The sequence below is a fragment of the Pseudolabrys sp. FHR47 genome (assembly GCF_005153485.1).
Lineage (GTDB): Bacteria > Pseudomonadota > Alphaproteobacteria > Rhizobiales > Xanthobacteraceae > Pseudolabrys.
This window is the reverse complement of sequence record NZ_CP039740.1, coordinates 334770-446546: the sequence shown is the minus strand read 5'-3', so window position 1 is coordinate 446546 and position 111777 is coordinate 334770. Positions and strand designations below refer to the sequence as shown.

The window sequence follows — 111777 nt, the reverse complement described above, 5'->3', positions numbered from 1 at the left end:
GTACATGAGCCAGCCTTCCTCCGCCGAGTGAGAGGCGTTCTTACGCCTCGGTCTTCACCTTCAGAACCTGGCGGCCGCGATACATGCCGGTCTTCAGGTCGATGTGGTGCGGACGGCGCAGTTCGCCGGAATCCTTGTCTTCGACGTAGGTCGGCTGCTTCAGCGCGTCGGCCGAGCGGCGCATACCGCGCTTCGACGGCGACGTTTTTCTCTTTGGCACAGCCATGGGGTTGAACTCCTGATAGGCGCAAATTGTCGGTTTGGAGCCGGGCTTATAGAGGATGAAACGGCCCAATACCAGCCCCAAAGGCGCGGATTTGACTCACGGAACCTGGCGTTTTGGCCGCAGACAGGCCGCCGCCTCGGGCGCGGACGCCGCGCGGCGCTGGTAGAGGCCCGCCAGCCGCCGCAGGCCCGGACCGGGCCTTTTGGCGTCCCGGGTCACCGGATTGGGCAGGCTCGCGGCCAGAAGCGCGGCCTGATAGGGGCTGAGGCTATCCGCCCCCCGGCCGAAGGCCCGTTTGGCGGCCTCTTCGACCCCGAATTCGCCGTTCGGACCCAATTCCGCGATGTTGAGGTAAATCTCCAAAATCCGCTGCTTGGGCAGGATGAGATCGATCCACAGCGCCAGCGGCGCCTCCAGCGCCTTGCGGACGTAGCTGCGGCCCTGCCAGAGGAACAGGTTCTTGGCGACCTGCTGGGTGATGGTCGAGCCGCCGCGGACGTCGTCGAAGCCTTCGGCGTCATCGATGGCGTTCTGGATTTCGGTCAGGTCGAGGCCGAAATGGCTGCAAAACCGGCCGTCCTCGGCGACGATCACCGCCAGCCGCAAATCCGGGTCGATCTTGCCCAGCGGCACCCAGGTCCGCTCCACCCGCTGGCCGGTCGCGAGCCGCCACAGCATCAGGGTCGAGGGCGGATTAACCACGGCATAAAGCGGCGTCAGCGCGTAAGGCAGCAGCAACAACACCAGCACGACGGACAACGCCGTCCGCCACGCCGACCGCTTCCGGCGAGCAAATCCGGGCCGCAATGAGGGCAGGAAGTCCGAGCGACTGATCACGTCGTCACTGTAACCGATTGCGGGCTCGGGTTGCGGCCCAGTCGGCCTCAAGGCTAACAAGGCGCCATGAGTTCCCAACCGAGTTCGTTTGCCGACAAGCTCAATGCCGTGGCCAGCGACAGCGAAGCGCTGCTGGCGCGCCTGCTCGACGGCACGCCGCTTTCCGGCGAGACGGCGCGGCCGGAGCGGCTGATCGCGGCGATGCGCCACGCCGTGCTCGGCGGTGGCAAAAGGCTGCGGCCTTTTCTCGTTGTCGAAAGCGCCGCTCTGTTCGACGCCCCGCGTGAAGGCGCGCTGCTGACGGGCGCCGCGCTCGAACTGCTGCACTGCTATTCGCTGGTCCATGACGACCTGCCGGCGATGGACAATGATGACCTGCGCCGCGGCAGGCCCACCGTGCACAAGGCCTATGACGAAGCCACCGCCATTCTTGCCGGCGATGCGCTGCTGACTTTGGCCTTCGACATTCTCGCGCGCGACGAGGTGCACAATGATGCGGGCGTTCGCATCGCGCTGGTGCGCGATCTTGCGCGCGCATCCGGCCTTGGCGGCATGGCCGGCGGACAGATGCTCGATCTATCCGCCGAGGGACGCTTCGCGGCCAAGCGTATGTTGAGCGAAAATGAGATCGTCACTTTGCAGGCGATGAAGACCGGCGCGCTGCTGCGCTTTGCCTGCCGCGCCGGCGCCATCCTGGGTCAGGCGAACGCCGTGCACCTCGCCGCGATGGAACAATACGGCGCCGCGATCGGCGAAGCCTTCCAGATCGCCGACGACCTGCTCGACGTCGAAGGCGATGCAGCGACGCTCGGCAAGGCCGCCGGCAAGGACGCGGGCGCAGGCAAAGCGACTCTGGTCGCCGCGCTCGGCGTTGCCGGTGCGCGCGCGAAACTCGAAAGTTTGATCGAAAGGGCGGAGGCCGCGCTGGCACCGTTCGGCGCCAAGGCCGATACTCTGCGCGCCGCCGCCCGCTTCATCGCCGAACGGCGAAACTGACCGGACACCAGCAACCGCTTCCATGGCCAGAGCCAGACCCGCCGCCGCCCGACCGCCGATGCCCATTCGCATTGGCAAGGCGCATTTCAAGCTCGTCATCGCCATCGTGGCCGGTCTCGCCTGCGGGCTGGCGCTGCTCCCATTAAAGATAGACGCGATCGCGCGTCTGCTCGCCGCATGGGATGTCGGACTCGTTGTCTATCTGGCGCTCGCCGCGCGCTTCCGGCAACGCCACGACGTCACGGCGATCCGCAAGCGCGCCGCCGAGCAGGATGAGGGCGGCCTCGCAATTCTGGTGCTGTCGATCATCGCCACCTTCGCCAGCCTCGTCGCCGCCGTCTTCGCGCTGGTCGGCGCCAAGCAGGGCGACGCGCCGCTCGCCATCGGCCTGACCATCGTCACGATCGTTTTGTCCTGGACCTTCGTGCATACGATCTTCGCGTTTCACTACGCGCATGAGTATTACGGACGAGGCCGCGACGACGTTATCGGCGGGCTCGAGTTTCCCGGCGACAAGGCGCCGGACTATCGCGACTTCCTGTATTTCTCGCTGGTCATCGGTATGACCTCGCAGGTCTCCGACGTGCAGATCACGTCGAAAGAACTGCGCCGCATGGTGTCGATGCACGGCGTGCTGTCGTTCTTCTTCAATCTCGTGGTGCTGGCGTTGACCGTGAATGTGGTCGCGAATTTGATCTAGGGCGTCGGCGCTTTCACCCACTCGATATCGATGAACAGCGAGGCGTCCTTGTCGCGCTTGCGCGGTTGCTTGTCCGCGGGCGCCGCATAAGTGATGCGCACCGACTTGTCGCTGGTCCATTCGATTTTCGGCACCGGCGCGTCCTTTGACGGCGTGGCGCAGGGCGCGCCATAGACTTCGTAGGCGCGCTTGGACGAAACAAAGCTCTCCGGATAAAGCGCCAGATAGATGGCGATGGTATCGACGCAGAACGGCTCGGGCTTGTCGCCGTAGACGCGCATGTGCACGGCCTTGTAGCGGCCGCCCGGCGCCACGACGGTGTCGATGTTGCGCTGCGCGCGATCGATGGTCGCGGCGTAATAGATGGTGATGCCGACCATTAGCAGGCCGAATGCAAGGAAGGTCAGCAGGACGGCTTTGGCTTTCACGCGTTTCTTTCGTGCGGGATGATTTGTGCTCTACTCGGCCGCGGTGCGCGAGCCGGTGCCCCAGCGGCGTTCGATATAGTCGATCACCATCTGCTTGAAATCGGCGCTCAATGTCGCACCGCGCAAGGTCGCAGCCTTCTTGCCGTCGATGAAGACCGGCGCGGTCGGCTGTTCGCCGGTGCCGGGCAGCGAGATGCCGATGTCGGCGTGCTTGGATTCGCCGGGGCCGTTGACGATGCAGCCCATCACAGCAACATTCAAAGTCTCCACGCCGGGATAGCGCGTCTTCCATTCCGGCATCGAGTCGCGGATGAAGCTCTGGATGTCGGAGGCCAGTTCCTGGAACGTCGTCGACGTCGTGCGGCCGCAACCGGGGCACGCCGCGACCAGCGGCACGAAAGTGCGCAGGCCCATGGTCTGCAGCAGTTCCTGCGCCACCTGAACTTCGCGCGTGCGATCACCGCCCGGCTCGGGCGTCAGCGAAATGCGGATGGTGTCGCCGATACCCTGCTGCAGCAGCACGCCCATCGACGCCGCCGAGGCGACAATGCCCTTGGTCCCCATGCCGGCTTCGGTGAGGCCGAGATGCAGCGCGTAATCGGAGCGGCGCGCAAGCTCGGTGTAAACCGCGATGAGGTCCTGCACCGCGGAGACCTTGGCCGACAGGATGATGCGATTCTTCGGCAGGCCGATCTCCTCGGCGCGCGCCGCGGACAGCAGCGCCGACTGCACCATGGCTTCGTGCGTCACGGCGCGGGCGTCGATCGGATTGGCCGACTGGGAGTTCTCGTCCATCAGCTTCGTCAGAAGCTCCTGATCGAGCGAGCCCCAGTTGACGCCGATGCGCACCGGCTTGCCGTGTTTGATCGCCATCTCGACGATCTGGGTGAATTGCGGATCGCGCTTGTTCTTGAAGCCGACATTGCCGGGATTGATGCGGTACTTGTCGAGCGCCTCGGCACAGCCCGGATAATCGCTGAGCAGCGTATGGCCGTTGTAGTGGAAGTCGCCGACGATCGGCACGCGCACATTCATTTGCGCCAGCCGCTCCTTGATCGCCGGCACCGCGGCCGCGGCCTCGTCGCGATCGACCGTGATGCGCACGAGTTCCGAACCGGCTCTCGCCAGCGCCGCGATTTGGCGCGCGGTGCCCTCGACATCGGCGGTGTCGGTGTTGGTCATCGACTGCACGACGATCGGCGCGCCGCCGCCGACGGTGACGCCGGCAACATCGACTGCGACGGTTCTGTGACGGGCGGCGGGGCTCATGCGCAAGGTCGTTCTATCTGTCCTGACGGCACGGGAGTGCCAGACAAATATGGCAGGGTCAACGCAGGCGCAAAGGGCCTTGTTACGGCCCTGACTGCCACGCAAAATGACGCCTTTCCGCAGGCAAACGACGGCAAGGAAACGATGGATCAGGCAACCGAGATGAAGGTCACGTTCCGCTGCCTGCCGGAGCTGGAGGCAATCCTGCCGCGCCCGATACCCGCGGTGCAGGGCCTGCCGCACTGGTTCAAGACCATGGCGCAGAAGGCTTTCAGCGAGACCGCCCACCAGGAGGTCATGACCATCAAGAAATGCCCGCCGGTGGTCGACGCCATGGTCTACGGCTTCTTCATCCCGCTGGCCGCCGACCTCAAGGTGGAGAACGGCGAATTCTCGTGGGAGCGCGAGGTGCCGGCGACCGAGGTCACGAAGTTCTCATGCTCGCCGATCGATTTCCATGACGGCGCGCAGGTCGAAGGCTCGCCGTTCTTTAAAGACGACCGCTTCATCATCAAGTTCAACAATTTCTGGACCATCGAAACGCCGCCCGGCTATTCGCTGCTGTTCACCCATCCGCTCAACAGGATCGATCTGCCGTTCACCACGATCAGCGGCATGGTCGACACCGATCTGTTTCCCGACAATCTTGTCAACTTCCCGGCGCGCTGGCACGACGAAAATTTCAATGGCGTACTGCCGAAGGGCACACCGGTCGCGCAGTGCATCCCGGTGAAGCGCGAATTGTGGAGCGGCCACATCGAGACGATGACGCCTGACCGCGCGAAGAAGCTCAGCGACATGACCACAGCGCTGGCGCAGCAGACCGGAGTCTACCGGCGGAATTTTCGCGCGCAGAAGCGCTAGCTCTTTTTGTTTTGACGCGTTTTCCTCACGCAAACCGGTATCCACTTCGCTCGAAAACGCTATCGTTTTTCCTTGATGGCGCGGGCGGCATCGCTCGGGCGTAGCCAGAAACGGCCGCGCTGCGCGGTCACGGCGAGGCGGAGCGCCTGCCCGTAGAACTTCGGACCGCGTTCGGCGGCCGCGCGCATGTTGTCATAGGCCGCGCCATCCTTGCCGAGATGCAGCATGCAATTGGCGAGGCCGAGCCGGGCATGTGCATTGTCCGGATTGGCCGTGACCATGGCACGAAACAGAACCGCGGCCTGCGCATAATCGCGATCGTCTATCAGCACCATGCCGAGCGCTTCGGCGGCGGCATAATGTCCCGGCGCAAGACCGAGCACGCGCTCGAAACACTGGCGTGCATTCTTCCGGTCACCGGCGGCGAGGTAGCAATTGCCGAGCCGGGCGATCATGTCGATCATGGCCGGCGCGATCGCGATGCCCTGCCTGTACGCCGCGATGGCTTCATTTATGCGGCCGCGTTCGGCCAAGGTCCTGCCCAGTTCGTAGAAGGCCATCGGATATTTCGGATCGCGCTTGATGGCGCGATTGAAGGCCGCGATAGCCTCGTCGCCGCGGCCGGCCTGCCGCAGCGCGATCCCGTAAGCGGTGTCGGCTTCGGCATCGCGGTTGCCGCGCGCGGCCTTTTCGAGAACGGCGACAGCTTCGTCATCCCGGCCGAGCATCATCAGCGCATAGCCGAGCACCTTGGCCGCTTCGCGCTCGCCGGCATTGGCCGCAAGAACTTCGGACGCGATGCGTTCGGCATCGACGGGCCGGCCGGTTTCGAGCGCGTGGCGCGCATGCTGCAGCGCCTCCGCCACGGCGGCCGGTCGCGCTTTGCCGTCGGAGGAATTCGAGCGCATAGCGAAAAAGCTATCAGCTCCGCGGTCTGTTCACCAGCACAAGACCGGCGGCAACGAAGGCCACAGCCGCCAGGAAGGCCAGCGTCAGCGGCTCGCCCATGACGAAATGACCGGCGGCGACGCCGAACAACGGCGTCAGGAAGGTGAAGGCCGAGACGCGGCTGGCCGAATATTTCTTGATGAGCGCGAACCAGATGACGAAGGTGACGCTGACGACCCAGACAGCCTGATACGCCATCCAGGCCAGCGCCTGCTGGTCCGGCCAGCGTTCGATACGTTCGCCGGCGAACCACGCCGCGAGCGCCATCATCGGCGCCGAAGAGACGAGCTGATACAGCATCACCTTTTCCGGGAACGTGCCGTTGAGGCGGCTGGCCTTGATGATGAGCGTGGTACCGGCCCAGAAAACAGCGGCTCCGATCATCATCAGATCGCCGAGGGTCTGCCGCGGATCGAGCGCCGGCGTCGGGACGCCGAACGCCACGATCATGCCGACGAACGACAGACCGAGACCCAGCCATTGCGATGGACGGAATCGGTCTGCGGGCATCAGCACGCGCGCGCCGAGCACCACGATGAACGGCGCAAGATAGAGAAACACCGCCGCGCGGGTCGCGGTCGTATAGACGAGGCCCTGATAGATCAGGATGAACTCGAGGCCGAACATGAGGCCGACGGCGATGCCGGCGATCAAGGTGCCGTCACGCCGGAACAGCGGAATGCCCCGCACCGCACACCATCCCGCGACCAGGATCGTCGCGATGACGGAGCGGATCGTCGCCTGCAGCATCGGCGGAACGTCATGCAGCGCCAGCTTCACCGCGACGTGGTTGAAACCCCACGACAGGCACAGCAGCACGATGACGGCGATGGCTATCGCATCGAGCGGACGGGTGGTGTGGTGATGGATCGGCGGAGCGTTCGGCTCCGACGGCGCAGTCGACGACATGAACAAGCGATTCCCGGCGGCACTTTTTGTCATGCCCCGCAAAAGCGGGGCATCCAGTAATCTCGGTTGTCCCCGATTACTGGATCGTCCGCTTTCGCGGACGATGACGATGCTTTACCGGTTGCGTCGCGTCACGCCAACCGGCGATCAGGCGGACCTGATCAGGTGGATCTGCAATGCGCGCAGGTTCCGGAGATTTCGATGACCGGGGTCTTGGGCGCGAAACCGGCGGCGCGCGTGGCCGCCTTGATGGCATCGGCAATAGCGGCGCCGGTCGCTTCGCCGACAGCACCGCAGGTGTCGCAAATCAGGAACACCACCGGATCGCCGCTGGCGTGATTGTGCACGCAGGCGATGAAGGCGTTGCGGCTTTCGATGCGGTGGACGAGGCCCTGCTCGCGCAAGAAGTCGAGCGCGCGATAGATTGTGATCGGCGCCGGGCGGCCGCCCTCGCCGGCATCGGCGAGCCGGTCGATCAGCTCATAGGCGCCAAGGGGCGCATGGCTCGCCAGCAAGGCCTCGAGGACGCGGCGGCGGATCGGCGTCAGGCGTTCCTTGTTAGCAGCGCAGACCGCCTCGGCATGCGCGATCGCGTCCGCGGCGCAGCGACCGTGATCGTGATCCGGCGTCGGAAATATGTCTCGGCTGTGGTCGTGTGCCTGGGCTTTTTTTGCCACGGTTCTGCTCACCAAAAGGGTCGGCCGGTCACGCCGAAGTGTAGCCGATAGCGGCTCCAGCGTCGCCCGCTTCAACATATATATTGCGACGCAATAAAAATAGGGGCAGGTTCCAGACAGCCTCCGACCCGTTCATCTACCGCACAGCGCCGACACGGCCTCAACGATCACGAGGACTTCCATGCTCAAAGGCAAAACCGCACTCGTCACCGGCTCGACCTCCGGCATCGGGCTCGCCACCGCCCGGGCACTGGCGGCCGACGGCGCCAACCTCATGCTCAACGGCTTCGGCGACAAGGACACGATCGAGGCGATCCGCTCCGGCCTCGAGAAGGAGTTCGGCATCAAGGCCAGCTATTCGGGGGCCGACATGTCGAAGGCGGCCGAGATCGCCGAAATGGTGGCAACGACGGAAAAGGAATTCGGCTCGCTCGACGTCCTGGTCAACAATGCCGGCATCCAGTTCGTCGCCAACATCGAGGACTTCCCGGTCGAGCGCTGGGACGCGGTCATCGCCATCAATCTGTCGTCGGCCTTCCATACGATCCGCGCGGCGATGCCGGGCATGAAGAAGCGGAAATGGGGCCGTATCATCAACATCGCTTCGGCGCACGGACTGGTCGCCAGCGCGCAGAAGGTCGCCTATGTCGCGGCCAAGCACGGCATCGTCGGCCTCACCAAAGTGGTTGCGATCGAAGCCGCCAATGCCGGCGTGACCTGCAACGCCATCTGCCCCGGCTGGGTGCTGACGCCTTTGGTGCAGAAGCAGATCGACGATCGCGCCAAAGCGTCCGGAAAGCCGGTGCGCGATGAAGAAATCGCGCTCCTCTCCGAAAAGCAGCCGATGCACCAATTCACCAAACCGGAGAGTATCGGCGCGCTCGCGGTGTTCCTGTCGGGCGACGCGGCCGCCTCAATCACCGGCTCGGCCTATTCCATCGACGGCGGCTGGGTGGCGCAATAATGGCGCTTGGCGCATGAACGATTTTCTCTCGCGACTGTTCTGGGGCGAACAGAAGGACGAACAAACCCGGCCGGGCGGAGGGAAGAAGAAGCGCATCAATCTGGCGCTGCAGGGCGGCGGCGCGCATGGCGCCTTTACCTGGGGCGTGATCGATCATCTGCTCGAGGACGGCCGCCTCGCTGTCGAGGGCATTTCCGGCACCTCGGCCGGCGCCGTCAACGCTGTCATGTTGGCCGACGGCCTCAATCGCGGCGGCCCGGATGAAGCGCGCAAGCGCCTCGCCGATTTCTGGCGCGCGGCGAGCCTCGGCGGCGACCTGCCGGCGGTGCAGCGCGCCGTCACCGACAAATTGTTCGCGCTGTGGCCTGGCGAAGGCTCGCCGACCTTCAACTGGCTGCAGGCGTGGTCGCAGCAACTGTCGCCCTACGATCTCAATCCGCTCAACATCAATCCACTCAAGGACCTCATCGAGCGCTTTGTCGATTTCGACGGCTTGCGCAAGGACGGCCGGCAGATATTCATCGCCGCGACCAATGTGCAGACCGGGAAGCTGCATATCTTTCCGAAGGACAAGATTTCCGCCGAAGCGGTGATGGCCTCGGCCTGCCTGCCGGCCGTGTTTCAGGCGGTCGAGATCGACGGCGTGCCTTACTGGGATGGCGGCTATCTCGGCAATCCGGTGATCTTCCCGTTCTTCCGCTCGACGCAGACGGAGGACGTTCTGATCGTCCAGATCAATCCGCTGATGCGCAAGAAAATCCCGCAGACGACGCGCGAGATCATGGGCCGCGTCAACGAGATCACCTTCAACTCGGCGCTAATGTTCGAGCTGCGCGCCATCGAATTCGTCAACCGGCTGATCGACCAGCGCCGGCTGCCGCACGGCACCGGGCCGAACGAGTACCGCCATATCAAGGTGCATCGCATCGTCATGGACGGCCTGGGCGAGCGCTTCTCCGCCTCGACCAAGCTGCGCAACGATTTCGAGTCGCTCGATTTATTGCGCAAGCTCGGCCAGCGCGCCGCACGGCGCTTCCTCGACAATCACTTCGCCGATATCGGCGTGCGCTCAAGCGTCGATCTCAAGGCGGAAGTAGCGTCGGAGCAGAGTTAAGCGCCCGCCGCCGGTTAGAGCATGATCCCGAAAAGTGGGAACCGGTTTTCGGAAAAGATCATGCTCAAACAAAAAGCTAGACCATGATCGGATTCAATCCGAATGGATCATGGTCTAGTGCGGCGAGAACTCCTGCCGAATCTTTTCGCTATGCGCGCCGAGCGCCGGGATGTCCCCGTAGTGGCGCTCCTCGCCGACGAAGCGCGCGCCCGGCGCCGGCGTTGAGGCCGGGCCGCTCGGTGTCCCGACCGTGACGCGCCGCAGATGCGGATGCGTTGACAGCAGCGCCGAGTCGTTGACGCGGGCGAAGGCAATATCGGCGGCGGCGAGCTTCTTCATCAAGGGCTCGACATCCTGCTCGCCGAACACCGCGGCGACGGCGGCGTCGGTCTCGGCGCGATTGGCCTGACGCTGCGGATTGGTGGCAAAGCGTTCGTCGGTGCCGAGCGCGGCATTGCCGAGCACCTTGTCGGCAAGCACGCGCCATTCGCGGTCGTTTTGAATCGAGATCAGAATGTCGGCGCCGTCGCGGGTCTGGAACACGCCGTAAGGCGCGATGGTCGGATGCTTGAGGCCGACGCGCTTGAACGGATTGCCCCATTCCTGATTGAGCAGAGGAATCGTCATCCACTCCGCCATGGCATCGAACATCGACACCGAGATAGTGGCGCCCTCGCCGGTGCGGCTGCGGCGGATCAGCGCCTCGAGAATCGCCTCATAGGCGCTGAGGCCGGCGGCGATATCCACGACGGAGACGCCGACGCGCGCCGGCGCTTCCGGCCCGCCGGTCACCGACGCGAGACCCGACTCGGCCTGGATCAGAAGATCGTAAGCCTTGCGCTGCGCGTAGGGCCCGCTTTCGCCGTAGCCGGAAATCGAGGCGCAGATCAGCTTGGGATAATCCTTGCGCAGGCGCTCGAATGAAAAGCCGAGTTTGCCGAGCGCGCCGGGTTTCAAGTTCTGCACGAAGACGTCGGCCTTTGCGAGCATCGCCTCGAGCAGTGCCTTGTCTTCTTCTTTGGTGAGATCGCAGACCACCGACTCCTTGCCGCGGTTGAGCCAGACCAGATGCGCGCTCTCGCCATGGACGATGTAATCGTAGTGTCGGGCAAAATCGCCTTCCGGCCGCTCGACCTTGATGACGCGCGCGCCGGCATCGGCGAGGCGGCAGGTGCATTGCGGCGCGGCGACGGCCTGTTCGACCGAGACGACGAGGATGCCTTCGAGAGGGAGAGTCATTTTGAAAGCGCTCAATACGACCTCGGCAAACCAAGCACATGCTCGGCCAGATACGACAGGATGAGATTGGTCGAGATCGGCGCCACCTGATAGAGGCGCGTTTCGCGGAACTTGCGCTCGACGTCGTATTCCTCGGCAAAGCCGAAGCCGCCATGCGTCTGCACGCACATGTCGGCGGCAGCCCATGAGGCGTCGGCGGCCAAGAGCTTCGCCATGTTCGCCTCGGCGCCGAGATCCTCGCCGGCTTCGTATTTGCGGCAGGCCTCGTGCACCATCAGTTCGGCGGCGCGCATCTGCGCATAGGCGCGCGCGATGGGGAATTGAACGCCCTGGTTCTGACCGATCGGACGGCCGAACAGCACCCGCTCCTTGGCATAGGCGGACGCCTTGTCGATGAACCACTTGGCGTCGCCGATGCACTCCGAGGCGATGAGGATGCGCTCGGTGTTCATGCCGGAGAGGATATAACGGAAGCCCTTGCCTTCCTCGCCGATGAGATTCTCCGCCGGCACGCGAAGGTCGTCGAAGAACACCTCGGTGGTGGCGTGGTTCATCATGGTACGGATCGGCTTGATGGTGATGCTGGCGCCACGCGCTAGCTTCATGTCCACCAGAAACACCGACAGGCCGTCGGTGCGCTTCTTGACCTCTTCCTTCGGCGTTGTGCGCGCGAGCAGCAGCATCAGGTCGGAATGCTCGGCGCGCGAGGTCCAGATCTTCTGACCGTTGATGACATAGTGATCGCCTTCGCGCCGCGCCGTGGTGCGCAGCGACAGAGTATCGGTCCCCGAGGTCGGCTCGGTCACGCCGAAGGCCTGCAGCCGCAGGTCGCCGCTGGCGATGCCGGGCAAATAGGCCTGTTTCTGCGCCGGCGAACCGTGCCGCAGGATGGTCCCCATCGTATACATCTGCGCATGGCAGGCGGCGCCGTTGCAGCCGGCCGCATGCACTTCTTCCATCACCGCGGCCGCGGCTGAAACCGGCAGACCGCTGCCGCCATACTCTTCCGGAATCAGGGCGGCGAGATAACCGGCTTCGGTCAGCGCATCGACGAAGGCGGTCGGATAAGCGCGCTCGCGATCGAGCTCGCGCCAGTATTCGCCGGGAAACCTGGCGCACAGTGCGCGCACGGATTCACGAATATCGCTATATTGATCGCGCGGCCCGGTCATACGTTTCCTCTACTCTTTTACTTCGGCTCGCCCGTTATTGATGGCGATGACGTCCCGCTCCTTAACACGGGCGCGGAACGAGACAACAGCGCCCGCTTCATCGCTGTTCTGCCAGATCTCGGTGCGGATCGTTTCGCCAGGAAATACCGGCGCCGAAAACCGCACCGCCATGGAAGCGAGACGAGCCGGGTCGTAGCCGCACACCGTCTTCAGCAGCGCGTGACCGGCGACGCCCATGGTGGCGAGACCATGCAGGATCGGCCGCGGGAAGCCAGCCGCCCGCGCGAAGGCCGGCTCGGCATGCAAAGGATTGTCGTCGCCGGACAACCGATAGATCAGCGCCATTTCCGGCCGCGTCGGCAGATCGCAGATGATATCCGGCGCGCGATCGGGAATCGGATGCGACGCCGGCGTGTCGCGCCGCGGACCGCCAAACCCGCCATCGGCGCGGCAGAACGTTGTCTGCTTCAAGGTAGCGAGCAAAGTGCCGGTCGCCTTGTCGACGAGGCTGCGCTCGTGGAAGAGCAGCGCGCCCTTGCCCTCACCCTTGTCGATGACACCGACGACGCGCTCCCGCCCGATCACCGTGCCTTGCGTCGGGATCGGCGCATGAAGAACGATGGTCTCCTCGCCGTGGACGATATGGCTCCAGGTCAGGCCGAACTCGGGCCGCAGCATCCACGAATAATCGAAGGCCGGCACGACCGCGAAAGTCGGCAGGACCTTGAGGTTCTTCTCGTAGACGAAAGCGAGTTCATCCTCATTGGTCGGGTCGTAACCGAGGCCGACGCCGAGCGCATAGAGGATGCAATCCTTCGAACCGTAAGTGCGCTCAATGGGCGGGAGCTGGGCGGCAAGAAGAGCGTCGGCGTTCAACGGCATTCGCTGCTCGGAATTCCTTAACCATGACCGGCCGCACTATTGCACCGTGCCGATCGGCGTGTCGAGACGACGATGCCTAATGCAGGCCTAACGGCAAGCCCCGTTTTTCCGGACATTTGCGCGTCGAACTTTCATGAGACCTTATTCCGCATCGGATCAAATCGGTGCCGTCGACTGTCATCAGCCGGGGGGCCGAATGTCCGTTTGCGACCTCGATCCGACTATTGCTCGAATGAACGGCCGCATGCGCGGCAAAGCCGCCGCGACACTTGCCATTGGCTTCGCGTTAGCCGCCGTCGACCCGGTCGACGCCACGATCAGGATAACCGAAACGGCGACAGTCGCGGTGGCGATACCGCAGTCGTGCGACAAGGATGTGGGAAGCGGCGGGCCATCGCTCGCATTCCGTTTCGGCGCGCCGGCGATCCCGGCGATTCAAAGCGTCAATGTCACGACACCAGCGCCGTCCCCATCGATGGAAACGACCGGCAGCGTGCCACCAATGCACAATGAAATGCCGACACCACAGCGGCAGGAAATCGTTGCGTCGGGCGCAACGATCATCGGCATAGCCTCGACTTACGATCCGGGCGACCCAACTGATCTCGATGCCGGCAACGAGGAGACTGCGTCCGGTGAACGTTATGATGCGGATGATTGGACTGCTGCGATCCAGATCGATCTGCGCGACCGCTTCGGTGGCGTCCGCTACGGCCGGAATTATCAGCCGGCCTATGCCCTGGTCGAAGCCGGCGACAAGCGGCTCGTCGTCAGGATCAACGATGTCGGCCCGCTGAAGCCAGGCCGCGTCATCGATCTCAATGTCCGGGCGATGCGCTATTTCGACCCGTCTATGCAGATCGGCCTCATTGCCGACGTCAAGGTGTCGCCGCTGCTGGGCGAGGACTACGCGCTGGGACCCGTCACCGGTCCGATGCCGGTGACGGTCGCCAGTCGCGAACTCGATGTCGTCGCGGGACCGTAATCAGCCGCCCCACACTTCCTTCGAGATATCGACGATCATCTTGAGCTTGGCCCACTGCTCGTCCTCGGCCAGCGTGTTGCCTTCCTCGGTCGAGGCAAAGCCGCACTGCGGCGACAAAGCGAGCTGCTCGAGCGCGACATACTTGGTCGCCTCATCGATGCGCTTCTTGATGTCTTCTTTCTTCTCCAGCGTGCCGCTCTTCGAGGTGACGAGGCCGAGCACGACCACCTTGTTGCCCTTGGGCAGGTAACGCAGCGGCTCGAAGCCGCCGGCGCGGTCGGTGTCGTATTCGAGGAAGTAGCCGTCGTAGTTGCACTTTTCGAGCAGGTTCTGCGCCACCGGCTCGTAGCCGCCCGACGAAATGAAGGTGGAGCGGAAGTTGCCGCGGCAGACATGTGTGGTGATGACCATGTCGGCCGGTTTGGCTTCCAGCGCCTTGTTGATCATCTTGGTATAGCTGTCCTGCAGGTGATCGACGTCGAGGCCGCGTTCGCGAGCTTTCTTCAGCTCCTCCTGCGAGCAGAGATAGGCCCAGGCGGTATCGTCGAACTGCAGATAGCGGCAGCCGGCGTCGTAGAACGCCTTCACCGCCTTCTGATAGGCGATGGCAAGATCGTCGAAAATCGCGTCGCGGTTCGGATAGACACCGGTCTTGACCGCGTCCGGCTCGAGACGGAAGTGCATCACGCTCGGCGCCGGGATGGTCATCTTCGGCGTGCGGCTGGTGTGCGCTTTGAGGAACTTGAAGTGCTCGAGCATCGGGTGGCTGGGGGAGAAGCCGATCTTGCCGGTGATGCTCAGCACCTGCATCTTGGTCTGAACGCCCTGGAACTGGATGCCGTGATCGGACGGGACGACGTCGACCCCGTCGAGCATGCCGAAGAAGTCGTAGTGCCACCAAGCGCGGCGGAATTCGCCGTCGGTGACGGGCTGGAGGCCGATCTCTTCCTGCTTCTTGATGATCTTGATGATCTCGGCGTCTTCGATTGCCTTGAGCTGGGCGTCGGTGATCTCGCCCTTTTCATGCTTCGTCCGCGCCTCATGAATCGCGGTGGTACGCAGGATCGATCCGACCTGATCGGCGCGGAACGGCGGCTTGGTTCTCTGGGACATAGGCTTCTCCTCCAACAAATTGCTGCGTGAAAATTTCCCGTCCGCAGCTTCAGTCCGGGCGTGCCTTTAGCACGGTGAAAGATTGACGTCAGCGGGCACGTGCCCACCTCTTTGGTGTAAAGCCATCCATTAGAGCAGCCCGCCCCGCGCCGCCTGAATCAGGACGACGCCCGGTACCAGATTGCGGGTGCCCTGGTTGCGCAGCGCCAGTTGCAGATTGCGCTGAGCCAGCCGCGCATGCTCGCGCATCAGCGCCTCGGCGCGCATGCCTTCGCGATCCTCGATGGCGTGCACGACGCAATGGTGATGGTCCTGGGCGATGGTCAGGATGTGGCGTGCCTCTGGGAGCTTGGCCTGCACCATGACGAAGCCCGAGGGCGAAGCGAAGGGCAGGTTCGAAACGCGCTCGATCTGACGCTTGACAACCGGGCTATCGGCAGCCTCCGCCAGCAGCGCATGAAAACGGCCGTTGAGATCAACATATTCGGAGAAGTGATCGACGCTCAGGTCCGGCAAGGCGGCGATGTCATCGATCTGCCGCAGAACATCCTTCATATCGCGAATGAGGCCACCGGGCACACCGCGCTCGGCGGCGATACGCGCCGCAAAGCCCTCGACCATGCCGCGCAGGTCGATGGCGTCGTAGACGTCACGCTCGGTGAAAGCCTTGATGGCGAAGCCGCCGGACGGGATCGCCTCGAGAAAACCTTCGTCCTCCAGCCGGACCAAAGCCATGCGGATCGGCGTGCGTGACATGCCCAGCCTGTCGACCAGCGACAGTTCGGAGACGCGGTCGCCGGGCTTGAGACCGCCGGACAGGATCAGGTCGCGCAATGCAAGCTGCGCTTTGACGGTCTGGGACGAGGCGCGGTCGGGTTCGGCCATTGGAACCGATTTGGCGGTGGGCACCGGGTGGGCTCCTTTTTTTCTGCCCAATCCTTGAGGTCGCTGGAATGGCTGTTGTATACGAGGATTAGACCAAATGCCAAATCCGGCCTCGTTCGGGGACAGATTTTGGCGAAATTTTCTGGTTTTAGGCGAGCCTGACCGTTCTATTGTATACGGCCAACCCTCGTGCGGGGCGGCAAAGAACCGGACCGGCGCTCGCAATCAACGAAACACAAGCCCGTGGGAGTGAGACGAAATGGCAAAAAATCTAGAAGAGAAGATCAAGGAGAGCGGCGACATCGTGTCGATGATGCGGAATTCGCAGATCGGCGCCTATGTCTATCCCGTCGTCGCTCCCGAATTCACCAACTGGCGTGACGAGCAGGGCGCCTGGCGCAACACCTGCGTTCTGTTCGACCAGTCGCACCACATGGTCAACCTGTTCGTCGAAGGTCCGGACACCGTCAAGCTCTTGTCCTATCTCTCGACCAACTCGTTCAAGAACTTCAATGTCGATCAGGCCAAGCAGTTCGCGCCCGTGACGCCTTACGGTCATGTGATCGGCGACGGCATCCTGTTTTATCTCGCTGAAAACAGCATGGTCTATGTCGGCCGCAACCCGGCCGCCAACTGGATCGAATTCCACGCCAAGACCGGCGGCTACAACGTCAAGACCACCTATGACGACCGCTCGCCGTCGCGCCCGATGGGCAAGCCGGTGACCCGCAGCTTCTACCGCTATCAGATCCAGGGCCCGAAGGCCCAGGACGTGATCAAGAAGCTCAATGGCGGCACCATGCCGGACATCAAGTTCTTCCGCATGGGCTATATCACCATCGCGGGCCGCAAGGTTCGCGCGCTGCGTCACGGCATGGCCGGCGCGCCGGGCCTCGAAGTCTGGGGTCCTTACGCCGAGGGCGATGACATCCGCAACGCCATCCTCGAAGCCGGCAAGGAATTCGGCATCGTGCCGGTCGGCTCGCGTGCTTACGCGACCAACACGCTGGAATCCGGCTGGATCCCCTCGCCCGTTCCGGCGATCTACACCGGCGACAAGCTCAAGGCCTACCGCGAGTGGCTGCCGCTTTCGAGCTACGAAGCCAATGCCGCGCTCGGTGGCAGCTTCGTGTCGAAGAACATCGAGGATTACTACACGACGCCGTATGAGCTCGGCTACAACACCTTCACCAAGTTCGACCACGACTTCATCGGCTCGGACGCGCTGAAGGCGATGGAAGGCAAGAACAAGCGCAAGAAGGTGACGTTTGCCTGGGAGAACAAGGACGTCGAGCGCATCTGGGCCTCGCAGCTCGCGCCCGAGGGCCAGAATTATAAGTTCATCGACCTGCCGCTGTCGAACTACGCCTCGTCGTCCTATGACGCGGTGATGAGCGGCGGCAAGGTGGCCGGCGCCTCGATGTTCTCGGGCTATTCCTACAACGAGCGCAAGATGCTGTCGCTCGGCTGGGTCGAGGAGGAGTTCTCCAAGCCGGGCACCGAACTGACCCTGGTGTGGGGCGAAGAGAACGGCGGGACCAAGAAGACCACCGTCGAGCGCCACAAGCAGACCGAGGTCAAGGTCATCGTGTCGCCGACGCCGTATTCGGCCGTGGTGCGCGAAGGCTACGAAGGCAAGTGGCGTCACCAGGCGGCGGAGTAAACGCCGCGACCCGATAGCCGGATAAAAACGGCGCGGCATCCGCAAGGGTGCCGCGCCGTCGTCGTTTCTGCGGATGAATCCGTCATCGCTGAGTTACGGCCCGGCTTGTCCCGGCCATCGCGGACGATTTCCAACGGCAAGACCGACGTCGTTGTTTCCGCTCTGTAACAACGCGCCGCATCGCAGGCCGCGGCTTAGTTTGGCCGTAATGAAATTCTCCTGATGCGGAACATACCCATCAGCGACAATAAACATGCATCGCCACACACAGCCTCATCGCAACGCCTCCCGGATTCCGTACAGATTTATCTCTCTGCTGATCGCGTGCACGGCCCTGTTCGGTGCGGCACCGACCCTGGCGCAAATGCCGGGCGGCATGCCCGGCGGCGGCATGCCCGCCGCCAAGCCGCCCGCGCCCGACCCGTTTCTCGCATCGATATCGCGATGGGATGCCAACAACGACGGCACACTGACCTGTGACGAATGGAAGCAATACGCCAATCGTCTGTTCACGATGGCCGACAAGAACGCCAACGGCTTCCTCGACGCCACCGAATTCCAAACCATTCGGCGGGCCGAGCGAATCTTTGCCGATGCCGATTTCGGCTATTTCGACGACAACCACGATGGGCGTGTCAGCCGCGCCGAGTTCGTCGACAAGCCGAGCCCGTTCTTCGCGCGCTATGATTTGAATCGCGATTGCCGCGTGACCAGCCAGGAACTCACTGGCACCGGCGGCGCGCGGCAAGGCGAAGCACCCGGCCGTGGCAAAAGCGGTGGTATGCCGGGCATGGGCGGCGGCCGCGGCGGGTTCTAAATTCGTTCACCGTTTCTTGGAAACAGCCCTCGGCCCGGATGAAGCGAAGCGAAATCCGGATCAGGCGTTGCACCATTCTCCGTTCATTCCCGCGAAGGCGGGAATCCAGCTGGGTCCCCGCTTTCGCGGGGACGAACGGAGTGTGCGACGGCTTACGCCGCCGCGATCTCCTTCCCCGCCATCGCCGTGCCGTACTCGGCGGTGGCGACGAGGTTGCCGAAGGTGAAGTAGTGCGGCTGCACATCGCCGATCGCGGACTGCGCGGCGTCGAGCGCGTGGATAATGCGATCCGGGCCGACATTGCCGATCAGCGCGCTGGCGGCGCCCGACATCAGGCCCTTCAGAGAGGTACCGACGCCGCAGCGCTTGGCAAAACGCAGCAGTGCGGTGACGCTGGTCGGGCCGACCATGCCGACGCTGACCGGCTGGGTGATGCCCTGGGCGCGCAGCTTCTTCAGCCAGGCGACGATGTCATCCGGCGAGAACGAAAACTGGCTGACGAGACGCACGTCGAGCCCTTGCACCACTGCGGCCGCAATCTTCTCGTCGAGCGAGGCGACCAGCCGCTCCAGCGGAATGACCGGATGCCCTTCCGGATAGGCGCCGATGCCGACATTCTCGATGCCGGCTTCGCGCAGTCTGCCCTTCTGGATTACAGCCAGCGCATCGGCGAAGGGACCAATCGGATCGATGTCGCCGCCGATCACCAAGAGGCGGCGCACATCGGCTTCGCCGCGCAGGCGCGCCAGACGCTCCTGCAAGAACTCAACGCTCGGCAGACGCCGCGCCGCGACATGCACCACCGGCTCCAAGCCGGCGCGCCGCGCATGGGCGGCGGCGGCGACCAGTTCCTCTTCGGTCTGCGTCGGCACCGCGGTGATGTAGAGTTCGGTTCCTTTCGGCACCGCCGCGGCGACGGCGTCGATCTCGGCCGGCTTCGGCCGCGTGGTTTCGATCGAGAACCGCCGCGCGATCGTGGCCGGGGCGGGTTTCATGTGCATGTTCACTGGAAGTCCGTTTCGGTTGGAAGGCGCCGCGTTACTGGCGGCGCCTCGAGATGACGAAGGATTCGTCGAAGAACCACAGGCCGCCGCGCTGTTGCAGCACCTCGCGCGTGGCATCGACATAGCGGCGGTCGGCATTGACGTCCGACAGGCGGTCATCCTCCACCTGGGCGACATAGACCGCAGCGTTCCAGGCCGCGAGCAGGGTCGAGGTGCCGATGGACGACGACACTTCCGACGGAAGCGTGTGCATGTCGTAGCGGAACAGCGAGCGCTGATCGGAATAGACGTTGAAGTTCAGATCGCGGCCGGCCGAGCCGAGCTCCTGCTTGGTCTCCTTCAGGAGATCGTGGCGGCTGTGCATGAACGGATTGTCGTCGGGCCAAACCTTGTGAATGATCTCCATGCCGGGATCGTTGCCGTAGGACTGGATGGTAATCATGCGGCCCCCGGGGCCAAGCGCGCGGGCGAGCGGCGCCAGAACGCGCTTGGCCTTGAACTCGAGCGAGGCGCGGGCGCGATAAGGCTGCGAGGCGATAACGAGATCGTAATCGGCGTGCGAACCGCCGGGCTTCGGGATCACCTGATCGAGCATGAAGCGGTGATCGTTGCGATAGAGCACCAGCACAACGGGCCGCTCGTAGACCGGATTGCCGCTGGTCGGCGACACCTTGGCCTTCCAGGATTCGGCGAGGAACGGTTCGAGCGCGGTGATCTGCTCCTCGAAGGAATGCGCTGTGTTGCCGTCGAGCGCCACCTCCTTCCACACCATCGACGTCGCGGCGGAGAGCGATTTGGCGGCAAGCCATGGCGCATCGGCATAAGCGAGGTTGGTCAGGACCACGACAGTGGACGGATGCTCCATGAAGCGATCCGGCATCTTCTGCAGAGCAAGGCGCACGTCCTCGAGGCTGATTTCCTTGCCGACAATCTGGAACGGCATGGTCGGAAACTTGTGATGCATCGAGCGCATCACGCGCGTCAGCACCGTGCCGTCGCCGACGCCGGCGTCGAACACGCGTACCGCCGGCGGCCGCGGATGGATGTTGTCGAGCTCGAGAGAGACGCGCTGCGCCACTTCCCACTTTTCGCTGCAGGTGTTCACAAACAGCAGATATTTCTGACGATTGTCGAAGAAGCGGAAATTGCGCTGCGGATCGTCGTTATCGACTTGCGCGGAGGCCATTGGCGGCGCCTGCATTTTGATGACGGGAAGCGATTGCGCCGACGGACCGTCGACCATAAGGCGCCGGCGCGCCGCGCCGCTCTCGGCACCATGCGCCATGAAGGAACGGATGCGATCGAGCGTGTCGGTGGTGATACGGCCACCATTGCGCAAGCGGCTGGCAAGCTTGCCGTCGTTGACGGCTCTGCGGCCGAAAGTGGATTCGGCCAGACCGCGCTGGCGGCAGAATTCGGCGATCTCCTGGAGGATGACCTCGTTCATCGGCGTTTCCCTTCAAGCGGGGCCCTGTGCCGGGCGCGACAAACCGCTCGTCCCTTGTCGTTTCTGGGTGCGGCTCGCACGGCCGCTTAAGCGCAAGCCAAACAAAGGTGGGGGTGGAGCGTCAACGAAAAAATGAATGTAAAAAGTTGGGCAGAAATAATGGGCAAAGCTACGTTCGTCAAATACACATATAAAATCAAATAGATGTGAAAATCATTTACGTCAGTAACTTTTTATCTCGCCTGATAGTGGGCAGTAGTGCTGACTTTCCGCTGCTAAAAGTGGGCAAAAGTGGGCGACGGAACCGCAGCCCAATAAAATAGGCGGGCACCCCAGTGCCCGCCCGATGTCGCCTAACAACAAGCGCTATCAGACCTCGAAGAACACAGTCTCCTCATCGCCCTGCATATGGACGTTGAAACGGTACACCGGCGGATCGCCCGCTTCCTTGTGGGCGATCAGCGTCCCGCGGCGTTCCGTCGGCACCAGATTGAGGATCGGATCGGCGGCATTGGCGGCCTCGTCCGAGAAATACAGCCGCGTATAGACCTGCCGCAACATGCCGCGCGAGAAGATCGCGACGACGATATGCGGCGCCTGCTCCTTACCGCCGGGGCCGGGAACCGAGCCGGGCTTGATGGTGTCGAACACAAACAGGCCGGCCTTGTCGGTTGCCGAACGGCCAAAGCCCTTGAACTGGCTGTTGGGCAGCGCGCGGCTGTCCTGGGGGCTCGCATAGCGGCCCTGCGCGTCGGCCTGCCAGATCTCGATCATGCAGTCGTTGATCGGCGCGTTGTCGGCGTCGAACACGGTGCCCTCGATGCGGATGCGCGTGCCGGAAACATCCGGCGTGACGAGGTTCGACTCGACCGAGTTCTTCCACGAGTAATGGCCGTTCGGGTCCCAGTTGCAGCGCCCCACCGGGGTGAGGCCATAGGCGAAGAACGGACCGACGGTCTGTGACGGCGTGATTTCAGACATAGGAGTGCACGCCCTTCTTAATGATGATCGTCGTTGTCGAGCGGGGTGGCCTCGCGGCCGCGCAGCACGATGTCGAATTTGAAGGCCAGCGCCCAGTCCGGCACCGTGTTCTCCAGATCGAAGGACGCGATCATGCGGTTGCGCGCCTTCTCGTCGGTCACCGAATTGAAGATAGGATCGAACGGGAACAGGTAGTCGCCCGGGAAATACATCTGCGTCACGAGGCGCGACACGAAGGAATGGCCGAACACCGAGAAGTGGATGTGGTTGGGCCGCCAGGCGTTGGGATGGTTGCCCCAGGGATAGGCGCCCGGCTTCACCGTGATGAATTTGTAGTGGCCGTTGTCGTCGGTGATGGTGCGGCCGGCGCCGGTGAAGTTCGGATCGAGCGGCGCCGGATGCTGATCGACATTGTGAACGTAACGGCCGCAGGCATTGGCCTGCCACAGCTCGACCAGCGCGCTTTTGACCGGACGGCGGTCTTCGTCGAGCACCTGACCGTGCACGATGATGCGCTCGCCGAGCGGCTCGCCGGCGTGCTGCTTGGTCAGATCGTTATCGCCCTCCTGCACGGCATTGTGGCCGTAGACCGGGCCGGTCAGTTCCGACAAGGTGTGCGGAATGATCATCAGCGGCCTGGTCGGCGAACGCTTGACCGTGCTCTTGTAGTTCGGCGTGAGATGCTTCGGAAAATTCTCGAGGCTCTTGGTCGGATAAATCAGCGCCACCTTGGTGATCCTCTCTCGGACTTTTTCAGACGCGTTTTCTTGACGCGAACCGATTTCCACTTCGCTCGAAAACGCTATTAAACGCGCTCGATCGCCAGAGACACACCCTGGCCGACACCGACACACATGGTGGCGAGCGCGAGCTTTCCCGCCTTTTCCTCCAGCCCATGCGTCGCCGTCAATGCCAGACGCGCACCGGACATGCCGAGCGGATGGCCCAATGCGATGGCGCCGCCATGCGGATTGACGTGTTCAGCATCGTCGGGAAGTCCCAACTGACGCATGACAGCAAGCGATTGCGAGGCAAAGGCCTCGTTGAGTTCGATGATGTCGTAGTTAGAGATCTTGTGGCCGAGCCGCGCCATCAGCTTCTGCGTCGACGGAACGGGGCCAATGCCCATCACACGCGGTGGGACGGCGGCCGATGCCATGCCGAGGATGCGGGCGCGCGGAGTGAAACCGTGTGCTTTCACCGCCGCGGCCGACGCCAGGATCAGCGCCGCGGCGCCGTCATTGACGCCTGACGCATTGCCCGCCGTCACCGTGCCGGGATTGCGGAACGGTGCTTTCAGCTTGGCGAGTTGCTCCAGCGTGGTCTCCGGACGCGGATGCTCGTCCTTGTCCACCTTCACGATCTCGCCCTTGCGGCCGGCGATCTCGACCGGAACGATCTCCTTGTCGAAATAGCCGGCGGCGATGGCCTTGCCGGCCTTCTGCTGCGAGCGCCAGGCGAAAGCGTCCTGGTCGGCGCGCGACACCTGATAATCCTCGGCAACATTCTCGCCGGTCTCGGGCATGGAATCGACGCCGTACTGCGCTTTCATCAGTGGATTGATGAAACGCCAGCCTATGGTGGTGTCGTAGATTTCAGCCGAGCGCGAGAAGGCTTCGGTCGCCTTGCCCTGCACGAAGGGCGCGCGGCTCATCGACTCGACGCCGCCGGCAATAGCGAATTCCATTTCGCCGGAGCGGATGGCGCGGGCGGCGTCGCCCACTGCGTTGAGACCCGAGGCGCAAAGCCTGTTCACCGTCACGCCCGGCACGGAAGCGGGAAGCCCCGCCAGCAATGCAGCCATGCGGGCAACGTTGCGGTTGTCCTCACCGGCCTGGTTGGCGCAGCCGAAGATCACTTCCTCGATCTTTTCCCAGTCCGCCTTCGGGTTGCGCGCCATCAGGGCCTTGATCGGGATGGCGGCGAGATCGTCGGCGCGCACCTTGGCGAGCGAGCCGGCATAGCGACCAATCGGCGTGCGAACCGCGTCGCAAATGAAGACGTCACGAATCTTGTCAGTCATCAGATCTTTCCTTGCACCACCGTCAGACGCCAATGAGACCGCGCCGGGTTTCAAGCGGCCCGTATTTACGGCCCGTCCGGGACAGGGTCAAATGGCGTACCTTTTGACGACATGTGGGAGCGCAAGCCGTTGACCGCCATCCTGAGCGACAGGCCGATCTTCACGATCAACGCCGAACTGGCAGGCATCCTCGATCTCGGTGCCACGCCCTATGGCCATCGGCGCATCATCGACATCCTCGGCGGAACCGTGCGCGGCGACAAACTCACCGGCCGCGTGCTGCCCGGCGGCGCCGACTGGCAATTCATCCGCGCCGATGGCGCCGCCGATATCCAGGCGCGCTACACCATCGAAACCGATGCCGGAGCGCGCATCCTGGTATCGAGCGAGGGCCTGCGCCATGGACCGAAAGAGGTGCTGGACCGCGTCATGCGCGGCGAGACGGTCGATCCGGCGTTGTACTATTTCCGCACGGTGATGCGCTTTGAGACCTCGGATCCAGCAGTCGCTTGGATGAATCGCATTCTCGCCATCGCCCGCGGCCAGCGCGAAGCGCGCGCGGTGCAACTCGACGTGTTTGAGGTTCTTTAGCCCACCTTGCCCGCCCGATGTCTTTTCGCATCTGCGAAAGGACTTTGCGCCTATTGTTGTCCTGGACAACAATATTGACCGGAGGCGCGGCCCCTGTCAGCATTGCGGTAACGGCGGCCGAAACTATGAGCCTCCGTCATGAACACACTCCCCGGGAGGGACCCCATGCTGAAAGCGATCAAGATCGCCACTTTGTTTGGCGTGCTCGCCGCGACGCCGGCGATGGCCGAACAGAACGGCACCCTGCGCATCGGCGTCATGAATGACATGTCGAGCGTCTATTCCGACTTCCAGGGCCCGGGCTCCGTGCTCGCGGCGCAAATGGCAGTCGAGGAATTCAACAAGACTTCGAAGCGCAAAGCCGAAGTGATCTCGGCCGACCACCAGAACAAGCCGGACATCGGCGCCGCCATCGCGCGCCGCTGGTTCGACACTGAAGGCGTCGACATGGTCGTTGACCTGCCGAACTCGGCCGTCGCGCTCGCGGTTTCCGATATCGGCCGCGAAAAGAACAAGGTCGTGATCGGCTCCGGCGCCGGCACCGCGCTGCTCACCGGCGCGAAGTGCTCGCCGAACTTCGTGCACTGGACCTACGACACCTGGGCTTTCGGTCACGGCACCGCCAAGGGCGTGTTGGCGCAGGGCGCCAAGACGTTCTTCTTCATCACCGCCGACTACGCCTTCGGTCATGACCTCGAGAAGCAGGCCACCGACGAGATCAACGCCTCCGGCGGCAAGGTCGCCGGCACCATCCGCCTGCCGCTCGGCACCAACGATTTCTCCTCGGCGCTGCTGCAGGCGCAGGCCTCCAAGGCCGACGTGATTCTGCTCGCCAATGCCGGCGGCGACACCGTCAACACCATCAAGCAGGCCGCCGACTTCAAGATCGGCGAGAAGCAGAAGGTGGTGGCGCTGATCTTCGACCTGCAGAGCGTGCCGGCCATCGGCCTCGCCACGGCGCAGGGCCTCGGGGCGATCAATGCCTGGTACTGGGACCAGAGCGACGGCGCGCGCGACTTCGCCAAGCGTTACGCCGCCCGCCACAACAAAAAGATGTATCCGAACCACATGCAGGCCGGCGTCTATTCGGCTACGCTCGCCTACCTCAAAGCGGTCGACAAGGTCGGCTCACCGGCCGACGGCAAGGCCGTGGTCGACGCCATGAAGGCGATGGGGTCGGACGAGCCGGTCTACGGCAAGGTCGAAATCCGGCCCGACGGCCGCGCCATCCACCCGCTCGTTCTGCTGCAGGTGAAGGCGCCGGCCGAGTCGAAGAGTGATTGGGATCTGTTCAAGATCGTGAATACGATCCCGACCGACAAGGCCTTCCGCCCGCTCAATGAAGGCGGCTGCCCGCTGGTCAAAGCCAACTGATCGCGGCCTCGTCCGCGCAACCATGACGCCGCTGCCGCGACCCGGCAGCGGCGGCCTTCGCAATCAGGGAGCCATTCGTGAACTCCAACCGCGTGTCCTTCGCCGACCTGCCGCCGTCGCTCGCCGCCGAGCGGCAAGGTCCGATTGCGATTCTCAAGCTCAACCGCCCGCACAAGCGCAATGCGATCGACGACGACACGGTCATCGGCATCGATGCGTTCTTCTCGGCCCTGCCCGATGACGTTCGCTCCGTCGTGATCGCCGGCGAAGGCGAGCATTTCTGCGCCGGTCTCGATTTGTCGGAGTTGCAGGAACGCAACATCCACGAAGGCATCTCACACTCCGCGCTGTGGCATCGCGCCTTCGAGAAGATCCAGTTCGGCAAAGTGCCGGTGGTCGCCGTGCTGCATGGTGCCGTGGTCGGTGGCGGCCTCGAACTCGCTTCATCGGCGCATATCCGCGTTGCCGAGCGCTCGACCTATTACGGCCTGCCCGAGGGCAGCCGCGGCATCTATGTCGGCGGCGGCGGCTCGGTGCGCATTCCGCGTCTGATCGGCGTTGCCCGCATGATGGACATGATGCTGACCGGCCGCACCTATTCGGCGGAAGACGGCCAGACCATGGGCCTCTCAACCTATCTGACCGAACCCGGCCAAGGCCTCGCCAAAGGCATCGAACTGGCGCAGCGCATCGCTACCAACACGCCGATGACGAATTTCGCCATCACCCATGCGCTGCCGCGTATCGCCGAGGCAGCGCCGGCCACCGGTTTCGCCATGGAATCGCTGATCTCGTCGATCGCGCAGGCCGATCCGGAAGCGAAGAACCGCCTGACGGCCTTCCTCGAAGGCCGCGCGGGGAAGGTCAAACGACCGGATTGAGGGGACGAAACATATTTCTGTTTGCTCAGGCGACGCCATACTCCGCTTGAGCGCCAAGATGCTGACGCGGTATTGTTGTCCAAGACAACAATTCAAAACAGCCCGCGCGATAGCCCGCAAAGACGGGAGCCCTTGAGGCAACATCGCGCGCACGAGGAAACGCTTCGATGCCGGCACCGAACCATCAGGTCCGATCTTCGTCCGCGCCATTGCGCGCCGTCAATCTCGGCGCGCTCGACGCGCTCGTCGACCGCAAGGCCGATGGCACTCTGTATATCCGCAGCCGGCAGGCGCTGGAGGATTATCACGACACGATCGGCCAGCCGCTCGAGCATTGGGCCAGAGTCGCGCCCGATCGCGTTTATCTGGCGCAGCGCGATGCCGACGGACACTGGCGCAAGCTCACCTATGCCGAGACGCTCGACAAGGTGAAGCGCATCGGCGCGGCTTTGCTGCGCCGCGGACTGTCGAAGGATCGGCCGATCGTCATTCTCTCCGGCAACGACATCGAGCATGCGTTGCTTGGCCTCGCTGCCATGATGGTCGGCATTCCCTATGCGCCGATTTCGCCGGCCTATTCACTGATGTCGAGCGACTTCGGCAAATTGCGCATGATCGTCGAATTGCTGACGCCGGGCATGGTGTTTGCAGCCGACGGCATGGCGTTCGGAAAAGCGCTTTACGCTACCGTGCCAGACGACATCGAACTCGTCGTCACCCGCAATCCGCTCGGCGATCGGTCGGTGACGATGTTCGCCGATCTGATCGGCGACGAGGACACGCGCGGCGTCGATGCGGCGCATGCGCAAGTTGGGCCGGACTCGATCGCCAAGTTCCTGTTCACGTCGGGGTCGACCGGCACGCCGAAGGGGGTGATCAACACCCACCGCATGCTCAATTCCAATCAGGCCATGCTGCGCGGCAACCTGCCTTTCGTGAAGGATGAGCCGCCCGTCATCGTCGACTGGCTACCGTGGAGCCACACTTTCGGCTCCAACCACAACTTCAATCTGGTGCTGGTGAATGGCGGCTCGTTCTACATCGACGACGGCAATCCGACGCCACCGGGCGTGCCGAAGACAGCGCGCAATCTGCGCGATATCGCGCCGACCATCTATTTCAACGTGCCCAAGGGCTTCGAGGCACTGATCCCTCACTTCCGCGCCGACGACACGCTGCGCCGTAACTTCTTCAGCCGGCTCAACGTCCTGTTCTATGCCGGCGCCGGGCTCAATCAGGTGACCTATGACGAGATGAACGAGATCGCGGTCGAAACCACTGGCGAGCGCGTGATCTTCATTTCCTCGCTCGGTTCGACCGAGACCGCGCCGGCGGCGCTTGCCTGCACCTGGGATTTCGGCCGTCCCGGCAATATCGGGCTGCCCTGCCCCGGCGTCGAACTCAAGCTGGTGCCGAACGAAGGCAAACTCGAAGCGCGCTTGCGCGGCCCGCACATCACACCCGGCTATTGGCGGCAGGACCACCACACCCAAGGCGCCTTCGACGAGGAAGGCTTTTACAAGCTCGGCGACGCGCTCAAGTTCGCCGACCCCCAGGACCCCGACAAAGGTTTGCTGTTCGACGGCCGCATTGCCGAGGACTACAAGCTCTCGACCGGCACCTGGGTCAGCGTCGGGCCGCTGCGCGGCCGCTTCATCGATCACTTCGCGCCTTATGTACGCGATGTGGTGCTGGCCGGCGCCGATCGCGATTTCATCAGCGCTCTGGTGTTTCCCGACATCGAGGCCTGCCGCAAGCTCGCCGGTCTCGGCCCCGAGGCGACATCGGTCGAGATCGTCGCCGCACCGACCGTGCGCCTGCTGTTCGCCGAGCGGCTGTTCGGGCTGGCGGCGGAGGCCAAAGGCTCGTCGACGCGCGTGGAGCGCATTATCTTGATGGCCGAGCCGCCGTCGATGGACAAAGGCGAGGCGACCGACAAGGGCTCGATCAACCAGCGCGCCGTCCTGGCGACCCGCGCGACTTTGGTGGACGAACTCTATGCCGACACGCCGTCGCCAAATGTGATCCGGAGCGACAGTTGACCATGACCGTGACCGCTGAACCGTTGCAGCAGCCTGCCACCCGCGCGGTGAGGCTCGGCCCGCAGGCCGTCGATATCGAACGTCGCGTCGACGGCACGATGATCCTGCGCTCGCCGGAGCCGCTCGCGCCCTATCCGAACAAGCTGACCGAGCGGCTGGAATACTGGGCCAAGCATGCGCCGGATCGCGTCTTCATGGCGCAGCGAAACGGCAAGGCCGACGGCTGGCGCACCATCACCTACGCGCAGGCGCTCGATCATGCCCGCCGCATCGGTACGGCGCTGCTCAAGCACAATCTGTCCGCCGAGCGGCCGATCGTCATCCTCTCCGGCAACGATCTCGAACATGCCATGCTCGGCCTCGCCGCCATCTACATCGGCGTGCCCTACGCGCCGATCTCGCCGGCCTATTCGCTGGTGAGCCAGGACTTCGCGCGGCTGAAATCGATCTTCGAACTGATCACGCCCGGCCTCGTCTTCGCCGCCGACGGCAAGGCCTTCGCGCGCGCCATCGACACCATCGTGCCGAAGGATGTGCCGGTGGTCGTGACGCGCAATCCGGTCGAGGGCCGCACGACTTTGTTCTCCGACCTCTTGGCCGCGCCGACCGCCGCGGTCGATGCCGCGCACGACAAGGTCGGCCCCGACACTATCGCCAAGTTCCTGTTCACCTCAGGCTCCACCGGCACGCCGAAATGCGTGATCAACACCCAGCGCATGTGGTGCGCCAACCAGGTGATGCTGCGCCAGGCGCTCGCCTATTTCCAGGACGAGCCGCCGGTCATCCTCGACTGGGCGCCGTGGCATCACACCGCCGGCGGCAACCACGACGTCGGTCTCGTTCTCTATAACGGCGGCACCTTCTATATCGACGAAGGCAAGCCGCTGCCTGGCGCCATCGACGAGACGGTGCGCAATCTGCGCGACATCGCCTCGACCTGGTACTTCACCGTGCCCAAGGGTTACGAGGCGCTGCTGCCTTATCTGCGCGCCGACGCGGACCTGCGCCGCATGTTCTTCTCGAAGGTGAAGGTGCTGTGGTTCGCCGGCGCAGGCCTCGCGCAGCACGTTTTTGACGAGATCAATGCGCTGGCGGTAGAGACCTGCGGCGAGCGCGTGCAGTTCCTGACCGGCTTCGGCTCGACCGAGACCGCGCCCTGCGCGCTGGCGCGGACCTTCTATCATCCCAACTCAACCAATATGGGCCTGCCCGTCCCCGGCCTCGAGCTCAAGCTGGTGCCGGTCGAAGGCAAGCTGGAAGCGCGCGTACGCGGGCCCAACATCACGCCGGGCTACTGGCGGCAGCCGCAATACACCAGTAATGCCTTCGATGAAGAAGGCTTCTACAAGCTTGGCGACACCTTCAAGTTCGCCGATCCCGATCATCCGGAGCAGGGCCTGTTGTTCGACGGTCGCATCGCCGAGGACTTCAAACTGTCGTCCGGCACCTGGGTCAATGTCGGACCGCTGCGCGCGCAGTTCATCGACGCCTTCAAGCCTTTCGTGCGCGACGTCGTGTTTGCCGGGCTGGACCGCGATTATCTCGCCGCGCTGGTGTTTCCCGACGTCGAAGCCTGCCGCAGGATTCTGCACCGTGCGCCGGATACGCCGGCCGACCAGATTGTGCAGCATTACGACGTGCAACAGCACTTCGCGACCATGCTGGCACAAATGGCGGCCGCCTCGACCGGCTCGTCGAACCGCGTTCAGCGCATCATGCTCATGACCGAGCCGCCGTCGATGGATCTCGGCGAAATGACCGACAAGGGCTCGATCAACCAGCGCACCGTGCTCAAGAACCGCGCCGCGCTGGTCGAAGAACTATATGCCGACGCGGTGTCGCCGCGCGTAATCCGCTTGTAATGGAGTGACAGAAGTGACCGACAAACCCGCCGGTATCGGCGCCACCTATGACGACGCCTGGCTGATCGACGGCGCGCGCACGCCCTTCGTCGACTATAACGGCGCGCTGGCGCCAATTTCACCGATCGACCTCGGCATCAAGGCCGCGCGCGAGGCCATCAAGAAATCCGGCGTGTCGGCCAAGGATGTGGGCACCGTGATCGCCGGCTCGATGGCGCAGGCCTCGTTCGATGCCTACATGCTGCCGCGCCATGTCGGGCTTTATGCCGGCGTGCCACAGGAAACGCCGGCGCATCTGGTGCAGCGCGTTTGCGGTACCGGCATTGAAGTGATCGCGCAAGCTTCCGACGCCACCTCGCTCAAGCGCGCCGATCTCGCTCTGTGCGTCGGCGCCGAGTCGATGAGCCGCAATCCGGTCGCGTCCTACACCAGCCGCGGCGGTTTCCGCATGGGACAGGTCGAGTTCAAGGACTTCCTGTGGGAAGCGCTGATGGATCCCGGCGTCAACTGCACCATGGGCGACACCGCGGAGAATCTCGCCAAGCAATATCAGATCACGCGCGCCGAAGTGGACGCCTATGCCTCGCGCTCGTTCGAGCGCGCCGTGAAGGCCGCCGAATTCCGCGCCGGTGAAATCTCAGCCGTGACGACCGAGAAGTTCGAAGTCGAGGGCATGAATGCGCGCGGCATCCGCGTGAAAGAAGACGTGACCAGCGACACGCATGTGCGTCCCTCGTCCGTCGAGCAACTGGCCAAGATCAAACCGGCCTTCGGCGGCGTGCAGACCGGCGGCAATTCCTCGGCCATCGTCGATGGCGCGGCAGCCGTGCTAGTGTCGTCCAAGGCCTATGCCGAAAAGAACGGCAAGAAGACGCTGGCGCGCATCATCGCCAGCGCCGCCGTCGGTGTGCCACCGGAGATCATGGGCATCGGTCCGGTGCCGGCGATCAAGGCCGTGATCGAACGCGCCGGCCTCAAGCTCGAGGACATCGGCCGCTTCGAGATCAACGAGGCCTTCGGCGCGCAGGTGATGGCCTGCGCCCGCGCGCTCGGGCTCGACGAGGACAAGCTCAACGTCAATGGCGGCGCCATCGCCATCGGCCACCCGCTGGGCGCCACCGGTATCCGCCTGACCCTGACTTTGGCGCGTGAGTTGAAGCGCAGCGGCCTGCGTTATGGTATCTCCTCGGCCTGCATCGGCGGCGGCCAGGGCATTGCGCTGCTGATCGAGAACCCGGACGCGAAGCACTAAGAGGACCGTACAATGGACATTAAGGGACAGGCCGCGATCGTCACCGGCGGCGCATCGGGTTTGGGCGCCGCGACCGCGCGCGTGCTGGCCAAGGCCGGCGCCAAGGTCGCCGTGTTCGATCTCAACGAAAAGGCGGCCAATGACGTCGCCAACGAGATCGGCGGCATCGCCATTGCCTGCGACGTCGCGTCCGACACCGGCGCCAAGGCCGCGATCGATGCCGCTGCGACTGTCCATGGCCCGGCGCGCGTGCTGGTCAATTGCGCGGGCATCGGCCCGGCCAAGCGCATCGTCGGCAAAGACGGCCCGATGCCGCTCGCCGACTATGAGCGCGTTATTCGCGTCAATCTGATCGGCTCTTTCAACATGATGCGGCTGGTCGCCGCCAACATGCAGGCGGCCGAGCCGCTCGCAGGTGGCGAGCGCGGCGTCATTATTTCCACGGCGTCGGTCGCGGCCTTCGAGGGCCAGATCGGCCAGTCCGCCTATGCCTCGTCCAAGGGCGCCGTCGCGGCGCTGACGCTGCCGGCGGCGCGCGAATTCGCGCAGTTCGGCATCCGCGTCTGCGCTATCGCGCCGGGCATTTTCTCAACGCCGATGCTCAAGGGCCTGCCGCAGGAAACGCAGGATTCGCTCGGCGCCTCGGTGCCGTTCCCCAAGCGTCTCGGCGAGCCGGAAGAATACGCCAAGCTCGCGCTGCACATCGTCGAGAACGGCTATCTCAACGGCGAAGTCATCCGCATCGACGGCGCGCTGCGCATGGCGCCGCGCTGAAGGATGAGTGACGCCGACCGCATCGTCGATCTCTACGAGCGCAAGGCGCATGACTGGGCCGCCGACCGGCGGCGACAGCCGCACTTCTTCGAGCAAGGCTGGCTCGATCGTTTCCTGAGTCTTGCGCCGGAAGGCAGCGCCATCCTCGATATCGGCTGCGGCTTCGGCCGTCCCATCGCGGCCTATCTGATTCCGCAGGACCGCGCCGTCACCGGCGTCGATTCATCGCCCACCATGATTGAATTGTGCCGGCGGGACTTTCCCGATCAGGACTGGCGCGTTACCGACATGCGGACGCTCGACCTCGGCCATCGCTTCGGCGGCATCCTCGCCTGGGACTCGTTCTTTCACCTTGCTCATGACGATCAGAGGCGCATGTTCCCACTCTTCGCCGCGCATGCCTTACCGGGCGCACCCTTGATGTTCACCAGCGGCTCCGAACACGGCGAAGCCATCGGCAATCTCCACGGCGAGCCGCTCTATCACGCCAGTCTCGCCCCGGACGAGTATCGGGCGCTGCTCGCGGCCAACGGCTTTGCCGTGCTGGATGCCTGCATGCACGATCCGGACTGCGGCGGCCACACCATCTGGCTGGCGCGGCGAGCCGAACACCGCTAATAAACGAGCGCCATGGCCTACACCAACACGCGAAACCTGCGCATCGAATGGGGCGACTGCGACCCCGCCGGGATCATCTTCTATCCCAATTATTTCCGCATCTTCGACCACTCGATCGAAATGCTGTTCGAGTCGGCGCTCGGCATCACCAAATACGAGATGTTCGACAAGCTGGAATTCGCCGGCTGGCCGCTGCTCAAGACGCAGGCCCGGTTCCTCAAGCCGACCCGCTTCGGCGACGATTGTCTGGTCGCCAGCACCATCACCTTCGGCCGCACCTCGTTCGAAGTGAGCCATACGATCACGCTGAAGGGCGAGACCTGTGTCGAGGCCAACGAGAAGCGAGTCTGGACGGTGCGGGACGCCGGTGGGCAGCTCAAGTCCCATCCCATTCCCGACGCGGTGCTGGCCAAGTTCGAGTAAGGCTTTCGCCGCTTTCTTCACCTCTCCCATAGGGAGAGGTCGGCTCACGAAGTGAGCCGGGTGAGGGGTTACAAACTATCGAGAGGCACTTACCCCCTCACCCCAACCCTCTCCCCCATAGCTCGCCGGACGGCGAGCGTTCGCTCGCCTATGGGGGAGAGGGAGCACGCCCAGTTGGCGCATAGGCCGCAACCGCCGGCCTGCGTTGTCAGCCTTGCGCCGCTCGCGTAGAACGCGGACCAACCGACAATCAACATTCCGCAATCCGAAAACCGGATTTGCGAACCACGGGAAAAACGCCGATGCGCATCGACGCCTGGAACCACTTTCTGCCGAGCCGCTTCTTCAAGGTGCTGATCGACTCAGGCCTGCCCGATATCGGCAAGCGCATGCGCGAAGTGCCGTGCATCCACGATCTCGACATCCGCAAGAAGGTGGTCGACACATTCCCCGATTATGCGCAGATCCTGTCGCACGGCATGCCGCCGCTGGAAATGCTCGCCAAGGGCGACGGCGCCAAGGTCGAGGAATATGCGCGGCTTATCAACGATGAGTTCGCCGAGATCATCGAGAAGGACCGCGATCACTTCCCCGGCTGGGTAGCGCAGGGCGCGCTCGGTGCGCCGGACGCCGGCGTCGCGGAAGCGCGGCGCGCGATCAAAAACGGCGCGCTCGGCGTGCAAATCTACACCAATGTCGCCGGCGTGCCGCTCGACGATCCGAAGTTCGAGCCGTTCTTTGCCGAGATGGAAAAGCTCGACAAGCCGATCTGGATGCATCCCTCGCGCGGCGCCAACTTCCCCGATTACGCCAGCGAGAAGACCTCCAAGTATGAAATCTGGTGGGCCTTCGGCTGGTCTTACGAGACCGCCGCGGCGATGGCGCGCCTCGTGTTTTCCAAGATCATGGACAAGTATCCGAAGCTGAAGGTCATCAGCCACCATTTCGGCGGCATCGTGCCGATGGTGGAAGGCCGTATCGGTCCCGGCTGGGACCAGCTCGGTTCGCGCACCTCAGGCGAGGACCTCGGCAAGCTGCTCGGCGAACTCAAGCACCGCCCGCTCGATTACTTCAAGCACCGCTTCTACGCCGATACCGCGACCTTCTCCTCGCGCGCTGGCGTCGATATCGGCCTGTCGTTCTTCGACCACGACAAGATCGTGTTTGCCTCGGACTGTCCGTTCGACCCCGAGAAGGGCACGATGTACACGCGCGACGCCATCAAGTTCATGGACGAGGTCGACCTGCCGAAGGCCACCAAAGAAGCGATCTGGCACGGCAATCTCGAACGCATGACCGGCACGAAGCTGGTGAAGTAAGCGGATTGCGGGACGGACGCCGATCATGACGACACGCAAGCCGGTGGTCATCGCCGGCGCCGGCCCCACCGGCCTGATGTGCGCGCTGGCCTTGCGCGCGCAGGATATCCCAGTCGTATTGCTGGAAGCCGAGGAGGCGCTGACGCACGACCTGCGCGCCGGCTCGTTCCATCCACCGACGCTCGAAATGATGGCGCCCTACGGCATCACCGAGCGGATGCACGAGACCGGCATCAAGGTCCGCCATTGGCAGGTTCGCAACCGGCCGGGGGACCTGGTCGCCGAGTTCGACCTCGATCTTCTTTCCGATGTCACGCCCTATCCCTATCGCCTGCATCTCGAGCAGCACCGGCTGACGCCGATCCAACTTGACTTGCTGAAGCAGGAAGGCGGCGCCGAGATTCATTTCGGCCACGCCGTGACCGGCTATACGCAAACGGACGACGGCGTCACGGTGGAGACCAGCGGCCCGTCCGGTGATCGCCGCTTCGAAGCGTCATGGCTGATCGGCGCCGATGGCGGCCGCAGCGTGGTGCGCAAGGGTCTGGCCATCGACTTCGAGGGCTTCACCTGGCCGGAACTGTTCGTCGTCGTCTCGACGTCCTACGACTTCGCGCAACACGGCTTTGCCTATAACTGCTATATCGCCGATCCCGTTGAATGGGGTGCGCTGTTCAAGGTGCCCGATGTAGGCCCGCCGGGCCTGTGGCGGCTCGCTTATCCAGTCAACCCGGAGGAAAGCGACGAGGTGTTGCTGTCGCCCGCGCGCGTTGAGGCGGCTTTGCAACGGCTAGTGCCGAAACGGGGCGTCTACGACATCCTCTATAAAAGCACCTACCGGGTGCACCAACGCGTCGCCTCGTCGTTTCGCGTCGGCCGCGTGCTGCTGGCGGGCGACGCCGCGCATCTCAACAACCCGCTCGGCGGCTTCGGCCTCAACAGCGGCATCCACGATGCCATCAATCTGTGCGACAAGCTCGCCGCCCACTGGCGCGGCGAAGGGGGCGAATATCTGCTCGACCTCTATTCGCGGCAGCGCCGCTTCGCCACCATCGAGCAGGTGCAGACCATGTCCATCCGTAACAAGCGGATGATGGAAGAGCGCGATCCCGCCGTGCAGCGCCAGCACCTTGAGGAAATGATCGCGGTGGCGAATGACCCGGCCAAGGCACGGGCGCATCTCCTGAACACCTCGATGATCCTGGGCCTCAGGCGGGCCAATGAGATGATTTAGCGGGGAAATGAGGCGCCGCGGGGCTTAAATGGTCCATCCAACTGGGCTATTTTGCCGCAATGTCCCTCACCCAGCCCGCCGGCATGTCCGAACCAGAATTGTCTCCGGAAGGCACGCAACCGCCGGACAGTGGCAAGCTGTCGCCGATGCTCGAGCAATATATCGAGATCAAGACCGCCAACCCGGACTCGCTGCTGTTCTACCGGATGGGCGATTTCTACGAGCTGTTCTTCGAGGACGCCGAGGTAGCGAGCCGGGCGCTCGGCATCGTGCTCACCAAGCGCGGCAAGCATCAGGGGCAGGACATCCCGATGTGCGGGGTGCCGATCCACCGATCCGACGAATATCTGCATCGCCTGATCGCGCTCGGCCATCGCGTCGCGGTGTGCGAGCAGCTCGAGGATCCGGCCGAAGCCAAGAAGCGCGGCTCAAAGAGCGTCGTCAAGCGCGACGTCGTTCGGCTTGTCACGCCCGGCACGCTCACCGAGGACACGCTGCTCGACGCGCGGCGCAACAACTACCTGCTCGCCATCGCGCGGGCGCGGCTGTCCTCGGTCGGCACCAAAGCGCGCTTCGGGCTCGCCTGGATCGACATGTCGACCGGCGAATTCCGTATCACCGAATGCGACCGCGTCATGCTGCCCGCCGAAATCGCGCGGCTGGAGCCCGGCGAAATCCTGATCTCGGACGCGCTCAATACCGACATCGAACTGATCCCGCTGTGGCGCGAACTGCCGGCGGTGACCCCACTCGGCCGCGACGTTTTCGACAGCGCGACCGCCGAGCGCCGCCTCACTTCGTTCTTTGCGGTCGCGACCAGCGACGGCTTCGGCGCCCTGACCCGGCTGGAAATCACTGCCGCCGCCGCGGCCGTCACCTATATCGAGCGCACGCAGATCGGCCAGCGCCCGCCTTTGTCGCCTCCCTTGCGCGAAGCCATCGCCTCCACCATGGCGATCGATCAGGCGACGCGCGGCAATCTGGAACTGATGCGCACGCTCTCAGGCGAGCGGCGCGGCTCGCTGCTCGACTGCATCGACCGCACCGTCACCTCAGCCGGTTCACGCCTGCTGGCGCAGCGGCTGTCGGCGCCGCTCACCGATGTGAACGCCATCGCGCGGCGTCTCGATGCCGTTGCCTGTTTCGTCGGCGACGTCGCGGCCCGCGCCGAGACCCGCTCGCGGCTCGCCGCCGCACCCGACCTTGCTCGCGCGCTGACCCGCATCGCCCTGCAACGCGGCGGTCCGCGTGACCTCGCCGCGATTCGCGATGGCATCGCCGCCGCGCATGAGCTGGCCCGCGCGCTCGCTACCATCAAGGATGCGCCGGACGAAATCGCGGAGGCCCTCGGCCTGTGCCACAAGGTCGATGCCGCGCTGGCCGACGAACTCGCCCGCGCGCTGAGCGACGAGCTGCCGCTGATCAAGCGCGACGGCGGTTTTGTCCGCGAAGGCTACGACGCCGCGCTCGACGACAACCGCGCGCTGCGCGATGAATCGCGCCGCGTGATCGCCGCGCTGCAGGCACGCTATGCCGACGACACCGGCGTCAAGGCGCTCAAGATCAAGCACAACAATGTGCTCGGCTACTTCGTCGAGGTCACGGCGCTCAACGCCGACAGGATGATGCAACCGCCGCTGAACGCGACCTTCATCCATCGTCAGACTCTGGCTGGACAGGTGCGCTTCACATCGACAGAGCTCGGCGAGTTGGAAGCCAAGATCGCAAGCGCCGCCGATCGCGCGCTCGGGCTGGAACTCGAGATTTTCGACACACTCTGCGCCGCCGTCATCGCGCAGGGCAACGCCATCAAGCAATGCGCCGAGGCCCTGGCCCGGCTCGATGTGGCCTCGAGCCTCGCGGCGCTGGCCGCAGAATGCAATTACGCGCGACCGCAGGTCGATGACAGCCTCGCCTTCTCCATCGAAGGCGGCCGCCATCCGGTGGTCGAGCAGGCGCTGTCGAAAGACGGCACGCCCTTCGTCGCCAATGACAGCGATCTGTCGCCGCCTGCCGGCGACGAAATGAGTGGGGGCTGCGGCCGCATCTGGCTGATCACCGGCCCGAACATGGCCGGCAAGTCGACCTTCCTGCGCCAGAACGCGCTCATCGCCATCTTGGCGCAGATGGGCTCTTTCGTGCCGGCGAAAGCCGCGCATATCGGCGTTGTCGACCGGCTGTTCTCGCGCGTCGGTGCCGCCGACGATCTGGCGCGCGGCCGCTCGACCTTCATGGTCGAGATGGTCGAGACTGCGGCCATTCTCAATCAGGCCGGCAACCGCGCGCTGGTCATTCTGGATGAAATCGGCCGCGGCACCGCGACCTTCGACGGCCTGTCGATCGCCTGGGCCACCATCGAGCATCTGCACGACGTCAACACCTGCCGTTCGCTGTTCGCAACGCATTATCACGAGCTCACGGCATTGTCGGCGCGGCTTGCCCGCGTTCATAACGTCACCATGAAGGTGAAGGAGTGGAAGGGCGACGTCGTCTTCCTGCACGAGGTCGTGGCCGGCGCCGCCGACCGCTCCTACGGTATTCAGGTGGCGAAACTCGCCGGTCTGCCGGGAAGCGTGATCGAGCGGGCCAAAGTGGTGCTCGCCAAACTCGAGCAGGAAGACCGCGCTGCGCCGAAAGGTTTCGAGGACCTGCCGCTGTTCGCGGCGAATTATCAGCCGCCCGCGGCGCCAGCCGAACCCGCGCATGAGCGCGTCATCGCCGCTATCGCGGCACTCAATCCCGACGAGCTGTCGCCGCGCGAGGCGATGGAGGCGCTGTATCAGTTGAAGGCCAGGCTGCGCGAGGCGGAAAAGCATTGACCGTCATGCCCCGCGAATGCGGGGCATCCAGCTCTTTCAATATTCACAGAGAAGTTCTGGATCGTCCGCTTTCGCGGACGATGACAACTAGTACCGCCTGTTCTTCCAAACCCACAATAGCCCGTTCCACGCCACACAGACGGCAAGGCCGATCAGATAGGCCCACCACACACCGACGACTTCCGCCAGCAAGTGCACGGCCAGCAGGCCGAATGTCAGGCCGATGAGCGGCACCTGCAGATGCGCGGCGACGCTCGCCGCCGCCGTGCCGCCGGCGCGCGTATAAAGGATGATGAAGAACGAGCTCATCGCCACGGGGAAGAACGCGAACACGCCCGAGAAGTATGAGCCGATCGTCGAGCTCAGGGCCGTCACGACGATGACCACAACCGTCACGACGGCGGCCCGCCAGGCAAGATCGCGCCCGGTCAGGGTCACGCGCGCCCTGGCCTTCGCGTCGCCGAGAAAATGCGAGGCGATAGTGATCGTGATTGGATAGACGATAGCGTTGGCGAGCAGCGCAGTCGGCGCCGTCCACGGCACCAGCCGTGACAGGAAGACACCGCCCAGCCAGACCAGCAGAGCGCCGCCGAGGCTGGGCAGCAGCCGGTGACGCGGCGCCAGCACCGCAAACGTCAACGCGGAGAGCGGCACCACCGCGTTGGCGACCATGCTGCCGATGACGCTCTGGGCAATGAAATGCGCGTCGTGCTCGACGGCGAGGATAATCATGGCCGCGCCGCCGGCGGTCGGCAGCGCCGCGATCAGCGCACCGATAAACGGCCCCGAACGCTCAACCACCACCGAGGCGATCACGACGATGCTCGCCGTCATGACAATCTTGAGCGCGAGGCCGAACCAGAACATCGACGGGAGCAGCGTGGCGCTCATGCGGCTTTGGCCTGACGGCGGATGAAGAAGATCAGCAAATTGACGGCGACGGAAACGGCCAGGGTCAGGCCCATCGCCCAGACCGAACCGAGCGGCTCGGCCGTCAAATGCAACGCCAGCATCGCGAGGCCGAAGCCGCCGAGGCCGACCGCCGAGTGCGCCAGCACCGTCGCCGTCGCTCGCCCGCCGACACGGGGATGCAGAATGATGGCGATGCTCGAGAGCACAATGGGAAACACCGCGAGATTGCCGCTTGCGGCCGGGCCGATATGATAGCTCAGCGTGACAACGACGCCGACCAGCACAGCCACGAGCCCGGCGCGCAGCAGATAGTCGTACCAATAAGTCCGCATGCGCGGAAACTGGATGTGCGGCAGCATTTTCTGCACCGCCAGCGCAATGCCGACGGCAACGATATTGACCGCAATCGTACTCCAAAATCCGAGTTGCAGCCGATTGCCCAGCCAGATCAACAGGCCCCACATCAGGAATGCGCCGGCAAGGCTGACGATCAGCGATCGCCGCTGCGCCAGCAAGCAGTAGGTCAGCGCAAAGAAGATGTTGACCGCGTTCGAGAACATGCTGCCGAGCGCGCTGGCACCGATGAAATGCGCGTCGTGATCGATAGCCAGAAAAATATAGATCGGCCCGGCGCTGATCGGCAGCGTCGCCACAAGGCCGCCGATCAGAGGCCCTGCCCGCTCCGCCGTCACCGTCGCCGCGATGAGAAACGCGGCAGTAACGGCCATGCGTACCACCAGCGTCAGCGCGAAGTAAAGATCGGGAGACATTGTCTGCCTTGATGTCGTCCCGGGCGAGCGAATGCGAGACCCGGGACCCATACGCCGTGTGCTATCGAGGAATCTGTGGGTATGGGTCCCCGCTTTCGCGGGGACGACGCATTCGTTACGCCCGCGCCACCGTCACATCGACCGGCGGGCCGCTCTTGATGGTCTGGTAGACCACGCAATAGCGCTCGGTGAGCTTGAGGAGCTGATCGAGCTTTTCCTGCGGCGCGTCGGTGTCGAGATCGAAGCGCAGGCGAATCTGGGCAAAGCCGACCGGCGCATCCTTGGCGACACCGAGCGTGCCGCGGAAATCGAGATCGCCTTCGGCCGAAACGCTCCCAGATTTCAACGGAATCTCGAGCGCGGTTGCCACCGCCTTCACGGTGACGCCGGCGCAGGCAACGAGCGCTTCGAGCAGCATATCGCCCGAGCACAGCTCCAGCCCGGAGCCGCCCGTTGCCGGATGCAGGCCGGCGACCGCAAGTGCGCGGCCGGTCTCCACCTTGCAAGCGATATTGGTGTCGTCGAGCGTGCCTTTCGCCTTCAGCGTGATCATCGCCGAAGCGGCATCGCTCTTGTACTTGTCCTTGATCGGCGCCTGCATGGCGCGCAGTTCATTGGCGTCCATCGTCGTTGTTTCCTTAAGCCGTCGTCAGCACGACGCGACCGACCACCTTGCCGGCCTTGAGATCGTCGAGCGCCTGCTGCACCTCGTCGAGCGGACGCTCGCGGATCGGCACCGGCGGCGCGCCGGTGCGGCTGACCAGTTCGAGCAGCTCCTTCATGTCCGGCAGCGAGCCGACATAGGAGCCTTGGATGGTCATGGCACGCATTGGGAAGAACGGCGTCGAGATGGTGATGTCGCCGCCGAACAGGCCGACGATGACGATCTTGCCGCCCTTGGTAATGAGACCGTCGATCGAGAGCTTCACCGTATCCGACGAGCCGACGAAATCAATGACCGCCCAGGCGCCGCCATTGGTGGCATCGATGATTTGCTTGGCGGCATCCGGCGCGCGGCCGTCGATCGCCGCCACCGCGCCGGCTTTCAGCGCGGCTTCGCGTTTGACCGGGTCGATGTCGACCATGATCACGCTCTTGCCGCCCATTGCCTTGTGCAAGGCGATCGCCATCAGGCCGAGGCCGCCGGCGCCCATGATCACGACCGGTTCGTCCTTGAGGGTATCGCTCACCTTCTTCAGTGCGCTGAACGCCGTAACGCCGGAACAGGCCAGCGGCGCCGCTTGCACCGGGGTGAGATTGCCGATGTCGAACAAATGGCGCGGATGCGGCACGACGAGATGGCTGGCATAGCCGCCGTCCGAGAACACGCCGAGGTTCTTCGGCGTCTTGCAGAGGTTCTCTTCGCCGCGCCGGCAGACCATGCACTGGCCGCAGCCGATCCAGGGATTGGCGAGCTTGATTTCGCCGACCTTGACGCCCTTGGCGTCCGGGCCGACGGCGACGACTTCGCCGACATTCTCGTGGCCCATGGTGAGCGGCAGCTTGATGCCGCGCTCCAGGAGCTGCATGCGCTTGCCGCCGCCGAGTTCGTAATAGCCGTCCCAGATATGGAGGTCGCTGTGGCAGACGCCGGATGCCTTGATCTTCAGGAGCACCTCGGTGCCCTTGGGTTCAGGCGTCGGCTTTTCATTCAGTTGAAGGGGCTGCCCGCAGGTGCAGACCTGGAACATACGCATGTCGTTTCTCTCCCGGATGGCATTTTGGCCCGGGACCATAGCCCATGATCCCGGAAAGTGGGACCCGGATTTCGGATAAGCTCATGTGCCGAAAAGAGGGGCGGCTCACCACCACATGCCCGCGCCGGCCGGCGCCTCATCCTCTTTTTCGTGGGGCTTGCGCGCCAGCGAGCGGTCCAGCGCGGCAAGGACCTGCTTTTTTACCGTCTCGAAGCGGGCCGACTGGCGGTCACGCGGCCGGGCCAGGCCGGTCGCGATTTCCTCGAACAGACGCCCCGGACGCGGCTTCATCACGTAAATGCGATCCGCGAGCACGACGGCCTCCTCGACGTCGTGCGTCACCAGAATGAGCGTCGGACGCAGGTCGGCCCAGAGGTCGAGCAGATGCTCCTGGAGGTCTGCGCGGGTGAAGGCGTCGAGCGCCGAGAACGGTTCGTCGAGCAGCAGCACCTCGGGCCTCGGCACCAGCGCCCGGGCGATGGCCACGCGCTGCGCCTGGCCGCCGGACAATTCGCGCGGCCAGGCCCGCGCCTTGTCGGCGAGGCCGACGCGCTTGAGCGCCTCGCCGACGCGGGCGACACGCTCGGCCTTCGGCAGATGCTCGAGGCCGAAGCCGATATTGTCGGCGACGCTCAGCCACGGCAGCAGGCGCGGCTCCTGGAATACGATGCCGATCTTTTCGTGCGGCGCCGTCACGGCGGCGCCATCGAGCACGACGCGGCCGCGGCTCGGCGTGTCGAGGCCGGCGATGGCGCGCAGCATGGTCGACTTGCCGCATCCGGAGCCGCCGACAATGGCGACGATCTCGCCGGGTTGAACGGCGAAGCTGACGCCCTCAAGCGCATGCGCGCCATTCGGATAGGTCTTGCCGACGCCTTCGAGCTGCAACATCGCCTCAGGCCTCCGTGTGCCGGGCGCGGTCTTCCCAGCGCAATAGGGGCGCGGTCAAGCCGACGATCAACCAGTCGGTGATCTTGCCGAGCACCGCGAAGGCGACAATGGCGGCGACGATCTGCGCCGGCTTGCCGAGCTGCTGGCCGTCGACCAGCAGGAAGCCGAGGCCTTCCGAGGCGCCCATGAATTCGGCGGCGACAACGAACATCCAGCCGAGGCCAAGGCCAGAACGCAGCGCCACGACATAAGACGGCAGAACGGCCGGCAGCAGGATACGGCGCACCATCTGGAAGCCGGACAGGCGGAAGGCGCGGCCGACTTCGACCACCTTGCGGTCAACCGAGATCACAGCACCCATGACGCCGAGATAGACCGGGAAGAACACGCCGACGGCGATCAGCGTGATCTTGGACGCCTCGAAGATGCCGAGCCACAGGATGAATAGCGGCACCCAGGCGATCGAGGGAATGGCGCGCAGCGCCTGCAAAGTGGGATCGAGGAGCCGCCGGGTTAGCGCCGAATAGCCGGTGATGGCACCAAGCACGGTACCGGCGGCAACACCGAGACCGAAGCCGGCAGCGACGCGGGCGACGGTGGCGGCGGCATGACGCTGCAATTCGCCCGTTTTGGCGAGTTCCATGAAGGTCGCATAGATGACCGACGGCGGCGGCACGAGGCGTCCGTTGGACAGGCCGAAACGCACGGCCAGTTCCCAGCCGACCGCCAGCACGACCGGGACGATCAGCCCCAGCGCCGGCTTGGCATAGCGGGTCCAGGACGCGCGCTGCGCCGGAGCGGCCTCAATGTCATCGGCTGCGGTACTCATGACCCCTAAAGACATAGGACGCTCATAAAAGGCAACAGGCACAATGTTGGCGGCAAAGCACGGCCCGCTCCCTCTCCCCTGTGGGGAGAGGGTTGGGGTGAGGGGGTAAGTGAAGTCGTTAGTTTGTAACCCCTCACCCGGATCGCTTCGCGATCCGACCTCTCCCAATGGGAGAGGTTAAGAAGGCAGAGATCAGTTGGTGCCGGCGGCGAGATAGCGATCGTCGATCAGGTCGTTGAGCGCTTTCTTGACGTCCACATCGGCCTTGATGACGCCCGCCTTCTGCAGCGCGAGGCCCGCCTCGAGGATCGACTCGCGCTGCGGCGCGCCGATCTTCGAGTGGGTAAGCTCGGTACGCTCCTTGAGCTGTTTGTCGACGACATTTCCGGGCAGCTTGGTGACGGCGATGAAGTCGGCCTTCACCTCGTCATAGTGCGACAGCGAATACTTGCGGGCTTCCTCGTAGACCGCGAGCACGCGCTTGACGAGATCGGGATGATCCTTGGCGAAGTCCTCGCGGACGTTCAGGATGCCCCAGGTGTTGGCGGCGGCGTTGCGGTAGAACAGCTTGGCACCATCCTCGACTTCGGCCTGCGCCATCATCGGGTCGAGACCGGCCCAGGCATCGACGTCGCCGCGGATCAGCGCGGTCTTGCCATCGGCATGCTGCAACAGCACCGGCGTGATGTCCTTATCGGTCAATCCCGCGCTCAACAATGCACGGACGAGGAAGATGTGCGGATCGGTGCCGCGCGTCACCGCGACGCGCTTGCCCTTGAGATCCTCGATCTTCGCGATCTTTGAATCCTTGCCGGTAACCAGCGCGGTCCATTCCGGACGCGAGTAGACGTAGATCGACTTGATCGGATTGCCGTTGATCTTGGCGACCAGCGCCGCCGAACCGGCGGTCGAACCGAAGTCGATCGAACCGGCATTGAGGAATTCGAGCGCCTTGTTCGAGCCCGCCGACTGCACCCAGCGAATGGCGATGCCGTCCTTGGCGAACTCTTTCTCGAGCAGGCCCTTGTTCTTGAGCAGGATCGAAACCGGGTTGTAGGTCGCCCAGTCGACCCGCAATTCCTTCGGCTTGTCGGCCGCGTGCGCGACCGCCGCCGGGACGAGGCCGGCGACCAGACCGAGCGCAATCAGTGAACGCCGTGAAAACGAAACCATGTCTTGCTCCCCAAGAACGGCGGAACGACAGCGCCCCGCAGAATATTTATTCTTTAGAACGCCATATTTTCCACGTCAAAAGCATAGTATTAGCTATTTTTGGTGACATGTTGGAAAAATATACCAAATGGCACCATCCGGCAGCATCGGTACTATCTTGAAGCAGTGGCGGTGACTTCTACCGCGCTCTCCGCTATCCGGATGACCCCATGGCCTCTCTTGCCCTCGAGCGCGATTCGACCAAGCCCGCGACCTCACCGTCTCGCAACGGCGGCGACCTGATCGACAGCCGGGCCATCATTGCCGACCTCGAAGAGCTGGCCACCGCGAAGCGCGGCAACGACATCGAACTCCGCGCCGCCGTGGCGCAACGTCTGAAAGCCGCGCTGAACGAAGGCCGCGACAAGGCCGAACGTCTGCTGCTGAAGGACCGTCACGGCCGGCTCTGCGCCGAGCGCATCTGCCGGATGGAAGACGACATCATCGGCATTCTTTACGATTTCGTGCGCAAGCATCTCTATCCGTCGGAGAACCCGTCCGAGACCGAGCACATGGCGATCGTCGCCACCGGCGGCTACGGCCGCGGGTTTCAGGCGCCGAACTCGGACATCGATCTGTTGTTTCTGCTGCCCTACAAGCAGACCGCCTGGGGCGAGCAGGTCGCGGAGACGATCCTCTATGCGCTGTGGGACACCGGGCTGAAGGTCGGACACGCCACGCGGTCGATCGACGAGTGCATCCGCCAGGCCAAGGCGGACATGACCATCCGCACCGCATTGCTGGAGTCGCGCTTCCTGCTCGGGGACCGCAAGCTGTTCGACGAACTGGTAACGCGTTTCGACACCGACGTAGTCCGCAACACCGCAGCGCAGTTCGTCGCCGCCAAACTCGCCGAGCGCGAAGAGCGCCACCGCCGCAGCGGCCAATCACGCTATCTGGTCGAGCCGAACGTCAAGGACGGCAAAGGCGGCCTGCGCGACCTGCACACCTTGTTCTGGATCGCGAAATACGTCTACCGCGTGCGCGAGCCGGAAGAACTGGTGAAGCGAGGCGTGTTCGACAAAAATGAGTACGCGCTGTTTCGCCGCTGCGAGGATTTCCTCCTGGCCGTGCGCTGCCATCTGCACTTCCTGACCGGGCGCCCCGAGGAGCGGCTGTCGTTCGACGTGCAGCGCGAGATCGCGGTGCGGCTCGGCTATACCGAACATCCCGGCATGCAGGATGTCGAGCGTTTCATGAAGCACTACTTTCTGGTCGCCAAGGATGTCGGCGACCTGACGGCGATTCTGTCTGCCGAGCTCGAGGTCAGCCATGCCAAGGGGGCGCCGGTCCTGAGCCGCGTGATGTCCAGGCTGCGGCCGGTGAAGCGCAAGCAGCTCGGCGATTCCAAGGACTTCATCGCCGAGAACAACCGTATCCTTTGCGTCAACGCCAATGTGTTCAAGCGCGATCCGGTCAACCTGATCCGCATCTTCCATCTGGCGCAGAAGCACAATCTCGCTCTGCATCCCGATGCAATGCATGCGATGACGCGCTCGCTCAAATTGATCGACGCGAAGCTGCGCGACAACGAGGAAGCGAACGAACTGTTCCTCGATATTCTCACCTCCAAGCGCGATCCGGAAACCGTGCTGCGCCGCATGAACGAAGCCGGCGTGCTCGGCCGTTTCGTCCCCGCCTTCGGCAAGGTGGTGGCGATGATGCAGTTCAACATGTATCACCACTATACGGTGGACGAGCATCTCCTGCGGTGCATCGGCGTGCTCTCCGAAATGGAGGAAGGCGCCGCGAGCGATGCGCCGCTGGCCAACGAGCTGATCCACAAGATCAAGCCGGCGAGCCGGACGCTGCTGTTCGTGGCGATGTTCCTGCACGACATCGCCAAGGGCCGGCCCGAGGATCACTCCATCGCCGGCGCAAGGATCGCGCGCCGTCTGTGCCCACGCCTCGGACTGTCGGCTGCGGACACGGCGACCGTCGCCTGGCTGATCGAACAGCACCTGGTCATGTCGACCGTGGCGCAATCGCGTGACCTGTCGGACCGCAAGACCATCGAGAATTTCGCCGCGGTGGCGCAGTCGGTTGAGCGGCTTAAGTTGCTCACCATTCTCACCATCGCCGACATCAAGGCGGTCGGCCCCGGCGTGTGGAACGGCTGGAAGGCGCAGCTCGTGCGTACGCTCTATTTCGAGACCGAGCCCGTGCTGACCGGCGGTTTCTCCGAGGTCAACCGCGCCCAGCGCGTGGCCGCGTCGCAGGCCGAATTCCGTCATGCCCTGCAGGGCAAGCAGTGGCCGGCAGAAAAGATCGAGGCCCACATCGCCCGCCTCTATCCGGCCTACTGGCTCAAGGTCGATCTCGAGCACAAGATCGAGCACGCCGACCTGCTGCGCGGCGTGGAAGGCTCCGGCAAGAATCTGGCCACCGCGATCCGTTTCGATACGGCGCGCGCGGTCACCGAACTGACGGTGCTGGCGCCCGATCATCCTTGGCTGCTGTCGATCATCGCCGGCGCCTGCGCCATGGCGGGCGGCAACATCGTCGACGCGCAGATATTCACCACGACTGACGGCCATGCGCTCGATACCATCTCGCTATCCCGCGAATTCGAGCGCGACGACGACGAGCAACGCCGCGCCGACCGCATCGCGACCTCGATCGAAAAGGCGTTGCGCGGCGAGTTGCGCCTGCCCGACGTGGTCGCCCGGCGGGCGCCGCCGAAAGGCCGCATCAAGGCGTTCTCGGTCGTGCCCGGCGTGGACATCAACAATCAATGGTCGCACCGCTACACGATGGTCGAAGTTGCGGGTCTCGACCGGCCGGGCCTGCTGTATGAGCTGACCGCGACTTTATCGAAGCTCAACCTCAACATCGCATCGGCGCATGTCGCCACCTTCGGCGAGCGCGCGGTCGACGTATTTTACGTGACCGACCTGATGGGCGCCCAGATCACCTCGCCGACCCGGCAGGCCGCCGTCAAACGCGCGCTGATCGCGCTGTTCGCCCATCCCGATGCCAGGCCGGGCAAGGGCGCGGCGTGACATGCGACCTGACCACGTACAGCAACATGGATTCAAACAGCGGGCCTGAAGTCGCCGCCATGATCCGTCGTCCGGCCATTTGCATCGCGGGCCTGACCGTCGCCGCCTTGTTGGCGGGGCTGCCGGCTGCGAGCGCCGCCGCACCGCCACCTGAACTGCGCGTGGCCATTCAGTACTCGATCTCGATGATCGGCGTTCCGGTCGGCCGCATCACTTGGACAGTCGAACTCGGGCCGAACAGCTACCAGACCTCTGCAAGCGGCAAGGCGAGCCGCGCGGTGAGCATCCTGGTCAATGGCGAGGGCCGCGTTTCCGTGCAGGGAATCTTCGCGGCCGACCGCGCCGCGCCGAGCTTCTTCTCCTCCAACGTCGTCGACGACGGCGAAACCACCGGCCTGCAGATGACGTTCGACAACGGGAGTGTCAGAGCGCTGCGTATCGACAATCCGCCGGATAATGCCGCCCGGGTGCTGGTGACCGACGAGCACAAGCGCAACGTCACCGATCCCCTCAGCGCCATGCTGATTCCCGCTACGACGGAAAGTCCATCGCTGTCGCCGGGGCAATGCAATCGCAGCCTGTCGATCTTCGACGGCCAGCGCCGCTACGACCTTGTGCTCGGCTACAAGCGCATGGACAAGCTCAAGCTAAGCCGCGGCTATAACGGCCCGGCGCTGGTCTGTTCCGTCGTGCTGCACCCCATCGCCGGCTATCGGCCGGACAGCCTGCTGGTGAAATATGTCGGCGGCCGTTCCGGCCTCGAAATCTGGTTCATGCCGATCGAGGGCACGCCGATCATCCTGCCGGGCCTCCTCAAGATGCCAACCGGCGTCGGCACGATGGAGATCGAGGCCGAGCGGATCGACCGCACCGCCTTGAAGCCACCGGTGGCGCCGGCGGAAAAATAAGACGCTCGATAATGCATCGGGCGCAGGTGCTACCACCTACGCCCGACAACACGCTCTTGCCCGATCGCCGCGCTTTACTGCGGCTTGATATCGGCCGCCTTGATGATGTCTTCGTATTTCGTCATCTCGCTCTTGATGTAGTCGGCGAACTCGGCGGATGTCGATCCCTTGGCCTCGAAGCCAAGCGTGGCCAGACGCTCCTTGACGGCAGGATCGTTGACGACCTTCACCAAAGTCTCCTGAAGCATCTTGGTCAGTTCGGCGGGCATGTCTTTCGGGCCCCACAGGCCGTACCACGAACCGAAGTCGAAGCCCTTCACGCCGGATTCGGCTAGGGTCGGAATTTCCGGCGCGATGGCGACACGTTTCATGCTCGTGACCGCGAAGGCTTTGATCTTGCCGCTTTGGGCGAGCGGCAGCGACGACAGCATCGGGTCGGCCACCAGTTGAACCTGGCCACCCATCAAGTCGTTGAGCATCGGCGCAGCGCCCTTGTAGGCGATCACCAAGGTCTTGAGATCGGCATCGCGCTTGAGCAATTCGATCGCCATATGGCCGGCCGAGCCAAAGCTGGACGTCGCGAAGGTGTATTTGTCCGGGCTCTTGCGCACCAGCTCGAAGAACTCCTTGAGATTCTTGGCTTCGACATTGGGCGCGGTGCTGACGATCAGCGGACCGGAGGCGAGCAGCGAGACCGGCGTGAAATCGGTGACGACGTTGTAGGGAATGGCCTTGTGCAGGAACGGCGTGACGACATGGATGGAGGCCGTCAGCAACAACGTGTAGCCATCCGGGGCGGCCTTCACGACGTAGCTTGCGCCGACAATGCCACCGGCGCCGCCGGCACGATTTTCGACGATAAAGTTTCCGCCGGTCACTTCGCTCATTTTCTGCGCGACAATGCGAGCCACGCCGTCGACTGAACCGCCGGCGGGATAAGGCACGACCAGGCTAACCGTTCGAGAGGGGTACTTATCGGCCATCGCCGACGACATCGACAAGCCGGCCAAAGCGGCGGCCAATACAAAGGCGGCGCCAATGCGTTTCATCTGCAATCCTTTCGCGATGAGGTTAATAGGTCCCTGGGTAGCTTCCACCGTCGATCAAGAGATTCTGGCCGGTAACGAAACCGGCATGTTCGGAACACAAGAAAGCAAAATATGCGCCGACCTCCGCGGGCCGGCCATAACGCCGCGCCGGATTGGCCGCAGCGCGCGCCTGCCAGATTTCGTCGAAGGATTTGCCGCCCGGCTCCAGCATGCCGGTGATGTGGCGGCGCTGGGCATCGGTCTCGAAAATACCGGGCAGCAGATTGTTGATGGTGACGTTGTGCTCGACTGTCTGCCGCGCGAGACCGGCAACAAAGCCGACAAGTCCCGAACGCGCACCGTTCGACAGACCAAGCTCGGCCTGCGGAATTTTGACGCTGCGCGACACCATATTGACGATGCGGCCAAAACGGCGCGCCATCATGCCGTCGACCGTCATGCGGATGGTTTCGATCGGCCCGAGCATCATGGCATCGAGCGCGGCGAGCCAGTCTTCCCGTGTCCACTGCCGGAAGTCCCCCGGCATCGGCCCGTCGGCATTGTTGAGAAGAATGTCGGGCTCGGGACAGGCGGCCAGTGCTGCTTTACGTCCCGCATCGCTAGTGATGTCGCCGACCACTGGCGTCGCCGTGACGCCAGTAGCCGAGGCGATCTCTTCACAGGTGCGCTCGACCACATCGCGGGTGCGCGACACGATCGTGACGTCGACGCCTTCCTGGGCGAGCATCATCGCGCACGACTTGCCCAGTCCCCGGCTCGCGCCGAACAGCAGCGCCTTGCGTCCGGCAATCCCGAGGTCCACGTCGGCGACCTCAGGCGGCGGCCGACAGCGGCTTGATATTGTAGCCGTACTTCTTGTCGAGGCCGAGTTCCTGCACGATGCGCACGCCCTTCGCCAAAGCCTCGCCTTCGAGGTTGGTGAGCGGCTTGCGCAGATCGCCGGCCGGCATGCCGAGCGCCTTCATCAGCGACTTCACCGCCACCGGGTTGATCGCCGAATAGGTGTAGTGGAGGAGCGGCAGCAAGCCGAGATAGGCATTCTTGAAGCCTTCGGCTTCCGCGTAGCTCTTCCACGGGGTCGAAATGGTCGCGAGTTCGCCCGGCGCGATATTGCCGGTCATGTTCGCGGTGCCGTGGCCACCGAGGCTCATGGTCGGCACGACCAGGCCAAGATTGGGGCTGTCACAGCACATCACGGAGATACCGGTCTTGGCGGCCAGCACCTGGGCGACCTGGCCGACTCGACCCGTCGATTCCTTGTGCACGACATAGTTCGGATGCTTGAAGATGCGGATCAGGTTGTCCCAGTGCAAATCGCTCTTCACGCGCGGCGGGTTGTTGTAGATGCCGAGCGGCAGGTCGGTCGCGTCGGCGATATCGAGGAAGAAGCCTTCGATGTCGGCTTCCGGCGCGCAGATATAGGCCGGCGCTGCCAGAATGGCGCCATCGGCACCGTTGTCCTTAGCGAACTTCACATTGGCGATGGTGGAGTCGGTATTGTTGCCGGTGCAGCCGAAGAAAATCGGCATCTTTGCCGTCTTCATCTTGGCGCACTCGACGATGATCTTCTTCTTTTCCTCCGGCGATAGCATCGAGGTCTCGCCGGTCGAACCCATGATCAGAACGGCCGACGAGCCGTTGTCTTCGTGGAATTTGAGCAACGTGCGGAAGGCCGCGAAGTCCACGGTGCCGTCCTTGTTGAACGGCGTAATGAGGGCAACGAAAGAGCCGGTCATCAGCTTCTTGGTCATTTCAGGTCTCCGTCGGGGATCGGTGCAAAGCTCTGGTGTCAGGCGGCGTTTTTCCGGGGCGCATTATCACCAGCCATCGAAAATTCAACAGCCGCGTCAGCGTGGATCAGTGTTGAGTCGAACGCAGGGATGTCCATCATATCGGGGCTGATCAAGAGGCCAATTTCGGTGCAGCCAAGAATAACACTGTCGGCACCGTTGTCGCGCGCGCGGGCGACAATGTCGAGATAGCGCTGACGGGATTGTTCGCGGATCACGCCCTGGCAAAGCTCGCCGAAAATGATCTCATGCACGGTGGTTCGGTCGTCGGCGCCCGGAATGATGAGATCGAGACCATGCTTCTCCCGGAGACGCGACAGGTAGAAATCCTGTTCCATCGTATAGCGTGTGGCGAGAAGAAGCGGACGCCGGGCCGGCGTCGCCTTTACAGCCTCCGCGGTCGTGTCGGCGATATGGATGACCGGAACTGAGACCGCGCTCTGAATTGTATCGGCAAGTTTATGCATCGTATTGGTGCAGATGAGGACGCAGGCGGCGCCGCCGCGCTCAAGGCTGCGGGCGAGCGCCGAAAGCGTAGCCCCTGCCGCGTCCCATTCGTTGGCCTTCTGCATGCCGACAATGGCCTCGAAATTGACCGACCGCATCAGCACCTCGGCCGAATGCAGCCCGCCCAGCCGGTTGCGCACCTGCTCGTTGATGCGACGGTAATAGACGGCGGTGCTTTCCCAGCTCATGCCGCCCAGAAGGCCAATGGTTCTCATATCTCGTCTCGCTTGCAGTGATGCGTCGATGGTCGAGACAGGCTAACGGACTGGGCGCGATACGAACTGACTGTTTTTTATGGATTTCTCCCAGAATTGGGATAATTTTTTGCCTAGTTTTGAAAAATATTGATACCGTATTTCAAATACTGCGATGATTAAACAATCCTCATCCCCTGCCCAATGGGACGGCAACCGTGGATTCGATCGACCAGAAGATCCTCGACCTGCTTCAGGCCGACGCAATGCTGCAAGTCGCCGCGATCGCCGAAAAGGTCGGCATGAGCACGGCGCCGTGCTGGCGGCGCATCCGCAAGATGGAAGAGGACGGCGTCATCACGCGCCGGGTCGCCTTGGTGAACCGGCGCAAGGCCAACGTGCCGATGACCGTCTTCGTGTCGGTCAAGGCGCCGCGCCATGCCGTCGAGTGGCTCCAGGCCTTTCGCAAGCTGATCGCCGACATTCCGGAAATCGTCGAAGCCTGGCGGCTGACGGGAGACGCCGACTATCAACTGCGCATCGTGGTGCCGGATATCGAGACCTACGACCTCGTCTACCAACGCATGATCGGCAAGCTCGAATTCTCCGATGTCAGTTCAGCCATTGCGATGGAGGAAATGAAATACACCACGGCGATTCCGACCAAATACATCGCGGTCAAATAGCAGACACCGACCGAACATCCACCTCAAGCCGCCTCGGCAATCGCACCACTGTCGAGCAGGCACTTCGCCAGGCTTTCGCCATCCGGATCGACCAAGGCCGCCGTGCGCGCCGAAGCGATGGCATCGATGGCGCGATCAACCGGCATCTGGCCGGCGATTGCCGGCCGGATCAGGCCCGCTTCGATCCTGCCGTAGTTTGACAGCCCGCGCGCGTGCGTGTCGCCATAGCCCTTGATCAGCCGCGCGCATTCGGCGATCTCAAGCGCCAGCGTCGAAGAATGTTGCGCCGCCTCCGCGATCAAGCCGAGCCAAGATTCGATCTGCGCCTGCTCCTCGACGTAGCGATAGCCATAGGGTCTGATCGCGCGCAATTTCGCCAGCATGAGGAAACGCAGATAGCCGCTCACCGAGGTTGAATTGATCTCCATGCCGAAATGAACGCGGCCGAGCCAACCCTTACGCTCCGCCAATCTCAAGATCGGCCGGGCGATGAACGGCGGCAGCAACTGGCACAGTTCCTCGATGCCGGGCTTGAGGAAGTCATGCACCGAATAGGGCTCGCCCTTGGCGCGCAATTCCTCGCGCGCGATGCGGGTCATGCGTTCGGGCGAAATCTTCTCCTGGGCGACGCGCACCACGTCCTCATAGGACATGCGCACGGCGAGATGCCGCGCCACCTCCTTGAGCAACGCCCCTTGCGCACCGCTCTGTCGATCGGCCTCGGCGATGGGTTTCAGGCGATCGAGATAAAGCTGGGCATAGGCGACACTTTGATACGGCACGAGACGGCGAACGCCTTCGATGACGATCGGTTGTGCGATGCCGGGATAGGCCGATGCGGCCTGTTGCTCCAGCGACGCCAAGGTCGGCGCGGCGACCTTCTTGACGGCAGCTTCGCCGGGTACGGCTTGCGCCTGCGTGGCGAGGAGCCCGGCCTGGAAGCCGCGCCGATTGGCTTCGCCGCCCTTGCCGCCGCCGCCGATCGCCGCCAGGAATTGCTCGACGCTGATCGGCAGCCGGCCGGAACCGGCGATGGCACCGAGCATCACGGCATTGACCATCGCACCGCTCTCGTTCGCCAGCCGCGTCATGTCGAACATGACCGCATCGCGCGACTGATCCCTGATCAGCTTGATCAGTTTATCGTCGTCATAACGGCCATCACCCATGGCGGTCTTTTCGTCCATGGTGAAAAACCGGCTGAGCGAAGCGATGACATGGGTGCGATCCGGCGTGACGAAGCCGTTCATGACCGTCCGGCCGGCTTCGAGCAGCTCGCTCGCCACCACGACATCGATGTCGCCGATGCCCGGCGTCAGCGCCAGCACCGGACGCTTGCCATTCAGAGCCGTCGCGGGCTCAGGGAAAATCTCGATGTAATAGGTGGTCGCGCCGGTACGCTGCGCGACGCCGGGGATCGACGTAGACTGCACCGGAAATCCGGCCGCTTCCGCGGCGTTGACGATCCAGCCGGTGAGCACACCGCCGCCTTCGCCGCCGAGCGCGGCGATCAGCAGGGTCATGGGACGCGTTGCACTCATGTTGCGACAGCACCGTTATAGCCGCCGAGCCAGCCGATGACCGTCTGCCGGATCTTGAACAGAGTTCGATCCCACCAGGTAGCGTTGCGCACGATCTCGGCGCGATAGAACGACGGGCACAGCACCGCGGCGTGCGCGACCTCGCCGCACAGGCCGCAGCCAACGCAACTGTCGATGACGCTCGCCACCGGATCGGTGCGCAGCGGATCGGGCGATGGCTTCACCGTCAGCGACGGACAACCGGACAGACGAATGCAGGAATGGTCGCCGGTGCAGATGGCGTCATCGACGCCGTAGCGCGTGCGGGTGACGCGCTCGCCGCGCTCGAGCTTCACGGCGTCCTCGGCGCGGACGCGACGCTGCCGCGCCAGCTGGCATTCGCCGTCGGCAATGATGACCTTCAGCCCGTGCTCGGCGCTCTTCATCGCGTCCTTCAGCGTCGCCGCCATCTTGGCCACGCTGTAGGTGCGCACTTTGCGCATCCATGTCACGCCCATTGAGCGCAAGGTCCGCTCGATATCCATGCCGGGCGGCGTGCCGGAGCGGCTCGATTTGCTCGACGGCATGTATTGCAGGCCGGTCGCCGAGGTGTAGCCGTTTTGCATGACGACCAGCACGCCATCGCCCTTATTGAACAGGTTCGAGGCGACGCCAGTGATCAGTCCGTTATGCCAGAAGCCGCCGTCACCCATGATGGCGATCGGCCGGCGATCCATATTAGGACCGACCGCGGCGGCACTGGCGAGCGACATGCCATAGCCGAGGATCGAATTGCCAAACGAGAATGGCTGGAAGGTCGCGAAGGCATGGCAGCCGATGTCCGCCGAAATATGGGTCGGCCCGATCTCGCGCTGCATCAGCTTGATCGCTGAGAACACTGGGCGTTCCGGACAGCCGGTGCAGAAGGTCGGCGGCCGCACTGGCAACGCAGTGCCGATCGCCTGCGCGGTCGCTGCTTTGCGCGCAACGATACCGCGGCCCTTCTCTGCCAGCGCATCGGCGTCGACACCGTTCGGTCGCGTCGCTTGCAGGAAGCCGGCCAGCCCGCCGAGCAGCACTTCGGACGTGTACTCTCCGCCTTGCGGCAACAGCCCCTTGCCGTAGACCTTGGTCTGTATGTCGGCGCGGCGTAATTCGACATTGACCGCCTGCTCGATGTAATCGGGATGCCCTTCCTCGACCACCAGGACGGCACGCTTGCTGACGCAGAATTCGCGGATTTCCTCCGGCACAAGCGGATAGGCGACATTGAGCACCTGAAGCGGCACGCGTGAGGCGCCGAACACATCGGCGAGACCGAGCCGCTCCAACCCGCGCAGCACGCTGTTGGTCAGCCCGCCCATGGCGATGATGCCGATATCGGCCAGGTCGCCATCGATCGTTTGGTTGAGCTTGTGCTCGCGGATGAAGGCGCGTGCCGCCGGCAGCCGCTGCTCGACCTTCAGTTTCTCCTGGGCGTAGATCACCGGCGGATGCGCCAGCCGCGCATAGTTGAAGCGCGGTGGACCGTGCAGGCGGTTGAGGCCTGACACCTCACCCTTGCGATTGTCCTTGGCGTCGAATTGCCCGGTGACGTGGCAGGCGCGGATGCGCAGATCAAGCATCACCGGCGCGTGGCTCGCTTCCGACAGCTCGAAGCCCTTCTCCACCATGCGCACGATGGTCGGCAGATCGGGCCGCGGGTCAAGCAGCCACATCGACGACTTCAATGCGTAAGCGTAAGAGCGTTCCTGGATGACGCTGGCGCCCTCGCCATAGTCCTCACCGAGGATGATCATGGCGCCGCCGATGACGCCCGGCGACGACAGATTTGACAAAGCGTCCGCGGCGACATTGGTGCCGACGATCGACTTCCAGGTCACCGCGCCGCGCAGCGGGTAGTTGATCGACGCTCCCAGCATGGCGGCGGCGCTGGCTTCGTTCGAGCAGGTTTCAAGATGCACGCCGAGATCGGCCATAATGCCCTCGGCGTCGACCAGCACATCGAGCAGATGCGACACCGGCGCACCCTGGTAGCCGCCGACATAGGATACGCCGGATTGCAGCAGCGCCTTGGTGACGGCGAGAATGCCCTCGCCGTGGAAGGTGTCGCCGTCGCCAAGCTTGAGCGCTTCGACTTCTTTCTTAAACGAACGTTCCATGTCGTGGCCTCCCGGCCGCAGTCACAGCACCGATTGTCGCGATGCCCCGGCCTTACATGTGCGAGGGCAGCCAGGTCGCCAGTATCGGAAACAAAATTAGAATCGCGAGGCGGACGATGTCCGTCAGCACGAAGGGCAGAACGCCTTTGAATACGGTCGATAGTTTGACGTCCTTGATCACGCTCTTGATAACAAAGACGTTCATGCCGACCGGCGGGTGGATGAGCCCGAGCTCCACCGTCATCACGATGATGACGCCGAACCAGATCGGGTCGAAGCCGAGCGCCTTGATGACCGGAAACACGATCGGAATCGTGAGGATGATCATGGCCATCGCATCCATGATACAGCCGAGCACCAGGTACATCAGCAGGATCAGGACCAGCACCCCATAGGGCCCGAGACCGAGGCCGGTGAGGAACTCGGTGAGCCGCTGCGGCACCTGCGTGACGGTCAGGAAGTAGCCGAAAATCAGTGCGCCGATCAGGATCGTGAATACCGAGGCACTGGTACGCAGCGATTCGATGAGGCTGCGCATGAACTCCTCACGCGACAACTTGCGGCGCAGGACCGCGATGATGAAAGCGCCGGCCGCGCCCATGCCGGCCGCTTCGGTGGCGGTGAATATGCCGGCATACAGACCGCCGATAATGAAGAAGAACAGCAGCACCACCGCCCAGATGTCGCGCAGCGCATCGCGGCGCTCGGCCCAGCTATGGCGCGGCGTCTTGGGCAGATAGCCCGGCCGGGCGAGCGCGATAACATTGATGGTGAGGATGTACATGGCGATGGCGAGAATGCCCGGCACCACGCCGGCGATGAACAGTTTGCCGATATCCTGCTCGGTGATCAGGCCGTAGACCGCGAACACCGTCGACGGCGGGATCATGATGCCGAGCGAGCCGCCGGCCGCGATCACGCCGGTGGCAAAGCTCTGCGGATAGCCGTATTGCCGCATCTCCGGATAGGCGACCTTGGAGAACGTTGCAGCCGTCGCCACCGAGGAGCCGCAGATCGCGGCAAAGCCGCCACAAGCCGCGATGGTGGCAATGCCGAGGCCGCCACGGAAATGGCCGAGAAAGGTGTTCGACGCGCGAAACAGTTCGCGGCTCATGCCCGAGGACGAAGCGAAGGCACCCATCAGCAGGAACAGCGGAATGACGGCGAATTCCGCGTCGGTCGCGGTGCGGATCGGCGACTGCGCCAGGATCTTCAGCGCCGGGCCAATATCACCGATGACGTAGCCGAAGCCCAGCACGCCGACCGTGCCCATGGCGATGCCGACCGGTACGCGAAGCATCATGAGCGCGAACAGCGCAATAAATCCGATGGCGGCGACGGCGTCGGTGCTCATGAACGGTTACTCGACTGAATGGATTTCGCTCGGTCGGGCGAGCTTTTCGGGCCAGAACACCAGCCGCACGGTGCGAGCAATGAGCAGAACGACGGACGACGCCAAGCCGATCCACGCGATGAAATAATAGACCCAGACCGGCTGGCGCAGGTCGAAAGTCCCGACATTGTCGGCGCGTGTACCCACGACCTTGACCGCGAACATCCAGGTCAGCGCGACCATCGCAACCAGCGTCACAAGCGCGGCAAACACGTCCAGGGCGCGCTTGGCCCAGGGCGGCGACGCGCTCCACAAAAGGTCGACCGAGATATGGTCGCCGCGATAACCGGCGACGGCAATGCCCCAGAAAATCAGGATCCCGAGCAACAGACGCGTAAAATCGTAGGAATCGGGAATCGCCCACGCAAAGAAGTAGCGCAGCAGCACAGAAACGAATGTCAGCAAGGTAACGACGGCGAGAAAACTCGCCGCCGCCACCTCGATGGCATCGATGAAGCGGTCAACCGGACCGCGGGCCACCGCGCCGTTCATCAGTAGGCCGACTTGAACTTGGCAAGCTCGGCCTTGAGCTCACTCATGATGCTGTCGGGATTGCCGCCGGCTTTCTTGACACCATCCGCCCAGGTCTTCTGCAGCGGTTCGGATGCCTTCTTCCATTGGGCCAGTTGGTCCGCGGAGATGGTGTAGACGTCATGCCCTTCGGCCTTGAGCTTGGCGATGCCGCTATGTTCGAAGTCGGCCCACGGGCCCGCGACCTTCAGCGCCCATTCGTTGGTGCAGTGGTCGTCGATCACCTTCTTCTGCTTCGCGGACATCTGATTGTATTTGTCCTTGTTGAAGACCAGCGCGAAGGTGGTCACGTAGAGCGGTACCTCCATGTGATACTTCGTCACCTTGTCGATGCCGAACAGCGGGATCGAACCCCAGGGGAAGGTCACCGCGTCGGCGACGCCCTTTTCGAGGATGTCACGCACTTCCGGCGCGCTCGACTGCACGTTGGTGCCACCGAGCTGGGTGACGAAAGTCGCCATGGTGGCGTGCGCCGGGCGGATCTTCATGCCCTTGATGTCGTCGGGCGCCATGATCTTCTTGGACTTGGAATGGAACGTGCCCGGGTCATGCACAAAGGCGAGGCAGAACTTGACGTCCTTCATCTCCTTCTCGGCGTATTTGCGATACCAGGCGTCGAGCGCCTGCGAACCGCCCTTGCCGTTGGAGATCAGGAACGGCAGTTCGCCGGCACCGATGATCGGGAAGCGGCCGGGCTGGTAACCGGGATTGATGTAAGTGAGGTCGGCGATGCCATCGCGCGCCATGTCGTAATGATCGAACGCCTTGCCGAGCTGCTGCGCCGGATAGACCTTGTAGTGAATGGTGCCGCCGGACTCCTTCTCGACCGACGCGCCCCAGGTCTCAAGCGCCTTCTGCAACGGGTGCGACGGCGGCACCCAGTGCGAAATTTTCAGATCGAATGTTTTGTCTTGCGCCGATGCGGCGGATGCGCCGCCGACGAGTACCGCCAGGGCAGCGACGTAGGCATATTTCGCGATGCGCTTTTTCATAAGTTCCTCCCTCTGTTTTGGTTGGTTGTAGCGCCAACTTTTCCGATATTGAACCGAATGTCGGAACCGTTGTAAAGAGATGGTTTGATCTCAAACTATATACGACGACTGTAGAATCCGCCGGTTCTGGAGACGCGTGCAGTGCGGAAAGACGATCGCAAAAAGGTTGGGCGCAACGGCCGCGACGGCGAAGCCGCCGCCAAGCCGGTCGATTTCGGCCCACTGGCAACCTGGGTGGGCTTTAACCTGCGCATGGCGCAGGAGGCGTCGTTTGAGGCTTTCTCCCACCACTCGGCTGCGATCGGCGAGAACCCGGGCCGGTTTGCGACGCTGACGTTGATCGCGCGCAATCCCGGAATCAGTCAGACTGAATTGAGCGCGGCCAGTGGCCGCGACAAATCGAGCCTGACTCCGGTGGTCGAGGATCTGGTGCGGCGCGGTCTGGTCGAGCGCAAGCGCGTCGCCAGCGACCGGCGCGCCTATCGCCTCAATATGACTGCGACCGGCAGAAAGACTTTGGCCTTGATGACCCGCGCCGCGCGCAAGCACGAGCGCAATCTCGACAGCATCATTGGAACGCGAGACAAAAAGCGTTTTCTCGATATCCTCAAGCGAATTGCGGCAAAAATCGAATAGCCGCCGATGCCAACGCGCCATCGCTGTCATCCGCCGAAACTCCCGGCCTGGCCGGGGACGTGAACGTAGTTGCGGTCGAAGTACAACAGCGCGTGCCCATCCTTCCGGCTACGCACGTCAATGACTTCCCCGATGAAGATATTGTGGGTGCCCACCGGCCGGACGTCGGCCAGCCGACAATCGAAAGACACGATGGCATCGGCGAGAGCTTGGTTGCCGGATGGCAGGCTGGTCCACGCCGCGGCAGCGTAGCGCGCATCCATGTCGCTCAGGCCGCCGGCAAAAGTGGCGGCAAGCTCCTTATGCTCCTGGGTAAGCACATTGACGCAAAAGCGCTTGTTGGCGAGGAACATCTCGGTCTGGCTCGAGCGGCTGTTCATGCACACCAGCAAAGTCGGCGGCTCGTCGGTGACGGCACACATCGCCGTCGCCGTGAAGCCGCCGCGCCCGGCCTGTCCATTGGACGTGACGACGTTGACTGGCGCACAGACGCGCGCCATGGCATTGCGAAATTCCGTCCTCGTCACGCTTTGTGTCATGGGCGTCGTCCCAAGAGCCTCGCTCATTCGGCGGAATTAGGTATGGCACTGGCGCTGTTGAACGGCGGCAGCCAGGTGTCGCCGGTCCAGCCGTTTTCGTCGTAATCGGCCATGCAGCGGTCGACCAGCGCCTCCATCTCCTTCAGCCGACCGCCGCGCTCGGCGCCCTTGAGAACCTGCAAGCGCACTTCCTCCGGCGCGCCGGCATAATTGAGTTCATAAAGCGCGTGACGCCCGGCAAATTCGGTGCCGGTGGCGTCCCACAACAGCTTCATGATCTTGATGCGCTCGATATGGCCCATGTCGTTCGAGCCGCGCACATATTGCGCCAGATAGCGGTCGATCTCGGGATTGGCGAAATCCTTGGCCGACGACGGCAAATAGATGAGCCCCGAAGCGATGACGCGGCGCACGATGTCGATGACCTTGGGATAGGCCTCCGACATGAAAGTGCGGTAGCACAGCGCCGCTTCGAGATTGGGCAGCACCGCGCCGTTCGCCCACGGCACGGGATTGTAGGCCATGGCGTTGGAGAAGGCCCAGAACTGGTGGCGAATGGCGATCACCTCGCCGAGCATCGCCTGATTGCCCCGGAAGGCATCGCCGCCGGTAGCGCGCAGCGCTTTCGCCAGCAGGCCGGTGATGAAATCCAGCTTCACCCCCAGCCGCGTGCAGCCCTGGAAGCAATAGCCGTGCATGAAGCCCGACGCCGGGTGAAACGACAGGATCTTGCCCGCGTCGCGCAGCACCAGCACATCCTCCCAAGGCACGAAAACATTGTCGAGCACCAGGATGGCGTCATTCTCGTCAAAGCGCGACGACAGCGGGTAATCGAACGGCAGGCCGACGGTGTTGGCCATCTGCTCGTAGGACACGCGGCAGAACATTTTCAGGTTCGGCGCGTTCATCGGCACGATGAACATCACCGACATCGAAGGATCGTCGGTCACGGCTGCCGAACCCTGCGCCAGGAAATTGTAATGCGTCAGCGCCGACGACGTCGCCACCACCTTGGCGCCCGACACGTAGATGCCAGCGTCGGTTTCCTTGGTGATGTGCACGAACACGTCCTTCACCGCCTCGGCCGGCTTGTGGCGGTCGATCGGCGGATTGACGATCGCGTGGTTCATGAACAGCACGGCTTCCTGCGCGCGCTTGTGCCAGGCTCGCGCGTTTTCCTTGAAGGGCCCGTACCACTCGGCATTGGCGCCGAGCGTGTTCATCAGCGCCGCCTTGTAGTCGGCGGTGCGGCCCATCCAGCCATAGCTCATGCGCGCCCAGTCGGCGATGGCGCCCTGCTGCGCGACGAGCTCCGCCGATGAACGGGCCACCCGAAAATATTTGTGCGTGTAGCCGCCTGAGCCGGTATCTGTGGGTGAGGTCAAGCGATCCTTGGTCTTCGGGTCGTGCAAGGCATCGTAGAGCCGCGCCAGCGAGCGCACCGAATTGCGCATGGCGGGATGCGTGGTGACATCCTTGATGCGCTCGCCATTGATGTAGACCTCGCGGCCGTCGCGCAGCGATTCGAGATATTCGGCGCCGGTGAACGGCCTCTTTTTGTCGGCGCGGACGTCTTCGGCTCGCATGGTCAGCCCTCCTTATCCCGGAAGCACATTCGATTTACGCGAAATGACAACTGACAGTTCCATAAGGTCCGTAGTCGGCGACGATGGTGTCGCCGTGCCGCGCTTCGATTGGCCGAATGAAGGAACCGGCGAGCACGACCTGGCCGGCCTCGATGCCGCCGCCGTAAACGGCGAGGCGATTGACCAGCCAGACGATGCCGCGTGCCGGATGATTGAGCACGCCGGCGCCGAGCCCGGTTTCCTCGACAATGGCGTTACGCGATACGATGGCGCCCATCCAGCGCAGATCGACATCGTCAGGCCGTAGCGTGCTGCCGCCGGTGACGATGCCGGCATTGGCGGCGTTGTCGGAAATTGTATCGACAATGGTGCGGGCCTTGCCACTGGCCTTGTCGACGCGATGGATGCGCGTATCGAGAATTTCCAGCGCCGCCGTGACGTATTCCGTCGCCTTGAGCACGTCGGCGATCGTCACGTCCGGACCGCGCAACGCCGTCTTCATGACGAAGGCGATCTCCGCTTCGATACGCGGCTGAATGAAGCGATCCGGCGCAATCGTAGCGCCGTCGTCGAAGGCCATGTCGTCGAACAGCGCGCCGGAGTCGGGCGTATCGATGTTGAGCGCGGACTGCATCGCCCGCGAGGTGAGGCCGATCTTCCAGCCGATGATGCGGCGGCCGGCCGCCAGCTTGCGCTTCACCCAAGCGGTCTGGATTGCGTAGGCGTCCTCGATGGTCGCTTCGGGGTAGGCGAGCGAAATCAGCCCGGTCTGCACGCGCGTGCGCTCGGCCGTGTCCAACCGTTCTACCGCCGCCTCGATCTTGTCCGCCGCGAGCATGGCCTATCCCTCATCCGCGATGCCGTTACGCAACAGGCCGATGCCTTCTGCCTCGACCTCGACGATATCGCCGGGCTTGAGCCAGACCGGCGGATCGAACCGTGCGCCGGCGCCGGTTGGCGTGCCGGTGACGAGCACGTCACCCGGCACCAAGGTGGTGAAGGTCGAGACGTAACTGATGATCTTGCGAAACGAAAAAATCATGCGGCTGGTGCGGTCGTGCTGGCGCACCTCGCCATTGACCCGCGTCTCCAGCGCAACATCGGCGATCTGGCTTTCGTCGGTGTAGGGAATGAGCCAGGGGCCGATGGAACCGGTGCGGTCGAAGTTCTTACCCTGCGTGACATTGAACTTGGCGTGCCGCACCCAGTCGCGGATCGTGCCTTCGTTGCACAAAGTGAGCGCGGCGATGTGGCTGAGCGCTTGCGCTTCGGCAATCCGGCGGCCGGTCTTGCCGATAACGATGGCGATCTCGCCCTCGTAGTCGAGCTGTTGCGATTCGGGCGGCCGGATCAGCGGCGCGTCGTGACCGACGAAGGAGCGCGGGAAGCGCACGAATAGCGACGGATTGCTCTGCGCCGCCTGGCCGTCCTTGTACTCGGCATTGCGGTCGGGGAAGTTGACGCCGACGCAGATGATTTTCTCCGGTGCCGGAATCGGAATGTCGTAGCGGATGGCGTCGAGCGGCAGATCGGCGGCAAGCTTCTCGCCCTCGTCGGCGAGACGCGCCAGCGCGCCGGCCTCGATGACCTCGCGCAAGCTCGGCCAGTGCGCGCCATGGCGCGCCGACAGATGAACGATGCCGTCGTCGCGGATCGCGCCGTAGCCCGCCTTGCCATCGATCGTGAAGCTTGCGATCCGCGTCATCATTCCATCCCAAGAAGGACCGTCACGGCGCCACGATCGGTTGCGCCTTCAATTCGGCATCGCGCACATCGACCCCGGCGAAGAACGTGCCTTCCTCGAACCAGGAGCGCGGCGCCGGCGCGCCCCACAAGGTCTGGCGCTGCGGGTCCTTCAGGTCCCAGCGGATCGGCTCGTGCTCGGGATCGACCGTCTGGTAATCCGAGCAGTACAGCTCGATGCGGTGGCCATCGGGATCGCGAACATAGAGAAAGAAGGCATTGGAAATGCCGTGGCGACCGGGACCGCGCTCGATATTGGCGAGGTAGCCGGTCGTCGCCATCAGATCGAGCAGCTCAATGATATTGAGCGGCGACGGCACCCAAAACGCGGTGTGGTGCAGGCGCGGCCCGCGACCGTTGGTGAAGGCCATGTCATGCACACCGCCCTTGCGGTGCATCCACGCCGCCCACAGCTTTCCGGATTCGGCATCGTCGGTGTACTCGGTGACGCGGAAGCCGATGGAATTGTAGAACGCGACGCTGTCATCGACATTGGTCGAGAAGCAATTGAAGTGGTCGATGCGCAGCGGGCTGACGCCACGGTACAGCTTGTATTTCTGGTGGATCGGCGGCAGCCGGTCCATGTGACAATAGAATTCGAGCGGAATGCCGATCGGATCGCGCGTGCGCAAAGTACGCCCCTGCCATGGCCGCTCGACCCATTCCACCGGCAGGCGCTGCGCCTTGAACCAGTCATGGGCCTTGTCGAGATCGCCCTCGTCGTAGACCTTGAACGACAGGCTGTTGGCGACCGGCTTTCCGCCACGCCGCAGGACGACGCAATGGTGGCCGCGCTCTTCGAGACCGCGCAGCGTGATGGTCTCGCCGTCCTCGTAAGTCACCTGCAGGCCGAGCGTATCGACATAGAAGGTGCGTGAAAGCGCCAAGTCGGTGACGACGAATTCGACATGCGACAGGCGCACGATATTGAAGGGCGGGTAGAGGTTCGGTTTCGGCAGCGGCATGGTTCCCCTCCTTGATCGATTCCGTGGGCTGTTAACCGCCGAGTTTCGCGATCGCGTGGCTCGTCGTGGCGAAGGCGACGTTCTTGGTTTCCATGTAGAAGTCGAACGACCAGTCGCCGCCGTCGCGGCCAATGCCGGAGTTCTTCACGCCGCCGAACGGCGTCGGCAGGTGCCGGACGTTCTCCGAGTTCACCCAGATCATGCCTGCTTCGAGAGCGTCGGTGAACCGCAGCGCGCGCGTCACGTCGGAGGTCCAGAGATAGGCGGTGAGCCCGTAAGAAACGTCGTTGGCGAGCGCCAGCGCGTCGGTCTCGTCCTTGAACGGTATCGCCGTCAGAACGGGGCCGAAGATTTCTTCCTGGGCGATTCGCATCCCGTTGTTGGCTTCGGTGAACAAGGTCGGCGCCACGTAGCAGCCGCCGCCCGGCCCTTCGACCTTGCCGCCGCCGGCCGCCACGGTCGCGCCTTCGCGGCGGCCGATGTCGAGGTAATCGAGCACTTTGCGTTCATGCTGCGGATGAATCAGCGGCCCGATCACGGTGTCCGGGTCGAGCGGATGGCCGACCTTGATGCGCTTCGCCTTCTCGGCGACCAGACTGGTGAACTTGCCGTAGATGGATTGCTCAACCAGCAACCGCGATGAAGAGGTGCAGCGCTCGCCGTTGAGCGAGTAGATCATGAACACGGCGGCGTCGGCCGCGCGCTCGATATCGGCGTCGGCGAACACGATCACCGGGTTCTTGCCACCGAGCTCGAAATGCACGCGCTTCAACGTCGCGGCGCCTTGCGCCATGATCGCCGACCCGGTGCGGCTTTCGCCGACGAAGCCAATGGCCTTGATGTCGCGATGCTCGGTCAGCGCCTTACCGGCGTCCTCGCCGAAGCCGTTGACGGTGTTCCATACGCCTTTCGGCAACCCGGCCTCTTCCGCGATCTCGACCAGCAGCCGTGCGGTGAGCGGCGACAGCTCGGCCGGCTTGTGCACCACCGTGCAGCCCGCTGCCAAAGCCGGTGCGATCTTCCACGTCGACAGCATGAACGGCGTGTTCCACGGCGTAATTATGCCAACCGGCCCGATCGGCGCGCGGCTCGTCACATTGAGCTGGCCGTCCATGCGCAACGCCTTGCCGTCGCGCGCTTCCGGGGCGCGGTCGGCGTAGAAGCGAAAATTCTCGGCGCCGCGCAGTGCCGCCTTGGCCATGAACTTCAGCGCCTGGCCGGTGTCCATGCATTCGATGAAGGCGATCTCTTCCGCGCGCGCAACAATTGCGTCGGCGATCCTGTGCAGCAGTGCCTTGCGTTTGTCGCCGCTGAGCGCGGCCCAGCCGGGAAAAGCCTGCTTTGCCGCCTTCGCCGCTCGGTCGATGTCGGCGGCCTTACCGTGCGCGACCTTGGCCAGCGGCTTCAGGTCGATCGGCGAAATGGTGTCGAAAGTCGCGCCATCGGCCGCCGGCACGGCTTCGCCGGCGATCTGATTGAGCACGCCAGCTGCACGGAACCGCGCGAGATATTCGTTCGCTTTGGCGAGGTTGGTATCGAGCTTGCTCATGATCGCTTTGGCTTCGTCACTTGCCGCGCAGCCGCGGGTGAATGGCATTCTTCTTCCAGCTCAGCGCCGAATCGATTTCGCGAATTTCAAGCGACAGGGCGAAATGCGGTTCGGCGAGCAGCTTGGCGCAATGCGCTGTCGCAGCGGCGAAAATCTTGTCGCCGGCCGCCTTCTTGTCCTCGGCGCTGCGCCCCTCGCCGAGGCGAAACGACATGTCGATGAACGAATTGCGCGGATCGAGATCGGCAATGGCGAAATGTTGTGCTGCGAAGGCGCGCACGCGCACCGCGCCGAGTTCGAACAGACCGGACGCCAGCACGGCGGCATGCAGTTCGCGGCACAGGCCCGCGATGTCGGCCCTGCCCTCGAGATTGGCCGAATACTCGAGCGAGAGATGCGGCATGACGTTTCCTGACCGGCTTTTTTGTTACTTAACATGTTAAGTTAATCGAAAGCGGTCGCGAGTCAACGGGGTCGGCGCCCCGCCTGGCTGAGTTCTTCAGAGAGCCCGGTTTTCGCGCTTACGGCGCCCGTCTTCCGTTCACTGCGCTGCGGCGGCTGACGGCTTTGCCGCCTTTCTTGCCGCCTTTCTTGCCGCCGTGCTCCTGGAACACGCCGGTTTCGATCGGCGCCGCCAGCGCCGCCTCGAGATCGCGCAGCATATCCTGGAGGCGCGCCAGTTGGTCGGCGCCATAGCGTTCGGCGATCTGCAAATAGATCGCCTCCGAATGCACGCCGGCCTTGGCGATGAGATCGCGGCCGCGGGCGCTGATAGACACCAGACCCCGGCGCAGATCGATCTCCGAGATACGCCGCAAAATGAGGCCGCGCTCATCGAGGTCGCGGAGAATGCGTGACAGCGACGGCGGCAGCAGGAAGGTCCGTTCCGCCAGCGCCATGATCTCGATGGTGTCGACCGCGGACAGCGCGCGCAGCACGCGCCATTGCTGTTCTGTGATGCCGAAATGATTGAGGCTGGGGCGGAAGTGGCTCATCACCGCCTCACGCGCTCTGAGCAGCGACATTGGCAAGGACCGCGAGAAGTCCCGTATCTGGGTCCGTGTCTTCGCCATCCTTACGCCCGCTTCGTTCCTTGCCGGCCTCTCACGGTGGCCCCGTCCATCGTCGCTTCACCCATTAAGCCCGGACACGATGTGGCGCAAACCGGACCCGCCGGCCTATGTGGGCCAATCGGCGCCGCGCCGAACAAAAAAACAAGATACTGCAAGAGGTTGCTGCGCGGTTTGAACGCCAGCTTACGGGCGCGAACGGCCTCGAAAAGCGCTATTTCTTTACGGCCCCTTAAACCGCGCCGCATACGCTTTGCCCGGGGATCGGCGCCTCGAGGGACGCCGGCGTTTTGTCGAATTTGGGTTGCGCAGATGGCGTCGGGACCGGGACGATCAGGCGGCCGCCGGGAGCCGGTGTTCGATGACGCGCCCGAAGTGCGCGTGACGCCGGCCAACGGCGGCGGCCCTTCGCGACCGCGCAAAGCCTCTTCGAAAAAGAAGAAAGCCCGGTCGAAAGCGCGCGGGCGCAAGCGCTCGCTCGTCGGCCGCGTCGCCTACTGGTCGCTGATCGCCTGCATCTGGGTTTGCATCGGCCTGACCGCCGTTGTCGGCTATGTCGGCGCGCACCTCCCGCCTATCCAGTCACTCGAGATTCCGAAACGCCCGCCGACCATCCGTATGCTGGACACGGCCGGCAACGAGTTCGCTCGCCGCGGCGACATGGCCGGTGAGGTGCTGGCGCTCAAGGACATGCCGCCGCACGTGCCCAAGGCCTTCATCGCCATCGAGGACCGGCGCTTCTACGATCACTATGGCATCGATCCTTACGGCATCGCCCGCGCGGCTTACGCCAACATCATGCATCGCGGCGTCGCCCAGGGCGGCTCGACACTGACGCAGCAACTCGCCAAGAACCTGTTCCTGACGCAGGAACGCACGCTGACCCGCAAGCTGCAGGAGGCAATGCTGGCGATCTGGCTGGAGCGCAAGTTCTCCAAAGCCCAGATCCTCGAGCTATACCTCAACCGCGTCTATTTCGGTGCCGGCGCCTACGGCATCGAGCAGGCCGCTCAGCGCTATTTCGGCAAACCCGCGCGGCAGCTCACCATCGGCGAGGCGGCCCTGCTCGCCGGCCTCGTCAAATCGCCGTCGCGGCTTGCCCCGACGCGTGACTATAACGCCGCCGAACGCCGCGCCCGTATCGTGCTGGCCGCCATGAGCGAACTCGGCTTCATCACGCCGGCGAACGAGAAGCTGGCCATCGCCAAACCGCCCCGCATCGTGGCGCAGGTCAACAGCGCGTCGAGCAATTACGTCGCCGACTGGATCATGGATGCGGTCAACGACACACTCGGCCATATCGAGGAAGATATCGTCGTCCAGACCACGATCGACTCAGGCGCGCAGGCAAGCGCCGAGAAGGCGCTGGCCGAAGAATTCGCCAAGGCGGCGAAGGTCGGAGCAACGCAGGCGGCCCTGGTGTCGATGACACCGAATGGCGCGGTGCGAGCGCTGATCGGCGGACGCAGTTACGCCGAAAGCCAGTTCAACCGCGCCGTTGCCGCCAAGCGCCAGCCGGGCTCGGCGTTCAAGCCTTTCGTCTATCTCACCGCGCTCGAGCGCGGGCTGACGCCGGACACCGTGCGCGTCGACGGCCCGATCAAGATCAAGGGCTGGGCGCCGGAGAACTACAGTCACGAATATTTCGGGCCGGTGACGCTAACCCGCGCGCTGGCGCTGTCGCTCAACACGGTGTCGGTGCGCCTCACCATGGAAGTGACGCCGATGGCGGTGATCCGCACCGCGCATCGGCTCGGCATCGCATCGAAGCTCGAGCCGAACGCCTCGATCTCGCTCGGCACGTCGGAAGTGTCGCCGCTCGAACTCACCGGCGCCTATGCCGTGTTCGCCAACGGCGGCAATGCCGTAACCCCCTATGTCATCGAGCGTATCAGCACCGTCGAAGGCAAGGTGCTCTATTTCCGCAATCAGCAGCCGCTCGGCCGCATCGTCGATGCCGGAACCGTCGGCATGATGAATCAGATGATGCAGGAAACGCTGACCATCGGCACCGCGCACAAGGCCGATCTTGCGGGCTGGCCGGCCGCCGGCAAAACCGGCACCAGCCAGGATTTCCGCGACGCCTGGTTCATCGGCTATACCGCGCACCTCGTCACCAGCGTGTGGCTCGGCAACGACGACAATACGCCGATGAAGAAGGTCACCGGCGGCGGCTTGCCGGTCGAGATCTGGAGCCGCTACATGCGCGACGTTCATCGTGGTGTGCCGGTCGCCGGCCTGCCGAGCGTGCCGTCACGCGGCTTCTTCGACAGCCTGTTCGGCGGCAACCAGCCGGCAGTGCAACAACCGCTGCAGCCGCCCGCCTCCGTGCCGATGGCGAGCAATGAGCAACGCCAGACAACGGGCGCGAGCCTCGACGGCTGGCTGCTCAACAATCTGTTCGGCCGGCGCTAAAATTAAATATCGTGGGCGGCGGCGTGGCTTTTGCGAATGCCGCGCGTCGCCATCCAGATGACGAGCGTTGTCAGCCCCATGATCGCCACCGCGGCGGCGAGCGGCATCGCGCCGCGATTGAGCATCAAGCCCACCAGCGAGCCGCACAGCGCGGCACCCGTCTGCTGAATGAAGCCGAACAGCGATGACGCCGCGCCGGCACGCTCGGGAAACGGCGTCATGGCGCCGGCGACCGACTGCGGCAACACCATGCCGAGGCCGGTCAGATAAATCGTCATCGGCAATACGACAGCGAGCGACGACGCAAAACCGATATAGAGCGAGACAAAGAACACGATGCCACCGATCGTCGCCAGCACTGCACCGATTCCGATCACGAAGTCGATACCGAGACGGATAACGATACGCGCTCCGATATTCGAGCCGATCAGATAGCCCGCAGATCCGATCGCGAAGACAAAGCCGAACTCGAAGGCCGTCAGCCTGTAAACGTTCTGCAACAGGAATGCCGAGCCGGCGAGCCAGGCGAGCAGGCCGGAATAGGTCGCGGTGCCCATCGCCAGATAAGCGCAGTAAGCGCCGTTGCGAAAGATGACGCGATACGACTGCCAGATCGACCCGATGGACACCCGTTCGCTGGCGCGCGTCTTCAGCGTTTCCGGCAGCCAGAAATAGGTGGCGACGGCGACGATGGCACCGAGCACACCGAGCACACCGAACACACCGCGCCACCCAACCCCCGCCTGCACTATGCCGCCAAACATCGGCGCGAGCACCGGCGCGAGCGCCATCACCGACGAGATGAACGACATCTCGCGCGCGGCCTGACGGCCGGAATAAAGATCGCGCACCACCGCGCGCGACAGCACCACGCCGCCCGCGCCGCCGAAGGCCTGCAGCAGACGCGCGCCGATCAGCATCTCAATCGATGTCGACATCACGCACAGCACGGTTGCGGCCAAAAAAATGCCCATCGACATCAGCAGCACCGGCTTGCGGCCATGCCGATCCGAAAACGGCCCGTAGACGATCTGACCGACGGCGAAGCCGAACAGGAACAGCGAAATCGTGAACTGCACCTCGGACGGCGAAGCGTGCAGCTGCTCCGCAATCTGCGGCATCGACGGCAGGTAGAAATCGGTCGACAGCGGGCCCGACGCGGCGAGCGCCGCCAAAAGCAGCGTGAGCGCTAAAGTGCCGGGAACGAGCATTTGCTTACCGAAATGTCCTGAGGTGGGCGCGGCGGAAACTAGCCGCCATTACCATAGCGATGCAAATCGGCACCGTTGGCATCGAGCCAGGATTTGGCCAGGCGGAAGTCGGGGCAGATGCGCGCGACCTGCCGCCAGAAGGCGCGGCTGTGATTCATCTCGACAAGGTGCGCGGCCTCGTGCGCGGCGAGGTATTCAAGCACGAAAGGCGGCGTCAGGATGAGGCGCCATGAATAGGACAGCACCCCCGTGGTCGAACACGAACCCCAGCGGCTCGACTGGTCGCGCACCGACACGCGCCTGAGCGTCACGCCGAGCGCGTCCGCCGCACGCCGGCTGGCGATATCGAGATCGCGCCGGGCTTCCTTCTTGAGATAGTCGTGAACCCGGCGGGCGACATGCGGCGCATCGCCGGCCACGCAGAGCAGCGCCGCCTCGCCCTCGGTCTCGGTCCAGACCGTGCCGCGCGCTTGCGGCCGGTGAACGATGCGGTGCGGCACGCCACGCAAGGGCAGCACCGCGCCGTCGGCGAAGGGGACCGGTTGCGGCAATCGCGCCATCCGCGTGGCGATCCAGGCGGCGTTGCGCTCGGCAAAATCACGCGCCTGCTTGAGGCTGCCGCGCGGCGGCAGTGTCAGCACCACCTCGCGCGTCGCCGACTGCACTCGCAAGGTGTAGCGGCGCGCCTGCGCATTTCGGCGCAGCGCGATCTCGAAGACCTCTTCGCCGAACGAGATGGCGATGACCGACGGCTCGCTGGCGCGGCGCGAAAACAGGGCGCGGAAGGGGAGCGACATGATGGGCTCTACGGCAGAATCTATTCTACTTTGCCATAGAGCGACCGCGTCGGTCACGCACGGCGCGAGCCGAAGCATCAACCGGTAGGCGGCGAGCTACTCCGCAGCCTCGGCATTCCGCTTCTTGCCGCCGCCGATGCCGCCATTGTGCGACAGCATGAAGTCGGCAATGCGGGGCTGAATCTCGGCGCGGAAACGCGAGCCGTTGAAGACGCCGTAGTGGCCTACGCCGGGCTGCACATAGTGCACCTTGTCCTCGGCCGGAATGTTCGGACAGAGCGCATGCGTGGCTTCGGTCTGGCCGACACCGGAAATGTCGTCGTGCTCGCCTTCGACGGTCATCAGCGCGACACGGCGGATCTTGCCCGGGTCGACCGGCAGGCCGCGATGGGTCATCTCGCCCTTCGGCAGCGCGTGCCTGATGAAGACGGTATTGACGGTCTGCAGATAGAATTCCGCCGACAGGTCCATGACGGCAAGATATTCGTCATAGAATTCGCGATGCTTCTGCGCCGAGTCGCCGTCGCCCTTGACGAGATGCGTGAACAGGGAGCGATGCGCTTCGACATGGCGATCGAGGTTCATGCTCATGAAGCCGGTGAGCTGCAGAAAGCCCGGATAGACGTCGCGCATGAAGCCGGGATGCGGGAACGGCACCTTGGTGATGACGTTGCGGCGGAACCAGTCGATGTCCTTGTCCTCCGCCAGCTTGTTGACGGCGGTCGGCCTCACGCGCGTATCGATCGGCCCGCCCATCAGGGTCATGCTGTGCGGCACGTAGGGGTCGTCGTTGCCTTCCATCACCGAGACCGCGGCGAGCACCGGAACCGCCGGCTGACAGACGGCGACGACATGGCAATCGCCTTGCAGCATGTGCAGCATCGAGATGACGTAGTCGATATAGTCGTCGAGATCGAACTTGCCTTCGGCGAGCGGCACATTGCGCGCATTACGCCATTCGGTGATGTAGACCTCGTGATTGGGCAGGAAGGCTTCGACCGTGCCGCGCAGCAGCGTCGCGTAGTGGCCGGAGAGCGGAGCAACGATCAGCACCTTCGGCTGCGGGCGGCGCGGAGCGCGCTCGAAGTTGCGCTCGAAATGCAGAAGCCGGCAGAACGGACGTTCCCACACCGCGTGAATGTGAACCGGTACGCGTTCACCGCCGACCACCGTGTCGTCGATGCCCCATTCCGGCTTGCCGTAAATACGCGTCGTGCGTTCGAACACTTCGGCCGCCGCGGCCATCGACTTGCCATATGTCGTGTGCGCCAACGGATTGCCGGGATTGCGGAAGAACAGCCGGGTCGCATCGGCGAGGCGGCGCGACGGATCGAGCGCGGCATGGCCCATTTCATAGAGCCAGTAGAGCGGCGCCGAGAGAACGCCACCGCTTGTGGACGGCATTGCCGCCGCTCCGTCGAATTCACCAATGGGCATCAGCTCGTTTTCCAGTTCTTCTTTCACTGCGGCACACTGTCGGTTTTGACGCACCGCGTCAATATAACGCACAAGTATGAGATTCGGGTTTACGCCATAAATAGCCCAATAGTTACAGTTATTTAAGGCTACTCGCCGGTCTGCATCAGCGAGCCATTGGCCCGCGCGCTCTCCAGCAGGCGGACGAAGGCGTAAGCGGCGGCGGCAAACAACGCCGCATTGAACACAAAGGCCTCGACCATCAGATCGGCGCGAAACACCTGATCGATGAGCAACGCCCTCATGCCTTCGAACACGTAGGTGGGCGGCAGGGCCCAGGCAACGTATTGCAGCCATGCAGGCAACACCGACACCGGGTAATAGACGCAGGTAAGCGGCAGAAACAGGAACATGATGGTCCAGGCCATGCCTTCCGCGCCCATGCCGTTCCGCAGGAGTAAACCGGCAACGAAAATGCCGATCGCCCAGCTCGTCAGGATGAGATTGACGAAGAAAGCGGCGAGCGCGAGCCCAAGGCCCCAGAGATTGAAGCCGAAAAAGGCCATCGCCATGAACGTCACAGGGATCATGCCGATCATCAAGCGGACGATGCTCATGATCATCAACGCGGCGACGAACTCGGTCGCGCGCAACGGCGACATCATCAGGTTGCCGAGATTGCGCGCCCACATCTCTTCGAGAAACGAAATCGAAAACCCGAGTTGGCCGCGGAACAAGATGTCCCACAACAGCACCGCGCCGATGAAGGTGCCCGCCGCGCCGGCGGCGAAGCCGGCGTTCTTGGATACGTAGAGCTGGAGGAAGCCCCACATCAGCATCTGCACCGCCGGCCAGTAGACCAGATCGAGCAGCCGCGGCCATGACGAGATCAGCAGATACCAATAGCGCCGCACCATCGCGGCAACGCGATGAAGTGAGAAGGAAGCCGTGGCGGTGTGGGTCGTCATGATGCAGCGCTTCGTTTCTCATACGAGCGGCAATTCCAATCTCCGTTCGTCCCCGCGAAAGCGGGGACCCAGAGCGGTGAATTCGAAACTGGCAATAAGAACTGGGTTCCCGCTTCCGCGGGAACGAACGGTGTGGGTCGCATGCGCCAGCTCATGACCATCACACTGCCGCCTCCCTCTTCTCCCCGCGGCCGCGGGCGACATCGAGGAACACTTCCTCGAGATTCTCGCGGCCGTAGCGCGCCAGCAGCCGGTCGGGCGTGTCGTCGTCCTCGATACGGCCGCGCTTCATGATGATGACGCGGTCGCACAGGCGTTCCACCTCGTTCATGTTGTGCGAGGCGAGCAGGATGGTGGCGCCGGTCTCGGCGCGGTAGCGCTCGAGATGGCCGCGCACCCAGTCCGCCGTGTCGGGATCGAGCGAGGCCGTCGGCTCGTCGAGCAGCAGTACATCGGGCTTGTTCAGCAGCGACTTGGCGAGCGACACGCGCGTCTTCTGCCCCGCCGACAGCTTGCCGGTCGGCCGGTCGAGGAATTCGGTGAGGTCGAGTTCGGAGGCCAGGGTAGCGATACGCCCCTTCAAATCGGTGACGCCGTAAAGCTGTGCGAACACGGTGAGGTTCTGCCGCACCGTGAGCCGCATCGGCATGTCGACGTAAGGGCTCTCGAAATTCATGCGATGCAGGACGCGGTAGCGTTCCGCCGGCATGACCGCGCCGAGCACCCGGACGGAGCCCGAAGTGGGTGTGACAAGCCCCATAATGGTGGCGATGGTCGTGGTCTTGCCGGCGCCGTTGCCGCCGAGCAGGCCCGTGACCGAGCCGGGCGCAATGTGGAACGTGATGCCGTCCACCGCCGTCGCAGCCTTGTAGCGCTTGACCAGATTGTCGACGGCGATCGCCGCCGGTGAGGTGGCATCCATGAGACGTCCCGGCCGTTCATGTCAGATGTGACCTTCCGCCGCCCCGGGCGCAAGGGGATTGACGCACCGCCTTTTCGTCCCGTTTTGGTCTAAAGTCGCTGCCATGCCGCCCGCCCTCGAACTCGCCCAGCACCACCCGCGCCGCAATGTCCGTCTCGACACCTTGGTGCGGCTGCGCTGGCTCGCCGTCATCGGCCAGACCACGGCCGTGCTGGTGGTCTATTTCGGCCTGGAATTCCCGCTGCCGCTGTGGACATGCCTGGCCGCCATCGCGCTGTCGGCCTGGCTCAACATCGCGCTGCGCCTGCGCTTCCACCTGACGCAGCGTCTCGAGCCGGACCGCGCCGCCTGGCTGCTCGCTTTCGACGTCGCCGAACTCGCCGTGCTGCTCTATCTCACCGGCGGCCTGCAGAACCCGTTCGCGTTCCTGTTCCTAGGGCCGGTGCTGCTATCGGCGACCGCGCTGCCGCCGCGCTTCACCGTGCTGCTCGGCATATTCGCCATCGCCTGCGCGACGCTGCTGGTCTTCGTGCACTACCCGCTGCCGTGGGACGACGCCGATCCGCTGCGGCTGCCGCCGATCTATATGGCCGGCGTCTGGCTCTCGATCCTGCTCGCCATCGGTTTCATCGGTGTCTATGCGTGGCAGCTTACCGAAGAATCGCGTCAACTCGCCGACGCGCTATCCGCCACCGAACTGGTGATGCAGCGCGAACAGCACCTCTCGCAGCTCGACGGGCTGGCCGCCGCCGCGGCGCATGAACTCGGCACGCCGCTTTCCACCATCTCGGTCATCGCCAAGGAACTGGAAAACGCCATCCCGGCGGACGCGCCGCATGGCGACGACGTGCGGCTGCTGCGTTCGCAGGCGACGCGCTGCCGCGAGATCCTGTCGAAGATCACCGAATTGTCGTCGACCGGCGCGCCCTTCGACCGCATGCCGGTGACCTCGCTGATCGAAGAGGTCGTTGCTCCGCATCGCGATTTCGACGTCAAGATCGCGGTCAGCGCGCCATCCGAACGCGAATCCGAGCCGACCGGCGCCCGCAATCCCGCGATCGTTTACGGCCTCGGCAACCTCCTGGAGAACGCCGTCGACTTCGCGCGCGAACGCGTCGATGTGGTGACGGAGTGGGACGACGCCACGATCGAGATTACCATCACCGACGACGGGCCGGGTTTCGCACCCGACGTACTGGCGCGCATCGGCGAACCCTATGTGACCACGCGTCGCAGGAAGCCGGACGGCAAGGACGATCAGCCGGTCGGATTGGGCCTCGGATTCTTCATCGCCAAGACGCTGCTGGAACGCTCCGGCGCCGCCATTACCTTCGCCAATCAGCTGGCGCCAAAACACGGCGCCATCGTCAAATTGCGCTGGAACAGGGCTGATTTCGAGCGTACGGCGGGCCTCGCCGCGACTTGATTTCGCCATACAATCACTATTTGTTACTGGAAACGAATAGCCGTCTGGAGGGATCGCACCGCATGAACGTCGCCGCCACCGAAACGATTGAAGCACCGCTGCCGCTCGACAACATTGCCGACCGCTCGGTTCTCATCGTCGAAGACGACAAGTCGTTCCTGCAGCGCCTGGCCAAGGCGCTGGAACAGCGCGGCTTCGAGGTGACGACGGCCGAGTCGGTGTCGGACGGCCTGATGCAGGTCGAACGATTGGCGCCCGCCTTTGCCGTGGTCGACATGCGCCTCGGCGACGGCAACGGCCTCGACGTCATCTCCGCGCTCAAGAAGCAGCGGCCCGAGGCGCGCGGCATCATCCTCACCGGCTACGGCAATATCGCCACCGCGGTCACCGCGGTGAAACTCGGCGCGGTCGATTATCTCGCCAAGCCGGTCGATGCCGACGACGTGCTCGCCGCGCTGCTCGCGCATGAGAGCCCGAAGATCGAGCCCCCGGAAAATCCGATGTCGGCCGACCGCGTGCGCTGGGAGCACATCCAGCGGATTTACGAACTGTGCGGCCGCAACGTCTCGGAAACCGCGCGCCGGCTCAATATGCACCGCCGTACCTTGCAGCGCATTCTGGCGAAAAGGGCGCCGCGCTGATTCGGCGGCTGCATTTTCTCGGACGTCATGCCCCGCGAAGGCGGGGCATCCAGCCCTTCTCGCTAAAAGAAGATATCAAGGGCTGGATCGTCCGCTTTCGCGGACGATGACAGCGTAAGCGCCTAAACAAACTCCCCATACGGGCCGTTCGGATCGATGAGCGATTGCAGCCGCAGCGCGGCGGCGCGCGCGATCAATAGCAGCATCGACTTGCGCGTCGCGGCGGCGAGCTTGTGCTCGGGCGCTTCGCAGTAGAACGCCGCGCCGAAGGCGTCCGCCACGATCAGGCCGGTGTCCGGCGGGAAGATTTCGCACGGCACGTCCTGCGAGGTGGCGAAGAACAGCCGATCGCAATGGGCGCGGTAGTCCTGCCACTTCTGGTCGGCGCGGAAGTCGGCAACCGACGACTTGATCTCGACGATCCAGACTTCGCCGCTGGCATTGAGCGCGGTGAGGTCGGCTCTCCGGCCTGACGGCAACGGCAATTCGCTGACGACGCAGAAGCCATGGGCGTGCAGCAACCGGGCGGTGCCGCGCGCCACCGCGAGCGCGGTTTCCGACTGCCGGCCGTCGACCGGCAGGGCCAGAGGCTTGATGAGGGCGGACATGACCAAATTCTAGCGCATCGCGCCGATGTCCGCACGTCCCTTGCTCCGCACGGTTCCATACGCCAGTCTCCGCGCGAAACCGGAGAGAGCGAAATGGCCATCGACTACGAGAAGGAATACGATAACCGCGCGCGCGTGCCCGAACATCCGCAAATTTTCGCGCGCTGGGAGGCCGAGGCCAAGGCCTATCGCGAGGCCTGCAAGGGCGCGCAAATCGGCACGAAATATGGCCCGTCCGCGCGCCAGACCATCGATTTTTTTCCGGCCGGTGGCGCCGACGCGCCGCTTGCCATGTTCATCCATGGCGGCTGGTGGCGCTCGCTGTCGCCCGCCTCGTTCAGCCAGATGGCGAAGGGGCTTAATGCCAACGGTATCGACGTCGCGGCGGTCGGCTACGACCTGTGCCCCGCGGTGTCGATCGCCACCATCACCGAGCAAATGCGCGCGGCGTGCCTGACGCTGTGGCGCGCGCACAGGAAACGCATCACCGTCTACGGACATTCTGCCGGCGGGCACCTGACCGCCTGCATGCTCGCGACCGACTGGAAAAACCTGGATGCATCGGCTCCCGCCAATCTGGTGCCGGCTGGCTATGCGATCTCAGGCGTGTTCGATCTGGTGCCGCTAACGCAGGTGTCGTTCAACAAGGACCTGCAACTCGACGATGGCGAGGCGCGCCGCATGTCGCCGCTCACCTGGACCGTGCCGCAAGGCGCGATTCTCGATGCGGCCGTGGGTGGCATCGAGTCGAACGAGTTCCTGCGGCAGAGCAAGACGATTGCCGAGCAATGGGGCAAGCGGGGCGCGCAGACGCGCTATGTGCCGATCGACGGCGCCAATCACTTCACGGTGCTCGATCCGCTCACCGACGCCGGCAGCGCGATGACGCAGCGTATCGCGGAGCTGGCGCGGCACACGGCGTCGCTCGCGTGAGCAATTCCCTCTCCCCGCAAAGCGGGGAGAGGGAAAGAGACGCCTCAGAAAAACGCCTGGATGCCGGTCTGCGCGCGGCCGAGGATCAGCGCGTGAATGTCGTGCGTGCCCTCGTAGGTGTTGACCGTCTCGAGGTTCGCGACGTGACGCATCACGTGATACTCGCTCGAGATGCCGTTGCCGCCGTGCATGTCGCGGGCGACGCGGGCGATGTCGAGCGCCTTGCCGCAGTTGTTGCGCTTCATCAGCGAGATCGAGGGCGGGGCGGCGCGGCCGGCTTCGATCATGCGGCCGAGGCGCAAACAGCCCGACAGGCCGAGTGCGATTTCGGTCTGCATATCGGCGAGCTTCTTCTGCACCAGCTGGTTGGCGGCGAGCGGCCGGTTGAACTGCTTGCGGTCGAGCGTGTACTGGCGCGCGGCGTGCCAGCAGAACTCGGCAGCGCCCATGACGCCCCAGGCGATGCCGTAGCGCGCGTTGTTGAGGCAGCCGAACGGACCCGACAGGCCCTGCACGTTCGGCAGCAGGTTCTCTTCCGGCACCACGCAATCGGCAAGCACGATCTCGCCGGTGGTCGAGGCACGCAAGCTCAGCTTGCCCTGGATCTTCGGCGTCGAGAAACCCTTGGTGCCGCGCTCGACAATGAAGCCGCGAATGACGCCGTCGAGCTTGGCCCACACCACCGCGATGTCGGCGAAGGGCGCGTTCGAAATCCAGGTCTTGGCGCCGTTGAGCTTGTAACCGCCGGCGATCTTCTCGGCGCGCGTCACCATCGAGCCCGGATCGGAGCCGTGATCCGGCTCAGTGAGGCCGAAGCAGCCGACCATTTCGCCGGTGGCGAGCTTGGGCAAATACTTGCGGCGCTGTTCCTCGGAGCCATAGGCGTAGATCGGATACATCACGAGCGAAGATTGCACCGACATGGTCGAGCGATAACCGGAATCGACGCGCTCGATCTCACGAGCGATCAGGCCGTAAGCAACATAGCCGAGGCCGGCGCCACCGTATTCCTCCGGGATGGTCGGGCCGAGCAGACCGAGCTTGCCCATCGCCGGCAGGTTGTTCGGATCGTGCGTCTCGTTGAGGTAAGCCTCGGTGACCTTCGGCATCAGATAGTCTTCGGCGAAACCTTTCGCCGTATCGCGCACCATACGCTCTTCTTCCGTCAGCTCGAATTCGATGCCGAGCGGGTCCTCCCACTGGAAGTCACGGTCCTTCAGGATCGATGGCTTATAGGGGCGCTTCTCGGCGGCTTGCGACATGGAAACTCCTCTTCGGGAACGGTCCCGGGAACAATCTTCGGTGCCGTCATTATAGCCGGAAGCGGCGGTGGGCAAGAGAGCCGCGCGAGCATCGTCCATGCGCTGGACGATTGCGCCGGACATGCGTCATCGCCCCTGTTCTTGAAGGCCCGAGGTGGCCTGCCTTCCCTTCCGTTCCCCTCGGAGACGCCGAGGGGATGGAGCGCCACGAGGCGCTCTTTTGATTTCGCACCTTGCGGTGCGCGGTCTCTCCTTGCGATCGGAGAAACCCGCGCCCCACGGCGCTCCATCGCGGTGTCGTTACGACGACGGGCCGCGCTTCTGGCGGCTGATCCATCTTGCGATGGGTAGCGCTCACCATCAGCAAGCTCCTTGCAGGAGGTCATAGTGCCTCCGGGCGGAGCCCCGTCGCCGCCCGAGCCCGGAGGTTGCGTTACCTCCCCCGGCCGCGGGCACCGCGCCCTGCTCCGTCAAAAAGACGCCTCTAGATGACGCCCTCGGCCGAGCAGGATGGGGTGAGCCTATACTATCCTAGGAATTATAGTCAAGGATTATTTTCTGACTCCGGACTCGTAGCCCGGGTGAAGCGAAGCGCAACCCGGGAATGGATCGATCCGTCGCTCCCGGATTTCGCTGCGCTTCATCCGGGCTACAAGACTGGTCCCCGCTTTCGCGAGGGCGAACGAGGTTTGGGGACGACGGACATCTGCGACAATCCGCGCGGTATCCGGTTGATGGGTATCAAGGAAGGGATGCAGCCGGCCCGCCATTATTATCTTCTGCACTGAGTTGACGCGGATAGCCCCCCTGATGACCGAAACGCCGCCACCGCTTTCCGTAGACGATCCGCACGGCCGGTCCGGGCGCGACGTGTTGGCGGCCTTGGGCGTGTCCGCGGAGTTCGGCCTGAGCGAGGACGAGGTGACGCGGCGGCGCGCCATAGCCGGCGCCAACACTATCGAGGCGACGCGCGAGGCCAGCGCGCTCCTGTTGCTGCTGCATCAGTTCGTCAGTCCCGTCGTCTACCTGCTCGGCGGCGCGGCGGCGCTCGCCTTCTGGTTCCACGAAATCGAGGAAGGCCTCGCCATCGTCGCCGTGCTCGCCGTCAACGCGCTGATCGGCTTTGTCACCGAACTGAAAGCAGCGCGCTCGATCGAGGCCCTGCGCAAGCTCGGCAGCCACGCCGCGCGCGTGCGGCGCGACGGCCATGTGCGCAGCATCGACGCCGCGGAGCTGGTGCCCGGCGACATCGTGCTGATCGAGGCCGGCGACTCGGTGGCGGCCGATATGCGGTTGATCGAAGCCTCAAGCCTGGCGGCCGATGAATCGACCGTCACCGGCGAGTCCGTAGCGGTCGAGAAATCGGCCAAGGCCGTGGCCACAGAGGCGCGCCTGTCGGAGCGGCATTCGATGCTGTTCAAGGGCACCGCGGTGACACGCGGCAGCGCGGTGGCAGTGGTGACGACAACCGGTCTTTCGACTGAACTCGGGCGCGTGTCGAAGCTGGTCGAGGAATCCGAGCCCGGCGCTTCGCCGCTGGAGCGCAAGCTGGCACGGCTCTCGCTGCAACTCGTCTGGGGGACGCTGGCGCTGGCGACTGTGCTGGTCGCCGTTGGATTGTGGACCGGCAAGGAGCCGTTCCTGATCATCGAGACCTCGATCGCGCTGGCGGTCGCCGCCATTCCCGAAGGGCTGCCGATCGTCGCGACATTGGCGCTGGCGCGCGGCATGTGGCGCATGGCGCAGCACAATGCGCTGATCGAGCGTCTTGCGGCGGTCGAGACGCTGGGGGCCACCACCGTCATCCTCACCGATAAGACCGGCACGCTGACCGAGAACCGCATGACGGTGCGCCGGCTCTGGGTGCCGGACGGCGAGATCGACCTCAGCGAACCGAAGAAGGAACTGGCCGAAGACGAGGAAGCCACGCTTCTGCTGCGCATCGCCGTGCTGTGCAACGACGCCGCACTCGAGAATGCGAAGGATACGGGCAGCGGCGATCCGATGGAGCTGGCGCTGCTGCGCGCCGGTCTTCATGCAGGCCTGTCGCGCGAGCGGCTGACGCATCGAAACCCAATGGTGCGCAAGGAAGCCTTCGACACCGCGACCAAGAAGATGGCCACGGTGCACAAAAGCGGTGACGGCTATCTGTTCGCGGTCAAAGGCGCGCCGGAAGCCGTGCTCGACGCCTGCGACACGGTCAATGACGAGGGCCGCGTCGTGCCGCTGACCGCTGCAATGCGCCGCGACTGGGCCGAGCGCGTCGATCACCTCGGCCATCACGGCCTGCGCGTCATCGGCTGCGCCATGAAAATGGAGGCCGGCGCCGACTTCGCGCCCTATGAAGGACTGACTTTCGCCGGCCTGATCGCGCTCGAGGATCCGGCGCGCGAGAACGTGCCGGAAGCGATTGCCGAGTGCCGGCGCGCCGGCATCCGCGTCATCATGGTGACGGGCGACCATGCCGTGACCGCGCGCAGCATCGGCCGCGCCGTCGGCCTCGGCGACGCCGCGGCGCATGTGATCGAAGGCCGGCATGTGGCGCGCCTGATCGAAAATGGCGACCCGGCCGTCTATCAGGCCGGGATTTTCGCGCGTGTCAGCCCGAGCGAAAAGCTAAGCCTGGTCCGCGCTTTCCAGAAGCGCGGCGACATCGTCGCCATGACCGGCGACGGCGTCAACGACGCGCCGGCCCTGCGGCAGGCCGATATCGGCGTCGCCATGGGTCTGCGCGGCACCGATGTGGCACGCGAGGCCGCTGCCATGATCCTGCTCGACGACGCGTTTCCGAGCATCGTTCACGCCATCCGCGAAGGCCGCATCATCTTCGGCAACATCCGCCGTTTCGTCGCATACCTGATGTCCTGCAATCTCAGCGAGGTGCTGGTGGTCGGGCTCGCCGTGCTGCTCGCACTATCGCTGCCGATCCTGCCGCTGCAGATTCTCTACCTCAACCTCATCACCGACGTGTTCCCGGCTTTCGCGCTGGCGCTCGGCGAAGGCGACCGCGACATTCTGAAGCGGCCGCCGCGCGATCCGAAGCAGCCGCTATTGTCGCGTTCACAATGGATCGGCATTGGGCTGCAAAGCGCCGCGCTCACGGCTGGCACCTTCGCCGCGCTCGTCGCGGCGCGGTTCTGGCTCCGCCTCAATGACGACGCGGTCGTCACCGTGACTTTCCTGACACTCGCTTTCGCCCAGCTCTGGCATGTCTTCGACATGCGGCACCCAATGTCGCGATTGTTGTCGAACGACATCGTGCGCAATCCGTGGGTCTGGGGCGCGCTGGCGCTGTGCACCGTGCTGCTGGTGATCCCGGCCTATACGCCGGCGCTCGCCGGTCTTCTCGGCCTGACGCCACCGACGGCGGCGATGTGGGCCGTGATCATGGCCAGCAGCCTTGCGCCCATGATCGTGACGCAGATCGTGTTGATCGTCATGGGCCGGCGGACGCCGACGAGGGCCGCGTCATGACCGCACTTCTCCTGCCGTGGCTCAAATTCGTCCTCTGCGTCGCGGCGATCGGCTTTGCCGGGCCGATGCTGACACGTTACGGCGACGTCATCGCGCAGCTCACCGGCCTGTCGCGGTCATGGATCGGCCTGGTACTGCTGGCCACCGCGACGTCGCTCCCGGAATTGTTCACCGGCCTCAGTGCGGTAACGGTCGCCGATGCGCCGGACATCGCGGTCGGCGATGTGCTCGGCAGTTGCGTCTTCAACCTCGTTATGCTGGTGCTGCTCGACGAGTTGAGCCGCGATGAGCCGATGTACCGGCGGGTCGATCAAGGTCACATTCTGACCGCCGGCTTCGGCGTCATCCTGATCGGCACGGCGGGAGCCTTGCTACTGCTCAGCCAGAACGGCTTGCACGCATCGTTCCTCCATATCTCGGTCTACACGCCGATCATCCTCCTGATCTATTTCGTCGCAATGCGCGCCGCATTCGTCTACGAACGCAGCACACCACGACCACCGTCGAACATCGCGCCGCCGCGAGGCATATTGCTTTCTGCCGCGCTGGTCCGTTATGGCGCCGCTGCAGCCGTCGTGGTCGTCGCAGGCACCTGGCTGCCTTTCATAGGCAACGAAATCGCCGACATCATGGGCTGGCGCCAGAGCTTCGTCGGCACGCTGCTGATCGCATCTGCGACCTCGGTGCCAGAACTGGTGGTGACGCTGAGTGCGCTGCGGCTCGGCGCCGTCGACATGGCGATCGGCAACCTGCTCGGCAGCAACCTGTTCGATATCCTGGTCCTGGCGATCGACGATATCGCTTATACAAAAGGCCCGCTGCTCGCGGCCGTGTCGCCGGCGCATGCGATCACGGCTTTCGCCGCCGTCGTCATGACCGGCATTTTTATTGTCGCGATGTTGTACAAGCCGGCAACACGACTGCGCGGCACGATCGGCTGGGTCAGCATCGCGCTGCTACTCGTTTATCTGTTCAGCGCCTACGCCATCTATCTCTACGGGCACTGAGCGGCGGCGATCAGCCGCCGTTCTCCACCGAACCGCCGGCCTCGCGCAGCGCCGCCGGCTGCGGCATGGCGATGACGTTGTACCCTGAATCGACGAAATGGATTTCGCCCGTCACGCCGGTCGACAAATCCGAACACAGATAGAGACCCGAGCCGCCGAGGTCTTCCAAAGTGACGCCGCGGCCGAGCGGCGAATATTTCTGCTGGAAGGCGAACATGTAGCGCGCATCGCCGATGCCGGCGCCGGCGAGCGTGCGAATCGGCCCCGCCGAGATGGCGTTGACGCGGATCTTCTGGTGGCCGAAGTCGACGGCGAGATAGCGCACCGACGACTCCAGCGCCGCCTTGGCCAGACCCATGACGTTATAATTGGGCATGGCGCGATCGCCGCCATTGTAAGTGAGCGTCACCATCGCGCCGCCATTGGGCATCAGCTCCGCCGCGCGCTTGGCGCTCTCGGCGAAGGAGAAGCAGGAGATCACCATGGTGCGAACGAAGTTCTCGCGCGTGTTGTCGGCGAAGCGGCCCTTCAGTTCGTTCTTGTCCGAGAAGCCGACGGCGTGGACGAAAAAGTCGATGGTGCCCCACTTCTCCTTGAGCGTCGCCCAGACCTTGTCGACGGAGGCGATGTCCTCGACGTCGCAGGGCAGGATGATGTCGGAATTGGTCTGCTCGGCGAGCGGCTTGATGCGCTTGAGCAGGGCCTCACCCTGATAGGTGTAGGCGATCTGCGCGCCGTGCTGATGCAGCGTCTTCGCGATGCCCCAGGCGATCGAGTGGTCGTTCGCCACGCCCATGATCAGCCCGCGCTTACCTTCCATCAAACCCGGCATAGGTCTCTATCCTCTCGGTCGTCATGCCCGGCCTTGTGCCGGGCATCCACGACTTGCTTCATTCACGTTCCTAGACGTGGATGGCCGGGACATAGGCGTTCTTTAGAACGCCGTTCTTCGAACGGCTATGCCCGGCCATGACGTCACTGATTTTTCGCCGCGGCGATCACGCATCAACGTGCTTGAACACCAACGTGCCGTTGGTGCCGCCGAAGCCGAACGAGTTCGACATCGCGGCACGGATTTGGACATTGTCCTTGCGCTCGCGCAGGATCGGCATGTCGGCGAAATCGGGATCGAGATCCTTGATGTTGGCGCTCTCGCACATGAAGCCGTTCTGCATCATGAGCAGCGTGTAGATCGCTTCCTGCACGCCGGCGGCCCCGAGCGAGTGGCCCGACAGCGACTTGGTCGCCGAGATCGGCGGGCACTTGTCGCCGAACACGGCGCGGATGCCTTCGATCTCCTTGGCATCGCCGACCGGCGTCGCGGTGGCATGCGGATTGATGTAGTCGATCGGCACCTTGCAGGTTTCCAGCGCCAGCTTCATGCAGCGCTGCGCGCCTTCGCCCGACGGCGCCACCATGTCGTAGCCGTCCGAGGTCGCGCCGTAGCCGGCGACTTCGGCATAGATCTTGGCGCCGCGCGCCTTGGCGTGTTCGAGTTCTTCGAGCACGAGAACACCGGCACCGCCGGCGATGACGAAGCCGTCGCGGCTCACATCGTAAGCGCGCGAGGCGGTCGCCGGCGTGTCGTTATATTTCGACGACATCGCACCCATGGCATCGAACAGGTTCGACATGGTCCAGCTCAGATCTTCCGAGCCGCCGGCGAACACCATGTCCTGCTTGCCCCACTGGATCATCTCGGCCGCATTGCCGATGCAATGCGTCGAGGTCGCGCAAGCCGAAGAGATTGAATAGTTGACGCCCTTGATCTTGAACCAGGTAGCAAGCGTCGCCGACGGGCTCGACGACATCGCTTTCGGCACGGCGAAGGGACCGATGCGCTTGGGCGAGCCGTTCTTGCGCGTGATGTCGGCGGCCTCGACGATGGTCTCGGTCGAAGGCCCGCCCGCGCCCATGATGATGCCGGTCCGCGGATTGACGAGGTCCTTTTCCTCGACGCCCGAATCGCGGATCGCCTGATCCATGGCGACATGGTTCCAGGCCGAGGCCTGGCTGAGGAAGCGCATGGCGCGCCGGTCGACCATGCCGGACGGATCGAGCGTCGGCTTGCCGTAGACCTGGCAGCGGAAGCCATGTTCGGCGAATTCGGTGGCGAATGTGATGCCGGACTTGGCTTCACGCAGGCTGGCAAGAACTTCCTGCGTGTTGTTGCCGATGGATGAGACGATCCCCATCCCAGTGACGACTACCCGTCGCATCGTCGTTTCCCTTCACGAAATGTCGGCGATTGGCACACAGATTGGCCGCCACAGGCAAGTCCGCAAGGCCGGACGCCCGGGCGTGCCGCGGTCCAAACTGTCCCGCTCAGGCGCCGCTCGGCTGCAAGGCCGCGTCCTGCTGGAACAGGCCGACCTTCAGGTCGCTGGCCTTGTAAATCACTTTGCCGTCGGCGGCCAACCAGCCGTCCGCGATACCCAGCACCAGCTTGGAGCGCATCACGCGCTTGAAATCGACGCCGTAGACGACCTTTTTCACGGTCGGCAGCACCTGGTCGCTGAACTTGATCTCGCCGGTGCCCAGCGCCCGGCCGCGACCGGGCGAACCCAGCCAGCCGAGGAAGAAACCGACCATCTGCCACAGCGCGTCGAGGCCGAGGCAACCCGGCATGACGGGGTCACCCTTGAAATGACAGAGGAAAAACCAGAGGTCGGGCTTCACGTCGAGTTCCGCGCGCACCATGCCCTTGCCGAATTCGCCGCCAGTTTCCGAGATTTCGGTGATCCGGTCGAACATGAGCATCGGCGGCAGCGGCAGCTGGGCATTGCCGGGGCCGAACAGCTCGCCGCGGCCGCAGGCCAGCAAATCCTCATAGGCAAAACTGCTCCGGCGCTCGGTCATCGTGCAAAAATCCCGCTCTGGCGGCCACCCCGGCCTCGGGGCGAGGCATAACGAAGAAAGCCGCAAATTCAACGGCAAAGGGGTAACACACCGGACCTGAGGGGGCAAAGTCGGGCGAGGGAGACAAGGCGCTCCCTAAGCCCTTAACCGGCGCGGCAAAATGGCGTTCTCCGGTAATTACCGGAGTTGCGCCCGGCCGCCCCCTTCGATATGTTGCAAATGAAACGGGTTTGCCCTCCCTTTTGAGGGCCCCGCCTGTTCCCCGCAGCGTGGCGCCAGGCCTTCGGATTATTATATTCCGGCCAAGCATCCCCCGCGTTTGCGAATGAGTGTCAGAAGCGTAATCAGTGGAAGAGCTTGGCCAGCCAATGACCGAAACCCGAACCACGATGTTGCCGATCACCAAGGCGGATGCCGCCGAGGCGCACGACCGCGCTTCGCTCACGGGCTGCCCGTGGCACGACGTCAAATCGATGCTGCGTGACGTCGGTCTGCGCCCGACCCGCCAGCGCATGGCGCTGGGCTGGATCCTGTTCGGCAAGGGCGATCGCCACCTGACCGCCGAAGCGCTGTACGAAGAAGCGACCCGCGCCAAGGTGCCGGTGTCGCTCGCCACCGTTTACAACACGCTGCACCAGTTCACCGAAGTCGGCCTGCTGCGTCAGGTACCCGTCGACGGCACCAAGGCCTATTTCGACACCAACGCTTCGGCGCACCACCACTTCTTCGTCGAAGGCGAGGACGAACTCCTCGACATCCCCGCCCATGACGTCATCGTCGGCAAGACGCCGGATGCGCCGGAAGGCTATGAGGTCGCGCGCGTCGACGTGGTCGTGCGGTTGCGCCGCAAGGTTTAAGGCTCCTCGCTCACTGCGAATTGAGAACGGGCGCGCGCAAGTGGCGCCCGTTTTCTGTTGAGGCGTCGTCAATGTCAGGCACCACGCCTTGCCAGAACCATTGGCCGCATTCGTCGTCGCGCGCTGCATCGTCAATGCCGATGTCGCGCAGCAGATAGTCCGGCAGATCGCGCAAGTGCCGCCGGGTACGATAGCGGCGGTGCCAGAAGCAAAACCGTGTCAGGATCGATGGTCGTGTCATAACGCCGATCCTGCACGCGGCACATCCCGTGAAGTTTCGGCCGAGGCCGAAGTATCGCGTGCGTTAAAGCGCTAAGATATCGGCCGACGAATAACCACGGAGCCAGCCATGGCCACCCAGGGCGCGTTCACCGAAATTGCGAGCCTTGCCGGCGATCCGGCGCGCGCCGGGATGCTGCACGCGCTGCTGGACGGGCGCGCGCTGACGGCAAGCGAACTGGCGCAAGCCGCGCATGTCACGCCGCAAACGGCGTCCGGCCATCTGACGAAGCTCGCAGCCGGCGGACTTATCGCTGTCGAGAAGCAGGGCCGTCATCGCTATCACCGGCTGGCTTCGCCGGCGGTGGCGCGCATGCTGGAGAGCATCATGCAAGTCGCGGCCGACGCGCGCCCGCGTGCCATCGTCACCGGGCCACGCGACAAGGCGTTGCGCGCCGCGCGCACTTGTTACGATCATCTCGCCGGCCATCTCGGCGTCGCGCTGGCGGATTCGATGATCGCCAATAACCAGATCGAATTGACTTTGGACGCCGGCATTGTCACCGAGGGCGGCGCGACCTTGTTCGACCGGCTCGGTATCGCACTCGAACCACGCAAGTCCGGTCGCTCGAAACGCATATTGTGCCGGCCCTGCCTCGACTGGAGTGAAAGACGGCCGCATATCGGCGGCGCGCTCGGCGCGGCCTTGTGCGCACATTGTCTGACATCGGGCTGGATCAGGCGCGTCAGCGGCTCGCGCGCGGTGAGCGTGACGACCAAAGGGCGGCAGAAATTTCGCGAGTATTTCGGCGTCGATACGTGAGACTCTCTCTCACCTCTCCCATAGGGAGAGGTCGGCACGCGGTAGCGTGCCGGGTGAGGGGTTACGGACTATCGAGAGTCACTTGCCCCCTCACCCCAACCCTCTCCCCAAAAGGGAGAGGGAGCGCGCCGAGCGCGACGCACTCAAGTGCTAATCGAACTTCTCGTGCGGATAAGCGCCCCAGATGCGCTCCTGCACGATGTAGCCGGAGAAGCTCTTGCCCACGATTTCGCACCAGTTGCCGTCGCAGGACTTGATCTGGGCGAGCACGCCGGGCTGCAGCCGGGCCATGACCCCGGATTCCTTGTCCGGGCTCTGATAGAGCGGCACCGTTTCCTCGTTCTTCGACGGCACGACGACACCGCTGCGCCGCCCGGACAGCAAAGAGTGGTAGACCCAGCCTTCCGAGCCTTCCCAGTCCCGGATGCGGCGCCAATTCTCGAATTCGGCGGTGATTTCGACCGGCATGCCGGCGCGGGTATAGACCCACCGGACGTCCTGGTCCTTGTTGGGCCCGGCGCGGACGTTTGTCCTGTCCGACTTAAGGCTGACGAAGCGCGGCATCGGCAGGCCGCTGACCGGCCCGGCCGGCAGGTCGGCCGCCGCACGCGCGTCGGGGCTCGCGCCGAGGCACAGGCCGACAATCAGGGCGGCTACCAGGCCGCGACCGACTTTCAAGGCGACACGCCTCCGAACGCTTTGTGTTGTCTCGGCCATCTGATAGGAAACGGAAGGAATTTGAAGCTCGCAGTCACGGACCGGCAGTCTGTGCCAGCGCGGTTAATGAGCCCTGAACGCCACGCTTTTCGACCCAATCCATCGAAGTTCCGAAGCCAATGGTGAAACAGAAGAAGCCCGTCGTCGTCGTCACCCGCAAGCTGCCCGAAGCGATCGAGCTGAGGATGCGGGAACTGTTCGATGTCCGCCTCAACGCCGACGACAGGCCGATGAGCGCGGCTGACCTCGCCGAGGCGGTCAAGACCGCCGACGTGCTGGTCCCGACCGTGACCGACAAGATCGACTCGGCGCTCCTGTCCAAGGCCGGCGAGCAATTGCGGCTGATCGCCAATTTCGGCAACGGCGTCGACAATATCGATGTCGCCACCGCGGCTCAGCGCGGTATCACCGTGACCAACACGCCGGGCGTGCTGACCGAAGATACCGCCGACATGACCATGGCGCTGATTCTCGCCGTGCCGCGGCGCCTTGCCGAAGGCGCGCAGGTGCTGATCTCCGACAAGGACTGGAATGGCTGGTCGCCGACCTGGATGCTCGGCCACCGCATCTGGGGCAAGCGTCTTGGCATCATCGGCATGGGCCGCATCGGCCAGGCGGTGGCGCGGCGCGCCCGCGCCTTCGGCCTGCAGGTGCACTATCACAACCGCCGCAAGGTGGCGCCGAAGATCGAAGAAGAGCTCGACGCGACCTATTGGGAAAGCCTCGACCAGATGCTCGCCCGCATGGACATCGTGTCGGTGAACTGCCCGCACACGCCGGCGACGTTCCATCTTCTGTCGGCGCGGCGACTGAAGATGCTGCGGCCCGAGGCCTACATCGTCAACACGGCGCGCGGCGAAGTCATCGACGAGAATGCGTTGGCGCGGATGCTCGAAGCCAGCGAACTCGCCGGTGCCGGTCTCGACGTGTTCGAGCATGAGCCGGCGGTCAATCCGAAGCTGGTCAAGCTCGCCAAGGCCGGCAAGGTGACGTTGCTGCCGCATATGGGCTCGGCAACGCTCGAAGGCCGCGTCGACATGGGCGAGAAGGTCATCATCAACATCAAGACCTTCATGGACGGCCATCGGCCGCCGGACAGAGTCTTGCCGAGCATGTTGTAAAGTGCGGAAGCACAGCTTGTAGCCCGGATGTAGCGCAGCGAAATCCGGGAGCGGCCGCCCCGCATTGCGCTTCGCTCCATGCGGGCTACGAGCGACGCGCGAACCGCACCTTCACTCCCGCGGCGCCTTGCGGCGTTCGGGCTGTTCGTTTTCCCCGCGCATCATGCGCTTGAAGTACATGCCGCGATGGCCGCATTTCGGACACGGCACGGAGAACTCCATCGCCACGCTGCCGGGCTTGGCGATAAAGATCGGCGTGTTGCACTTGAGGCAGTCGACGATGCCGCGGTCGCGCGGAATGCTCTGACTGTGCTGCACATGTGACATGGCACTGAACCCAACTCACCGGTTCGGATACATAAAAGCTCCACCGGAATTGAGTTCAGTTTGACCGAAAAATGCTGGGCCGCCGTTAAGCGGATGGCAACGGACACGTTAAGATCGGTTAGCGATAAGGGATGCCAAGCAGATAACGCGCAGCCGCGTTAATGCCGATCAACCACGAAGTCGCGAAGATGCGGCCGAACCGCTGAGCGGATTGTCCTTGTCCCAGGCGTAATCGAGCGTTTCGAAGCGCATCGAGCGCGCGTCGATCATCAGCAAGCGGCCGACGAGCCCTTCGCCGAAGCCGACGATCTCGCGGATCACCTCGAGCGCCATCATCGAGCCGAGAATGCCGGGCAGCGCACCGAGAATCCCGGCTTCCGAACAGGTCGGGATCGTGCCGGCGGGCGGCGGCTCGGGAAACAGACAGCGATAGGTCGGGTTGGGCACGCCGTCGGTGCGCCGCTCATGCGCGCGGATCGTCGTCAGCGACGCATCGAATACGCCGAGCGCGGCGGTAACGAGCGGCTTCTTCGCAACGTAACACGTGTCGGACACCAGATAGCGCGTCTCGAAATTGTCGGAGCCGTCGGCGACGATGTCGTAACTCTCGATCAACGGCAGCGCGTTGCCGGCATTGAGGCGCTCGTTGTGCACCTCGACTTTCACATGCGGATTGAGACGGGTAATCGCCTGCGCTGCGCGCTCGGCCTTGGACGCGCCAATATCGTCTGTGCCGAAGATGACCTGACGCTGCAGGTTGGACAGCGCCACTGCGTCGTCGTCGACGATGCCGATGGTGCCGACGCCGGCGGCGGCGAGATAGAGGAGCAGCGGCGCGCCGAGCCCACCGGCACCCACCACCAGGACACGGGCGGCCTTCAGCTTCGCCTGACCCGGGCCGCCCACCTCGCGCATGACGATGTGGCGGGCGTAACGTTCGAGTTCGTCGCGGCTGAGCGGGGGGGTGGCTGTCATTTGCCGTCAATTTAACACTCAAACGCGTCGAAACGAGCCGGTTAATGCAATTTTCGGCCGGCGGTTGCACCCCCATCCTGTTCGGCTAAGGTGACCCGATTGGTTAGTATTGAGTAAATGGCGATGCGTTTCGGACCCATTTTGGCGGTGACGGTGGCGCTGGCGCTTGCCAGCGGCATGGGCACCGGCTCGGCCGCCGCGCAGCCGGGCGGTCCCGATTCCGCGCCCTATCCGGTCGAAGACGCCGCGCCCGCGCACGCCGACAAACCTGCTCAGGCCAAGACGGCCAAACCGTCGGGCAAGTCCACCGATAAGTCCGCGGACAAGCCGGCCGACAAGCAGGCCGGCGTCGCACCGCCAGCGAGCCCTTTGCCGCAACCGAAACCCGAAGCGCTGAAGACATCGGCCGCCCTCACGCCGGATACCAAAACGCCGGAGGCGAAAGCCCCGGATAAAAGCGACGCACCGGCAGCGACGGCTATACCGCGACCAAAACCGGAAGTTCTGAAAACGCCGGCTGCGGCCGAGGTCGTGGCTATTGCGCCAGGCCCGGACGCCGCGGCGTTGCCCGATGCCAAGCCCACCAACCCCGCAAGAGAAGCCGCAGCAGAAGGCGACACACTTTACGGCAACGCCGCCGACGAACGTCTGCTGATCCAGGCGGCGCTGCTGTGGTCGGGCGACTTCACCGGCGCCGCCGAGAACGGCGACGATCCGCTCGCCGTTGCCATCAAGAATTTCCAGAAGCGCAAGAACTACAAGGTCACCGGCACGCTGACGGACCGCGAGCGCCATGAGCTCGTCGGCGCGGCACGAACCTATCAGGACGAGTTCGGCTGGAACGTCGTGGTCGATCCGGCGACCGGCATCCGCATCGGCCTGCCCACCAAGATGGTGCCGCTGGCGCGCGAAGGAAAGCGTGGCACGCACTGGTCGTCGCGTTATGGCGACGTGCAGGTCGAGACGTTCCGTTATGTCGAGCCGGGCCAGAAACTGTCGGCGCTGTTCGAACGTGAGAAGCAGGAACCTGCGACGCGCAAGGTTGAATACAGCATCCTGCGCGACGACAGTTTCTTCATCAACGGCCTGCAGGGCCTGAAGAAATTTTCGGTGCGCGCCCAGATCCGCAATGGCGAGGTGCGCGGCTTCACCATGCTGTACGATCAGGCGATGGAAGGCATCGTCGCGCCGGTGATGGTGGCGATGGCCTCGGCCTTCTCGCCCTTTCCGCAGCGCGCCGCGCCGTTCGCGACCTTGGCGAAGTCGGTTGAGTACGGCACCGGGCTCATCGTCAGCGCGCAGGGTCACATCGTCACTGATGCGCGGCTGACGCAAGGCTGCCAGGTCATCGTCGCCAACGGATTCGGCGATGCGGAGCGCATCGCCGAGGACAAGGACAAGGGGCTGGCGCTGCTGCGCGTCTATGGCGCGCGCCACATGACGCCGCTGGCGCTGCCGCGCCATACCACGGCGGCGAAGGGCGACGTCACCATCGCCGGCATTCCCGATCCGCGCGCAAATAACGGCCGCGCGACGCTCACGGAGATCAAGGCGAAGCTGACCGGCGCCGCGCTTGACTTGCGCGACTCGGTACCTATGGCGGGCTTTTCGGGCGCGGCGGCGATCGATGCCAATGGCCGGTTCGTCGGACTCACCGAAATGCGCAACGCCGTGCTCGCCAGCATAGCGCCGGCGGTGCCGCCGGTACGCCTTGTGCGCGCCGATGCGATCCGCGCCTTCCTCGATGCGCAGAAAGTGGCGCAGCCGGTGGCTTCCGTCACCGACCCGCGCGAGGCGGTGGTGCGGGTGATTTGTGTGAGGAAGTGACTATGGTCGTCCCCGCGAAGGCGGGGACCCATATCCCCTGCCGTCTCGATCAAGAGCGCAGGCTAAGGAATTTCATCGAACGTACTGCGCCATAGCGTCGTCGGAGACTATGGGTCCCCGCCTTCGCGGGGACGACCAACATTTCTGCGAGCTACTTATTCTTCCACACCGGCTTGCGCTTCTCGACGAAGGCTTTCATGCCTTCCTTCTGATCTTCGGTGGCGAACAGCGCGTGGAAGATGCGGCGCTCGAAGCGCAGGCCTTCGGCGAGCGACGTCTCGAAGGCGGCATCGACCGATTCCTTGGCTGCCAGCACCGACGGCAGCGACATGCCGGCAATGGTCTCGGCCGCTTTCATCGCTTCGTCCATCAATTGCGCCGCGGGCACGATGCGGGCGACGAGACCGGAGCGCTCGGCCTCGGCGGCATCCATCATGCGGCCGGTGAGGACGAGGTCCATCGCCTTGGCCTTGCCAATGGCGCGCGCGAGGCGCTGCGTGCCGCCGATGCCGGGAATGACGCCGAGCTTGATCTCGGGCTGGCCGAACTTGGCGGTGTCGGCGGCGATGATGAGATCGCACAGCATGGCGAGTTCGCAGCCGCCGCCGAGCGCAAAGCCGGCGACCGCGGCGACCACCGGCTTGCGGGTCTTGGTCGGCGCATGCCAGTCGGCGGCGAAATTGCCGAGATAGGCCTCGATGAAGGACTTGTCCGCCATCTCCTTGATGTCGGCGCCGGCGGCGAAAGCCTTGTCGCTGCCGGTGATCAGCAGACATCCGATGGCGTCGTTGTTCTGGAAGTCGATGACCGCCTGATTGAGTTCGCCCATCAGCGCGCGGTTAAGCGCGTTGAGCGCATTGGGGCGGTTGAGCGTGATGACGCCGACGCGGCCCTTGGTGTCGACGATGATGTTTTCGTAAGCCATTTCAATTGTCCCCGGCATTTGCGGTCGTCATGGCCGGCTTCATGCCGGCCATCCACGTCTTTGCGACATTAAAGCCAGACGTGGATGCCCGGGACAAGCCCGGGCATGACGAGCCAATAGGCTCGTCACTTCTGACACGACGGACAATAGAACGTCGAGCGACCGTTCTGCACGATGCGTTTCACCGTGCCCTTGCCGTCCGGGCACTTCTGCCCTTCGCGGTCGTAGACCAGAAAATTGTGCTGGAAATCGCCGAGCGAACCGTCGGCGCGGCGGTGGTCGCGCAGCGACGAGCCGCCGGCCTTGATGGCGTCGTTCAATACCGCCTTGATGGCCACGACCAGCGCGATGGCGCGCTCGTTCGGTCTGCCGTGACGATCGGCGATCGTCGAGGCCAGCCGCTTCGGCGACAGATGCGCGCGGTACAAAGCCTCGCAGACATAGATGTTGCCCAGCCCAGCGACGACGCGCTGGTCGAGCAGCGCGGCCTTCAGCGATGTCTTCTTGGCCTGACAGGCGGCGGCGAGCATCGCCGCGTCGAATTCATTGCCGAGCGGCTCGGGGCCGATGCTTTTCAAGAGCGGCTCGGATTCGAGTTTGGCGCGCGGCACCAGCTTCATGGAGCCGAAGCGGCGTGGATCGTTGAAGGTGACGATCTCGCCATTCGACAGATGGAAGACGACATGATCGTGCGCCGCGCTCTTGGATTTCTCGTGATAGTAGACGCCCGGCCGCGATTCATGTCCGACGCGGAACGAGCCCGACATGCCCAGATGCATGACCAGCACGTCGCCGGACGACAGGTCGGCGGTGAGATATTTGGCGCGGCGGCCGAGGCCCTCGACCGTCTGGCCCTCGATGCGCTTCTCGAAGTCCTTGGCGATCGGCCAGCGCAGGCCGCGATGCCGTACCTCGACCTTGTCGATGCGCGCGCCTTCCATGGCGGGGGCAAGGCCCCTGCGTACCGTCTCGACTTCGGGCAATTCGGGCATGGTTTACCGCTCCGGGCGTGATAGATAGCGTGCCGCGGCCCGGCGCGCTATGGTCCTGCCCGCAAAGGATTATTGGCTGATGAGCAAGGCTCAAGAACCGCACCAAGAGACGCATTTCGGCTACCGCGACGTGCCCCTCACCGAGAAGCAGGGGCTGGTCGACGACGTGTTCCACTCGGTGGCCAAGCGCTACGACCTGATGAACGACCTGATGTCCGGGGGACTGCATAGGGCCTGGAAGGACGCGCTGGTGACGGCGGTCAATCCGCCCAAAGGCGACCGCGATTTCGCGCTGCTCGATCTTGCCGGCGGCACCGGCGATGTCGCCTTCCGCGTGGCCGAGGCCGGTGGCTTCGGCACCCGCGTCACCGTCTGCGACATCAATGCCGAGATGCTCGCCGTGGGCCGCGAGCGCGCCGAAAAGCGCGGCCTCGACGGGCAGGTGACCTTCGAGCAGGGCAATGCCGAGGAGCTGCCCTATGCCGACAAGAGCTTCGACTGCGTCACCATTGCTTTCGGTATCCGCAACGTGCCGCGCATCGACAAAGCACTGCGCGAGGCGCATCGCGTCTTGAAATACGGCGGCCGCTTCCTCTGCCTCGAATTCTCGTCGGTCGATGTGCCCGGTCTCGACAAGCTCTACGAGCTTTACTCTTTCCAGGTGATCCCGCGCGTCGGCGAGCGCGTCACCGGCGACCGCGAGGCCTATCAGTACCTCGTTGAGTCGATCCGCAAGTTTCCCAAGCCCAAGGTCTTCGCGCAAATGATCACCGACGCCGGTTTCCGCCGCGTCTCGTTCACGCCGATGACCGGCGGCGTGGTGGCGATGCATTCGGGCTGGAAATTGTGATCTCGGCCGTTTCCCACCTCATTCGTCTGTCCCGCGCCGGCTATGTGTTCGCGCGCGAAGGTGTATTCGGCCTCGTCGATACGCGGCCGCTGCCGATGCCGGCGCGCACCGGCATCGCGCTGGCGCGGCTGATCGAGCGGCGCTCATCGCGCAACGGCGAGAGCCGGCTCGCCGCGGCGCTGCGCCGCCTCGGCCCGACTTACGTCAAGCTCGGTCAGTTCCTGGCGACGCGGCCGGACGTCGTCGGCACCGTGATCGCGCGCGATCTTGAATCGTTGCAAGACAAGATGCCGGCGTTTCCGCAGGCCGAAGCGGAGGCCGTGGTCGCGGAAGCGCTGGAACGGCCGCTCACAAGTGCCTATGCGAGCTTCGGTCCCTCGGTGGCGGCGGCCTCGATCGCGCAGGTGCATCGCGCCGAAGTCGATGTCGATGGCGTGCGCAAGCCGGTCGCGGTGAAGATCCTGCGCCCCGGCGTCGAACGGCGCTTCCGCGTCGATCTCGACGCTTTCTATTTCGCCGCGCGCAATGCCGAAGCTTTGTCGCCTGAAGCGCAGCGCCTGCGCTTTGTCGAAGTCGTCAACACGCTCGACCGCTCGGTGCGGCTGGAGATGGATTTCCGCCTCGAGGCCGCGGCGCTATCGGAGATGGCGGAGAACACCAAGGACGATCCGGACTTCCGCGTGCCCGGCATCGACTGGGACCGCACCGCGCGCGAAGTCCTGACCATGGAGTGGGTCGGCGGCACCAAGCTCAACGACCGCGCCGGGCTGGAGGCCAAGGGTTTCGACCTGCCGGCGCTCGGCCGCATCGTGATCCAGAGTTTCCTGCGCCATGCGCTGCGCGACGGCTTCTTTCACGCCGACATGCATCCGGGCAATCTGTTCGTCGACGACGATGGAAGGCTGGTCGCGGTCGATTTCGGCATCATGGGCCGGCTAGGCCCCAAGGAGCGCCGTTTCCTCGCCGAAATTTTGTTCGGCTTCATCACCCGCGATTACATGCGCGTCGCGCAGGTGCATTTCGATGCCGGCTATGTGCCGCGGCATCATTCGGTCGAGGCCTTCGCGCAGGCGATCCGCGCCATCGGCGAGCCGATTCACAACCGGACGGCCGAAGACATCTCGATGGCGAAGCTGCTGACGCTGCTGTTCGAGGTCACCGGCATTTTCGACATGCGCACGCGGCCGGAGCTGATCCTGCTGCAGAAGACCATGGTGGTGGTCGAGGGCGTGGCGCGCACATTCGATCCGAAGCTCGACATGTGGAAGACGGCCGACCCGGTGGTGCGCGAATGGATTTCGCGCAACCTCGGCCCGATCGGCAAGCTGGAAGACGCGGTCGCCGGCGCCGGCAAGCTCGGCACCTTCGCCGCGCAGGTGCCGTCGCTGCTGCTGCGCGCCGGCACTGTGCTCGATCAGATCGACGACATCACGCGCAACGGCCTGGTACTGGCGCCAGAGACGGTCGAGGCCATCGGCAAGGCGGAAGCGCGGCGCAACCGCGCTACCGCCTGGGCGCTGTGGGTCATTGCCGCGCTGCTCGGCGCGATTTTGTGGATGCTGGTTTAGTAATCCGCAGGTATTTTCTTTCTTCCCCTCTCCCCTTGAGGGAGAGGGAAGAGAGTTTGACGCACCGCTTAACTTCGCTCCGCCGCCGACTTCAGCTTCGCCAGGCCGGCTTCCATGTCGCCGCCGACCATCTTGTCCATGTTGAAGAACACATGGATGACCTTGGCGAAAAACGGCGCAGTCCCCTGCATAGCCCAGGTGACGCTGGTGTCGGCGCCCTGCGGCGTCAACGTGAACGACACGTCATTGTCAGCGGCAATCGGCTTTGTCATGACGAGCCTGATGCCGACTTTCGACGGCGGCGTGCTTTCCACGATGGTCATGTTGCCGGCGCCAACCTTGCTGTCGCCATCCCACGCGTAAGTCGCGCCCTTACCCGCTGTCGCCGGTCCGAACGTACGCTTCATCTGCGGATCCTTGGTCTCGTAAGGCGACCACGCCGTCCACTGCCGATAGTCGTTGATGAGCGGAAAGATACGGTCCGCCGGCGCGTTGATGATCGTGGATCGCTGCACGACGAAACTGTCCGGCTTGCGCGCGGCGAGCAGGAGCACGACGGCGACGGCCCCGACAAGAACCGCCGCCACGACGAGGAGAGCGAATTTCATGGTCATTTCTCCACGATCGCCTTGAAGCCGCCGAAGATCATGCGCTTGCCGTCGAACGGCATTGTCGACATGTCCATCTTCAATCGCTTGTCGGACATCACCTTCTTCATGACGACATCGCGCGATTTGCGCGACTTGTACGTGATGTACGAGAAGATAACGACCTCGCCCTTCTTGAGCTTCACGCTCTGCGGAAACGACGTCCACTTGCCCGGCTTGACATCGTCAGCCACCGCTTCGACGTAAGACAACGCACCGTGCTCCATCCAGATCTTGCCGGCGAGCGTGGCGATCTTCTTGTAGGCCGCCACCTTCTTCTTCGGCACCGGCACGATGAATCCATCGACGTAGGTCATGCTCGTTTCCTCTTTCCTTGTCGTTTTCGTTATCTGCCTTCGTAGGCCTTCTTGACCGTCGCAAGGTCGAACTTCTTCATTTTCATGAAAGCGTCCATGGCTCGCTTTGCCGCGGCGCGATCCGGACCGGCCAGAATGTCACCCATGAAGTCAGGGAACACCTGCCAGGACAGACCGTATTTGTCCTTTAGCCAGCCGCATTGACTTTCCTGACCGCCATCGGCGGTCAGCGCGGCCCAGTAATAGTCGATCTCATCCTGCGTCTTGCAGGGTATCTGCAGCGAGACCGCCTCGTTGAACTTGAACTGCGGTCCGCCATTGAGCGCCATGAACGGCATGCCTTCGAGCTCGAACTCCACTGTCAGCACCGAATTCGCCGGCTTGCCGTGAATGTCCTGACCCGTGTCCGGGTAATAGGCGGTACGGCCGATCTTCGAATTCTTGAACACCGAGCAATAGAACTTCGCGGCTTCTTCGGCCTGTTTGTCGAACCACAAACAGGTCGCGAGCTTTTGTTTGACGACAGCCATGTTTCCTCCTTGGACGTATTCTTGAGGTCGACCGGCTCAGCGGCCGTAGTCGAGTTTCGGATACCAATCCGGTCGGCGGCCTTCGGGCGTGCAATCCAGCACTGTCCAGAGCGGCATCAGGTCCGGCGCGCCGCGCGGGTCCTGGCCCGGATCGGCGGTAGAGCCATCCATCTCGGCACTCCAGAAATGGCGCAAGGTGCCATCGCGCCGCGTGAAGACATGGAGGCCGGCGTCATCGCCGCCGTTTTCACCGATGGCATGGAAGTCGCGGCTGAACTCCCCGGACGGATCGGAGTAAAGCTTGAGGTCGCGCCAGCCGCGCTCATTCTTGAAATAAATGAGCCGTTCGATCGGCGAACGGGCCGTAATGGCGAGCGCGACATTCTGCATGATGTCACGCGCCTCGCCGTCCCATGCCGACAGCAGCGACGTGCACATTGGGCAGGGCCGTTCGCGCTGCGGGCCGTACATGTAAGTGTAGACAACGAGCGTCTGCTTGTCGCCGAACATGGCGTTGAGATCGGTCGGACCACTTTCGCCGATGAAGCGATAGTTCTTCATCGGGGCGCCGGGCGGCAATGCACGGCGCATCTCGGCGACGCGCTCGATGTGGCGGCGCAGTTCGATCTCCTCGGCAAGCAGCGCCGTGCGGGCTTTGCGATAGTCGGCACTCTCGCCCTTGATGCGGACGTCGCAGTTCTCGGCCAAAGTGAGGGCCGAAGGCAGTGTCGTATTGATATCGAGCATCACTTTCCTCCTTGCCCCGAATTGCCGGCTTGAGTCGCGTTACGGCGCGGTGACCACCATCCAGCAGACGCCGAACTTGTCGGCCACCATGCCGAAGCTGGATGCGAAGAAAGTCTTCATCAGCGGCTGCATCACGGCGCCACCGTTACTCAGGGCGTCAAACATTCGCTTCGCCCCCGCATCGTCTTTGACTGACAACGCCAGCGAGATGCCTTTGAAATCGGGCTTGCCGCTGGTCATGCCGTCGGTCGCCATCACGACGCTGTCGCCGACCTTGAAACTCGAATGCATGATCTTGTCGGCGGGCGGCATCGGACCGGCACAGCCATCACCGGACATGCCGCCGTCGGCCGGCGCATCCTTGAAGCGCATCATGACCTCAACCTGCGCGCCGATGGCCTTCTTGTAAAACTCTAGCGCTTCCTCGCAGCGGCCTTCGAAACTCAAATAGGGCTGAACTTGCATGTCGTTTCCTTCCCGGTGCGACGAGCCTTCATCGCTGTGCATAGGCGGCTCGCCCGATGGGGCTCGCCTTGACAAATAGGTTGATATCAACATATTATCCGGTATGTCAATACGCCACGGCAAGAAACAGGAAGCGGCGCGCGGACACGAGTCCAGCGCGCTGCCGGCCTTGCCGTTCGACAAGACCATTGAGGTGCGCGACGCCTGTCTCTGCCTGCACGTGCAGCGCGCGGCGCGGGCGCTGGCCCGGCGATTCGACGTGGTTCTGCGGCCGCTCGATCTGACCAGCGGCCAGTTCTCGCTGCTGACATCGCTCAATCGTCCGGAACCGCCGACCATCGGCAGCGTCGCGGAACTTCTGGCGATGGACCGCACGACGCTAACCGCCAACCTCAAGCCGCTGGAGCGGCGCGGGCTCGTCACCGTCGCGGTGGACAAGGACGACAAGCGCAGCCGCCGCCTCGGCATCACGCCCGCCGGCCGCGCCCTGCTGGCAGAGGCCTATCCGATCTGGCGTGAGGCTCACACCGCGCTCGAGTTCAAGATCAAGCACGGCAGCGCCGACGATCTGCGCAAGGCACTGATGGCGTTACTGTAGCGTCAGGCTGGCAGCCGCGGTTTCACGTCCATCGGCACCCAATCGAAGAAAGGCTCGGCTTCCTTGAGCGCACGCAGATAGGACGGCCGCCGCATCAGCCGCTCGTAATAGGCCTTCAGCTTCGGCGTCGTGTCGGTGATCGGCACCGCGCAATTGGCGTAGAACAAGGCCGGCGACGCAGCGCAATCGGCGAGTGAGTAGCTATCGCCCAACGCCCAGATGCCGTTGCCGATCTTGTCCTCGAAGATCGCGTAAGATTTTCCGATCGCTTCCTTCGCCTTCGCGACGCCATGAGGATCGCGCGCCTCGACTGGACGCAGATTGTCTTCGACGAGCTTGCCCTGCTTCTCCATGACATAGAGATCGAAGAAGCGATCCCACATCCGCGCCTGCCAGGCCGCATCGGTATCCGCCGGGATCAGGCGCGTGTGCGCATAATGCGTGTCGAGATAGTCGATGATCACGCTCGATTCGGCGATGGCGTGGCCCCGCTTCTCGTCCTTGAGAACCGGAAATTTTCCGACTGGCCACAGCGCACGCATCGGCGCACTCGACGCTTCGCTGGAGAGATCGACCACGATCGGCTCGAACGTAATGTCGTTCTCGTATAGCGCGATCAGCGCCTTGTGGCAGTAGGACGACAACGGATGATAGTAGAGCTTGAGCGTCACGAGCTCAGCTCCGCGCCATGGTGGCGACATAGCCCGCGAGCCGCGCCGTGGTTTCCTGCAGACCCTTTCCCGCGCCGTATTCCTTGATGACGAAATCGCGCATCTGCGCATCCGGGAAGACGCCGTGCCAGACGACGCGTGTGCGGCCGCCGCCGATGTCCTCGAAGCCAATTGTTTGAGAGAACCTGACCGGCTCCAGATCACCCTCACCGCCGCCGTGGCGATAGGCAATAAGCTTGTTCGTCTGAATATCCTCGAACGTAATCAGGTTCTTGTAATCGCGGCCGTCCGGTCCATGCATGACATAGCGCCACGTCCCACCCGACTTGAACTCGAAATGCGAGGTCGTGGTGGTGAAGCCGTTCGGCCCCCACCATTGCGCCAGATGCTTCGGATCGGTGAAGGCGGCAAACACCAACTCAACCGGCGCGTCGAATTCGCGGGTACCCTTGATGGCAACGGGATCGCTGAGATCGAGATCAGTCTTTGCGGGCATGGCTTCCTCCTTGACGCTTCACCGAACGGGTTTTCTTTTTCGGCGCCGGGCGATCGGCCTGCTGCGCCTTCATGACCTCGAGATAGCTTTCGAGCTTGTCCATGCTCTGGCTCCAGAGCTTGCGATATTCCGCGAGCCAGTGATCGACGCCGATGAGGCCTTCCGTATCGATCCGGCACGGGCGCATCTGCGCGTCGCGACCGCGGCTGATGAGGCCGGCATGTTCGAGCACCTTCAGGTGCCGCGAGATGGCGGGCAGGCTGATGTCGAACGGCTCGGCGAGTTTCTGCACCGAGGTCTCGCCGAGCGCGAGGCGCGCCAAAATGGCGCGGCGCGTCGGATCGGCGAGCGCAGCGAAGGTGGCGTTGAGACGGTCGGTGTCGGGCATTTTATTTAGCCAATGTGTTAAATAACAGATCGGTTAAATAGAGCCGGAGTTGGAGACTGTCAACGAGAAATGAGATAGTCTCCGATGATTGCACTGGCATCAGTGCAATCAATACTTTCTAGTACGCTGATCCAGTGGAGTTTTTCGATGGCGTCACTGACCGTCCGCCAGCTCGACGAGGCCCTAAAGCAGCAACTGCGCCTGCGTGCCGCCCGCAATGGCCGCTCGGTCGAGGACGAGGTGCGCAGCATCCTGCGCGAGGCGGCGGGCGAAACCGAGGCCCCGGCGCAGCCCCCCGCTCCTGCCGCCGGCGTAGCAGCGGCCACCGCGCCTCGGGTGCTCTTGATCATCGGCGGCGGCATCGCCGCCTACAAATCGCTCGATCTCATTCGCCGGCTCAAAGAGCGCGGCTATGCCGTGCGCTGCATTCTCACCGAAGCGGCGACGCAATTCGTCACGCCGCTCGCCGCCGGAGCGCTGGTCGGCGGCCGCGTCTACACCGATCTGTTCAATCCCGAGCACGAATTCGACGTCGGCCATATTCGCCTGGCGCGCGAAGCCGATTTGATCGTCGTCGCGCCGGCCACGGCCGACTTGATGGCAAAGATGGCGCAAGGCCTTGCTTCCGATCTTGCCACCGCCGTGCTGCTGGCAACGCGAGCGAAGATCCTGCTGGCGCCCGCGATGAACCCGGCGATGTGGTCGCACAAGGCGACGCAGCGCAATCTGACGCAATTGAAGGCCGACGGCGTTTCGCTGATCGGGCCCAATTCCGGGGAGATGGCGGAGCGCGGCGAACGCGGCCAGGGCCGCCTGGCTGAGCCGCTCGAAATCGCCAGCGCGGTCGATCGTCTGTTGAAGCCCGTGTCAGCGTCGCAACCGCTCAAGGGCAAACGTATTCTCATCACCGCCGGCCCGACCCATGAACCGATCGATCCGGTGCGCTATATCGCCAATCGCTCGTCAGGCAAGCAGGGTTATGCCATTGCGGCGGCAGCGGCCGATGCAGGCGCGGCCGTGACGCTCGTCAGCGGCCCGGTCAACCTGCGCAAGCCCGAGGGCGTGGACGTCGTCGACGTCGAGAGCGCGCGCGACATGCTGAGCGCAGTGGAAAAGGCGCTGCCGGCTGACGTCGCGATCTTCGCCGCCGCTGTCGCCGACTGGCGTGTCGCCAATGCCGGCGAACAGAAGATCAAGAAGCAGGCTGGCGCCGCGGTGCCGCAATTTTCGCTGACTGAAAATCCCGATATTCTTTCAACCATCGCCCACCGCACCCACAACCGGCCGCCGCTGGTGATCGGCTTTGCCGCCGAGACCGAAAACGTCATCGCCAATGCCAAGGCCAAGCTCACCAAAAAAGGCTGCGACTGGATTCTCGCCAATGACGTATCGCCGACGACCGGCATCATGGGCGGCGACAGCAACACCATTCACCTGGTCACGGCAAACGGCGTTGACGACTGGCCGCCGCAGAGCAAGGAAGAAGCCGCCGCGATGCTGATCGCGAAAATCGCCGCCGCCGTTGGGAAGGATAGAACTTGAACGTCGAACTCCGCATCATGCACCTGCCGCACGGCGAAGGCCTGCCGCTGCCCGCCTATCAAAGCGCGCTCGCCGCCGGCTTCGATCTCACGGCCGCGGTGCCGGAAGACGCGCCGCTCACTATCGCACCCGGCACGCGGGCGCTGGTGCCGACCGGACTGGCATTCGCGCTGCCCGAAGGCTTCGAAGCCCAGGTGCGGCCGCGCTCGGGACTAGCGATGAAGCACGGCCTCACCGTGCTCAACTCACCCGGCACCATCGACGCCGATTATCGCGGCGAGGTGCAGGTGCTGCTCGTCAATCTCGGTGCCGATTCGGTTGTTATCACGCGCGGCATGCGCATCGCCCAGTGCGTGATCGCAACCGTTACGCGCGCAACGATTACGGTGACGACGTCCCTCGACCAAACTGCCCGAGGGTCCGGCGGATTCGGCTCTACCGGGAGTTGAGAACAAATTTTGCCGCTTTTCGCTAGACGGACCGGCGACTGTAATCTATTACCACGGGGGTAATACCTTCCCGTGGTGCCGATAATGCCGCTCGTTTCCCGCAAAGGCGTTCTGGCCATTGCCGCTGTAATCGATGTGGCCATGAACTCCGATGACCGTCCGGTATCGGCCAAGGCCCTCGCCGCCCGCCACAAGCTGCCCCCTCGCCACCTCGAGCCGGTCCTGCAGGCCCTGGTACGCGACGGTATCCTCCGTGGCATTCGCGGCCCTCATGGCGGCTACGAATTGGCGCGCGAACACCGTCACATCACGGCCGAGGATATTCTGCGCGCCGCCTCCAGCACCGACGAAGCCGATGACGTGCCCGTGCCGCCTTCGGGCCTGGTGATCGATATCGTGCAACCCGCTCTGGCCGAAGCCGAGCGCTCGTTCTCGGCCGCGCTCGGCCGCATCAATGTCGATGACATGACCAAGCGGGCGCGCCACAACAGGGCCTAAGTCCGGCGCGCGCCGAAAACGTCGTCTCTCCTCGCTCCGTTCCCCTTATGGACTCTTTCGGCACGACTCGCCTGAGGGGTAAAGTCCAATGATTCGCGAGCGATAGGCTCGATCGCATCCGCATTGTCCGGTGCTCCCGCGATGGGCCGGACGAAGCGCCGTTCGATGCGTCGATGGCTGCGCGCTTGCCACGTTCTTGGGGCAATCGGAATGCCGGCAGCACACCGGACGACGAACGGGGCGCAACGCTCTCGTCCGAAGCGAAGCGGATTCCTGACATCCGTTTCCCGCGCGGCGCTCATCGCCGCCGCATGGGCGGCATTCGGCAAGACCGCTCTTGCCCAGCCTGCCATCGAGCAAGCCGCAACGTCGTTTGCCCGCCACGACTTCGCAACGCTGACGATTATCGGCGGCCTGATCGGCTTCTCGGTGCTGGCGACCATCGCGCTCGCCCGTAGCCGCTATGGCAACCGCAAGAATTCGGTATCGCGCGACGAAGCGATGGCGATGCAGGCCGAGATCGATCGGCTCAAGCAACTGTTGCTGTCGCAGCCGCAAGTCCTCGTGACATGGCCGGCGGCCTCGGATGAACCCGATATCATCGGCGACACGTCGATCGTCGGAGCGGGCACGCCGCGGGTGCTCGCTTTCGGCACCTGGCTGGAGCCGGCGGCGGCCCAGCGCCTCGACGACGCAGTCGCGCGCCTGCGCAGCGATGGCCGCGGCTTCACCATGACGTTGACCACGTTGGCCGGACGGCCGCTGGAGGCCGAAGGCCGCGCGCTCGGCGGCCGCGCCATTCTCAGGCTGCGCGATGTGAGCGGCATCGAAAGCGAATTGGTCGAGGTCTCGACCCGTCATGATCGTCTCGCCGGCGACCTCGATACCCTGAAGGCCATGCTGGAGGCGCTGCCGGCGCCGGTCTGGGCGCGCGATGCCGCCGGCCGGCTGATCTTCGCCAACAGCGCCTATGCACGTGCGGTCGAAGCCAGCGACGCGACCGACGCCGTCGCGCGCGAACTGGAAATGCTGGAGCGCACTGCGCGCGCCGAGATCGCGCGGCTGCGCGCCGGCGGCGAAGCCTTTGCCAGGCGCCTGCCGGCCGTCGTCGCCGGCGAGCGGCGCATCTTCGATGTCGTCGATGCGCCGACCGCGTCCGGCTCGGCCGGCATGGCGATCGACCGCACCGAAGCCGAGACCATGCGCACCGAACTCAAGCGCATGACGGACGCGCACCGTCGCGTACTCGACCAGCTCGCCACCGGCGTCGCCATCTTCAACGCCGACCGCAAACTAGCCTTCTATAACACCGCGTTCCGCGTCCTGTTCGATCTCGATCCGGCGCTGCTGGAGCAGGCGCCGACCGACACCACTGTGCTCGACACCTTGCGGAGCGCGCGCAAACTGCCGGAAGAGCAGGACTTCAAGCAGTGGAAGCAGCAGCTTTACGAAGCCTATCGCGCCGTCGAGCCGAAGGAGCACATGTGGCACCTGCCGGACGGCCGCACCTTGCGCGTCGTCACCACGCCCAATCCGGAAGGCGGCGTTACTTATCTCTATGACGACGTCACCGAACGCCTGGAGATGCGCCGCCGCTACGAGGCGCTGATCAAGGTGCAGAGCGAAACGCTCGACCACCTCGGTGAGGCCGTCGCCGTGTTCGGCTCGGACGGCCGTGTGCGCCTGCACAATCCGGCGTTTCAGAGTATGTGGAAGCTGACACCCGAAGCGCTCGACACCCATCCGCATGTCGAAGCCGTCACCGCCTGGACGCAGGCCTTGCATGACGACGGCGCGGTGTGGCGCACATTGCGCAGCGCGATCACCGGCATCGACAATCGCGAGCCGGTCGCCGCCACCATCGAACGCCGCGACGGCATGATGATCGACATGGCGACCATGCCGCTGCCGGACGGTGCGACGCTGGTCACCTTCCAGGACGTCACCGATACGGTGAACGTCGAACGCGCGCTGCGCGAACGCAACGAGGCGCTGGTCGCCGCCGACTCGATCAAGATCGAGTTCGTGCACCACGTCTCCTACGAACTGCGCTCGCCGCTGACCAACATCATCGGCTTCGCCAATCTGCTCGGCGACACCGCATTCGGTCCGCTGACGGCGAAGCAGCGCGAATATCTCGGCTACATCACTACTTCGACCAATGCGTTGCTGGCGATCATCAACAACATCCTCGACCTCGCCACCATTGACGCCGGCGCGATGACGCTGAACCTGGCGCAGGTCGATATTCGCGCCAGCATGTTCGAAGCAGCCGAAGGCGTGCAGGACCGGCTGATCCCGAATCACATAGCGCTCGACATCGTCGCCGCCTCCGATATCGGCAGCTTCACCGCCGACGCCAAGCGGCTGAAGCAGGTGCTGTTCAATCTGTTGTCGAACGCCGTCGGTTTTTCGCCGCCGAACGCCACTGTGACGCTGACGGCGAAACGTCATGGCGACACCGTGATCTTCGCCGTCAGCGATCGCGGCCCCGGCATCGAGCCCGAGCGTCAGGACAAGGTGTTCGACCTGTTCGAGACCGACGCCAAAGGTTCGGGGCATCGTGGCACCGGGCTCGGCCTGTCGCTGGTGCGTTCCTTCGTCGAACTGCATGGCGGCACGGTGACGATCGAGTCCACCATCGGTGAAGGCACCACCGTTACCTGCGCGTTTCCCGCCGAACAGCAGCGCCGTCCGGTCGAGACGCCGGCCGCCAAGATTGCCGCGACAAAGCGCAGCGCGGCGTAACGTCCAATCAAACAAAACCCCCGCGGCGAACCGCAGGGGCCTTGACGCATTCACGCTTACGCGAACGCTACTTTACCCGGGAGGGTCATCAGCGGACGTAGCGCGCCGGACGCTGCTGATAGCCGACATACTCGCCATTGGCGCAGGCGTCCTTGTTGGCGCCGAACAGCGCATGGAAGCCGCGGCACGGCTGCAACACGCCGTCGATCAGAGCGACGGTGCCGACACCGGCGACGCCGCCCACGGTCGCCGCGCCCGCCGCGGTGGTCGGCAACGTGCTGCCGGCGATCGTCGGCGCCGCGCCGAACCAGCCGTTATAGAGACCGAAGCCAACGACCGCGCCGGTGGCGACGCCCACGGCGGGCACGGCTACCGGATAGTACGCGTCGGCACGGCCCGGTGCCTCAACGGCGCCGGCCACGCCCGGCAACACAATAGCAGCCGCGGTCACGGCGGCGACGGAAAGACCGGTGATCAGTTTACGCATAGAAATTCTCCATTCTTGTTCGTTCGAAACCCCTCGTGCCCGACAACGTGTGATCTAGGCACACGTTCCTGTCTCGCCAGCGAATTGGCACCAATTCCGCAACGATTCCCCATGCGTGGCGACAAAGTGTCGAACCGGGTCCAATCTGGGCATGAAGATGGCGGGACCCTGCGCGCTGGCGGCATGCGGCGCGCTGCGCTTATAAAGACGAGTATCCTTTGGACGATTCGATGCCCTCTTCCTCGCCCACCGCGTTCAGCTTTACCGTAGCACTTCGCGACGAGCAGGCGACGCGGCGCCTCGCCGCCGACATCGCCAATCTCATTGAGCCGGGCGACGTCATCACCCTGCTCGGCGATCTCGGCGTCGGCAAATCGGCTTTCGCGCGCGCCTTCATTCGTCATCTCGCCGGCGACGATAATGCCGAGGTGCCGAGCCCAACTTTTACATTGATGCAGAGCTACGACCTGCCGCGCTTCGCATTGGTTCATGCCGATCTGTACCGGCTGTCCGGGCCGGACGAACTCACCGAACTCGGCTTCGACGACGAGGCCGGCCAGACGGTGATGCTGATCGAATGGCCGGAGCGGGCGCGCGGCCATCTGCCGGACGACCGCATCAATGTCGCGTTGATGCTGGACGCCAGCCAGGGCGACACGTTCCGGCATTGCAAGGTGACGGGGCTCGGCAAGCTTGCCGCGCGCGTCGAACGCATCGACGCCATCCGGCGCTTTCTCGATACTCACGGCTTTGCCGAGGCAACGCGCACGCGCATGCAGGGCGATGCCTCCAGCCGCATGTATGAGCGGCTGACGCGCGACAGCGAAAGCTTCATCCTCATGAACTCGCCGCGCCGGCCGGACGGGCCGCCGGTCGAAGGCGGCAAGCCCTACAGCGCTATCGCGCATCTTGCCGAAGACGTGACGCCGTTCATCGCCATGGCGCGCGCTTTGAGTGATGAAGGCCTCTCTGCGCCGAAGATCGTAGCCGCTGACCGCGCCGCCGGGCTGCTCATTCTCGAAGACCTCGGCCTCGAAACCGTGGTCGAAGGCGAACCGCCGGCGCCGATCGCCGAGCGCTATGGCATCGCCACCGATCTGCTCGCCGCCCTGCATCGCAAGCCGAAGCCGAACGACCTACCGCTCGAGCCCGGTGTCAGTCATCGCGTGCCGCGCTTCGATCTCGCCGCGATGCTGATCGAGGTGTCGCTGCTGATCGACTGGTATCTGCCGCATGCCGGTGTCGAACCCGATGCGAAACTGCGCGCCGCCTATCGCGCCCTGTGGACCGATGCGCTTAAGCCGGCACTGGAAGCGCCGCCGACCTGGGTGCTGCGCGACTATCACTCGCCCAATCTGATCTGGCTGCCGAACCGCGACGGCATCAAGCGCATCGGCCTGCTCGATTTTCAGGACGCAGTGATGGGCCCGGCCGCCTATGACGTCGCCTCGCTATTGCAGGACGCCCGCGTCGACGTGCCGGAAGATCTCGAGGTGCAGCTTCTGGTGCGCTATCTGCGCGGCCGCGAGGGCGAGGACGGCTTCGTGCGCGATGCCTTTGTCCACCTCTATGCGCTGATGGCGGCACAG

At 64.0% G+C, this 111777-nt stretch carries 109 protein-coding genes (2 of these 109 running past the window's edge); 42 read left to right on the top strand and 67 right to left on the bottom strand.

From position 1 onward, the window contains the following. From E8Q40_RS02165 to mtgA, 3 genes are all read right to left on the bottom strand, one after another. A protein-coding gene (locus tag E8Q40_RS02165) for a hypothetical protein (protein WP_137042843.1) crosses the window boundary here: on the bottom strand, nucleotides 1–6 show its start. It extends 417 nt beyond the left edge of the window; only the first 6 of its 423 coding nucleotides appear in the window; its start codon is at nucleotides 4–6; its stop codon lies beyond the left edge, outside the window. A gap of 34 nt (nucleotides 7–40) precedes the next feature. Next, entirely contained in the window at nucleotides 41–226 is a 186-nt protein-coding gene (gene rpmF / locus E8Q40_RS02160; RefSeq protein ID WP_137042842.1) for a 50S ribosomal protein L32, read from the bottom strand. Between the two features lie 96 nt (nucleotides 227–322). After that, a complete protein-coding gene (gene mtgA / locus E8Q40_RS02155) occupies nucleotides 323–1033 on the bottom strand; it encodes a monofunctional biosynthetic peptidoglycan transglycosylase (RefSeq protein WP_137046545.1) in 711 nt (236 codons plus the stop codon). A 96-nt stretch (nucleotides 1034–1129) separates the two neighbouring features. On the opposite strand from mtgA, the gene E8Q40_RS02150 reads away from it, so the two are divergent. Together E8Q40_RS02150 and E8Q40_RS02145 are read left to right on the top strand one after the other, a co-directional pair. Continuing rightward, nucleotides 1130–2059 (top strand): polyprenyl synthetase family protein, encoded by a 930-nt coding sequence (locus tag E8Q40_RS02150; RefSeq protein WP_137042841.1) that lies wholly within the window; start codon nucleotides 1130–1132, stop codon nucleotides 2057–2059. Between the two features lie 58 nt (nucleotides 2060–2117). Then, nucleotides 2118–2759 (top strand): DUF1345 domain-containing protein, encoded by a 642-nt coding sequence (locus tag E8Q40_RS02145; RefSeq protein ID WP_246662985.1) that lies wholly within the window; start codon nucleotides 2118–2120, stop codon nucleotides 2757–2759. Here E8Q40_RS02145 and E8Q40_RS02140 read toward each other — a convergent pair. Together E8Q40_RS02140 and ispG are read right to left on the bottom strand one after the other, a co-directional pair. Beyond that, on the bottom strand, nucleotides 2756–3187 hold the full coding sequence (locus E8Q40_RS02140; RefSeq protein ID WP_137042839.1) for a hypothetical protein: 432 nt from the start codon (nucleotides 3185–3187) through the stop codon (nucleotides 2756–2758). The genes E8Q40_RS02145 and E8Q40_RS02140 overlap by 4 nt on opposite strands. Before the next feature lie 30 nt (nucleotides 3188–3217). Further along, nucleotides 3218–4456, bottom strand: coding sequence for a flavodoxin-dependent (E)-4-hydroxy-3-methylbut-2-enyl-diphosphate synthase (gene ispG, locus E8Q40_RS02135; protein ID WP_137042838.1), 1239 nt, complete (start codon nucleotides 4454–4456; stop codon nucleotides 3218–3220). A 144-nt stretch (nucleotides 4457–4600) separates the two neighbouring features. Here ispG and E8Q40_RS02130 point away from each other — a divergent pair, with 144 nt between their 5' ends. Next, on the top strand, nucleotides 4601–5320 hold the full coding sequence (locus tag E8Q40_RS02130; protein ID WP_137042837.1) for a hypothetical protein: 720 nt from the start codon (nucleotides 4601–4603) through the stop codon (nucleotides 5318–5320). 59 nt (nucleotides 5321–5379) lie between these two features. Here E8Q40_RS02130 and E8Q40_RS02125 read toward each other — a convergent pair whose 3' ends face one another. From E8Q40_RS02125 to E8Q40_RS02115, 3 genes are all read right to left on the bottom strand, one after another. Then, nucleotides 5380–6228, bottom strand: a complete 849-nt coding sequence (locus E8Q40_RS02125) for a lipopolysaccharide assembly protein LapB (protein WP_137042836.1) — start codon at nucleotides 6226–6228, stop codon at nucleotides 5380–5382. A 13-nt stretch (nucleotides 6229–6241) separates the two neighbouring features. After that, nucleotides 6242–7177 carry a DMT family transporter gene (locus tag E8Q40_RS02120; RefSeq protein ID WP_137042835.1) on the bottom strand — a complete coding sequence of 312 codons (936 nt, stop codon included), beginning with the start codon at nucleotides 7175–7177 and terminating at the stop codon, nucleotides 6242–6244. A 161-nt stretch (nucleotides 7178–7338) separates the two neighbouring features. After that, a complete protein-coding gene (locus E8Q40_RS02115; protein WP_246662984.1) occupies nucleotides 7339–7854 on the bottom strand; it encodes a Fur family transcriptional regulator in 516 nt (171 codons plus the stop codon). A gap of 181 nt (nucleotides 7855–8035) precedes the next feature. Here E8Q40_RS02115 and E8Q40_RS02110 point away from each other — a divergent pair, with 181 nt between their 5' ends. Together E8Q40_RS02110 and E8Q40_RS02105 are read left to right on the top strand one after the other, a co-directional pair. Then, the gene (locus E8Q40_RS02110) at nucleotides 8036–8818 is read left to right on the top strand and encodes a 3-hydroxybutyrate dehydrogenase (protein ID WP_137042833.1); all 783 of its coding nucleotides are present in this window, start codon (nucleotides 8036–8038) and stop codon (nucleotides 8816–8818) included. 13 nt (nucleotides 8819–8831) lie between these two features. After that, nucleotides 8832–9932, top strand: coding sequence for a patatin-like phospholipase family protein (locus tag E8Q40_RS02105; RefSeq protein WP_137042832.1), 1101 nt, complete (start codon nucleotides 8832–8834; stop codon nucleotides 9930–9932). A gap of 114 nt (nucleotides 9933–10046) precedes the next feature. Here E8Q40_RS02105 and E8Q40_RS02100 read toward each other — a convergent pair whose 3' ends face one another. From E8Q40_RS02100 to E8Q40_RS02090, 3 genes are read right to left on the bottom strand one after another with little or no spacing between them, the layout of a single operon-like run. After that, entirely contained in the window at nucleotides 10047–11171 is a 1125-nt protein-coding gene (locus tag E8Q40_RS02100; RefSeq protein WP_137042831.1) for a CaiB/BaiF CoA-transferase family protein, read from the bottom strand. 11 nt (nucleotides 11172–11182) lie between these two features. Beyond that, nucleotides 11183–12343 (bottom strand): acyl-CoA dehydrogenase family protein, encoded by a 1161-nt coding sequence (locus tag E8Q40_RS02095; protein ID WP_137042830.1) that lies wholly within the window; start codon nucleotides 12341–12343, stop codon nucleotides 11183–11185. A 9-nt stretch (nucleotides 12344–12352) separates the two neighbouring features. Next, nucleotides 12353–13225, bottom strand: coding sequence for a MaoC/PaaZ C-terminal domain-containing protein (locus E8Q40_RS02090; RefSeq protein WP_137042829.1), 873 nt, complete (start codon nucleotides 13223–13225; stop codon nucleotides 12353–12355). Nucleotides 13226–13421: 196 nt separating this feature from the next. Between E8Q40_RS02090 and E8Q40_RS22165 the strand changes: the two genes are divergently transcribed. Further along, nucleotides 13422–14210, top strand: a complete 789-nt coding sequence (locus E8Q40_RS22165) for a septal ring lytic transglycosylase RlpA family protein (RefSeq protein WP_246662983.1) — start codon at nucleotides 13422–13424, stop codon at nucleotides 14208–14210. Here E8Q40_RS22165 and E8Q40_RS02080 read toward each other — a convergent pair whose 3' ends face one another. Together E8Q40_RS02080 and E8Q40_RS02075 are read right to left on the bottom strand one after the other, a co-directional pair. After that, complete coding sequence (locus E8Q40_RS02080) at nucleotides 14211–15323, bottom strand: 5-methyltetrahydropteroyltriglutamate--homocysteine S-methyltransferase (protein WP_137042828.1); 1113 nt, start codon at nucleotides 15321–15323, stop codon at nucleotides 14211–14213. A gap of 129 nt (nucleotides 15324–15452) precedes the next feature. Then, on the bottom strand, nucleotides 15453–16208 hold the full coding sequence (locus E8Q40_RS02075) for a GntR family transcriptional regulator (protein ID WP_137046543.1): 756 nt from the start codon (nucleotides 16206–16208) through the stop codon (nucleotides 15453–15455). A 259-nt stretch (nucleotides 16209–16467) separates the two neighbouring features. Here E8Q40_RS02075 and E8Q40_RS02070 point away from each other — a divergent pair, with 259 nt between their 5' ends. Both E8Q40_RS02070 and E8Q40_RS02065 read left to right on the top strand, forming a co-directional pair. Further along, nucleotides 16468–17871, top strand: a complete 1404-nt coding sequence (locus tag E8Q40_RS02070) for an aminomethyltransferase family protein (protein WP_137042827.1) — start codon at nucleotides 16468–16470, stop codon at nucleotides 17869–17871. 253 nt (nucleotides 17872–18124) lie between these two features. Then, nucleotides 18125–18688, top strand: a complete 564-nt coding sequence (locus E8Q40_RS02065; protein WP_137042826.1) for an EF-hand domain-containing protein — start codon at nucleotides 18125–18127, stop codon at nucleotides 18686–18688. 152 nt (nucleotides 18689–18840) lie between these two features. On the opposite strand, the gene E8Q40_RS02060 is transcribed toward E8Q40_RS02065, so the two are convergent. The 5 genes from E8Q40_RS02060 to pcaF all read right to left on the bottom strand — a co-directional run bounded on the left by E8Q40_RS02060 (nucleotide 18841) and on the right by pcaF (nucleotide 24131). Beyond that, a complete protein-coding gene (locus tag E8Q40_RS02060) occupies nucleotides 18841–19683 on the bottom strand; it encodes a methylenetetrahydrofolate reductase (RefSeq protein ID WP_168197716.1) in 843 nt (280 codons plus the stop codon). 43 nt (nucleotides 19684–19726) lie between these two features. Then, nucleotides 19727–21139: a hypothetical protein gene (locus E8Q40_RS02055; protein ID WP_137042824.1), complete on the bottom strand. Its 1413-nt coding sequence runs from the start codon at nucleotides 21137–21139 to the stop codon at nucleotides 19727–19729. A gap of 369 nt (nucleotides 21140–21508) precedes the next feature. Next, nucleotides 21509–22120, bottom strand: coding sequence for a protocatechuate 3,4-dioxygenase subunit alpha (gene pcaG / locus E8Q40_RS02050; RefSeq protein WP_137042823.1), 612 nt, complete (start codon nucleotides 22118–22120; stop codon nucleotides 21509–21511). Nucleotides 22121–22137: 17 nt separating this feature from the next. After that, nucleotides 22138–22848 carry a protocatechuate 3,4-dioxygenase subunit beta gene (gene pcaH, locus E8Q40_RS02045; RefSeq protein WP_137042822.1) on the bottom strand — a complete coding sequence of 237 codons (711 nt, stop codon included), beginning with the start codon at nucleotides 22846–22848 and terminating at the stop codon, nucleotides 22138–22140. Nucleotides 22849–22925: 77 nt separating this feature from the next. Further along, nucleotides 22926–24131, bottom strand: a complete 1206-nt coding sequence (gene pcaF, locus E8Q40_RS02040; protein WP_137046542.1) for a 3-oxoadipyl-CoA thiolase — start codon at nucleotides 24129–24131, stop codon at nucleotides 22926–22928. A 141-nt stretch (nucleotides 24132–24272) separates the two neighbouring features. Between pcaF and E8Q40_RS02035 the strand changes: the two genes are divergently transcribed. The 12 genes from E8Q40_RS02035 (at nucleotide 24273) to mutS (ending at nucleotide 39332) form a co-directional block, all read left to right on the top strand. Beyond that, entirely contained in the window at nucleotides 24273–24734 is a 462-nt protein-coding gene (locus tag E8Q40_RS02035; RefSeq protein WP_205995647.1) for a DUF3237 domain-containing protein, read from the top strand. A 165-nt stretch (nucleotides 24735–24899) separates the two neighbouring features. Further along, complete coding sequence (locus E8Q40_RS02030; RefSeq protein ID WP_137042820.1) at nucleotides 24900–26108, top strand: ABC transporter substrate-binding protein; 1209 nt, start codon at nucleotides 24900–24902, stop codon at nucleotides 26106–26108. A 77-nt stretch (nucleotides 26109–26185) separates the two neighbouring features. Next, on the top strand, nucleotides 26186–26989 hold the full coding sequence (locus tag E8Q40_RS02025) for a crotonase/enoyl-CoA hydratase family protein (protein WP_205995645.1): 804 nt from the start codon (nucleotides 26186–26188) through the stop codon (nucleotides 26987–26989). A gap of 167 nt (nucleotides 26990–27156) precedes the next feature. After that, on the top strand, nucleotides 27157–29031 hold the full coding sequence (locus tag E8Q40_RS02020; RefSeq protein ID WP_137042819.1) for a feruloyl-CoA synthase: 1875 nt from the start codon (nucleotides 27157–27159) through the stop codon (nucleotides 29029–29031). 2 nt (nucleotides 29032–29033) lie between these two features. Further along, nucleotides 29034–30893, top strand: a complete 1860-nt coding sequence (locus E8Q40_RS02015; RefSeq protein ID WP_137042818.1) for a feruloyl-CoA synthase — start codon at nucleotides 29034–29036, stop codon at nucleotides 30891–30893. A gap of 13 nt (nucleotides 30894–30906) precedes the next feature. Then, entirely contained in the window at nucleotides 30907–32145 is a 1239-nt protein-coding gene (locus E8Q40_RS02010) for a thiolase family protein (RefSeq protein ID WP_137042817.1), read from the top strand. Between the two features lie 12 nt (nucleotides 32146–32157). After that, nucleotides 32158–32919, top strand: coding sequence for an SDR family NAD(P)-dependent oxidoreductase (locus E8Q40_RS02005; RefSeq protein ID WP_137042816.1), 762 nt, complete (start codon nucleotides 32158–32160; stop codon nucleotides 32917–32919). Between the two features lie 3 nt (nucleotides 32920–32922). Further along, the gene (locus E8Q40_RS02000) at nucleotides 32923–33537 is read left to right on the top strand and encodes a class I SAM-dependent methyltransferase (RefSeq protein WP_137042815.1); all 615 of its coding nucleotides are present in this window, start codon (nucleotides 32923–32925) and stop codon (nucleotides 33535–33537) included. Between the two features lie 12 nt (nucleotides 33538–33549). Continuing rightward, the gene (locus E8Q40_RS01995; protein WP_137042814.1) at nucleotides 33550–33960 is read left to right on the top strand and encodes a thioesterase family protein; all 411 of its coding nucleotides are present in this window, start codon (nucleotides 33550–33552) and stop codon (nucleotides 33958–33960) included. Nucleotides 33961–34262: 302 nt separating this feature from the next. Then, complete coding sequence (locus E8Q40_RS01990; RefSeq protein ID WP_137042813.1) at nucleotides 34263–35279, top strand: amidohydrolase family protein; 1017 nt, start codon at nucleotides 34263–34265, stop codon at nucleotides 35277–35279. A gap of 25 nt (nucleotides 35280–35304) precedes the next feature. Continuing rightward, nucleotides 35305–36513 (top strand): NAD(P)/FAD-dependent oxidoreductase, encoded by a 1209-nt coding sequence (locus E8Q40_RS01985; protein ID WP_137042812.1) that lies wholly within the window; start codon nucleotides 35305–35307, stop codon nucleotides 36511–36513. Between the two features lie 83 nt (nucleotides 36514–36596). Continuing rightward, complete coding sequence (gene mutS / locus E8Q40_RS01980; protein ID WP_137046540.1) at nucleotides 36597–39332, top strand: DNA mismatch repair protein MutS; 2736 nt, start codon at nucleotides 36597–36599, stop codon at nucleotides 39330–39332. Nucleotides 39333–39419: 87 nt separating this feature from the next. Here the strand turns inward: mutS and E8Q40_RS01975 are convergent, their stop codons facing one another. The 7 genes from E8Q40_RS01975 to E8Q40_RS01945 all read right to left on the bottom strand — a co-directional run bounded on the left by E8Q40_RS01975 (nucleotide 39420) and on the right by E8Q40_RS01945 (nucleotide 45604). Next, on the bottom strand, nucleotides 39420–40223 hold the full coding sequence (locus tag E8Q40_RS01975) for a hypothetical protein (protein ID WP_137042811.1): 804 nt from the start codon (nucleotides 40221–40223) through the stop codon (nucleotides 39420–39422). Continuing rightward, the gene (locus E8Q40_RS01970) at nucleotides 40220–41014 is read right to left on the bottom strand and encodes a hypothetical protein (protein ID WP_137042810.1); all 795 of its coding nucleotides are present in this window, start codon (nucleotides 41012–41014) and stop codon (nucleotides 40220–40222) included. Before E8Q40_RS01970 ends, E8Q40_RS01975 begins: the two co-directional genes overlap by 4 nt. A gap of 115 nt (nucleotides 41015–41129) precedes the next feature. Beyond that, nucleotides 41130–41639 (bottom strand): OsmC family protein, encoded by a 510-nt coding sequence (locus E8Q40_RS01965; protein WP_137042809.1) that lies wholly within the window; start codon nucleotides 41637–41639, stop codon nucleotides 41130–41132. Between the two features lie 13 nt (nucleotides 41640–41652). Next, nucleotides 41653–42711 (bottom strand): alcohol dehydrogenase, encoded by a 1059-nt coding sequence (locus E8Q40_RS01960; RefSeq protein WP_137042808.1) that lies wholly within the window; start codon nucleotides 42709–42711, stop codon nucleotides 41653–41655. A gap of 105 nt (nucleotides 42712–42816) precedes the next feature. After that, complete coding sequence (locus E8Q40_RS01955) at nucleotides 42817–43602, bottom strand: ABC transporter ATP-binding protein (RefSeq protein WP_137042807.1); 786 nt, start codon at nucleotides 43600–43602, stop codon at nucleotides 42817–42819. Between the two features lie 4 nt (nucleotides 43603–43606). Beyond that, nucleotides 43607–44431, bottom strand: coding sequence for an ABC transporter permease (locus tag E8Q40_RS01950; protein WP_246662982.1), 825 nt, complete (start codon nucleotides 44429–44431; stop codon nucleotides 43607–43609). Nucleotides 44432–44623: 192 nt separating this feature from the next. Next, on the bottom strand, nucleotides 44624–45604 hold the full coding sequence (locus tag E8Q40_RS01945; RefSeq protein ID WP_137042805.1) for an aliphatic sulfonate ABC transporter substrate-binding protein: 981 nt from the start codon (nucleotides 45602–45604) through the stop codon (nucleotides 44624–44626). Between the two features lie 209 nt (nucleotides 45605–45813). Here E8Q40_RS01945 and E8Q40_RS01940 point away from each other — a divergent pair, with 209 nt between their 5' ends. Continuing rightward, the gene (locus tag E8Q40_RS01940; protein WP_137042804.1) at nucleotides 45814–48645 is read left to right on the top strand and encodes a [protein-PII] uridylyltransferase; all 2832 of its coding nucleotides are present in this window, start codon (nucleotides 45814–45816) and stop codon (nucleotides 48643–48645) included. A gap of 59 nt (nucleotides 48646–48704) precedes the next feature. Beyond that, a complete protein-coding gene (locus E8Q40_RS01935; protein ID WP_168197715.1) occupies nucleotides 48705–49553 on the top strand; it encodes a DUF3108 domain-containing protein in 849 nt (282 codons plus the stop codon). A 74-nt stretch (nucleotides 49554–49627) separates the two neighbouring features. Here the strand turns inward: E8Q40_RS01935 and E8Q40_RS01930 are convergent, their stop codons facing one another. The 4 genes from E8Q40_RS01930 to E8Q40_RS01915 are packed head-to-tail and all read right to left on the bottom strand — an operon-like array spanning nucleotide 49628 to nucleotide 53114. Continuing rightward, the gene (locus E8Q40_RS01930) at nucleotides 49628–50602 is read right to left on the bottom strand and encodes a tripartite tricarboxylate transporter substrate binding protein (protein ID WP_137042802.1); all 975 of its coding nucleotides are present in this window, start codon (nucleotides 50600–50602) and stop codon (nucleotides 49628–49630) included. A 22-nt stretch (nucleotides 50603–50624) separates the two neighbouring features. Then, nucleotides 50625–51404 (bottom strand): SDR family oxidoreductase, encoded by a 780-nt coding sequence (locus E8Q40_RS01925; protein ID WP_137042801.1) that lies wholly within the window; start codon nucleotides 51402–51404, stop codon nucleotides 50625–50627. Between the two features lie 10 nt (nucleotides 51405–51414). Then, nucleotides 51415–52353 carry a 4-hydroxy-tetrahydrodipicolinate synthase gene (locus E8Q40_RS01920; protein WP_137042800.1) on the bottom strand — a complete coding sequence of 313 codons (939 nt, stop codon included), beginning with the start codon at nucleotides 52351–52353 and terminating at the stop codon, nucleotides 51415–51417. Between the two features lie 38 nt (nucleotides 52354–52391). Next, a complete protein-coding gene (locus E8Q40_RS01915; protein WP_137042799.1) occupies nucleotides 52392–53114 on the bottom strand; it encodes an aspartate/glutamate racemase family protein in 723 nt (240 codons plus the stop codon). Between the two features lie 197 nt (nucleotides 53115–53311). Here E8Q40_RS01915 and E8Q40_RS01910 point away from each other — a divergent pair, with 197 nt between their 5' ends. Then, nucleotides 53312–53779 carry an Lrp/AsnC family transcriptional regulator gene (locus tag E8Q40_RS01910; protein ID WP_137042798.1) on the top strand — a complete coding sequence of 156 codons (468 nt, stop codon included), beginning with the start codon at nucleotides 53312–53314 and terminating at the stop codon, nucleotides 53777–53779. A gap of 23 nt (nucleotides 53780–53802) precedes the next feature. Here the strand turns inward: E8Q40_RS01910 and E8Q40_RS01905 are convergent, their stop codons facing one another. The 5 genes from E8Q40_RS01905 to E8Q40_RS01885 are packed head-to-tail and all read right to left on the bottom strand — an operon-like array spanning nucleotide 53803 to nucleotide 60377. Further along, entirely contained in the window at nucleotides 53803–55302 is a 1500-nt protein-coding gene (locus tag E8Q40_RS01905) for an indolepyruvate oxidoreductase subunit beta family protein (protein WP_168197714.1), read from the bottom strand. 14 nt (nucleotides 55303–55316) lie between these two features. Next, a complete protein-coding gene (locus E8Q40_RS01900) occupies nucleotides 55317–57461 on the bottom strand; it encodes an indolepyruvate ferredoxin oxidoreductase subunit alpha (protein ID WP_137042796.1) in 2145 nt (714 codons plus the stop codon). A 52-nt stretch (nucleotides 57462–57513) separates the two neighbouring features. Further along, entirely contained in the window at nucleotides 57514–58815 is a 1302-nt protein-coding gene (locus E8Q40_RS01895) for a TRAP transporter large permease (protein ID WP_137042795.1), read from the bottom strand. Between the two features lie 6 nt (nucleotides 58816–58821). After that, entirely contained in the window at nucleotides 58822–59346 is a 525-nt protein-coding gene (locus E8Q40_RS01890; RefSeq protein ID WP_370455223.1) for a TRAP transporter small permease, read from the bottom strand. Further along, a complete protein-coding gene (locus tag E8Q40_RS01885) occupies nucleotides 59346–60377 on the bottom strand; it encodes a TRAP transporter substrate-binding protein (RefSeq protein WP_137042794.1) in 1032 nt (343 codons plus the stop codon). Before E8Q40_RS01885 ends, E8Q40_RS01890 begins: the two co-directional genes overlap by 1 nt. 141 nt (nucleotides 60378–60518) lie before the next feature. On the opposite strand from E8Q40_RS01885, the gene E8Q40_RS01880 reads away from it, so the two are divergent. Continuing rightward, on the top strand, nucleotides 60519–61013 hold the full coding sequence (locus E8Q40_RS01880; RefSeq protein WP_205995643.1) for a MarR family winged helix-turn-helix transcriptional regulator: 495 nt from the start codon (nucleotides 60519–60521) through the stop codon (nucleotides 61011–61013). 26 nt (nucleotides 61014–61039) lie between these two features. Here E8Q40_RS01880 and E8Q40_RS01875 read toward each other — a convergent pair whose 3' ends face one another. The 8 genes from E8Q40_RS01875 to hpaR all read right to left on the bottom strand — a co-directional run bounded on the left by E8Q40_RS01875 (nucleotide 61040) and on the right by hpaR (nucleotide 68468). Further along, nucleotides 61040–61552: a flavin reductase gene (locus E8Q40_RS01875; RefSeq protein ID WP_137042793.1), complete on the bottom strand. Its 513-nt coding sequence runs from the start codon at nucleotides 61550–61552 to the stop codon at nucleotides 61040–61042. Between the two features lie 23 nt (nucleotides 61553–61575). Further along, nucleotides 61576–63138 carry a 4-hydroxyphenylacetate 3-hydroxylase N-terminal domain-containing protein gene (locus E8Q40_RS01870; RefSeq protein WP_137042792.1) on the bottom strand — a complete coding sequence of 521 codons (1563 nt, stop codon included), beginning with the start codon at nucleotides 63136–63138 and terminating at the stop codon, nucleotides 61576–61578. A 34-nt stretch (nucleotides 63139–63172) separates the two neighbouring features. Then, nucleotides 63173–63976 carry a 2-oxo-hept-4-ene-1,7-dioate hydratase gene (gene hpaH / locus E8Q40_RS01865; RefSeq protein ID WP_137042791.1) on the bottom strand — a complete coding sequence of 268 codons (804 nt, stop codon included), beginning with the start codon at nucleotides 63974–63976 and terminating at the stop codon, nucleotides 63173–63175. Nucleotides 63977–63979: 3 nt separating this feature from the next. Beyond that, on the bottom strand, nucleotides 63980–64843 hold the full coding sequence (locus tag E8Q40_RS01860) for a fumarylacetoacetate hydrolase family protein (protein ID WP_137042790.1): 864 nt from the start codon (nucleotides 64841–64843) through the stop codon (nucleotides 63980–63982). Nucleotides 64844–64865: 22 nt separating this feature from the next. Beyond that, nucleotides 64866–65846, bottom strand: a complete 981-nt coding sequence (gene hpaD / locus E8Q40_RS01855; RefSeq protein WP_137042789.1) for a 3,4-dihydroxyphenylacetate 2,3-dioxygenase — start codon at nucleotides 65844–65846, stop codon at nucleotides 64866–64868. 31 nt (nucleotides 65847–65877) lie between these two features. Then, a complete protein-coding gene (gene hpaE / locus E8Q40_RS01850) occupies nucleotides 65878–67395 on the bottom strand; it encodes a 5-carboxymethyl-2-hydroxymuconate semialdehyde dehydrogenase (RefSeq protein ID WP_137046537.1) in 1518 nt (505 codons plus the stop codon). Between the two features lie 16 nt (nucleotides 67396–67411). After that, nucleotides 67412–67798, bottom strand: a complete 387-nt coding sequence (locus tag E8Q40_RS01845; RefSeq protein WP_137042788.1) for a 5-carboxymethyl-2-hydroxymuconate Delta-isomerase — start codon at nucleotides 67796–67798, stop codon at nucleotides 67412–67414. Between the two features lie 118 nt (nucleotides 67799–67916). Next, a complete protein-coding gene (gene hpaR / locus E8Q40_RS01840) occupies nucleotides 67917–68468 on the bottom strand; it encodes a homoprotocatechuate degradation operon regulator HpaR (RefSeq protein WP_137042787.1) in 552 nt (183 codons plus the stop codon). Nucleotides 68469–68777: 309 nt separating this feature from the next. On the opposite strand from hpaR, the gene E8Q40_RS01835 reads away from it, so the two are divergent. Beyond that, nucleotides 68778–70880, top strand: a complete 2103-nt coding sequence (locus E8Q40_RS01835; RefSeq protein WP_137042786.1) for a transglycosylase domain-containing protein — start codon at nucleotides 68778–68780, stop codon at nucleotides 70878–70880. A 2-nt stretch (nucleotides 70881–70882) separates the two neighbouring features. On the opposite strand, the gene E8Q40_RS01830 is transcribed toward E8Q40_RS01835, so the two are convergent. The 5 genes from E8Q40_RS01830 to E8Q40_RS01810 form a co-directional block, all read right to left on the bottom strand. Next, nucleotides 70883–72091 carry a multidrug effflux MFS transporter gene (locus E8Q40_RS01830; protein WP_137042785.1) on the bottom strand — a complete coding sequence of 403 codons (1209 nt, stop codon included), beginning with the start codon at nucleotides 72089–72091 and terminating at the stop codon, nucleotides 70883–70885. A 38-nt stretch (nucleotides 72092–72129) separates the two neighbouring features. Further along, the gene (locus E8Q40_RS01825) at nucleotides 72130–72888 is read right to left on the bottom strand and encodes a M48 family metallopeptidase (protein ID WP_137042784.1); all 759 of its coding nucleotides are present in this window, start codon (nucleotides 72886–72888) and stop codon (nucleotides 72130–72132) included. A gap of 96 nt (nucleotides 72889–72984) precedes the next feature. After that, nucleotides 72985–74325, bottom strand: a complete 1341-nt coding sequence (locus E8Q40_RS01820; protein ID WP_137042783.1) for a polyhydroxyalkanoate depolymerase — start codon at nucleotides 74323–74325, stop codon at nucleotides 72985–72987. Between the two features lie 128 nt (nucleotides 74326–74453). Further along, the gene (locus tag E8Q40_RS01815) at nucleotides 74454–75272 is read right to left on the bottom strand and encodes an ABC transporter permease (protein WP_137042782.1); all 819 of its coding nucleotides are present in this window, start codon (nucleotides 75270–75272) and stop codon (nucleotides 74454–74456) included. Nucleotides 75273–75432: 160 nt separating this feature from the next. Continuing rightward, nucleotides 75433–76194: an ABC transporter ATP-binding protein gene (locus E8Q40_RS01810; protein ID WP_137042781.1), complete on the bottom strand. Its 762-nt coding sequence runs from the start codon at nucleotides 76192–76194 to the stop codon at nucleotides 75433–75435. Between the two features lie 103 nt (nucleotides 76195–76297). Between E8Q40_RS01810 and E8Q40_RS01805 the strand changes: the two genes are divergently transcribed. Then, nucleotides 76298–77620 carry an ActS/PrrB/RegB family redox-sensitive histidine kinase gene (locus E8Q40_RS01805; protein WP_137042780.1) on the top strand — a complete coding sequence of 441 codons (1323 nt, stop codon included), beginning with the start codon at nucleotides 76298–76300 and terminating at the stop codon, nucleotides 77618–77620. Between the two features lie 62 nt (nucleotides 77621–77682). Further along, complete coding sequence (locus tag E8Q40_RS01800; protein WP_137042779.1) at nucleotides 77683–78261, top strand: ActR/PrrA/RegA family redox response regulator transcription factor; 579 nt, start codon at nucleotides 77683–77685, stop codon at nucleotides 78259–78261. 122 nt (nucleotides 78262–78383) lie between these two features. Here E8Q40_RS01800 and E8Q40_RS01795 read toward each other — a convergent pair whose 3' ends face one another. Beyond that, nucleotides 78384–78869 carry an MmcB family DNA repair protein gene (locus tag E8Q40_RS01795; protein ID WP_137042778.1) on the bottom strand — a complete coding sequence of 162 codons (486 nt, stop codon included), beginning with the start codon at nucleotides 78867–78869 and terminating at the stop codon, nucleotides 78384–78386. Nucleotides 78870–78962: 93 nt separating this feature from the next. On the opposite strand from E8Q40_RS01795, the gene E8Q40_RS01790 reads away from it, so the two are divergent. Then, nucleotides 78963–79802 carry an alpha/beta hydrolase gene (locus E8Q40_RS01790; protein ID WP_137042777.1) on the top strand — a complete coding sequence of 280 codons (840 nt, stop codon included), beginning with the start codon at nucleotides 78963–78965 and terminating at the stop codon, nucleotides 79800–79802. 44 nt (nucleotides 79803–79846) lie between these two features. On the opposite strand, the gene E8Q40_RS01785 is transcribed toward E8Q40_RS01790, so the two are convergent. Continuing rightward, a complete protein-coding gene (locus E8Q40_RS01785; RefSeq protein ID WP_137042776.1) occupies nucleotides 79847–81064 on the bottom strand; it encodes an acyl-CoA dehydrogenase in 1218 nt (405 codons plus the stop codon). 810 nt (nucleotides 81065–81874) lie between these two features. Between E8Q40_RS01785 and E8Q40_RS01780 the strand changes: the two genes are divergently transcribed. Further along, on the top strand, nucleotides 81875–84538 hold the full coding sequence (locus E8Q40_RS01780; RefSeq protein ID WP_137042775.1) for a cation-transporting P-type ATPase: 2664 nt from the start codon (nucleotides 81875–81877) through the stop codon (nucleotides 84536–84538). After that, nucleotides 84535–85545, top strand: coding sequence for a sodium:calcium antiporter (locus E8Q40_RS01775; protein ID WP_137042774.1), 1011 nt, complete (start codon nucleotides 84535–84537; stop codon nucleotides 85543–85545). Before E8Q40_RS01780 ends, E8Q40_RS01775 begins: the two co-directional genes overlap by 4 nt. Nucleotides 85546–85555: 10 nt before the next feature. Here the strand turns inward: E8Q40_RS01775 and fabI are convergent, their stop codons facing one another. The 3 genes from fabI to fabA all read right to left on the bottom strand — a co-directional run bounded on the left by fabI (nucleotide 85556) and on the right by fabA (nucleotide 88404). Next, nucleotides 85556–86377 (bottom strand): enoyl-ACP reductase FabI, encoded by an 822-nt coding sequence (gene fabI, locus E8Q40_RS01770; protein ID WP_137042773.1) that lies wholly within the window; start codon nucleotides 86375–86377, stop codon nucleotides 85556–85558. A gap of 166 nt (nucleotides 86378–86543) precedes the next feature. After that, nucleotides 86544–87764, bottom strand: coding sequence for a beta-ketoacyl-ACP synthase I (gene fabB, locus E8Q40_RS01765; protein WP_137042772.1), 1221 nt, complete (start codon nucleotides 87762–87764; stop codon nucleotides 86544–86546). Nucleotides 87765–87870: 106 nt separating this feature from the next. Continuing rightward, nucleotides 87871–88404, bottom strand: a complete 534-nt coding sequence (fabA, locus tag E8Q40_RS01760; protein ID WP_137042771.1) for a 3-hydroxyacyl-[acyl-carrier-protein] dehydratase FabA — start codon at nucleotides 88402–88404, stop codon at nucleotides 87871–87873. Between the two features lie 389 nt (nucleotides 88405–88793). Here fabA and irrA point away from each other — a divergent pair, with 389 nt between their 5' ends. After that, nucleotides 88794–89261: an iron response transcriptional regulator IrrA gene (gene irrA, locus E8Q40_RS01755; protein ID WP_137046536.1), complete on the top strand. Its 468-nt coding sequence runs from the start codon at nucleotides 88794–88796 to the stop codon at nucleotides 89259–89261. A 10-nt stretch (nucleotides 89262–89271) separates the two neighbouring features. Here irrA and E8Q40_RS01750 read toward each other — a convergent pair whose 3' ends face one another. Beyond that, the gene (locus E8Q40_RS01750) at nucleotides 89272–89502 is read right to left on the bottom strand and encodes a DUF1127 domain-containing protein (RefSeq protein WP_137042770.1); all 231 of its coding nucleotides are present in this window, start codon (nucleotides 89500–89502) and stop codon (nucleotides 89272–89274) included. A 108-nt stretch (nucleotides 89503–89610) separates the two neighbouring features. On the opposite strand from E8Q40_RS01750, the gene E8Q40_RS01745 reads away from it, so the two are divergent. Continuing rightward, nucleotides 89611–90303, top strand: coding sequence for a helix-turn-helix transcriptional regulator (locus tag E8Q40_RS01745; RefSeq protein WP_137042769.1), 693 nt, complete (start codon nucleotides 89611–89613; stop codon nucleotides 90301–90303). Between the two features lie 150 nt (nucleotides 90304–90453). Here E8Q40_RS01745 and E8Q40_RS01740 read toward each other — a convergent pair whose 3' ends face one another. Continuing rightward, the gene (locus E8Q40_RS01740; protein WP_246662979.1) at nucleotides 90454–90981 is read right to left on the bottom strand and encodes an SH3 domain-containing protein; all 528 of its coding nucleotides are present in this window, start codon (nucleotides 90979–90981) and stop codon (nucleotides 90454–90456) included. Between the two features lie 158 nt (nucleotides 90982–91139). Here E8Q40_RS01740 and E8Q40_RS01735 point away from each other — a divergent pair, with 158 nt between their 5' ends. Next, nucleotides 91140–92141, top strand: coding sequence for a D-glycerate dehydrogenase (locus tag E8Q40_RS01735; RefSeq protein WP_137042767.1), 1002 nt, complete (start codon nucleotides 91140–91142; stop codon nucleotides 92139–92141). 111 nt (nucleotides 92142–92252) lie between these two features. On the opposite strand, the gene E8Q40_RS01730 is transcribed toward E8Q40_RS01735, so the two are convergent. Next, nucleotides 92253–92468 carry a hypothetical protein gene (locus tag E8Q40_RS01730; RefSeq protein ID WP_137042766.1) on the bottom strand — a complete coding sequence of 72 codons (216 nt, stop codon included), beginning with the start codon at nucleotides 92466–92468 and terminating at the stop codon, nucleotides 92253–92255. 168 nt (nucleotides 92469–92636) lie between these two features. Beyond that, nucleotides 92637–93443 (bottom strand): molybdopterin-synthase adenylyltransferase MoeB, encoded by an 807-nt coding sequence (locus E8Q40_RS01725; protein ID WP_137042765.1) that lies wholly within the window; start codon nucleotides 93441–93443, stop codon nucleotides 92637–92639. A gap of 123 nt (nucleotides 93444–93566) precedes the next feature. On the opposite strand from E8Q40_RS01725, the gene E8Q40_RS01720 reads away from it, so the two are divergent. Next, nucleotides 93567–95270, top strand: a complete 1704-nt coding sequence (locus tag E8Q40_RS01720; protein ID WP_137042764.1) for a serine protease — start codon at nucleotides 93567–93569, stop codon at nucleotides 95268–95270. 151 nt (nucleotides 95271–95421) lie between these two features. On the opposite strand, the gene E8Q40_RS01715 is transcribed toward E8Q40_RS01720, so the two are convergent. Then, the gene (locus tag E8Q40_RS01715) at nucleotides 95422–96195 is read right to left on the bottom strand and encodes an enoyl-CoA hydratase (RefSeq protein ID WP_137042763.1); all 774 of its coding nucleotides are present in this window, start codon (nucleotides 96193–96195) and stop codon (nucleotides 95422–95424) included. Nucleotides 96196–96320: 125 nt separating this feature from the next. Further along, entirely contained in the window at nucleotides 96321–97187 is an 867-nt protein-coding gene (mutM, locus tag E8Q40_RS01710; protein WP_137042762.1) for a bifunctional DNA-formamidopyrimidine glycosylase/DNA-(apurinic or apyrimidinic site) lyase, read from the bottom strand. Between the two features lie 79 nt (nucleotides 97188–97266). On the opposite strand from mutM, the gene ubiE reads away from it, so the two are divergent. After that, nucleotides 97267–98037, top strand: coding sequence for a bifunctional demethylmenaquinone methyltransferase/2-methoxy-6-polyprenyl-1,4-benzoquinol methylase UbiE (ubiE, locus tag E8Q40_RS01705; protein WP_137042761.1), 771 nt, complete (start codon nucleotides 97267–97269; stop codon nucleotides 98035–98037). Continuing rightward, complete coding sequence (gene ubiB, locus E8Q40_RS01700) at nucleotides 98034–99605, top strand: 2-polyprenylphenol 6-hydroxylase (protein WP_137042760.1); 1572 nt, start codon at nucleotides 98034–98036, stop codon at nucleotides 99603–99605. The genes ubiE and ubiB overlap by 4 nt, the downstream gene beginning before the upstream one ends. Nucleotides 99606–99673: 68 nt before the next feature. Here ubiB and E8Q40_RS01695 read toward each other — a convergent pair whose 3' ends face one another. The 5 genes from E8Q40_RS01695 to E8Q40_RS01675 are packed head-to-tail and all read right to left on the bottom strand — an operon-like array spanning nucleotide 99674 to nucleotide 102311. Continuing rightward, on the bottom strand, nucleotides 99674–100213 hold the full coding sequence (locus tag E8Q40_RS01695; protein WP_137042759.1) for an SRPBCC family protein: 540 nt from the start codon (nucleotides 100211–100213) through the stop codon (nucleotides 99674–99676). A gap of 2 nt (nucleotides 100214–100215) precedes the next feature. After that, nucleotides 100216–100569, bottom strand: a complete 354-nt coding sequence (locus tag E8Q40_RS01690) for a DUF1428 domain-containing protein (RefSeq protein WP_137042758.1) — start codon at nucleotides 100567–100569, stop codon at nucleotides 100216–100218. A 29-nt stretch (nucleotides 100570–100598) separates the two neighbouring features. After that, nucleotides 100599–101099 (bottom strand): VOC family protein, encoded by a 501-nt coding sequence (locus tag E8Q40_RS01685; RefSeq protein ID WP_137042757.1) that lies wholly within the window; start codon nucleotides 101097–101099, stop codon nucleotides 100599–100601. Nucleotides 101100–101135: 36 nt separating this feature from the next. Continuing rightward, entirely contained in the window at nucleotides 101136–101846 is a 711-nt protein-coding gene (locus tag E8Q40_RS01680; protein ID WP_137042756.1) for a DUF899 family protein, read from the bottom strand. Between the two features lie 39 nt (nucleotides 101847–101885). Next, nucleotides 101886–102311: a VOC family protein gene (locus E8Q40_RS01675; protein ID WP_137042755.1), complete on the bottom strand. Its 426-nt coding sequence runs from the start codon at nucleotides 102309–102311 to the stop codon at nucleotides 101886–101888. A 103-nt stretch (nucleotides 102312–102414) separates the two neighbouring features. Here E8Q40_RS01675 and E8Q40_RS01670 point away from each other — a divergent pair, with 103 nt between their 5' ends. Next, nucleotides 102415–102909: a MarR family winged helix-turn-helix transcriptional regulator gene (locus tag E8Q40_RS01670; RefSeq protein ID WP_137042754.1), complete on the top strand. Its 495-nt coding sequence runs from the start codon at nucleotides 102415–102417 to the stop codon at nucleotides 102907–102909. 2 nt (nucleotides 102910–102911) lie between these two features. Here the strand turns inward: E8Q40_RS01670 and E8Q40_RS01665 are convergent, their stop codons facing one another. Genes E8Q40_RS01665 through E8Q40_RS01655 form a run of 3 tightly spaced genes read right to left on the bottom strand, consistent with a single transcriptional unit; the run spans nucleotide 102912 to nucleotide 104464 of the window. Continuing rightward, nucleotides 102912–103580, bottom strand: coding sequence for a glutathione S-transferase family protein (locus E8Q40_RS01665; protein WP_137042753.1), 669 nt, complete (start codon nucleotides 103578–103580; stop codon nucleotides 102912–102914). Between the two features lie 4 nt (nucleotides 103581–103584). After that, the gene (locus tag E8Q40_RS01660) at nucleotides 103585–104076 is read right to left on the bottom strand and encodes an SRPBCC family protein (RefSeq protein ID WP_137042752.1); all 492 of its coding nucleotides are present in this window, start codon (nucleotides 104074–104076) and stop codon (nucleotides 103585–103587) included. After that, complete coding sequence (locus tag E8Q40_RS01655; RefSeq protein ID WP_137042751.1) at nucleotides 104060–104464, bottom strand: helix-turn-helix transcriptional regulator; 405 nt, start codon at nucleotides 104462–104464, stop codon at nucleotides 104060–104062. Before E8Q40_RS01655 ends, E8Q40_RS01660 begins: the two co-directional genes overlap by 17 nt. Nucleotides 104465–104611: 147 nt before the next feature. Here E8Q40_RS01655 and coaBC point away from each other — a divergent pair, with 147 nt between their 5' ends. From coaBC to E8Q40_RS01635, 4 genes are all read left to right on the top strand, one after another. After that, complete coding sequence (gene coaBC / locus E8Q40_RS01650) at nucleotides 104612–106006, top strand: bifunctional phosphopantothenoylcysteine decarboxylase/phosphopantothenate--cysteine ligase CoaBC (protein WP_137046535.1); 1395 nt, start codon at nucleotides 104612–104614, stop codon at nucleotides 106004–106006. A 17-nt stretch (nucleotides 106007–106023) separates the two neighbouring features. Next, a complete protein-coding gene (dut, locus tag E8Q40_RS01645) occupies nucleotides 106024–106455 on the top strand; it encodes a dUTP diphosphatase (protein WP_137046534.1) in 432 nt (143 codons plus the stop codon). A gap of 84 nt (nucleotides 106456–106539) precedes the next feature. Then, nucleotides 106540–106953: an Rrf2 family transcriptional regulator gene (locus E8Q40_RS01640; RefSeq protein WP_137042750.1), complete on the top strand. Its 414-nt coding sequence runs from the start codon at nucleotides 106540–106542 to the stop codon at nucleotides 106951–106953. 210 nt (nucleotides 106954–107163) lie between these two features. Continuing rightward, on the top strand, nucleotides 107164–109701 hold the full coding sequence (locus E8Q40_RS01635; RefSeq protein ID WP_137042749.1) for a PAS-domain containing protein: 2538 nt from the start codon (nucleotides 107164–107166) through the stop codon (nucleotides 109699–109701). Nucleotides 109702–109789: 88 nt separating this feature from the next. On the opposite strand, the gene E8Q40_RS01630 is transcribed toward E8Q40_RS01635, so the two are convergent. After that, nucleotides 109790–110188, bottom strand: a complete 399-nt coding sequence (locus E8Q40_RS01630) for a hypothetical protein (protein ID WP_137042748.1) — start codon at nucleotides 110186–110188, stop codon at nucleotides 109790–109792. A 230-nt stretch (nucleotides 110189–110418) separates the two neighbouring features. Here E8Q40_RS01630 and tsaE point away from each other — a divergent pair, with 230 nt between their 5' ends. After that, nucleotides 110419–111777, top strand: the 5' portion of a protein-coding gene (tsaE, locus tag E8Q40_RS01625) for a tRNA (adenosine(37)-N6)-threonylcarbamoyltransferase complex ATPase subunit type 1 TsaE (protein WP_137042747.1). The gene runs 192 nt beyond the window's last position; the window shows 1359 of its 1551 coding nt (coding positions 1–1359); it begins with the start codon at nucleotides 110419–110421; its stop codon lies beyond the right edge, outside the window.

What these genes read in the sequence shown, in the direction of transcription:
- rpmF (WP_137042842.1), bottom strand. Translation starts at nt 226, where the DNA reads ATGGCTGTGCCAAAGAGAAAAACGTCGCCGTCGAAGCGCGGTATGCGC.
- E8Q40_RS02150 (WP_137042841.1), top strand. Translation starts at nt 1,130, where the DNA reads ATGAGTTCCCAACCGAGTTCGTTTGCCGACAAGCTCAATGCCGTGGCC.
- E8Q40_RS02145 (WP_246662985.1), top strand. Translation starts at nt 2,118, where the DNA reads ATGCCCATTCGCATTGGCAAGGCGCATTTCAAGCTCGTCATCGCCATC.
- ispG (WP_137042838.1), bottom strand. Translation starts at nt 4,456, where the DNA reads ATGAGCCCCGCCGCCCGTCACAGAACCGTCGCAGTCGATGTTGCCGGC.
- E8Q40_RS02130 (WP_137042837.1), top strand. Translation starts at nt 4,601, where the DNA reads ATGGATCAGGCAACCGAGATGAAGGTCACGTTCCGCTGCCTGCCGGAG.
- E8Q40_RS02125 (WP_137042836.1), bottom strand. Translation starts at nt 6,228, where the DNA reads ATGCGCTCGAATTCCTCCGACGGCAAAGCGCGACCGGCCGCCGTGGCG.
- E8Q40_RS02120 (WP_137042835.1), bottom strand. Translation starts at nt 7,177, where the DNA reads ATGTCGTCGACTGCGCCGTCGGAGCCGAACGCTCCGCCGATCCATCAC.
- E8Q40_RS02110 (WP_137042833.1), top strand. Translation starts at nt 8,036, where the DNA reads ATGCTCAAAGGCAAAACCGCACTCGTCACCGGCTCGACCTCCGGCATC.
- E8Q40_RS02105 (WP_137042832.1), top strand. Translation starts at nt 8,832, where the DNA reads ATGAACGATTTTCTCTCGCGACTGTTCTGGGGCGAACAGAAGGACGAA.
- E8Q40_RS02100 (WP_137042831.1), bottom strand. Translation starts at nt 11,171, where the DNA reads ATGACTCTCCCTCTCGAAGGCATCCTCGTCGTCTCGGTCGAACAGGCC.
- E8Q40_RS02095 (WP_137042830.1), bottom strand. Translation starts at nt 12,343, where the DNA reads ATGACCGGGCCGCGCGATCAATATAGCGATATTCGTGAATCCGTGCGC.
- E8Q40_RS02090 (WP_137042829.1), bottom strand. Translation starts at nt 13,225, where the DNA reads ATGCCGTTGAACGCCGACGCTCTTCTTGCCGCCCAGCTCCCGCCCATT.
- E8Q40_RS22165 (WP_246662983.1), top strand. Translation starts at nt 13,422, where the DNA reads ATGTCCGTTTGCGACCTCGATCCGACTATTGCTCGAATGAACGGCCGC.
- E8Q40_RS02080 (WP_137042828.1), bottom strand. Translation starts at nt 15,323, where the DNA reads ATGTCCCAGAGAACCAAGCCGCCGTTCCGCGCCGATCAGGTCGGATCG.
- E8Q40_RS02075 (WP_137046543.1), bottom strand. Translation starts at nt 16,208, where the DNA reads ATGGCCGAACCCGACCGCGCCTCGTCCCAGACCGTCAAAGCGCAGCTT.
- E8Q40_RS02070 (WP_137042827.1), top strand. Translation starts at nt 16,468, where the DNA reads ATGGCAAAAAATCTAGAAGAGAAGATCAAGGAGAGCGGCGACATCGTG.
- E8Q40_RS02065 (WP_137042826.1), top strand. Translation starts at nt 18,125, where the DNA reads ATGCATCGCCACACACAGCCTCATCGCAACGCCTCCCGGATTCCGTAC.
- E8Q40_RS02060 (WP_168197716.1), bottom strand. Translation starts at nt 19,683, where the DNA reads ATGAAACCCGCCCCGGCCACGATCGCGCGGCGGTTCTCGATCGAAACC.
- E8Q40_RS02055 (WP_137042824.1), bottom strand. Translation starts at nt 21,139, where the DNA reads ATGAACGAGGTCATCCTCCAGGAGATCGCCGAATTCTGCCGCCAGCGC.
- pcaG (WP_137042823.1), bottom strand. Translation starts at nt 22,120, where the DNA reads ATGTCTGAAATCACGCCGTCACAGACCGTCGGTCCGTTCTTCGCCTAT.
- E8Q40_RS02030 (WP_137042820.1), top strand. Translation starts at nt 24,900, where the DNA reads ATGCTGAAAGCGATCAAGATCGCCACTTTGTTTGGCGTGCTCGCCGCG.
- E8Q40_RS02020 (WP_137042819.1), top strand. Translation starts at nt 27,157, where the DNA reads ATGCCGGCACCGAACCATCAGGTCCGATCTTCGTCCGCGCCATTGCGC.
- E8Q40_RS02015 (WP_137042818.1), top strand. Translation starts at nt 29,034, where the DNA reads ATGACCGTGACCGCTGAACCGTTGCAGCAGCCTGCCACCCGCGCGGTG.
- E8Q40_RS02005 (WP_137042816.1), top strand. Translation starts at nt 32,158, where the DNA reads ATGGACATTAAGGGACAGGCCGCGATCGTCACCGGCGGCGCATCGGGT.
- E8Q40_RS02000 (WP_137042815.1), top strand. Translation starts at nt 32,923, where the DNA reads ATGAGTGACGCCGACCGCATCGTCGATCTCTACGAGCGCAAGGCGCAT.
- E8Q40_RS01995 (WP_137042814.1), top strand. Translation starts at nt 33,550, where the DNA reads ATGGCCTACACCAACACGCGAAACCTGCGCATCGAATGGGGCGACTGC.
- E8Q40_RS01990 (WP_137042813.1), top strand. Translation starts at nt 34,263, where the DNA reads ATGCGCATCGACGCCTGGAACCACTTTCTGCCGAGCCGCTTCTTCAAG.
- E8Q40_RS01985 (WP_137042812.1), top strand. Translation starts at nt 35,305, where the DNA reads ATGACGACACGCAAGCCGGTGGTCATCGCCGGCGCCGGCCCCACCGGC.
- mutS (WP_137046540.1), top strand. Translation starts at nt 36,597, where the DNA reads ATGTCCGAACCAGAATTGTCTCCGGAAGGCACGCAACCGCCGGACAGT.
- E8Q40_RS01975 (WP_137042811.1), bottom strand. Translation starts at nt 40,223, where the DNA reads ATGAGCGCCACGCTGCTCCCGTCGATGTTCTGGTTCGGCCTCGCGCTC.
- E8Q40_RS01970 (WP_137042810.1), bottom strand. Translation starts at nt 41,014, where the DNA reads ATGTCTCCCGATCTTTACTTCGCGCTGACGCTGGTGGTACGCATGGCC.
- E8Q40_RS01965 (WP_137042809.1), bottom strand. Translation starts at nt 41,639, where the DNA reads ATGGACGCCAATGAACTGCGCGCCATGCAGGCGCCGATCAAGGACAAG.
- E8Q40_RS01960 (WP_137042808.1), bottom strand. Translation starts at nt 42,711, where the DNA reads ATGCGTATGTTCCAGGTCTGCACCTGCGGGCAGCCCCTTCAACTGAAT.
- E8Q40_RS01955 (WP_137042807.1), bottom strand. Translation starts at nt 43,602, where the DNA reads ATGTTGCAGCTCGAAGGCGTCGGCAAGACCTATCCGAATGGCGCGCAT.
- E8Q40_RS01950 (WP_246662982.1), bottom strand. Translation starts at nt 44,431, where the DNA reads ATGAGTACCGCAGCCGATGACATTGAGGCCGCTCCGGCGCAGCGCGCG.
- E8Q40_RS01945 (WP_137042805.1), bottom strand. Translation starts at nt 45,604, where the DNA reads ATGGTTTCGTTTTCACGGCGTTCACTGATTGCGCTCGGTCTGGTCGCC.
- E8Q40_RS01940 (WP_137042804.1), top strand. Translation starts at nt 45,814, where the DNA reads ATGGCCTCTCTTGCCCTCGAGCGCGATTCGACCAAGCCCGCGACCTCA.
- E8Q40_RS01935 (WP_168197715.1), top strand. Translation starts at nt 48,705, where the DNA reads ATGATCCGTCGTCCGGCCATTTGCATCGCGGGCCTGACCGTCGCCGCC.
- E8Q40_RS01930 (WP_137042802.1), bottom strand. Translation starts at nt 50,602, where the DNA reads ATGAAACGCATTGGCGCCGCCTTTGTATTGGCCGCCGCTTTGGCCGGC.
- E8Q40_RS01920 (WP_137042800.1), bottom strand. Translation starts at nt 52,353, where the DNA reads ATGACCAAGAAGCTGATGACCGGCTCTTTCGTTGCCCTCATTACGCCG.
- E8Q40_RS01915 (WP_137042799.1), bottom strand. Translation starts at nt 53,114, where the DNA reads ATGAGAACCATTGGCCTTCTGGGCGGCATGAGCTGGGAAAGCACCGCC.
- E8Q40_RS01905 (WP_168197714.1), bottom strand. Translation starts at nt 55,302, where the DNA reads ATGACCCTGCTGATCGCCGCGCTCGGCGGCGAAGGCGGCGGTGTGCTC.
- E8Q40_RS01900 (WP_137042796.1), bottom strand. Translation starts at nt 57,461, where the DNA reads ATGGAACGTTCGTTTAAGAAAGAAGTCGAAGCGCTCAAGCTTGGCGAC.
- E8Q40_RS01895 (WP_137042795.1), bottom strand. Translation starts at nt 58,815, where the DNA reads ATGAGCACCGACGCCGTCGCCGCCATCGGATTTATTGCGCTGTTCGCG.
- E8Q40_RS01890 (WP_370455223.1), bottom strand. Translation starts at nt 59,346, where the DNA reads ATGAACGGCGCGGTGGCCCGCGGTCCGGTTGACCGCTTCATCGATGCC.
- E8Q40_RS01885 (WP_137042794.1), bottom strand. Translation starts at nt 60,377, where the DNA reads ATGAAAAAGCGCATCGCGAAATATGCCTACGTCGCTGCCCTGGCGGTA.
- E8Q40_RS01875 (WP_137042793.1), bottom strand. Translation starts at nt 61,552, where the DNA reads ATGACACAAAGCGTGACGAGGACGGAATTTCGCAATGCCATGGCGCGC.
- E8Q40_RS01870 (WP_137042792.1), bottom strand. Translation starts at nt 63,138, where the DNA reads ATGCGAGCCGAAGACGTCCGCGCCGACAAAAAGAGGCCGTTCACCGGC.
- hpaH (WP_137042791.1), bottom strand. Translation starts at nt 63,976, where the DNA reads ATGCTCGCGGCGGACAAGATCGAGGCGGCGGTAGAACGGTTGGACACG.
- E8Q40_RS01860 (WP_137042790.1), bottom strand. Translation starts at nt 64,843, where the DNA reads ATGACGCGGATCGCAAGCTTCACGATCGATGGCAAGGCGGGCTACGGC.
- hpaD (WP_137042789.1), bottom strand. Translation starts at nt 65,846, where the DNA reads ATGCCGCTGCCGAAACCGAACCTCTACCCGCCCTTCAATATCGTGCGC.
- hpaE (WP_137046537.1), bottom strand. Translation starts at nt 67,395, where the DNA reads ATGAGCAAGCTCGATACCAACCTCGCCAAAGCGAACGAATATCTCGCG.
- E8Q40_RS01845 (WP_137042788.1), bottom strand. Translation starts at nt 67,798, where the DNA reads ATGCCGCATCTCTCGCTCGAGTATTCGGCCAATCTCGAGGGCAGGGCC.
- hpaR (WP_137042787.1), bottom strand. Translation starts at nt 68,468, where the DNA reads ATGGCGAAGACACGGACCCAGATACGGGACTTCTCGCGGTCCTTGCCA.
- E8Q40_RS01835 (WP_137042786.1), top strand. Translation starts at nt 68,778, where the DNA reads ATGGCGTCGGGACCGGGACGATCAGGCGGCCGCCGGGAGCCGGTGTTC.
- E8Q40_RS01830 (WP_137042785.1), bottom strand. Translation starts at nt 72,091, where the DNA reads ATGCTCGTTCCCGGCACTTTAGCGCTCACGCTGCTTTTGGCGGCGCTC.
- E8Q40_RS01825 (WP_137042784.1), bottom strand. Translation starts at nt 72,888, where the DNA reads ATGTCGCTCCCCTTCCGCGCCCTGTTTTCGCGCCGCGCCAGCGAGCCG.
- E8Q40_RS01820 (WP_137042783.1), bottom strand. Translation starts at nt 74,325, where the DNA reads ATGCCCATTGGTGAATTCGACGGAGCGGCGGCAATGCCGTCCACAAGC.
- E8Q40_RS01815 (WP_137042782.1), bottom strand. Translation starts at nt 75,272, where the DNA reads ATGACGACCCACACCGCCACGGCTTCCTTCTCACTTCATCGCGTTGCC.
- E8Q40_RS01810 (WP_137042781.1), bottom strand. Translation starts at nt 76,194, where the DNA reads ATGGATGCCACCTCACCGGCGGCGATCGCCGTCGACAATCTGGTCAAG.
- E8Q40_RS01805 (WP_137042780.1), top strand. Translation starts at nt 76,298, where the DNA reads ATGCCGCCCGCCCTCGAACTCGCCCAGCACCACCCGCGCCGCAATGTC.
- E8Q40_RS01800 (WP_137042779.1), top strand. Translation starts at nt 77,683, where the DNA reads ATGAACGTCGCCGCCACCGAAACGATTGAAGCACCGCTGCCGCTCGAC.
- E8Q40_RS01795 (WP_137042778.1), bottom strand. Translation starts at nt 78,869, where the DNA reads ATGTCCGCCCTCATCAAGCCTCTGGCCCTGCCGGTCGACGGCCGGCAG.
- E8Q40_RS01790 (WP_137042777.1), top strand. Translation starts at nt 78,963, where the DNA reads ATGGCCATCGACTACGAGAAGGAATACGATAACCGCGCGCGCGTGCCC.
- E8Q40_RS01785 (WP_137042776.1), bottom strand. Translation starts at nt 81,064, where the DNA reads ATGTCGCAAGCCGCCGAGAAGCGCCCCTATAAGCCATCGATCCTGAAG.
- E8Q40_RS01780 (WP_137042775.1), top strand. Translation starts at nt 81,875, where the DNA reads ATGACCGAAACGCCGCCACCGCTTTCCGTAGACGATCCGCACGGCCGG.
- E8Q40_RS01775 (WP_137042774.1), top strand. Translation starts at nt 84,535, where the DNA reads ATGACCGCACTTCTCCTGCCGTGGCTCAAATTCGTCCTCTGCGTCGCG.
- fabI (WP_137042773.1), bottom strand. Translation starts at nt 86,377, where the DNA reads ATGCCGGGTTTGATGGAAGGTAAGCGCGGGCTGATCATGGGCGTGGCG.
- fabB (WP_137042772.1), bottom strand. Translation starts at nt 87,764, where the DNA reads ATGCGACGGGTAGTCGTCACTGGGATGGGGATCGTCTCATCCATCGGC.
- fabA (WP_137042771.1), bottom strand. Translation starts at nt 88,404, where the DNA reads ATGACCGAGCGCCGGAGCAGTTTTGCCTATGAGGATTTGCTGGCCTGC.
- irrA (WP_137046536.1), top strand. Translation starts at nt 88,794, where the DNA reads ATGTTGCCGATCACCAAGGCGGATGCCGCCGAGGCGCACGACCGCGCT.
- E8Q40_RS01750 (WP_137042770.1), bottom strand. Translation starts at nt 89,502, where the DNA reads ATGACACGACCATCGATCCTGACACGGTTTTGCTTCTGGCACCGCCGC.
- E8Q40_RS01745 (WP_137042769.1), top strand. Translation starts at nt 89,611, where the DNA reads ATGGCCACCCAGGGCGCGTTCACCGAAATTGCGAGCCTTGCCGGCGAT.
- E8Q40_RS01735 (WP_137042767.1), top strand. Translation starts at nt 91,140, where the DNA reads ATGGTGAAACAGAAGAAGCCCGTCGTCGTCGTCACCCGCAAGCTGCCC.
- E8Q40_RS01730 (WP_137042766.1), bottom strand. Translation starts at nt 92,468, where the DNA reads ATGTCACATGTGCAGCACAGTCAGAGCATTCCGCGCGACCGCGGCATC.
- E8Q40_RS01725 (WP_137042765.1), bottom strand. Translation starts at nt 93,443, where the DNA reads ATGACAGCCACCCCCCCGCTCAGCCGCGACGAACTCGAACGTTACGCC.
- E8Q40_RS01720 (WP_137042764.1), top strand. Translation starts at nt 93,567, where the DNA reads ATGCGTTTCGGACCCATTTTGGCGGTGACGGTGGCGCTGGCGCTTGCC.
- E8Q40_RS01715 (WP_137042763.1), bottom strand. Translation starts at nt 96,195, where the DNA reads ATGGCTTACGAAAACATCATCGTCGACACCAAGGGCCGCGTCGGCGTC.
- mutM (WP_137042762.1), bottom strand. Translation starts at nt 97,187, where the DNA reads ATGCCCGAATTGCCCGAAGTCGAGACGGTACGCAGGGGCCTTGCCCCC.
- ubiE (WP_137042761.1), top strand. Translation starts at nt 97,267, where the DNA reads ATGAGCAAGGCTCAAGAACCGCACCAAGAGACGCATTTCGGCTACCGC.
- E8Q40_RS01695 (WP_137042759.1), bottom strand. Translation starts at nt 100,213, where the DNA reads ATGAAATTCGCTCTCCTCGTCGTGGCGGCGGTTCTTGTCGGGGCCGTC.
- E8Q40_RS01690 (WP_137042758.1), bottom strand. Translation starts at nt 100,569, where the DNA reads ATGACCTACGTCGATGGATTCATCGTGCCGGTGCCGAAGAAGAAGGTG.
- E8Q40_RS01685 (WP_137042757.1), bottom strand. Translation starts at nt 101,099, where the DNA reads ATGGCTGTCGTCAAACAAAAGCTCGCGACCTGTTTGTGGTTCGACAAA.
- E8Q40_RS01680 (WP_137042756.1), bottom strand. Translation starts at nt 101,846, where the DNA reads ATGCTCGATATCAATACGACACTGCCTTCGGCCCTCACTTTGGCCGAG.
- E8Q40_RS01675 (WP_137042755.1), bottom strand. Translation starts at nt 102,311, where the DNA reads ATGCAAGTTCAGCCCTATTTGAGTTTCGAAGGCCGCTGCGAGGAAGCG.
- E8Q40_RS01670 (WP_137042754.1), top strand. Translation starts at nt 102,415, where the DNA reads ATGTCAATACGCCACGGCAAGAAACAGGAAGCGGCGCGCGGACACGAG.
- E8Q40_RS01660 (WP_137042752.1), bottom strand. Translation starts at nt 104,076, where the DNA reads ATGCCCGCAAAGACTGATCTCGATCTCAGCGATCCCGTTGCCATCAAG.
- E8Q40_RS01655 (WP_137042751.1), bottom strand. Translation starts at nt 104,464, where the DNA reads ATGCCCGACACCGACCGTCTCAACGCCACCTTCGCTGCGCTCGCCGAT.
- coaBC (WP_137046535.1), top strand. Translation starts at nt 104,612, where the DNA reads ATGGCGTCACTGACCGTCCGCCAGCTCGACGAGGCCCTAAAGCAGCAA.
- dut (WP_137046534.1), top strand. Translation starts at nt 106,024, where the DNA reads ATGCACCTGCCGCACGGCGAAGGCCTGCCGCTGCCCGCCTATCAAAGC.
- E8Q40_RS01640 (WP_137042750.1), top strand. Translation starts at nt 106,540, where the DNA reads ATGCCGCTCGTTTCCCGCAAAGGCGTTCTGGCCATTGCCGCTGTAATC.
- E8Q40_RS01635 (WP_137042749.1), top strand. Translation starts at nt 107,164, where the DNA reads ATGCCGGCAGCACACCGGACGACGAACGGGGCGCAACGCTCTCGTCCG.
- E8Q40_RS01630 (WP_137042748.1), bottom strand. Translation starts at nt 110,188, where the DNA reads ATGCGTAAACTGATCACCGGTCTTTCCGTCGCCGCCGTGACCGCGGCT.